Genomic DNA, 92,531 nt, shown 5'->3' with positions numbered 1-92,531 from the left:
TATTAGTAACATAAATGCTTATAAGACTAGTATTTAATAACTACAAAACTAGTTATCAGACGACAAAAAAAGACACCCTAATATTAGTAAATATCTTGTATAATAGTATTACAATAAATTTCCATCTATTAAAAGGCAAACCCATTGTGAAGTGGGGACGCAAAGTCACAGATCCAAGCTTTTGGCTAGGATGGCTGGATTACATAGATAATAATGGGGGATAGGACAATTGAATAAGATCTTAAAAGAAATTGACCTTGATTATGAGTGGATCTTGTTAATTAGGGAGGCGAAGGAGTTGGGTATGACGATAGAAGAAATTAGACTGTTTCTAAAAGAGGCAAAAAGGTTTACATAATTGTAAATATCTATGTACTTTATATAGAACTGCTCACCTGTTTTGTGATATAATTCGCTTGAAAGAGGTGAGTCGTCTTGATCGGAGAAAAAATTAAACAATTACGTAAAGATAAAAAAATGTCTATTTCGGAACTTGCTGAAAAAGCAAATGTAGCTAAATCATATTTAAGTTCAATCGAACGAAACCTCCAAACTAACCCGTCCATTCAATTTATTGAAAAAATTAGTTCTGTATTAGGCGTCTCTGTTAACGAAATAATAAATGAAGAAAACATAGAAGTAAATAGCCTAGATGCAGAGTGGCTTCAAATCGTGAGAGAAGCAATGGAATCAGGCGTATCTAAGCAAGAATTTAAAGATTTCCTTGAATTTAATCAATGGCGAAAAAATAAAGACTCTTAAACCTAAACCGTAGGATTCTACGGTTTTTTGTACGTTAAGAATTAGGGAAATTAGTAAGATTAGATTCTCTGAAACGACGATGGTGTGATTTTCTTATTACAGGAAAGAATAGAAACTATTTCTCCTCCATAAGAAAAATTAGCACATTTGTTAACATATAGATTGGACAGGTATGTAGAAATGAAAAAAATTATTATTATTGGCTATTTCCCTTCGCATGGATGAGTATCATTTTTTACGCTTCGGCACAGCCATATGAAAAACAAGATATTAAGCCTATGCTTTCCCAAACAGTTGATTTATCATTCCTAGAGCCATTTTTAGGTTGGATTGATTTTAGCTATAACCATAGTAGAGTAAGCCTAGAGGCATTAGGAACCAATGGAGTTATAGAGTTCTTCATTCGTAAAGGAGCGCACTTTGCTGCATTTTTTATCTTATTAGTACTTTTTTATCTCGCATTTCGTAAAACCGTCACTTGGGGAGCACTTAGGTTAGTTACTGTTTCGTTTTCCTTAACAATTGCATATGCTATTATGGATGAATTGCATCAGGGTTTAACTCCAAATCGCACGCCTTATATTGGTGATGTATTCATTGATGGATTTGGCGCAATAACAGCATGTATGTTTCTATTATTTCTCAAAAATAAACGGAAGTAATAGAAAGGTAAGAAGATTTTAATAATCATATTCATAGATTTATGGTATGATAGGCTGTATAAAAACCAAAACACATGATCAAGGCGGTAATTTAATGGTTGAACGTGAATTTTTTAAGAATATGATGAAAAGAATCATTGATGACACAGAAAAAAATAAAATCCGCTCTTCTGATGAGTTAATACAAACATTAATCAAAGAACTCACCAATCAAAAGACAATAACACAAAATAAGTAAATAGCTAATGAATAAGGGGAGACTGCAAACTAAAGCAGTCTCTTCTTTAGGTCTTTAGGGGATTCTCGCGAGAGCTTCATATTAGAGAATCTCATCATATTATAGAAAGATAAATTTGCCAAGAACACTATGAAGGCGCACAACATCACGTTCCCATAACCCCTCCCTTACTCTAAGAAAGGTATGAACTGGACATTCATAATGCCATGTGCTACTTTGAAATGGTAGAAATAGAAGGGTAGGGACTTACATATATGAGTGACATAGTAGAATCAGTTCTTATAAAAGATGTAACGATTTATCTTGAAAATGAAATTATATCAGATGGTAGCCTCTTATTGGAGCAAGGTATCATTAAAGGTGTCTTTCATAAAAATGAAAATCCTACTAGTTATCCTAGTAGATTTAAAATTATTGATGGACAAGGACTTTCTGCTGTACCTGGCTTCATCGATAGCCACATCCATGGTGCTAACGGTGCAGATGTTATGGATGCAACCGAAGAAGCCTTGGATAAGATTGCACAAGTTTTGCCGAAGGAAGGGACTACTAGCTTTTTAGCTACAACTATTACCCAGTCCCCAGAAAATATTGAACGGGCGCTCCAAAATGTCGCAAGCTATCAGGCAAAACCTGGTTATGCAGAGATAGTGGGTATTCATCTGGAAGGACCATTTATTGAAGAGAGCAAAAAAGGTGCACAGCCATTAGAGCATATCCATAAGCCGAATAAGGATTTATTTGATAAATGGCAAAAACTATCTAATAATAATATAAAGACCATTACGATGGCACCTGAGCATGATGAAGATGGTAGTTTTATCCGCCACCTAGCTGAAAATGGGGTAAATGTATCTGCAGGTCATACTGCGATTGATTTTGCTGGTATGAAACAGGCTGTCTCCTATGGTGTCAATCAGGTAACACACTTATGTAACGCGATGACAGGAATTCATCATCGTGATATTGGGGTCGTAGGTGCTGCTTTTCTACTGGAGGAGCTACGTGCGGAGTTAATTGCTGATGGTATACATGTTGCTCCAGAAATGCTTGAGCTTATATTCAAAAATATGGGTAGTGAAAGAATCATACTTATTACGGATGCTATGCGAGCTAAGTGTCTTCAAGCTGGTACATATGACCTTGGCGGACAAATGGTATCGGTAGATGGCGAGCGTGCAGTGCTTAGCGATGGAACATTGGCAGGAAGTATATTAAAAATGGCTGATGGTATCAAGCAAATGCTGAAAATACCTGGAGTAGATATTCAAGATATTATAACGATGGCTAGTGTTAATCCTGCAAAACAACTTGACGTATTTGATCGTAAAGGGAGTATTTCTATAGGCAAAGATGCTGATATTTTACTAATTGATCCAGATTTTACGATTAAACAAACATATTGCCGCGGAAAAATTGCTTATGAAGGGGAATAACAAAATGAACATTATTCGTGTTAAGGATTATGATGAAATGAGTCAGAAAGCTTGTGAAATGATCATTTCGGTGGTTCGTTCAACAGAAAAACCTGTACTAGGACTTGCGACTGGCTCTACACCTGAGGGACTATATAAATGCTTAATTGAGCAATATCAATCCAATAAAGTTTCCTTTGACAATGTGACAACCTTTAATTTGGATGAATATGTAGGTTTAGAAGGAAATGATCCGAATAGCTATCGTTATTTTATGGATAGCAATTTTTTTGATCATATTAATATTCAAAAAAATAACACGCATGTTCCCAATGGAATAGCGAAGGATCTAGAAGAAGAAGTTTTACAATATGAAGAACTAATTAAGGAAAATGGAGCAATAGACATGCAGGTACTTGGAATTGGTTTAAATGGCCATATTGGTTTTAATGAACCAGGGACAGCTTTTTCTAGTCGTACACATGTTGTTGAACTAGATGAATCCACACGTAATGCCAATGCTCGTTTCTTCTCCTCTATTGATGAAGTACCGACACAAGCAATTACTGCTGGAATTGAAACCATTATGGAGAGTAAAAAAATCGTTTTACTAGTTTCAGGTGAGGCGAAGGCGGAGACAGTGGCAAGATTATTAAACGGCGAAATTACAGAAAATTTTCCTGCATCCATTCTCCACAAGCATCCTGATGTAACAATTATTGCTGATGAAGCTGCATTGTCACAAATTTAATTAGAAAAACTTGGCGTTCCATATAAAACGCCAAGTTTTTCTTTTACTCTTTCGTAGACTCTACTTCGATTTCTATATATTTGTCTTCAATTGATTCAATGGTTGCTTGTCCACTCGTTAAATCAATCATCCAGTCCTGAAAAATCTGCTCCTGTCCATCTTCTACATAGACTACAAACGATACATTTTCTAAGTAGTTAATCGTCTCTAGAATGTATTCTGAATTTCTAAGTTCATTTTCAAGTTTACCAAGTAATGTGTAGTCTACCGTGACAGAGAAACCTTTCATTAACTGCCTTTTAATAATACCCACAGCCTTGAGAGCTTCAGATGTGGAGCTTCCATATGCTCTTATTAACCCACCAGCTCCAAGCTTAATCCCTCCAAAATAACGAGTGACTACTACAGCAGTATCCTTAAGGTTTTGTTTTTTGAGGACCTCAAGCATTGGTACGCCTGCGGTTCCGCTGGGCTCGCCATCATCATTTGCTTTTTGAATCTGGTCATGTTCTCCAATAATATAAGCCGAGCAATTATGTGTAGCATCATGGTATTTCTTTTTGATTTCCTGGATAAAGGATTGAGCTTCCTCCTCGGACTCCACTCGCTTAATAGTGCCAATGAACCTAGACTTTTGAATGACAATTTCATGTGAACCACCATCTTTATTTACGGTAAAATATTTAGATAACATGAGAAAAAGTCCTCCTTTTAGATTTTTTAGTATATAATAAAGAAAAAAGAAGTTTACCTATTGTATAGATTGGGTAATAGTATCTAGAGAATGAGAAAAATTAAGGTTTTATAAAAATATTTCTAGGTTAACCCTATAAAAATATTTATTTAACCCGTATAATTATACCATAGGTTGGTGAGTGCTTATGGCAGTGAAAACTAGGGAAAAAGATTTAGATTTTATACTTGATGAAATGGTCGATGTCGTCGAAAATAGTAAAGACGAGATTTTTAACATAAGTGAAGAGGCTCGTAATGAATATGAACAATTGCTTAGCGAACTAGAATATACCAAGCAAAAAGTCTTAGAATACATAGAAGATGGTGATAAGCTAGAGCAAAATGTTCGCTATTCGCGAAGACGTTTATCAGAGGTAAGTAAGTATTTTGACCGATACACAGAAGATGAGATTCGGGAAGTCTATGAATCTACACATGAGTTACAAACTAAATTAGCGATGCTTCGCCAGGAAGAAAGATCATTACGAGTAAAACGTGATGAGTTAGAAAGACGACTTCAAACTCTGGATCAAACGATTAAACGTGCTGAGAATTTAGCGAATAAAATCTCAGTCATACTCACATATCTAACAGATGATTTTAGGCAAATGAATGAAATGCTTGAAGAGGCAAAAGAAAAACAAGAATTTGGCTTAAAAATTATCGAAGCACAGGAAGAAGAACGTAAGCGTATTTCCAGAGAAATTCATGATGGTCCTGCACAAATGTTAGCTAATATTTTGCTGCGTTCGGAGTTAGTGGACCGGACCTTCCGAAAGGGTAGTCCAGAGGAAGCATTAGAAGAGATTAGGAATGTTCGTAAGATGGTTCGAACCTCGTTATATGAAGTTCGTCGCATTATTTATGACTTAAGACCAATGGCACTAGATGACCTAGGTCTGATTCCAACCATAAAAAATACATTTCAACTACTTCAGAGTATAACAATATAAAGATAGATTTCTCGTCTATTGGTGAAGTTAGACGTATTAATCAAAAATATGAGATTGCCGTATTTCGAATGGCACAGGAAGCAATTCAAAATGCAGTGAAACATTCAGAGGCAACATTAATTAGTGTCAAGATAGAAATCTGTACAAAAAACCTAAACCTGATTGTTAGCGATAATGGAAAAGGATTTGATCCGTCCATTAAACGTGATAAATCGTTTGGTTTAATGGGAATGAAGGAACGCGTAGAAATGTTTGACGGAACCTTTGAGATAAAATCAACGATAGGTTCCGGTACAAAGATAGTAATTCAGCTACCTTATGAGGGAGCTTTACTTTAATAGAGAGAGAATAGAAACTTGCTATCAATGCAAAACGTAATAGGGGCATATTACGTATGGGGAGGAAAGAGCAATGAATTTTGAAAAGAATATTAATATTGTTTTAATAGATGATCATAAGTTATTCCGAGAAGGGGTTAAAAGAATTTTAGAATTCGAACCATCATTTACGGTTGTTGCTGAAGGTGATGATGGTGCAATGGCCTCTAAACTAGTAAAAGAATACAATCCGGATGTTGTATTAATGGATATTAACATGCCGAATGTAAATGGTGTACAGGCTACTGCTGAGCTAGTACGTAATTATCCGAAATCGAGAGTAATTATCCTATCGATTCATGATGATGAGAGCTATGTAACACATGCATTAAAAACAGGTGCACAAGGATATTTACTAAAAGAAATGGATTCTAATTCACTGATAGAAGCGATTAAAGTCGTAAGTGAAGGTGGTTCATATTTACATCCGAAGGTAACACATAATCTTGTACAAGAATATCGCAGACTTGCGAAAGAATCCGTAGCGGTTGGATTAGGAAGTCGTGTCGAATACCATCGTCCATTACATTTGCTTACAAAACGTGAATGTGAGGTTTTGCAGTTACTAGCGGATGGTAAAAGTAATCGCGCTGTTGCAGAAGCATTGTATATAAGTGAAAAAACTGTAAAAAACCATGTTAGTAATATCTTGCAAAAGATGAATGTAAATGATCGTACCCAAGCAGTTGTATCTGCAATTCGCAAGGGTTGGGTAGAAGTACTATAACTTAAAAAGCCTTGATTTTTCAAGGCTTTTTTATTGCCTGTTAAATCATAAACAATTCTCGATAGATTTCTATTCTGTATAAAAAGCGAATGACATAGAGAAAGGCTGATATTTCGTTTGTTTGTCATGATAAATAATGCAATCATCTAATACGAATTCATATCATGGTGCATTTTTTATAACATTCATGTAAAATATAAAGGGCATATAGACCAAAGAAGAGAAAAATAAATAATAATTTAGGAGAGGAAGGTACGAGATGAAGGTTGCTGTAATGACAGACAGCACGGCATATATCCCAGAGGATATGCGCAAAGCATATGGAATACATATGATTCCACTTAGTGTTATTTTCGGGGATGAAATATATCAAGAAGAAATCGATATTTCTTCTGAAGAGTTCTACCAAAAGTTAAAAGAGATAAAGGATCTTCCAACAACATCTCAGCCTGCTATTGGTCTGATTACGGAGAAGCTAGAAAAGTTAAGTAAGGACTATGATGCAGTAGTTTCAGTACATTTATCCAGTGGTATTAGTGGTACCTATCAAGCTGTCGTTAGTGCTGGTGATATGGTGGAAGGTATTCAAGTATATGCATTTGACTCAGAAATTAGCTGTATGGCACAAGGTTTCTATGCTATAGAAGCTGCTGAAATGGCAAAAGAGGACAAATCGGCTGAAGAGATTATGGATCGTTTGAATGAAATGAAGAAAACCATGCATGGTTACTTTATGGTTGATGATCTTACGAATCTGCATCGTGGTGGAAGATTAAATGGTGCACAGGCGCTTGTTGGTAGTTTATTACAGGTGAAACCAGTACTAAACTTTGTTGACAAGGTTATTGTTCCATTTGAAAAAATTCGCACACGTAAAAAGGCAATCAACCGAATTATAGGAATGCTAGAAGAGCATGCAAAAGAAGGCAAGGTTGCTAAAGTCGCATTTATTCACGCAAATGATGAACAGGCTGCAACGGAATTAAGAGATGAATTTACGGAGAAATATCCGAATACTGAAGCCGTAATTGGTTATTTTGGCCCTGTTATTGGAACCCATCTTGGTGAAGGGGCAATCGGGGTATGTTGGTATTTTAAATAAGCAATCATTTATAAATTATATACACTAGACTGTCAGTGTTCTGGCAGTCTATACAATATCTGTAGAAAGTGAGTGGTGGTATGGAATATGATTCACAGTTGAGATCTCCAGATTTGCGTAAGTATATTGGTAAACTCTTGCTTCAAAAAGAAATCCCTCAAGGTGTGTTATCCTCTAATCATTTTACACAAATCCCTTCTATTAACAGAAAGACTTTTCATTATCAATGTCATCGATGTGGAAATAACAAGCGATCCTTATTCGGAAAAATTCCCTGTGGACTATGTCAAAAGGAACATTTATATTGCAGAAGTTGTATTCAGATGGGAAGAGTAATGGAATGTGAACCATTATTTTACTGGTCGGGAGAACAGCTAAGCTGGCCGAGTTATGATGCTCCATTAACCTGGGAGGGTTCCCTTACAGACGCGCAGCAGAAAGCCTCAAATAATTTGGTACAGGCTATTCAAGAAAAAGAAAGGGAACACCTGATTTGGGCAGTATGTGGAGCAGGGAAAACAGAAATGTTATTTAAAGGAATCGAATATGGTTTGAAGGTAGGCAAGCGAATCTGTATTGCCACTCCTAGGGCAGATGTCGTACGAGAACTAAAACCGAGAATACAGGATGCTTTTCAGGAGGTTCCTATTGAGGCATTATATGGTGGTAGCGATGATAGGGTTGGTGAATCACAAGTAATCCTTGCAACCACACATCAATTACTACGATTTTATCAAACGTTTGACCTCATGATTATTGATGAAGTGGATGCATTTCCATATCATCATGATCCAACTCTTCCGTTCGCTGTTAATCGTGCTAAAAAGTCAACATGCACAACGATATATCTAACCGCAACCCCTAGACAAAATTTACTCCTCAAAATGGCATTTAAACAATTGCCACACACATTTGTACCAGTGCGTTACCATGGTCATCCACTTCCAGTACCAGAACTGAAAATGAGCTATTCCCTTCATAAGGACTTAAAACAGAAGAAATTCCCAAAACATATAACGAATTGGATAACCAATAGACCGAAACCCAATCGACAATTATTACTCTTTGTACCGACTATCCTACTTGCAGAACAAGTGGTGAAGAACTTGCAGGATATAACAAACGGTAGATTGGGTGTAATTGACTCTGTACACGCTGATGATCCGGATAGAATTGAGAAGGTCGACCTATTTAGGATAAGGAAAATTCAAGTACTCGTAACGACAACCATTCTCGAAAGAGGCGTTACATTTCCATCTGTTGATGTAGTCGTTTTAGATGCAGGTCACTCTGTATTTGATGAAGCTGCCCTAGTTCAAATAGCGGGAAGAGCTGGAAGAAATAAGAAAGACCCAACAGGGGAAGTTCTTTTTATCCATGATGGAAAAACAAATGCAATGGTAAGAGCAATTCAGTCTATCAAACAAATGAATAAAAGGGGCGGATTTTCTTTATGAATTGTCTATGGTGTAATGAAGAAATTATGAATGAAATAAATTGGAGTACGCTTGTTTTTCCAACTAAGCAAAAAAACATTTGCAAACGCTGTGAAGAGAACCTCGCAATCATCACTGGAAGTCGATGTAATCACTGTAGTCGTCAGTCTGAAATCAGGATTTGTAATGACTGTCTTTGGTGGAAAAACTATAACAATGGAAAGGATACCATTGTGTTTAATTACTCCATTTATAGTTATAATAATGACATGAAAGAGATTGTTGCAAAATGGAAGTATAGAGGAGATTATGAACTAGGTTATCTATTTACACATAGTTTTGGACAACACTTCCGACAAAAATTTAAATCCAAAAAGGACGTAATTGCAGTTCCTATTCCTTTAAGTGAGGAGCGTATGCAAGAAAGAGGATTTAATCAAGCATCAATGTTAGCTTCTTTCCTTCCAATACAAACAAAAGAGCTGCTGTCACGAGTCCACAATGAAAAACAATCCAAGAAGTCCCGAAACGAAAGAATTTCTTCTCAAAACCCATTTATCTTGAAAGGGAGTATAAACAATTCCGTCATTCTTGTCGATGATATATATACAACAGGTACTACGATACGCCACGCAGCAGATGTTTTAGTAAAATCTGGTTGTCCAGAGGTTTTTACATATACTTTGATTCGTAGTTAGACGGATATGATAAAATAATAGTATTGAGGAGAAATGAAATATGGCTGAGTTAGCTAATTGCTCAAGTTGTGGAAATGTCTTCGTAAAACAACTAAAGGATATCTGTAAGGAATGCTATAAAAAAGAAGAAGCTGCTTTTCAAATTGTCTATGATTTTCTGAGACAACAAAGAAACAGAGAAGCAACTTTAACTGAAGTAGTGGAAGCTACAGGAGTAGAAGAAACATTGATTACGAAATTTATAAAAGAGAATCGACTTCGTACATCCATGTTCCCTAAACTGGGTTATCCATGTGAAAAGTGTGGAACGATGATAACTACAGGTAAACTTTGTGGTTCATGTTCTACCGAGTTGCAAAATGAGTTATCAAAGCTTGAAGCAATTGATAAAGTAGCAGAACGTAATAAGGAAACCGAAAAGGAAACTCGTATTTATTATACGCTTGATAAGAATCGCAGATAACACTACAAATATTTAATTATTTGCCGATAAAATAGATAGAAATACGTTCGACGTATGGTTGTTCGGAAATTTAATGAGGTGATACTATGAAAATAAATGGGCCGAATCAAACAAACTTCAATCCATATAAAAATCAAATTCATAAGACGATGGAAGTAAAAAAAGCTTTCAAACATGACCAACTAGAGATTTCAACAGAAGCTATGAAATTACAAGAAAATACGAAAGTCAGTGCACAGCGTGAAGCATATGTACAAGAAATTAAAAATCGCGTTGAGTCTGGTCAGTATGAAATTAATTATGAAAAAACGGCTCAAAAGTTAGCTGAATTTTGGTCTAAGCATTAAGAGGAGGACAGCCAAGTGTCCGTACAATTAATTATTGATAAATAAAAACTTAATTTTGATTCATGAACAGCTACTAGCGCTTTCTATTGAAAAAACGGCCCTTGTAAAAGAGGGTAATGTTGAAAAACTACAACCTACTTTAGTGAAAGAACGAAAGGCAGTACAACAATTAGAACAAGCAGAGGAAGAACGCCAGAAGGAAGTAGCTACATGGTTTGTGAACCATGGAGTAAAAGTAGATGAAGTAACCCTTTCGAATTTAATGAACCATATCGAAATTGAAGCCGAAAAGAAAGAATTGGAAGATGCAGCTGTTCGTCTGACTGAAGCAATTGTTAAGCTGAAACAACAGGAAGAGTTAAATATGGCATTGATTCAACAATCCATGCAATTCGTTCAGCTTTCTATTGATTTATTGAGTCCTTCTTTGAAAAATATGAATTATGGCAAGGATAAAGGACCATCAGATGTGAATCGATCCGTATTTGATTCAAAAGCCTAAGAAATAATCGGGAGAGAAGGAGAAAGTCCAATGAGTACATTCCATGGTTTGGAAATGGCGAAAAGAGCGCTATATGCACAACAATCAGCTTTATATACAACAGGTCATAATATATCGAATGCGAATACAGAAGGGTATACCAGACAACGTGTTAACTTCGAAACCCTAACAGCATATCCAAGTGGATCTCGTAACCGTCCACAAATACCTGGCCAAATTGGTCAAGGTGCCCAAGCTGGTTCAGTGGAACGTATTCGTGATAGTTTCTTAGATTTACAATTTCGTGCTGAAAACAGTAAGACAGGCTATTGGGAAACTATGTCTAGTTCACTTTATCGTATGGAAAGTCTATTAAATGAACCATCAGAGAGTGGTTTAGCGAATACAATGGATAAGTTTTGGCAATCTTTACAGGATTTATCTGTAAACCCTGAGAATTCAGGGGCTAGATCGGTAGTAACAGAACGCGGATTAGCTGTTGCTGATACATTTAATTATTTAAGACAAAATCTGCAAAAAATGCAAGATGATACTAGTAATCAAATCGATGTGACCATTAAGGATGCAAATTCATTACTAAGCCAGATTAATAGAATTAATAATCAAATAAAAGAGATTGAACCACACGGATATTTAGCGAATGATTTATATGATGAACGTGATCGTTTAATTGATGAATTATCAAGTATCGTAAATATAAAAGTACACCGTGTGGAATCTTCAGAAAGTGCGTTGGATATTGCAGGTGGATTAACGAAAATTGAACTGATTAATGACAATGGAACTTCCTATTCTCCTGAGATAACTTTATTAAGCCCAGGTGAAGAACCTAATTATTTAGAGATTGACCCTGCGACTAATACGGTTACAATCGGAGACACAACAAATGTTGTATTACCATCAGGTTCTTTAAAGGCACTAATAGATGTTCATGGTGGTACACCTCAGGAAGATATTGTTTCTTATGGATTATTGATACAAGAGCTAGATAAAATGGCAGAAACATTAACTGCTAAATTTAATGAACAACACAACAATGGTAGAGACTTGAATAATCAGGCTGGTCTTGATTTCTTCCAATATACTAATGGTGTTATGACGGTTAACAATGATATTGTAAAAGATCCAAAATTACTTGCAGCAAGTGCAGATGGTACTGCTGGTAATGGTGATAATGCGTTAAAGTTAGCGGAAGTGTTTGATACTTCCTTCAGTGATAATCCAGCTATTGGTAATGGAACTTCTGTTAAAAGCTTCTATGAAGGATTAATCGGAAGCCTAGGGGTTTCTGCACAAGAGGCTAATCGAATGGCCGACAATACAGCTGTTCTTCGTTCTCAAGTGGAAGAACAAAGAATGTCTGTGAGTTCAGTGTCTTTAGATGAAGAAATGACGAATATGATTAAATTCCAGCATGCATACAACGCAGCGGCAAGAAGTATGACTGCCATGGATGAGATATTGGACCGAATTATTAATAATATGGGTCTTGTAGGAAGGTAGGGAATATAAATGCGTGTAACACAATCAATGCTTTCAAATAATATGCTACGTAATTTATCTAATAGCTATAATGATATGGGTAAATATATGGAACAGTTAACTACTGGGAAAAAAATTAACCGACCTTCTGATGACCCAGTAGTTGCTGTAAAAGGGATGGACTATCGTAGTCAGTTATTACAAGTAGAACAATACCAACGTAATACAAATGAATTGCATAGCTGGATGGACAATTCAGATGATGCACTAGATCAAGCTACAAAGGCTTACCAACGTATGAGAGAGCTTGCAGTTCAAGCAAGTAATGGTACGTATGATGCAGCAGAAAGAAAAAACATTCAAGAAGAAGTGAAAGAGCTTCGTAAACATATTACGGAGATAGCAAATACGAATGTTAATGGTAAGTATATCTTTAATGGTACGAATACAGATATTATGCCTATTGATGAGAATGGTAATAATATTACAACTGGTGATGTGAATATTGAAGTATCCAGTGGTATTAAAATTAAAGCAAACGTAGATGCAGCAGGTATTTTTGATCAGGATGCATTAGATACAATTGACCAATTTATTACAGCTTTAGAAAATGATGACCAAGCTTCAATACAGCAAAGCATTGGGGAAATTGATGAAAATATTGATAATATCCTGAATGCCCGTGCTGAATTAGGTGCAAGAATGAACCGCTTAGATCTTATTGAGAATCGCCTTGGTTCACAAGAAATATCTGCAACCCAAATGATGTCAAACAACGAAGATATCGACTATGAAAAAGTAATTACGCAATTAATTACACAAGAAAGTATTCATCGTGCAGCATTATCTGCCGGTTCACGGATCATACAACCAACACTACTTGACTTTTTACGTTAATCAATAGCCCTGGCCCGCATAGGGTTCAGGGTTTTTTAGTAGTTAGGAAAGTATAGAAAACTTTCCGCTGCCGTAAGAGAAACTAACACATTCGCTAAAATTAAAGCGTATGCGAGTTTTTCTATTAGGATAGGGGGATTGACATGCAATTACCACAGATTCGAATGGAATCACAGCAGGCAAGAATTAGTATGACGATACAACCTGCAAGACAGGAGATACAACAGCCTAAAGCAAATCTATCAATCCAACAGCCGAGGGCTGATATTACCATGAATACAATTCCTTTTAAATTGACTATTGATCAAACACAAGCATGGGAAGATATGAATCTCAAATCTGCTAAACGTTCAATTGAAGAGTTTGCCCAAGAAGGTAAACAAGCTGCTATGGAGGGGATAGGGAGAAGAGCTTCTCAAGGAACAGAACTTATGAAAATCGAAAACAAGGGAAATCCTTTAATAAGCCAATCTTTTCAAAATGCCCATGAACCACCTCGATCTCTTGGAATTAAATTTGTTCCTTCGTTCCAGGCAGTGAAGATTAATTATCAGCCATCCGAGGTCCAAATTAATGTACAGCCGAATAAACCAATAATCGATGTTCAAGTGAATAAACCTGTAGTAAATTATATTCCTGGTTCGGTAGACATTAGTATGGCGCAATATCAGGACTTAAAAATAGATTTTGTAAATCTATTTACCGAATGATCGATAGACAACATTAAGGAAGGATGATTGTATTGAATATACAAACAAAATATCTGGGTAATGTGGAGATTGAAGAGAGTAAAATTATTCATTTCCCTTCTGGTATTCCTGGGTTTCTAGATGAACTAGATTTTGTTCTTCTTGATATTCCTGGAAATCCTATTTTTCAGTTTTTGCAGTCCGTTAAATCAGAAGAACTAGCATTCGTGGTGGTAAATCCATACCAATTTTACCAGCAATACACAATTGAGCTAGATGACACTACAATTAACACATTAGATATAAAAAGTGAAAAGGATGTACTAGTACTGACTATTGTAACGGTAAAAGAACCATTTGAGTCTAGTACAATGAATTTGAAGGCACCAATCGTGATTAACTTGGAAAAAATGCTTGGTAAGCAATACATATTGAATACAGATGATTACCAAAGCAAGGCTTCTATTAAATCTGCTACCGCTCAGAAAGGAGTGTAGTGATGCTAGTTTTAACGCGAAAACTAAACGAAGCAATTCAAATTGGTGACGATATTGAAATAAAGGTGCTTTCCATCGAGGGCGATCAAATAAAACTAGGTATCGCTGCACCAAAATCGGTGGAGATTCATCGTAAGGAAATCTATATGGATATCCAAGAACAGAATAATGAGGCGGCTAATGTCTCAGTAGATTTACTAAAATTACTAAACAAAAATGCGGAATAGATACCATAAGACTAGTTAACTTTTTTGGAATTTATCCGATATAAATAATAAATGTTTGTAAGGAGTTGCATGGGGGATGCGAATGGACTCAGTTTCCGTTGGTACAACAACATCCTTGCAACACAGTGACAACATAAGACATACAGCAGAGATACAAACTGTTATGCAAGCGAATGAGACAAATGAACAGAAACAAAAACCAACATTAAAACAAGTAGAAACAGCAGTAGACAAGCTTAACGATTTTGTTGAGCCATTACGAACTAATTTAAAATTTGAATTACATGAAGAACTGAATGAGTATTATGTAACCATTGTTAATCCAAATACGAATGAAGTAATCAAGGAGATCCCATCTAAAAAAATTTTGGATATGTATGCGGCAATGGGAGAATATATGGGATTTCTTATTGACAAAAAGATATAAAAAAGAGGTGAAACGATATGGTAATGCGTATCGGAGGTTTGGCTTCAGGAATTAACACAGATGAGATTATTCAAAAGCTAATGTCGGCAGAAAGACTGCCGTTAGATAAGATGAATCAGGACCGTACGTTACTTGAATGGCAGCGAGATGGTTACCGTGAAATCTATCAAAAGCTAGAAGAAATGGATAGATATTCTATCTATGAAATGAAAAAGCCTAGTACTTATAACTCGAAGACGGTTACGTCCTCATTAGAAAGTGCTGTAACTGCTACTGCTACTACAAGTGCTTTAGAGGGTTCATATAGTATTGAAGTGTCTAAATTAGCTTCTTCTGCTATTAAGGTAGGTACGGATAAAATTGGCATTGATCCGAATAAAGCATTAGATGAGCAGGGAGTTGCCACTGGTAAGGTTTACTTTAATACTTTTGATGTGGAAACAAATGCTATGAAACAACGTGAAGTTGAAATCGAAGCTGGAGACACGCTTAAGGATGTTCTCAAAAAGATTTCGGATGATAAGACTAACAATGTTAGAGCATTTTATGACGAACAATCACAGAAAGTAATTTTTGAAACAACTAGAACAGGGGATTATAACCAAGGTGGTGAAGAAATCACCTTTGATAGTGATTTCTTTAATAGTACATTAAAGCTTCAAGGTGCAGTTGAAGTCGGTGGAACTGATGCGGAATTTAACTATAACGGGGTTGAATTCACTTCCAAAACTAACGAATATACAATGGGTGGCGTTACATTCAAATTTAATAATGTAACTGAACCAGGTGTTAAAGTTAATTTGAATGTAGAAGCTAACGTGGATCAAGCCTTTGATCAAATTATGGATTTTGTTAACAAGTATAATGAACTTGTGGACATGATTAACAAGTCTCAGACAGAAGAAAGATACCGAGATTATAAACCGCTGACCGAAGAACAGAAGGAAGGAATGTCTGAAAAGCAAATTGAGCTTTGGGAAGAAAAAGCAAAAAGTGGTATTCTTCGTGGCGACACGATGTTAACTTCTGGTCTTTTTAACTTACGAGAAACATGGTACTCTGATGTTCAAAATGGTGGTCAGTACAATGTTCTTACACAAGTTGGTATTTCTACAGGTAAGGATTACTTAAATGGTGGAAAGATTGAAGTAGATGAAACCAAACTTAAAGAGGCGTTGAAAGAAAATCCAGATGACGTTTTCAAATTATTTGTTAACAATGAAGACGGTGATGGAAGAGGTCTCATTAATCGACTTGAAGATTCCATCGGAAATATGATGAAAGGCATTGAAGAACGTGCCGGTAAATCTACTAGTACACTTGATAATTATACTCTTGGTAGACGAATGAAGGACCTAGATACAAGAATTTCCAACTTTGAAGATAGACTTTTAAGTACTGAAAATCGCTATTGGAGACAATTCAATGCGATGGAACAAGCGATCTCTCGACTAAACAATCAGTCAGCACAATTATTATCCCAATTTGGTGGCGGAATGTAATTTAACATTTCAAAAAGGAGTTTTTACCTTATGGCTTTGAATAAATATCAAGCATATCAAAATAATGCTGTTAATACTGCCACTGGTGGCGAATTAACGCTTATGTTATATAATGGCTGTCTCAAGTTTATTAAACAGGCTATAAAAGATGTACAAGACAACAATATTGAAGCAAAAAATACGAATATCCAAAAGGCACAAAAAATTATACAAGAGTTAATGATTACGTTAGATCAAAGTGTTGAAATTTCAAAACAAATCATGCCTTTATATGACTACATGTATAATCGTTTGATGGAGGCTAATATCAAAAATGATATTAATATCTTGGAAGAAGTCCAAGGATTCGTTGTGGAATTCAGAGATACTTGGAAACAAGTAATCTTAAAGACTAGACAAAAGCAATATGCTCAAGGTGAGCATGTATAATGAACCGAGTACAACCAATCTATGATATTACTGTTCATATACAAGAATTATTAAAGGCTGAAATCACGACTCAAAATCGTCCAAAGGTAATCGAAGAAATTAATTCTTTGCTAAATCAAAGGGGCTTACAAATGGAAAACATTTCGGAGCCCTTTACGAAAGAAGAGCTGGAATTAGGAAAGAAACTCCTTCCATTAAATGAACAAATCCAGCGTTCTATGGATCAGTTATTTAACGGATTAAAGTCTGAAATGAAAGCAGTCAAGAAACAAAAAAACTCAAATAGAAAATACACGAATCCATATGAAAAGGTTCATACCGTTGATGGGATGTTTATGGATAAGCGTAAATAGATGAAAACTTCTAGAATAAGTCTAGAAGTTTTTTTCTTAGCTTTTGTTATGATGAAAATGTAAATATATTGTAAAGCCGAGAAGCTATTAGTACCGGCGTTTTTGGCTTGTTTATTCAGTTTTGTTTACAAAATGGACAAGTTTAGATAGGAATTATCCTGGGAAGTATAGTATAATATATGTAAAGATAGAAAAGGAGGACACTTTATGAAATTCAACATTCGTGGTGAAAATCTTAAGGTTACGGAATCAATTAGAGAGTACGTAGAGAAGAAGATTGGTAAGCTTGAAAAATATTTTGATAGCGTACAGACCTCAGAAGTATATGTGAATTTAAGTGTCTATAATAACAAACAGCGTATCGAGGTAACGATACCGATGACAAGTCTATTATTACGAGCTGAAGAAGAACATACAGATTTATACGCTGCTATCGATTTAGTATTAGATAAGTTAGAAAGACAGATTAGAAAATATAAAACCAAAGTTAATCGTAAGCCACGCCAAAATGGAATGCCGAAATACATTGGTGGTAATTTAGCAGAAATACCAGAAGTTTTAGATGAAGTTGAAGAAATGGAAATTGTAAAAACGAAACGGTTTGATTTAAAGCCAATGGACCCTGAAGAAGCTGTCTTACAAATGGATCTTCTAGGTCACGCATTCTATGTGTTTCAAAATGCAGTTTCCGGTGAAACAAATGTTGTTTATCGACGTAAAGATGGTAAATATGGTTTAATTGAACCGAATAATTAATATACGGACTCCAGGCGATCTCATATTAGAGATCGCCTTTCATATTCCATGGTTCAGTGTGATGTAGTTGGCATATAGAATTAAGTAATGTTATTATTTATTGTATAGATAGTTGAAATAATAGTTATTAATACTAAATTTTGATAGTGAAGCGATACATTGCCGATGGAATAATCTGGTATAATGGTAGGTGGGTAAACATACACTTCATAAACGAATAGGTCATACTATATTCGGGCAGTGGGCAATTGAAGAATATCCATTCTTATTTTCACTATAGAATTGAGGAGCGTAGCAATGGCAGGTTTTCTAAAAAAACTTTTTGATGGTAATAAAAAACAATTAGGACGATTACAAGAAATTGTTGACCAAATTGAATCATTAGAACCCGATTTTGAAAAATTATCGGATAATCAACTTAGACAAAAAACAGAGGAATTTAAATCCCGCTATTCGAATGGGGAGAGCTTAGACGACCTAATGGTTGAAGCCTATGCAGTGGTTCGTGAAGCTTCCAAACGTGTGTTAAATATGCGTCCATTCCAAGTTCAAATTATGGGAGCAATTGTACTTCATGAAGGTAATATCTCAGAGATGAAAACTGGTGAAGGTAAAACACTAGCTTCTACAATGCCTGCGTATCTGAATGCAATATCAGGTGAAGGTGTACATGTTATTACGGTAAACGATTATTTAGCAGAACGTGACTCGAAGCAGATGGGGCAATTGTTCGAATTTCTAGGGTTAAAAGTTGGTCTGAACACGAATGGTCTGTCCAAAGAAGAAAAACGAGAAGCATATCAAGCCGATATTACATATGGAACGAATAATGAATTTGGTTTTGATTACTTGCGTGATAACATGGTCTTGTATAAAGATCAAATGGTTCAGCGACCATTAAACTATGCAATTATTGATGAGGTTGACTCAATTTTAATTGATGAGGCAAGGACGCCATTAATTATTTCCGGGTCTGCTCAAAAGTCAGCATCACTTTATACACAAGCGAATTCATTTGTTACTACATTAAAACGTGATACAGATTATACGTATGATGAAAAGACAAAGGGAGTTCAGTTAACGGAAGATGGAATCAATAAGGCTGAGAGTTATTTTAACGTTGAAAACTTATTTGATCTAAATCATGTAACGTTAACTCACCATATTGGTCAAGCATTACGAGCGCACGTATCGATGCACCGAGACACAGATTATGTTGTCGAGGATGGTGAAGTTGTCATTGTCGATCAGTTCACAGGACGATTGATGAAAGGTCGACGTTACAGTGATGGTCTTCATCAAGCAATTGAAGCGAAGGAAGGTCTCAAGATTCAAAACGAAAGTATGACGCTAGCGTCTATAACTTTCCAGAACTTTTTCCGTATGTACAACAAGCTTGCAGGTATGACCGGTACAGCGAAAACGGAAGAAGAAGAATTCCGTAGCATCTACAATATGAATGTAGTTGCGATTCCAACGAATAAACCAATCTCTCGTGTCGATTATCCAGATAAGATCTACAGTACAATGAACGGTAAGTTTAAAGCAGTTGTAGAGGATATTAAGGAACGAAATAAACTTGGTCAACCTGTACTGGTAGGTACGGTGGCTGTTGAAACATCAGAGCTTATCTCCCAATATTTGAAAAAAGCTGGAGTTAAGCATGATGTTCTAAACGCGAAGAACCACTATCGAGAAGCAGAGATAATTGAACATGCTGGTCAGAAGGGTGCAGTTACTATTGCAACCAACATGGCTGGTCGTGGTACCGATATTAAACTAGGTGAGGGAGTACTAGAACTCGGAGGTTTAGCAGTAATTGGTACAGAGCGACATGAATCAAGACGTATCGATAATCAGTTACGTGGACGTTCTGGTCGTCAAGGTGACCCTGGTTTGTCTCAGTTCTATTTATCAATGGAAGATGAATTGATGCGACGATTTGGCTCTGACAATCTAAAAGCAATGATGGATAAGATGGGAATGGATGATTCTCAGCCTATCGTCAATAAATTTGTATCTCGTGCTGTTGAATCAGCACAAAAACGTGTAGAGGGTAATAACTATGATGCACGTAAAAACGTCTTAGCATATGATGATGTATTACGAGAGCAACGCGAGATTATTTATAAACAACGTTTTGAAGTAATCGATGCAGAAGGTAATGAGCTTCGTACGATCATTGAAAGCATGATTAGTTCATCACTGGAACGAGTGATTCACTCACATGCACCAGAAGATGAAGAGGAAAAATGGGATCTACAAGCTATTGTAGAGTATGTTCATGGTAACTTATTAGACCAGGATTCCCTGTCTGTAGATGAACTAAAAGGAAAAGAAACAGAAGAAATTCACGAGCTTATTATGGCTAAAGTAAGTACTCGCTACGATGAAAAGGAACAAGAACTTTCAGAAGAGCAAATACGTGAATTTGAAAAAGTTATTCTGCTTAGAACGGTTGATACGAAATGGATGGATCATATCGATCAAATGGATCAGCTTCGTCAAGGTATCCACTTACGAGCATATGGACAAAATGATCCATTACGCGAGTACCAGTTGGAAGGATTCGCAATGTTTGAAGGTATGGTAGAAGCCATTGAGGATGAAGTCGCTCGCTACATCATGAAGGCTCAAATCCGTGATAATTTACAACGTCAAGCTGTAGTGAAAAATACACAAGCTGTTTCCGGTGGTGGAGATGAGAAGAAGAAAACGCGAAAACCATTTGTGAAATCAGAAGACGTAGGTAGGAACGATCCATGCCCTTGCGGTAGTGGCAAAAAATATAAAAACTGCCATGGACAATAAATAGTTACAAGAACACTCCCAACTATTTGGGAGTGTTTTCATGAGACAAGAGATATTGGAGCGGGGATGAATTCCGCTAAAGACAAAGAGTCTGCTCGGTCTGAAGTGAAATTAACGAAGTCTCAGGAGTCACCCGAGCCGAAGTAAGATTCACGCGTTCATTTCGAAATTTGTGAGGCCCTAAGTTAATCTTACGCGACCATGGAATTTTGTCGCACGTAAATAAGTTAAACTTACGCCACTAAGGCTACCTCCCGTTACAGGCACTAACTCACGCGCGAAAAGAGTCAAACACGCGGATTCGTGTCGCGTATTTATTACCTGTTGCGTGACACCATGCAACAATTAAAATAAAATTAATTTAATTTAATTTAATTTAGGAATAACTATAGAGGTGAAAATATGGAATTTAATGAAATTAGAAGTGAATTAGATAAGATGAATACCCGCATAGCGGATTTTAGGGGGTCTCTTTGACTTAGAAGCAAAGAAGGCTCGAATTGAGGAATTAGAACATGATATGACATCTCCAGGTTTCTGGGATGATCAGAATGCTGCACAGACCGTAATTAATGAAGCGAATGGATTAAAAGGTTTTGTGAATAGCTTTGAAAGTATTATTAACCAGCATGAGGATTTAGAGGTAACATTTGAACTGGCTAAAGAAGAAAATGATGCCGAGCTATTAGAAGAACTTAAAGAATTGCTTGGATCGTTAAAGAAAGAAATTAATGATTTTGAATTACAGATGCTATTAAGTGAACCTTACGACGCGAATAATGCGATTTTAGAGTTACACCCTGGAGCAGGTGGAACCGAGTCTCAAGATTGGGCAAGTATGCTACTTCGCATGTACCAACGTTGGGCAGAACATCATAATTTTTCTGTGGAGACATTAGATTACCTACCTGGTGAAGAAGCAGGTGTGAAAAGTGTAACACTCCTTATCAAGGGGCATAATGCGTATGGCTACTTAAAGGCTGAAAAAGGTGTACATCGTTTAGTGCGTATATCTCCATTTGATTCTTCTGGACGTAGACATACTTCATTTGTTTCTTGTGATGTAACACCAGAAATGAGTGATGATGTGGATATCGAGATTCGAAATGAGGACATAAAAGTAGACACGTACCGGGCAAGCGGTGCAGGTGGGCAGCACGTAAACACCACAGATTCTGCAGTACGTATTACACACATTCCAACAAACATTGTAGTGACATGCCAAAATGAACGTTCTCAAATTAAGAACCGTGAAGCAGCCATGAAGATGTTGAAATCTAAGCTATATCAGCAAGAAATTGAAAAACAACAGCAAGAATTAGCGGCCATTCGTGGCGAGCAAAAAGAGATAGGCTGGGGTAGCCAGATCCGTTCTTACGTTTTCCATCCTTATTCAATGGTAAAGGACCACCGAACTAACGTTGAAATTGGAAATACCCAGGCAGTAATGGATGGAGAACTTGATCCATTTATCGATGCATACTTGCGTTCACAACTATAAAAAATCGAATTGCTAATTTTGTCAAAAAGTACCACAAACCTAGATGATTACAGTAAATAACCCAAATTATGGCAACTTTGTGGCTGGTATATTTTTTGCAAAAGGATATACTAAACATGAAAGTACCAAACTTAGATTGGGGGATTTCAAATGAAAAAATGGTTATTGGCAATCCTATTTGGTTCTGCGTTAGTACTTGGCGCTTGTGGCGGTGAAGATGAAGCTGATGATAATGGCGCTACAAATGATGCAGGCCAAACTGATGGTGATGAAACCGCATCTGCAGTAGAAGATGTCTATGAAGCAAACTGTGCAGCTTGTCATGGAGCAGATCTATCTGGCGGCGCAGGTCCGAACTTACAAGCAGTAGGGGCTAATTACTCTGCTGATGAAATTAAAGATATTATCTTAAACGGTAAGGGGCAAATGCCAGCACAAAATAATCGTGTTAGTGATGACGAAGCACAGCAGCTTGCGGACTGGTTAGGTGACAAGAAATAACTTATGAAAAGGGCTTAGACTGATGTATCAGTTTAAGCTTTTTTTATTTATGATTAGTTATGGAGAATAAAATCGATTAAATTTTATCTCATATCCACAATTTAGTAATGGAAGGTGTTTTAGGTAATAAGAATGAAAGGAAATCTATTGGCAAATATACCCCCTACATAAAATATAAAAGTACTTAATGAAATCCTAATAAAAATCCACTATAATTAGTTTATTAACTAGTAATAAAGTAGCAGATGTAGGCTCACCCTTGTCTTACATCAGGGAGGAATACACAAATGAAAAGTTGGCTTAGCAAGGACGATAAGAGAGTCTTTATCTTATTGGGGATTTTAATGGTACTAGAGGCATTGAATATAGGTCTTTTGTCGGATATACATTGGATATCGTCTCAATTTATAACAGTATTATTTTTAATATTAACTAGTATTCTACTAGCTATTTCCTACCAGGTTATCAAAGAAAAATATAAGTATTTTACCGAGAACCATCATTCTGGTTTAAAGGAACAGCTTGAAATCATGATGGAAACAGTAAGAAATTCTGAGCAAAATTTGTTAGCTACAACCCAGAAACAATATGAACTATTAAGTAAGGGTCTTCATACAGTAGAAGAACAATTTAGTAAACAATTACAAACACTTTCTGACAAGATTAGTGACTCAAGGGAAAGTATGCTGCAAGTGTTACAAGATAGCAAAGAAGAACTATTGAAAGACTCAAAAACTAGTTTTATAGCGTTAACAGAAAAGGTAGAAGAACACCATAAAGTATCTAGTCAGCAAATACTAAATACAAGTAAGCAACTGTCAGATAAAGTTCAAAATAACGGTGAAATAATAATAACAGCGTTAGAGCAAGAAGAAGCTAGGCTTTCGGAACAAATGAATTTAGTAGCCAAACAGCAAAAGGTAACAATAAGTGGCTATAAGAGTGAGCTAATAGAAACATTAAACCAGCAGCACGAAACAGAAACAAACTTAACTATGCAGGAAGCGGCAAGAATGTTAGAGGAAATTAACATAATAAGTGAACGACTGTTAAATACATATACAGACAAGCATGACAACCTAAACAATGAGATTAAGGAACAAACTCAACTGACAGCAACCAACATCCTCCAAGCGAAAGAACAAATATCAGCATTCTTGGAGTTAATGCAGGTAGAGAACGATAATGTACTAGAAAAAATGACTCAAGCAATAGTTGGCAATCATGAACAATTAGTACATACTCTCTACGAGCAAAAGAAGCTAACTACTGATATCATAACCAACGGAAATCGTGATGTAGTTGAAAACATTCAGTATGTAGTTGAAAATCAAACAAATGTAGTAAGTGATCAATTGAATCAAGTGAAAGATAACTTAGGCGAACGAGCTATTAAAGCTAAGGAAGAAATTTTGAATAAAATCAATGAGGATTCACTTGTAATTGTTGATAGAATGAATGAACAGTTTGATCAAGTGGCTAAGGAACAGCACCAACAAGTTGCTGATATACTCAATGGATTGGACCATGTTACTCAGGCTATTAATGAACATACGCTAGAGAGTACAAGTAAAGTTCTTGAAGAAGTTAGCAAGAACAAGCAACTAATAACAGACCAAATTCTCGAGCTAGGTGAAACCGGTACTCAAGAACGTTCTACTATTTATCAAGAAAGTCTAGAGAAATGGAATGCGATTACTCAGGATATTCGGGAAGCAACTAAGGAGCATTCTCTCATACTAGGTGAACAAGTAAGATCCTCCCAAGAGGAAATCACTGTAAGAATTACCAAAGAAGTTAATCAATCGGTTTACCTAGCTGAACAAGCATTAGAAGAAACTCGAAAAGAAGTAATAGAGAAATTTGAGGTTATAGGCCAGAAACAGAGTGACTTAATGCGAATAATCGAGGATTTAGAGCAAGAAGATATTACGCGCTATGATAGGGCAATGAATCAAGTCGATTCCTTAAAAGCTGTCATGAATGAACTGCAAGATAATGCTATGAATCGTATACAAGAGGAACTGGCGACATTGCGTTCAAACCAGCTAGAAAGATTTCTAGAAACTAGGGATCAGGTTAGTCACCAAATTACAGATTTAAACAAACATATAGAACTTGTTACAAAGGGAATCTCTTCCATAAATGAAGAGTTAAAAGAAAATAAAGCAAACCAAGAACAACATAAAATAATTGTTACGGATATTCATCACAAAGTACAATCTTCCGAGAAGCTGACGGATCAACATAATAACCTAGAAGAAAAAGTCGATGCACTAGCTAAACAATTACAACAAATACAGGCATTAGTAACGCTTTTACAAAAAAGCTCTAGAAATCAAATTGTTGTAGAAGAAACAACAAAAAGTAATACTCGGGTAGAAAAGATAACCGATGAAGACAATGGCATTGAGGTTCTCAACCACTTTAACAAGGATTTTTTAACCCACAGTGACATGTATCAGGATGGAAAAAAGGTGTATACAGCCATCTATGATAGACAAGGTGTCATGACTGCTAGCAAAAATTATGATGCCAATGAAAATGTGATTACAGAAATGACCTATTATGCCGATGGGTCTGTCAAAGAACGAATAGAACGGATCACACGAAATGGACGTTCGAAAACGTTTGTTACTAAATTTGATCAAAGCGGAAGAAAAATATAACAACTCGGAGGGATTGCAATGTTTTTAAACCTTTTAAATAAGAAAGAAAGTGAAAATTTTCTTGAGTTAGCTTATGATGCGATGGAAATCAATGGTGTAATCAAAGAAAGTGAAGAAGCTATCGTTGAAACCTATCGAAAAGAGACCGGTTTACTAGATTATCAGTTAAAGGAGAAGTCACTAGAAGAGCTTATCACGTCATTTCAGTCCAGTACTAAAAAGGTAAAACGTGCGGTGATTATTGAGCTAGCTGGTGTGTTAGATGCCGATGAGGTAGTAGATGAAGATGAAAAGAAATGGATATTCAAACTTGGTGAGGATTTAGGTTTCCGTGAGGCAGAGATCCGTAAAATGCTTCGCTGGGTACAAGATTTTAACGACTTATTACAGGAAGGCTACGAATACATCAACAAGAAGTAGGGGGAGATAGTATGGGTTTCTTTGGGGGATTAGTAAGCAAAATTGGCGGCGCAATCAAAAGTGCTGGAAATAAAGTAAAGGAAACGGGAAAAAAAGCGGCAAGCTTCGTGAAGAATAAAGTGACAAATACATGGGCGAAGTTTACTGGGAAAGATAAATTTGAAGAAGCGAACAAGCTCTATGAAAAAATTTCAAGCCGGTATAATCGACGGCGAACGGAATTTGAAAGCGATGTAGATCGGATAACGGCAATCATAGAGAAGCACATCCAAAATATTAATAGCCATAAGAAGAAAATCAAAACCGAGCTTTTCGTAGAAATGGCGACTAATCTAGAAAAAATTCAAGATATAGAATTTAGCAAGGACTTTAGCATTGAAGCTTACAAAAATGAAGTCTACAGCTTTGATTCTATAAACACGAGGAATGATTTATACTTGATTGATTTTCATAAGCACAAGTTTAAAACAACGGTACAGGCTGTCTTCACTCTAGGATTCTATACTCGTAAGAAAGCACAAGAAACATTGTACAAAGTTCAGGAAGAAGAGAAGAAGGTAGAACATGAAATTGCGAAAATGGATGCGGAGTTATCGAAATTACATGTGATTGAGGAATCCCTTGCTAATGTGGAGCATTACTTTGCTTCGCTCATTGAAATCTATAAACAGCTTCTCGTTCGTTTGGATAATAATGTACATTATTTATACTACCGGTGTTTGCGCTTTGCTCATAAGTTAGTGCGTCAAGAGATGAGTATTAAACGTCTACCGGTGATGCAACGAAAGGAATTAGAAGCGATTATTACTGCAAGCAAAATTTTAAAAACAATGACAGAAACGCAGATTATATCACTTTCTGAAAAAACAACGATGGAAGACTATGAAAATATAATGAAGAAGAGCCATGAACAAATCAACAACGTTTATGATGCTGCTTAATGTGAGGGAGAAGGGCTTACATGGAAGAAAGAGCAAAGGAATTGGAACTATTAAAAAGTGCTTCACCATTGGAAATGACCCAGAAGTTAGAGGCATTCGAGCTGCATGATCGAAAGTCATCCCAGGAAATCATCGATGAGGTCTACAAAGAATTCGAGTCTGCTGAGCACATGACAGCAAGTGTGCTCAGACCGGTGTTTACTTCGGTGGTGGATGGGTTGATGGAACTGGGCTCTTTTGGAAAAAGTATGCGCAAGAAAGGTTTAACGGCTACAAGAATCGTGAATGATTGTGAGGCATTTTCTTATGAAGGTAGCCGAGATACACATAATGATGTGGACGGTTATTCTGAGTATAAAAATGCTGATGACAATAAAACGAATTATGGCGAGGATAACCGCAAAAAGTATGATCGAGATACATATGAAGACAAAGGGAAGATGAAGGATTACAAGCTTGGAAAACTCAAAGATGGTAGTAAACTAGTTGATGATGAGTATACCGGTGAAAAGAACAAGTTATACGTCTTTCGAGATGACCCTGATAAAAGAAGAAATGATTCAAGGTACGACTATCAAGCAGAACCTGATCATATCGTTCCATTAGAAAACATTCACCGCGATTTTAAGGGGAATTACGGTCTGACAGATGAGGATATTAAACGTATCGCAAATGCGGATTATAATTTGGCAGTAACTTCGGGAAAATTAAATGGAAGTAAGCTACATGATAGTAACTCCGAGTTTATCGAAAAGCAAGAGAAGAAAGGCAAGGATGGGTATAAACTTGACGAGACAACGAAGCAGAAAATGAGAGACTTAGAGGCACAGTCTATTAAAGCGATACGGAATGAAGTGGACAAAACCGTTGGACAAAATCTAGTTGGTAAGGGCAATGTCGATGCAGAATTCAAAAAGATGTATGGAAAAAGAAAACTAACGGATGCAGATAAGAACAGTAAAGAGTATAAACAGTTACAAAGAGATAAAGCAAAAGGGATTTACAAGGATGCTGCTGGAGTTGCTGCAGAACAAGCGAAGGATTATGCAGTAGGAAATGCCATTCTTTATATTGTGAAACCTATCTACTTTGAATTGAAAGATTGCTTCAAACATGGATTAATCAAAGGCGTGCAGGCATCCTCTGCGATCGAGGCATTTAAAATTCGTTTCGGACGAGTGAAGAAGTTTGTCCTGGAAAATGTTAGTGGATTTTTGGGTGATAATGTCTGGGAATTTGTTAAGAATTTTATTTCATCCTTGATTGAAGGAATCATTAGCTTATTCGTTGGTGTATTGAGACAAGTGTTAAAGGTGCTTAAGGAAGGTATTAAAATTTTTGCCCAATCCGCAAAAGTGTTATTTGGCAGGGACTCTAAAACTATGACTCCTGCACAAAAAGGCGATGCCATTATTAAGATTCTTGGTGGTAGTGTAATTGCTATTTCTGGTGTTGGAATTGAAGCACTGCTGAATAAAGTTGGGATTGGCGAGCCATGGTCTATCGTTCTTTCCACTTTCCTATCCGGAATAGCATCGGCATTGTTCATGTATTTACTAGATAAAGCCGATATATTTAGTGTGAAGGCTGAGAAGCGGAGAGACCGGATTGTGGATATTTTTAATGAACGAATTAAGGATATAAAAGCAGCTACAGAATCTTTTAATGTCGTGGCGATTGAAGCGTTACGTAAGCAATATGTGAAATTCAATGGTATTCAGAATAAAATTCAGTCTGCACTGGATAAGGATGATATTAATTCGATTAATAATGGCCTTTATGAGATGGCTGGTTTGTTTGAGGTGGATTTGGGTTATTCGAATACGGATGAGTTTGTGAAGTATTTTGATTCGGTAGATGTGGTGAAGTTGTAGGTACGATGAGAAAGGTGAACATAACTCCAACATTATTTTTGCCCGATATATAGGCTAAAGTGTAAACGAAGCAATGCAATCTTTCGCAATATTCTACTTAACCAGTAAACAAAGCCGATTTCTCCAAACGAGAAACCGGCTTTTTCCATACTAATTATTTCCTAACTATATCAATTAATTTGTCATATCACTTGACTCGTTATAGTAGAGTGATTCATGGAAACTGATCGCCATTCAATAGTATTATCGGTATGACTATATTATATTGAACTTAAGCATAATCTTATTCCAATTATGTTTATTTAGCGCATTTTCTATTAATTAAGTAGATCAGTACTAGTAAAGGAGGAGGTATATGATGAATATTGTTCTAGCACCAGATTCTTTTAAGGGAAGCTTAACCTCCCTAGAAGGTACCAAGATTATGAAACGTGCCATACAAACTCTTGGTAAGGGTGACCATATTATCGAAAAACCAATGGCAGATGGTGGAGAAGGAACAGTTGATGCCCTAATCACGGCTTCCGGTGGACAGAAGATTACCATTAACGTCACCGGTCCGCTCGGTGAAGAAATATCTACTTATTATGCTATTATCGACCAGAACACAGCAGTTATTGAAATAGCAAACATTGCAGGGCTCCCCCAAGTTAATGAAGAAATGAGAAACCCAGATAATACCACGACGTTTGGGCTTGGAGAAGTTATAAAGGATGCCCTCAATAATGGGTGTAAGACGTTAATCATTGGTCTCGGTGGTAGTGTGACGAATGATGCAGGGCTTGGTATGCTAACTGCTCTTGGAATGAAAGCTTTTGATAAACAGGGGAAGGAAGTGGGGATATTTGGTCGGGATCTTCTCGATGTAACGCATATCAATTTGGATAATCTTGATTATAGTCTCAAAGAAACTAATATCAAAGTTGCTTGTGACGTGGAGAATCCATTAACTGGTGAAAAGGGAGCGAGTGTGGTATATGCTCCACAAAAAGGTGCATCCCCTGAACAAGTTATTGCATACAACGAAGCGATGAAGCGATTTTCCCAACTTTTTTCGAATACCGGATTGAGTAAAACTGCCGGGGCAGGGGCTGCTGGAGGACTTGGCTTTGCCTTACTTACCCTTAATGCGGAGCTCGTATCTGGTGCACAATTAGTTGGTGAAATTTCCAAATTGGAAGAGGCAATCCAACAAGCGGACCTTGTTATTACTGGAGAAGGTCAAAGCGATGAACAAACCTTATATGGAAAAGCCCCTGGTTATATTGCTAAATTAGCTAACAAACATCGTGTGCCAGTGATTCTGATTTCTGGTAGTCTGAAGGGGAATCTATCTCTACTTTTAGAAAGATTTAGCGGATGTTTCTCTATTATTAATCAGCCACTTCGTATGGATGAGTGTATGGCGCGAGCAGAAGAGTTCCTTTTCGAGCAGACGAGGCAGGTTGTAAGTTTGATTCATGGTATAAGGAGATGAGTATGGGAAGAGGATTCTCTGGCTCTATGTGAGCTTTAGAGTCCTCTCATCTTTAATCCATTCAGTGATTTAATTAAATCCTAAACTATAAAGAAAAAAGTAATGTTAGTTCCCAGTTATCTAGTAGAACTGCAATTGTCGTACTAGTTATTTTTAACTATTTACTATTAAGGATAGTTGTAATAATATTGATACCGTTATTTCTGAAAAGAGATCATACCGGAAATGATTTTTTTAATGCTTCTATATAGGTGAAAAGACCTACACGAGAATGGTGTTCATGAGCTGAATGCACGATTATTGTAGAGTTGTTAATGGACCGAAAGACTTAGGTTAAGTGCTTCTACAAAGAAAGTTTTTATTACATACCTTGGCTATTCAGTTGGTTTGAATAGCTTTTTCTGCTGTGCTTTAAAAATAATTTTAATAGATTGGAAGGAAGAAGATGGGGAAGATGAATAGGAAGTCAGTCCGATTTAAGCGAGTAAGAAGTAGTATTTCAATGAAAGTATCTTTGGTTCTATTCGTTGCTATTGTTATAGTGTTTTCTGTGCTAGGAACTACGAGCTACTTTTTTACAAAGTCAATATTAATCGAGAATGTGGAAGATAATATTACCACGAAAAGTAATGCCATTGCTGATCAAGTAAACAGTGTATTCTCTGAAAAAGGAACAATTGTAAGACAAATTGCTACTAACCAAGAGATTATCAAGTACTTGAATAGTACCAAATCAAGGAATGATGCAACAACAAACTCTTATTATGAAGGAATAGCATCATCATTAAACCAGATTGTTGAAACGGATGAATCCATTGCGATGGCTTGGGTTGCTAGTAACAAGTCTAACTTTTTAGTAGGAAGTAATGATGTTTTATCCGATTCTAGTTTTGATATTAAAAGCAGACCTTGGTATGATTCGGTTATAGCTGAAGATGATGTTTACTTTACAGAACCGTATATGGATGAAGTGTTTGGCAAGATGATATTAAGTGCTATGAAACCTATTAAGGTAGGTGGAGAAACAGTTGGCATAGTCGCGATTGATATCTTTTTAGATCAACTACCACAAATCATGCAGTCTTATAAGATGGGAGAAAATGGGTATACATTTTTACTTTCCAAGGATGGAACGATACTTTATCACCCGAACAGTGAGATAATACTGGAACAAAAACTTCAAGCTCTTTCAGGTGAGATTGGAACAATCGGTTCTAATATGGTTGCAGGTGAAACAGGTCTTGAATTAGCTAATGTAGAAGGTAATTTACAATATATTGGTTACTCCCCTGTTCCGACTACTAGTTGGTCTGTAGGGACTGCTCTACCTGAAGAGGAAGCATTAAATAGCCTTAGCAGTTTCACCAAAATAATGGTTGTCCTATTTAGTCTTTCTACGATAATCATGATTGTATTAGTTTTCTTCTTGCTAAGGTATATGTTGAAAGAAATTCCTCGTGTTACAGGTGTTATGGCTGAACTTGCACAAGGTAATTTAAGTGAAGTAAGTTTACAAACCAAATCAATCGATGAAATGGGTAAATTGTTAACCTCTACGAATCAATTGAATACGAAGTTACGAGATATTGTTAGTCAGATTAGTGAAGTTTCTGAAACAGTAAGTAGTCATAGTGAGGAACTATCCCAATCGACAAATGAAGTGAAGACTGGCTCCGAACAAGTTGCAGTAACGATGCAGGAACTATCAGCAGGAACGGAAACACAAGCACATAGTGTCAGTAATCTAGCAAATGTGATGAGTACATTTGCTACAAAGGTACAAGTAGCTAATGACCACGGAGAAACTATTCGTGATAATTCCAAAGAAGTTCAACATATGACTGATGAAGGATCGCAATTAATGGTGAAATCGACGGAACAAATGGAAAAGATAGACCAAATCGTTCAAGACGCCGTAGAAAAGATGCAAGGACTTGATAATAAGACACAACAGATTTCTAATCTCGTAACTGTTATAAAAGATGTTGCGGATCAGACCAATCTCTTAGCTTTAAACGCTGCCATAGAGGCTGCAAGAGCTGGGGAACATGGTAAAGGATTTGCTGTTGTAGCGGATGAAGTACGTAAGCTCGCAGAACAAGTTTCTAATTCCGTTTCTGGCATAACTGATATTGTCGAGACTATCCAAACAGAAACTAGTCATGTAAGTGAATCTCTTCATGTTGGCTATCAGGAAGTTCAACAAGGAACAGCACAAATTGAAGCTACAAATCAAACCTTTGGTCATATTAATGAAGCGATAGTTGATATGGTTTACAGTATTACGACTATCTCAGAGAACTTATCTGAAATAGCTGCAAATACACAAGAAATGACTGGTAGTATAGAAGAAATTGCTTCTATATCTGAAGAATCAGCTGCAGGAATTGAACAAACTGCTGCTTCCTCTCAACAGACAAGTAGTATTATGGAAGAAGTATCTGGAAGTTCTGAACAACTTGCCCTACTAGCAGAAAAGCTGAATGAATTAATTAGACAATTTAAATTGTAATAATGAGGACGGCTTAGGTGTCTTAATTAGCACCGAGCCGTCTTTTTTTATTTCACGGTTGTATCCAAATTGAAGTTCACTGCACAGCATAATGGAAAAATAGATTAGCTCTTACTGAATTTCTTCATAGGAAACAAGTATTAAGACTATGAAACTATCAACGAGATGAAATGGGGAAAGTTAGGTTCATAGTACTATTCGACAAAATCCCTGAATACACAACAAAAGTAGTGTTTTCATGCGATTTTAGACCTAATTTTCGGAAAAATAGAAATATATTCCATCGAATATTGTATACTTTTGTTGCTAATGTAAAATGGAGGGAGGAAGGGAAATGTCGAACGAGGAGTTCTTTACGAACGGTTTGGAATCAAGAGTATCACGTCATAAGAAGAATCAAAAAAAGAAACGCTATATGTTGATAATTATCTTTACCTTAATACTAGCTTTTTGTATGGCAATTATTCCAATGATAGTTAAAAATGAATCAGCTTTATCCAAGTCAGGGAAACAAATTACTATTAGTCATGTGGCAAGTCATATTAATGATAGATTCCAACTGAAAAAAGTTCTTGCACACCCTGAGGTAGAAATGAATCAATCTGCTGTGGAAAAAAAGGAGCTTCTGAAAGAATCCAACCTAGTACAGAAGGAGGTAGAAGTTAAGGAAGAAAAAGAAAAATAGAAACAACGGAAGAAGTGGTAGAAAAATCATCAACAGAGATGGATCTACAGCCAAAACAAGTAATTCAACACAAGGTTCAGCCAAATGAAACGTTGTTTGAAATAACAATGATCTATTATAGTAATGGTAATGTACAAGAAAAAGTAGCTCACTATAACGGAATTACCAATCCTGAGAAAGAGGTGCAAGCAGGAAAGGTACTTGAGATTCCAGATCCACAATATATGATTTATCATCAAGTGACGAGAGGAGATACACTACAAAAGATTAGTCAGCAGTATTATGGATCGACAGAATATATGAATGCATTAGCAAACTATAATGGAATTTCAAATGTGAACCATGTCCCTTATGGAATAAAGATACATATTCCGAATCCAAAGGTATTACAAAAGGAGCTAGCATTTTCCGGAAGGGATAAAAAAGGAGAAAGCAAAATTCAAGAAAAAGCGGAAGTCGGTGGAGTATATCGTATCGAGGTAAGTAAAAAGAAAAATGAGCTTTACGTATTTCTTGGAGATAAATTAGTAAAAACGTTTACTGTTGGTACTGGGAGAGAAGCTTCAATGACGCCAGTAGGGGAGTTTAAAATTGTAAACAAACTAGAAAAGCCTTGGTATAGTGGGAAAGGTATCCCAGGCGGTTCTCCTGAAAATCCACTTGGAAGCCACTGGCTCGGATTAAGTGTTCCCGGTACAAATGGAACAATCTATGGTCTGCATGGAACAAATAATCCATCATCAGTTGGGAAATACGTAAGTCTTGGCTGCATTCGGATGCAAAATGCAGACGTTCAGTGGTTATATGAAAAAGTTCCAGTGGGGACTGTAGTTCGTATTTATTGAGGTTTTGAGAAAACTTTTGGTAATACCATTGCCGAGACTCGTTATGAAATACCTGAATACATACACCAGGAGCAGATAGTAAAATGTACTATGTCTCAACATGGACATGGAGAAGACCTTAAGAAACTATTTCTTAATGATATTATATGGAAAACTATCTGTTAGAAAGGTGTGTATTCTAAGTTTAAATTAATAGCTTAATCGAGGCCTTTCCTCGTGTATTTTCGAAGAACAGGTCTCTTTTTTTGTCTCTACTGCATAAATCACTGGTGAATTTGGCGTGGACAGAAAGCTAGAGGGATGAAGTCAAACTCCAGTGTCCATACATAGGGGCTAAATTATATAAGAGATAGAAGTCCCAAGTGAACAATACTCTATTGAATGTAATAGAACCTCTCTTAGATTTCTTCTATACTTCATGTAATATTTCCCATCACACCTCAACGAAAGACCCCAACTAATTACCTATAAATCGACAAAATCAGTCATTTTCCAACAAGTATAACGAGGTTTTTAAAGCTTGAAATATAATTGTAATATTTTTTTGTCAAAAAAAGCTGTTGAATGATGTTATAATGTAAGAGAAACTTAAACGAAATAAGACTTTTTGACTAATTTTAAATAAAGGTGATTAAATATGATTTTAATGAAAGACGTATATAAAACTTATGATAATGGCGTTACGGCACTAAATGGTATTAATGTCGAAATTGCTCAAGGCGAATTTGTATACATCGTTGGACCTAGTGGTGCTGGTAAATCTTCATTTATTAAACTAATGTACCGTGAGATTAAACCAACTCGTGGCGCATTGTTTATTAATAATAAAGACGTTAGTGAGATAAAGGAAAAGGATGTCCCTTTACTGCGTAGAAACATTGGTGTTATTTTCCAAGATTTCCGTCTACTTCCTAAACTATCAGTCTATGAAAATGTTGCGTTTGCATTAGAGGTTATCGAAGAACATCCGCGTAATATTCGCAAGCGAGTGATGGAAGTATTAGATTTAGTGGGTTTAAAAAATAAAGCTCGTTTTTTCCCCAATGAATTATCAGGTGGTGAGCAGCAACGGGTATCTATTGCACGCGCAATTGTAAATCATCCAAAAATTGTTATTGCGGATGAACCAACAGGAAATCTAGACCCAGAAACATCATGGGAAATCATGCGTGTCTTCGAAGAGATTAATAATAGTGGGACAACAATTATTATGGCAACACATAGTAAGGAGATTGTTAACACGATTAAAAAACGTGTTATTGCTATAGAAGACGGAACAATTGTAAGAGATGAACATCGAGGTGATTACGGATATGAAAGCTAGAACAATTAAAAGACACTTTCGGGAAGGTTTAAAGAATATTTTCCGTAATGGTTGGATGACTGTTGCTTCCGTAGGTGCTGTTACGATGACGCTGCTTTTAGTAGGAGCATTTCTTGGATTGATTTTAAATCTTAATCATATGGCTGGAAAAATTGAAGATGATGTAGTAGTTAAAGTGCTTATTGATTTGACAGCAGATGATGAACAGGTGATAGCACTAGGCGAAGAAATTGAAAAAATTCCTGGTGTAGCAACTGTGCTTTTCTCTTCTAAGGATGAGGAATTAAGCAGTTTAATCGATAGTATGGGAGAGGGTGGAGATGTTTGGGAACTTTACGAACAGGAAAATCCACTGAACCATGCTTATATAATAAAGGCGGATGAACCACAAGCTACTCAGCAAATCGCTGATGAAGTAGTGAACTTTGACCATGTAGAATCTGTAACTTATGGTCAAGAGGTTGCCCAAAATCTATTTAAATTTACAAGCTTTGCTAGAACAATTGGTATTATTTTGATTGCCGGACTTGTGTTAACAGCAATCTTCCTAATCTCCAATACTATTAAATTAACGATTATGGCAAGAAGTAGAGAAATTGGCATCATGAAATTAGTAGGTGCAACAAATGGATTTATTCGTGGGCCATTTTTTGTAGAAGGAATGCTTCTAGGGGTACTTGGTTCCATTATCCCAATTGTTGGGGTGTTAGTCGGATATAAGCTTATTGAGTCTAGCATTGGTGGTATGAGTAGTATAGGATTTGTAGAAATCCTACCGTTCAACCCATTTGCATGGCAGTTAGCCCTTATAATTCTAGTTGTAGGTGCTGGAATTGGAATATGGGGAAGTTTGATGAGTGTTCGCAAGTTCTTAAAAGTATAAAAATTAAATATGCCAAACTAATACGGATTCTGCTCGGATAGAGGGTGGAGTCCGCTTGTTAGTTTACATATTAGAGATAGATTACTAGATTAGGTGAAGGGTAGGGGAATATTGCATGAAAAAAAGCTGGGGATTTGTTTATTAGTGGGCCTAGTAGCTTTTGGCTCTTTGTCAATTGATTGGAGCAAAGTTTCCGCACAATCGAAAGAACAAATTCAGCAAGAACTTAATGACCTTCAGAAGGAACAATTACAACTTCAAGAAAAAATAAAGACGTACAATCCAATAAAAATGAAACGCAAGAAAAGATAAACGAAAATCTGAACGAACAAGCTTCTGTTCAAGAACAAATCGACGCACTAGATAGTGAATTAGCGAAAACGAAAGCATTAATTAACTCGAAACAAGGTGAAATTGATGCAACGAACAAAGAAATTAAGGATTTAAATGCTAAAGTAGATGAGTTAACGAAACAAATTGAGAAGCTAAAAGCAGAAATTGAAGAATTAATGATTCGTATAGAGGACCGTGAAGCATTATTAGCGGATCGACTCCGTTCCATACAACGAAGTGGTGGTCCGATGAGATATCTAGAGGTGCTGCTAGGATCTAAGAGCTTTTCAGATTTCATTTCAAGAACAGCTGCAGTAAATATTATGATGGATTCAGATAAGACGATTATTGAGTCTCTAGCAAAAGATAAAAAAGATGTAGAGGATAAGAAAGTAGCTGTAGAGGATAACAAAAAAGAAATTGAAACAAAACGTAATGATATAGAAAAGCAGAAGATTGCATTAGAAGCGCAGAAAAAAGAGTTTGTAGCATTACAATCACAACTGGATCAACAAATGGATGATAGACAAGTATTGTTAGCTCAACTAGAGCATGAACACCATGAACTAGAACAGTATATGTTTACACTCGAAGATGAACAGGCAATGATTAGAAAACAAGAACAGGCTATTGCAAGAGCAAAAGAGCTTGCTCAAAGTAATCTTAATCAATTAAATAGTGGTGGGACAAGCAGTAGCTCGTTTATTTGGCCTGCATCAGGAAGTCGTTCGTCAAACTATGGATATCGTGTGGACCCAATCACTCATACGAAAAGTTTCCATTTAGGTGTTGATATAGCCGGACCAGTTGGAACTCCAATTTATGCTTCTACAAATGGTGTAGCAGTTAGAGGTAATCTTTCTGGAACCTATGGTAACCATATTCTAATCGTTACGAAGATCAATGGAGTAGATTATACAACCCTATATGCTCACCTAAGTGGGTTTGCTGTCGGTGATGGTGAGGTTGTAAAACAGGGACAGTTAATTGGTTATATGGGTGCTACTGGAAGAGTTACTGGATCTCATTTACACTTTGAAGTGCATAGAGGAGGTTGGAGAGGTTTTTATCCACCAAACTCTAATGTAGTAAATCCAATGGATTATCTACCATAAGCTTGATATAATGAGGCATTGCACATATCGTGTAGTGTCTTTTTTATTTTTTCAAGAAAAAAGTTTGGCGTGTATTAACTTTTTTCGTTATGATTATAGAATAAGTTATCAAGAAAGTTTTTTCTTAGAAGATAGGAAAGTATAATAAAATTTCCGTTAGCATAAGAAAAACAAAAGCATTTGCAATGTACGAGTGAATGCAATTTTTTTCTAATATTTAGGAAGACTACCGAACATATAAAATTACTGGGGTGATAAAATGAAATTAAATAAGATACATATTGTTCTCATTTTGATTGGTGCATTACTGCTTGGTTTCGCGGGTGCTTATTTAGGTGTAACCCTTGCTAAACCAGAACAAGCAGATACTAACGTAGAGGAGCAATCCAATTCGAATAAAAACCAAAATGAAGAGTCTAATGCTAAGATACCTGAGCAAATGACGAAGGTTGCCCAGGCGTATCATCTCATTAAAGAAAATTACTTAGAAGGTGCAGATGAACAGCAATTAATTGAAGGGGCAATTGAGGGAATGTTAGCTACCCTTGGTGACCCTTATAGTACTTATATGGATTTAGAAACGATGAAAAGCTTTAATGAACAAATTGAATCGTCCTTTGAGGGTATTGGTGCAGAGGTAAGTATGGTTAACGGAGTAGTCACCATTGTCGCCCCTATTAAAGATTCGCCGGCAGAAAAATCAGGACTTAGACCAAATGATCAAGTACTTGAAGTTGATGGCGAATCATTAGAAGGTTTTAACTTGAACGAAGCCGTTGCACTAATACGAGGGGAAAAAGGCTCAGAAGTAGTGTTAACAATCCTTAGACCTGGCAATACAGAAGAATTCGAGATTTCGATAACGAGAGACACGATTCCTATCGAAACGGTATACTCAGAAATACGTACTATTGACGGTAAGAAAACAGGTATATTAGAAATTACCAATTTCTCTGAAACAACATCGGATGAATTTACAACACAGCTGAAGGCATTAGAGGATGATGGAATAGAAGGATTAGTAATTGATGTGCGAGGAAACCCTGGTGGTTTATTAAATGCTGTGGAAGATATCCTGAAGGTTTTTATACCAAAAGATGTTCCATATCTTCAAATAGAGGATCAAAATGGAAATAAAGAGCCTTTATATTCTAACTTGAAAGAGAAAAAAGATTACCCTATTACTGTTGTAGTAGATGAGGGTAGTGCGTCTGCATCTGAAATTCTAGCAGTAGCGATGAAAGAAGTTGGTTATGACATCGTTGGTAAGAATACATTTGGAAAAGGTACTGTCCAACAAGCTGTGCCATTAGGAGATGGTAGTACAATAAAATTAACCTTCTTTAAATGGTTATCTCCTGAAGGTACTTGGATACATGAAACTGGAGTAGAACCAACAGTCAAGATTGAGCAACCTAAATATTTCTACACGAACCCTGTACAAATCGAAGAACCGTTAGTCTATAATCAAACTGGTTCGACTATTGAAAATGTCCAATTAATGTTAGATGGATTAGGTTATGATATCGACAGAACGGATGGATACTTCAGCAAAGCTACGGAAGATGCGGTGAAGAAATTCCAACAAGACAATGACCTAAATCCAACTGGTAAAGTGGACCAAGAGACAGCAGGTCAATTAGAAGGTAAAATTATTGAGAAGATTCGCAGTGGTGAAGACGACTTACAATTAGATAAAGCCCTTGAAGTGCTATATCAGTAACAAGAGTAGGAATCCGCGTTGTATCGTGGATTCCTATTTTTTGTTCGAAACGATATATGTAAAGTAATACCAAAGTAAAATTGTTAAAAAAGCAGGAGTTTTTTCGACAAATGGCGAATATATAAGGTTATAATGTAGAGGATTTAACTGCATGTTGGAAGGTGAACATAAATGGTACAGGACTGGTTAATCGAAATAGGAAAGGGTATTGGAAAGGTATTTCTGAATCCTCTTTTATATTGGGCAATAGCACTTATTATTTTTGTAGGAATTAGAAGAATTAAACAGGAGAGAAAATACTTTGGCACCAAAGTATTTGATGTCCTTACGGAGTGGAAAGATACGATAGGATTTTCGCTTCTGATAGGGCTTTTCTATTCTATTGTAACCATTGCAGTCGGAATGGTTTTATCGGTGGAAGCAATATTCGTATTCAGTATGGTGACTATTATTTTAAGTCTAACCTTGCGTTTTTCATTATTATCACCGAGTTATACAATTGGAATCACCGTTGTTTTACTTATGCTGTCTCCATTGTTAGATGAGTATATAACCTTTATTCCTAAAGATATCGAGGTCAATTTTTCCGTGTTAGTAATTCTATTGGCTTTATTTTTATTTGTTGAAGCCCATTTCATCAATAGAATTAGGCAAAATGAAACATATCCAGAACTAACATTAGGAAGTAGAGGGAGCTGGATTGGGAGACATCGCATTAAACGTATAGCTATTATCCCGTTTTTACATTAATTCCATCTGGATTAATTGAACCATTTGCAGCATATTGGCCATATCTGGATATTAATGGCGAGAATTTTGCCATTGTATTAGTTCCATTCGTGGTAGGATTTGAGTTTACAGTAAGAGGTAGTTTGCCACATGAGGTAGCTAATAAGCTCTCTATGAACCTCCTTGGTTTGGCTGTTTTAGTATTAGTACTGGCAACGGGTAGCATTTTCTTTTCTTGGTTAAGCATTGTTGCTGTGATATTTGCTATTTTAGGAAGAGAGTTTATCAATTACCGTTTTCGCACGAGGGACTTAACGAAAGCTTCTTACTTTAACCATACGAACTTGGGTCTACGAGTACTAGGAATCATACCTGGTTCTCCTGCGGATCGGTTGAATATCTTAATAGGGGAAACCGTTGCAAAAGTGAATGGATCCAAAATTCATAGTGTAGATGATTTATACGAAGCACTACAACAAACAGGATCATTTTTCAAGATTGAGTTGATTGATTCGAATGGAGAAATTCGCTTCGTTCAAAGTGCAATGTATGAAGGGGATCATCATGAATTAGGTTTAATCTTTGCAGGTGAACCATATCGAAAATCGAAATAAAACTAGAAAAATCCGTATCACAAAAAAATGTGGTACGGATTTTCATATTTTTAATCATTTCAAGCAAACTATAAATGCAAAATATTTACAGGAAGGATAATTACATGCATGAAAAGCTATTTATTGGGGGTTTGGAATGTTTTTGATCCGATTTACTATAGTTTAACTAGGTTAAACTATGTTTGTGATTTGGAAGCGGAGAAGACACTTTTTCGTGTCAGACTTACTCGATATAAGGGAAGGACAACGACACTAAGTGATGGGACCATTATTTATAAAAATGATTTACTCATAAAAATTCACCTGCATAATGTGAAGATAATGAATGAACTCTATTCTGTATCAAATGATACGAAAAGAGCGGTCTATATTTATCATATGGTCAAAAAATCGATGCCGATGCTGGCAGAATATGTACGAACTCATAAAAGGTTTTCAGAAATAAAGGGAATCGTTGGGATTACTAGTTTATATAAGGGGACGAAGAGGTTAGGGTTTGATAATGTTCCAATTCATAATTCTATTTATAAGGCATACAAGCGTTTAACATTCATGCCGATTAATTATTTAGCTAGCTCATCCAGACATGAGAATCCAGTATATTTATTTATGTCTAGGAATGAGCTAGTTAATAGATATCGAATGGATGATTAAATAGCGATCTCGTGTAGGGTAATCTCCGGACGACTTCCTACACGTATATTGACACCCGTTTGACCAAGGCCTTCGCTAATATAAAATGGTGAATCATTATGCTGATGCAAACCCTTTATCATATTAAGCCGTGGCAGCTTTCCCATTTTGACAAGATGGAATGCTTTGGGATATCGTATTTGCCCGCCATGAAAATGTCCTGCTAGCAAATAATCAAAAGGATACTTATCCATTTCAAGGACGATATTTGGATCGTGTGTTAACACGATGTTAATCCCAACACCCATATTTTCATAGGATTTTACGAGATCACTTCTATTGGTACTATAATCGTCTATTCCAATGATATTGATCACCTGGTTATTTACTATAATAGTGGTATTCGTGTTTTGCATCACCTGACAATCATATCGAGTTAATAGATTTTTTAGCTTTGAGAGGTTATCTTCTTTTAAAACATAATCATGATTTCCTAGAACAGCATAGATTCCATGCTGCGGCTTCATTTCCTGTAGTACCTTTAGATAAGGCTCTAATTTCGGGATGGTTCGTTTTCGGTCTAGGAAATCGCCTGTTAATGCTATCATGTCAGGTTTTGCATTACGTATTTTATCAGCTAATTCAGTCGGTGTAATCGAAATATTTTCTAGATGCATATCAGATAGGTGAAGGATGGATAAATTGGATTGTTTTGAAGGATACTTAGTAGAGATTTGTATTTTGTTGATTTGAATGTCTTTCGTGTTTTGGTTTGCCTTATATATAAAAATGCTAATACAGACTAGCAGTATTGCGAATATCATATACGTCATTTGAATTCCTCCCCAAAAAGGATTATAACATGCAAAGCATCAGACAAGCATTGGTAATTGAAGGAATTCTTATATGAGAAGCTAGATGATTGGGTGATCAAAATGGGTACTACTTCCAAGAAAGAAGCACTATTACTGCCATTTATGCAAATACCTACTGGCCATCATCATGTTGCGGATGCAATTATGGAGGAATTACAACTTGCTATCCAAACCATGAACTGTGAGAAGGTAGACATATTGTCTTATAGTTATGGAATTGTCGAGAAGCTTGTTTCAAGCGCATATATTCATTGGATTAATAAACTGCCAAGTGCTTATGATAAGGTATATAGCTATTTAGCGGTTAAAAACCAAACAAAGCGGACTCGCCAACTATTATATGAAGCGATGTTTACTTCGTTTTTTAAGAAATTGATGAACGAAAATAAACCTAGTATTTTGTTTTGTACACATTGTCTTCCTTCTAATATTGCAAGTGTTCTAAAGCAAAAAGGTAGGATTGATGCTATTACAGTTAATGTTTATACCGATTATTTTATAAATCGGGTTTGGGGAATAGATGGAATAGACTTTCATTTAGTACCATCTAAAAAAGTGAAAGATTTCTTAATGGAACTTGGGGTGGACGCGAATAAAATATTTATTACTGGTATACCAGTACACCCAATATTTAAAGAAAGAAAGTCTTCACCTAAACGGAAAAGGAATCTACATGTATTAGTCGGTGGTGGAAGTTTGGGAATAGGTTCCATTGAGAAAATCATTCCGGAACAGCCAACCATACAGTATACGGTATTATGTGGTCACAATGAAAAGTTGTATAACAAGCTCCAGCAACTAAATGAACCAAACATAACACCTGTACGATATATAAACAATAAAGTAGCTATGAATCAACTTTATAATAATGTCGATGCGGTAATTACCAAGCCGGGCGGTGTTACCATCAGTGAATGCTTAATGAAGCACATACCGATCTTTACCTGTAATGCATTGCCGGGGCAGGAAAAGGTCAATGAGCTAGAACTAGAGTCTTTAGGAGTTATCAATCGTTTAGTAAGTAACCGACAAAATGTAGAACAACAAATAATGGAATTTTTCCAATGTCAAGAACAACAAAAAGCTTACGCTAAACGTGTTAAGGAATATCATTCGTATATAGAGAAACAGTCTTTAGTGGAAATTTTAGTTGAACTATGTAGATAACAACTGCTTTTATTAGTAGTTGTTTTTTTCTTGAGGGAAGGAAGTTGGGGAAAGGGTGTATATGTTGGTTTTTTGGGATGATGTTGCCAAAGAACGGTGGAGATAAAAGCTGAGCAAGTCAAAATCTTTAGCAAGCATTTGTACAGTCCGCCTTCTATTTAAAAAATTTCGTACTAAACGCTTGAATAGAATGGAAAGAATAGGTAGTATGTAATTAGAAAAGAATCGAATGTTAGTTCGTATTTCTGTTAAAAAAATGACAGACTATGATAAACTAAAGGAAGGTTCAGGACGGAGGGAAGGCTATGGAAAATAATAAATTTCAATTAGTTTCAAAATATGAACCACGTGGGGATCAACCTAAAGCAATTGATGAATTGGTTCAAAGAGTTCTCGCAGGACAACGACACCAGACTTTGTTGGGGGCTACTGGTACTGGGAAAACATTTACTGTTTCCAATGTGGTAAAGGAGATTAATCGTCCAACACTTGTAATTGCTCATAATAAGACATTGGCCGGTCAGTTATATAGTGAATTTAAGGAGTTTTTCCCTAACAACGCGGTAGAGTATTTTGTTAGCTACTATGATTATTATCAGCCAGAAGCATATGTTCCTTCTACCGATACATTCATCGAAAAAGATGCAAGTATAAATGATGAAATTGATAAGTTACGCCACTCTGCAACATCGGCATTATTTGAACGAAATGATGTGCTCATTGTTGCCAGTGTATCGTGTATTTATGGATTAGGTAACCCAGAAGAATATCGAAATCAAGTGCTATCACTCCGTATGGGTATGGAAAAAGATCGTGACCAGCTTTTACGAAACTTAGTCGATATTCAATACGCGCGAAATGATATAGACTTCCAGCGTGGTACATTCCGTGTGCGTGGGGATTCTGTTGAGATTATCCCGGCTTCCAAAGAAGAACATTGTATCCGTGTGGAGTTTTTTGGGGATGAGATTGATCGGATACGTGAGGTTGATGCTTTGACAGGAGAAATCATCGGTGACCGTGAACATGTTGCTATTTTCCCAGCCTCTCACTTCGTAACAGGCGATGAGAAAATGAAATTAGCAATAGCTAATATTGAAAAAGAATTAGAAGAACGGTTAGAAGAGCTTCGCAGTCAAAATAAGCTTTTAGAGGCACAACGGTTGGAACAGCGGACAAATTATGACTTAGAGATGATGCGTGAGATGGGATTTTGTTCAGGAATAGAGAACTATTCCAGACATCTTACACTTAGAGAAGCGGGCGCAACGCCATATACATTGCTAGACTTCTTTCCAAAAGACTTTTTAGTTGTTGTGGATGAATCCCATGTTACACTTCCACAAGTAAGAGGAATGTATAATGGTGACCAAGCGAGAAAACAGGTTTTAGTGGATCATGGATTTCGCTTGCCTTCCGCATTAGATAACAGACCATTAAAATTTGATGAGTTTGAGAAAAAAGTGAATCAAATTATTTTTGTATCTGCTACACCAGGTCCATATGAAATGGAACATACTCCTGTTATGACAGAACAAATTATTCGTCCAACAGGTTTATTAGACCCTCTAATAGAAGTACGTCCGATTGAAGGTCAAATTGATAATCTAATCGGAGAAATAAATAAGCGTACTGAGAAAAATGAACGAGTGCTTGTCACAACTTTAACGAAGAAAATGTCGGAGGATTTAACGGACTACTTGAAAGAAATCGGCATTAAAGTTGCGTACTTACACAGTGAAATAAAGACGTTAGAACGGATAGAGGTCATCCGTGATTTACGTGTAGGAAAATATGATGTTCTAATAGGAATTAATTTACTTCGTGAAGGACTTGATATTCCAGAGGTTTCACTTGTTGCCATCTTGGATGCGGATAAAGAAGGGTTCCTTCGTTCGGAGCGTTCGTTAATCCAAACAATTGGTAGAGCTGCACGTAACGCGAATGGGCAGGTCATTATGTATGCGGATAAGATGACTGACTCCATGCAAAAAGCGATAGAGGAAACAGAACGTCGTCGTGAAAAGCAAATTGCTTACAATAAGGAGCATAACATCACCCCACAAACAATTAAAAAGGATGTACGTGATGTTATTCGAGCAACTGTAGCTGCAGAGGAACAAACAGAATATGCAGAGAAAACGAAGAGTCTTGCGAAGTTAACGAAGAAGGAACGAGAGAAAGTTATCGAAAGTATCGAGCAGGAAATGCGTGAAGCTGCTAAAGCATTAGATTTCGAAAAGGCAGCAGAGCTTCGTGATATTTTATTTGAATTAAAAGCGGAAGGATGACCAAGTCATGCAAAGCAAGATGATTAATATAAAAGGTGCGAGGGCACATAATCTAAAGAATATTGATATATCTATTCCAAAAAATAAACTAGTAGTCGTAACAGGTTTATCTGGTTCCGGTAAATCATCCTTAGCATTCGATACAATCTATGCTGAAGGACAGAGACGCTATGTGGAGTCTTTATCTGCTTATGCTAGACAGTTTTTAGGACAAATGGATAAACCGGATGTCGATACAATTGATGGTTTATCTCCAGCAATTGCAATCGATCAAAAAACAACGAGCAGAAATCCTCGCTCTACTGTTGGAACTGTTACAGAGATTTATGATTACCTGCGTTTGTTATATGCTAGAATCGGTCATCCTACTTGTCCAAAACACGGAATTGAGATTTCGTCACAGACCATTCAACAAATGGTTGATCGAATTATGGAATACCCGGAAAGAACGAAAATGCAAATTCTTGCTCCAGTTATATCAGGACGTAAGGGGGAGCATGTAAAAGTACTTGAAAAGCTGAAAAAAGAAGGTTATGTCCGGATTCGCGTTGACAAAGAAATGCGAGAGATTACGGAAGAAATTAAGCTAGACAAAAATAAAAAGCATACAATTGAGGTAGTTATTGACCGAGTAATTGTTAAGCCAGACATTGAAGCCCGTTTAAGTGATTCGATTGAAGCGGCATTAAATTTAGGAGAAGGTAAGATTATCGTCGATGTAATGGGTGAGGAAGAACTTGTTTTTAGTGAAAATCATGCATGCCCGGAATGTGGTTTTTCAATAAGTGATTTAGAACCGAGATTATTTTCTTTCAATAGTCCTTTCGGTGCGTGTCCATCCTGTGATGGATTAGGTACAAATCTGGTAGTGGATGTTGATTTGGTTATTCCAGATTGGGAAAAGACACTTAATGAGCATGCAATTGCTGCGTGGGAACCAATTAGTTCACAGTATTATCCACAACTATTAAAGAGTGTGTGTGAGCACTATGAAATAAATATGGATATCCCGGTAAAAGATATACCAAAGGAACAAATGGATAAAATCCTTTATGGTAGTGGTGATGAAAAGATTCATTTTTACTATGAAAGTGAGTTTGGTCAAACCCGTAATAATATGATTCAGTTTGAAGGAGTCCTTCATAATATAGCACGTCGTTATAAGGAATCCTCTTCTGATTTCATTCGTGAAACATTAGAGAAATATATGCGGAATAAGGAATGTCCAACTTGTAAAGGACATCGTCTTAAAGAAGAAGCACTAGCAGTACTAGTTGACGGACTTCATATTAGTAATGTTACAAACTTTTCCATTACCCAAGCAGTGAAATTCTTCCAAGAGTTAAACCTATCTAAAAAAGAAGAACAAATTGCAAAGCTATTATTAAAGGAAATCAATAATCGATTAGAATTTCTAGTTAATGTCGGTTTAGATTATTTAACCCTTTCGCGAACCGCGGGAACACTCTCCGGTGGAGAGGCTCAACGAATTCGTTTAGCAACACAAATTGGTTCAGCTTTAACTGGTGTTCTGTATGTACTGGATGAGCCTTCAATAGGTTTACATCAACGAGATAATGATAAATTAATAGGTGCCTTAAAGGGAATGCGAGACTTAGATAATACATTAATAGTCGTGGAGCATGACGAGGACACCATGCTTGCAGCTGATTGGTTAATTGATATCGGTCCTGGCGCAGGCAAACACGGTGGACAAATCATTTCTAGTGGAACACCGGAAGAAGTGATGAATGATGAAAAATCACTTACTGGAAAATATCTTTCTGGGGAGAAATTCATACCTCTACCGATTGACCGTAGAAAGCCTGACAAACGTTTCTTAGAAGTTATAGGGGCTTCAGAAAACAATTTAAAACATGTCTCAGCTAAAATTCCAATAGGACTGTTTACTGTTGTAACAGGTGTTTCTGGATCAGGTAAGAGTTCCCTAGTGAATGAAATCATCTTCAAAGCAGCTTCTAGAGAATTAAATAGGAGTAAATTAATTCCTGGAAAACATAAAAAAATCAAGGGATTAGACCATTTAGAGAAGGTCATTAATATAGACCAATCACCAATTGGCCGAACACCACGGTCCAACCCAGCCACCTATACAGGCGTTTTTGATGATATTCGAGATGTTTTTGCATCCACTAATGAGGCAAAGGTAAGAGGGTATAAAAAAGGCCGATTTAGCTTTAACGTTAAGGGTGGCCGTTGTGAAGCATGTAAAGGTGATGGAATCATCAAAATTGAAATGCACTTCTTACCGGATGTTTATGTACCTTGTGAAGTGTGTGAAGGGAAACGCTATAACCGTGAAACATTAGAGGTCAAATATAAAGGTAAGAGTATTTCTGATATTTTAGATATGACGATTGAAGAAGCCAATGAATTTTTTACGAATATCCCGAAAATAAAACGTAAAATACAAACCATTGTAGATGTAGGGTTAGGATATGTAACACTTGGACAACCGGCAACAACTTTATCTGGTGGGGAAGCACAACGCGTGAAACTTGCTAGTGAGTTACATCGCCGTTCCAATGGAAAGACACTTTATATTCTGGATGAACCGACAACAGGTTTACATGTTGATGATATAAGCCGATTATTAAAAGTACTTCAACGTCTAGTTGATAATGGCGATACCGTATTAATCATTGAACATAATTTGGATGTTATTAAAACTGCAGATTATCTCATTGATTTAGGACCAGAAGGTGGTGCTGGTGGCGGTCAAATTATTGCCACAGGTACTCCGGAAGAGATAGCAAAACAAGAAATTTCCTATACGGGACGTTACTTAAAGCCTGTATTAGAAAGAGATAAGAAAAGACAACAAGAATTATTGAAGGAAAAAGAAGAAATAAAAGTTAACTAGATGATAGACAGTAAGGGAAAATTTCCTTTGCTGTCTATCTTATTACGAGCTTAAACTTTTGACCTAGAGTTCTTGATTCTGTATTGTAAAAATAGATTGAAGGAGGAGTTCGAATGAAACCAATCGATATTACGAAGGTCCAAGAAAAGCTAGAAAGCTTTGTTGGGAAAGAGGTATATATTCACTTGGAAACAACAAATGGTGCTTACGCTAGTCATGTTAATGAGAAGGCATATAATGTAGGCGTTTATATTCGAAATGCAAAAGTTCGTTTTAATCAAGCAAAAATAGTAGGCGATGGGAAATCCTACCGTGCAGGCTTAAAAATGGAGATTGGATGGATCTATGCAGAAGGTCTAACGGATTGGGAACTCTTTGAAAATGAAAAGCTTTTAATGGCGGGCCATGATCGTGAAGGTCGTTTAATGGTTGCATTACAAATAAGTGAAACACCATTTCATTATTAATGGAATCGGAAGAAAGGTGATAAAATGGAAAAACACGTTGTTGTTATATATCCACATCCAGACGATGAATCTTTTGGTGCTGCTGGAACAATTGCGAAGTTTCGAGACCAAGGGGTACCAGTAACATATCTATGTGGCACTCTTGGAGAAATGGGAAGAAATATGGGAAACCCGACATTTGCTAATCGGGAAACCTTACCAGAGATTAGAAAACAAGAATTGATTAATGCTTGTAATGTGCTAGATATGGAATTAAGAATGTTAGGCTATCGTGATAAGACACTAGAATATGAGGACAGAAACGAAGTAGCGCAGCATATAAAAGGGATTCTGGAGGAATTAGAACCAAGTTTAGTTATAACACATTATCCAGAACATGCAGTACACCCAGATCATAATGCGTTAGGGGCAGCTGCGATTGAAGCAGTGAGATTAATAGATGAAGAAAAACGTCCTACGGTATGGGCTCAAGCGATAACAAACACGCAATTAGAAGACCTAGGTGTCCCACAAATTATAAATGATGTACGTGATAACTTTGATAAGAAAATGGAAGCTATTCTTTGTCATCAGTCCCAAGCCAATGGAGTTATCCGTAGTTGGAATCAAAGTGATGACCTTTCTAATGATTTAAAAGAAGAGGCAATGAAACGATTAAGTATTGAGTCGTTTTACATTTGGAAATTTTAAGAACCAAGCCCCGTACAATAATGTACAGGGCTTTTTGTTTACAGGGTTATAGACTTTCCTACTCATCCTTTATCTTCTCTATAAATATGAATAATAGAAAACCTCGGGAGGAATAGACAAAATCTTGGCGAATTATATTATGTACGCAGGGAGGTGAAAGAGTGTTTACTCGTTGGATACTATCACTTATTTTGAATGCTATTGCCTTATGGGTAGTAGCTCAGATATTTGAATCGTTTCATATAGGTGGATTTGGTACAGCTATACTGGCAGCTTTTATTTTATCTTTACTGAATGTTATTGTAAAACCAATACTCATCGTACTCACTTTACCCTTAACAGTATTAACTCTAGGCTTGTTCCTGTTTGTGATTAATGCGATTACATTGATGATTACCCAGGCAGTTATAGGGGAAACATTTATTATTGATGGTTTTGGAACGGCACTAATAGCAGCAATAGTCTTATCTATATTGAACATCCTACTAACTAAATTCGTAAAAGACCCACTTACATCATAGTTTCTTGTGCATAGGTTTGATGAGCCTATGCTTTTTATTTTTATACAGAAGGTTTAATTCCTTCAAGCTGCTAAAATATGCTACAATGAAAAGCAGTTAGGAAAGCTAATGGAGGAAGGTAAAATGACAACAATTGTACGGACCAAAGATCTATTAGAGAATTTCAATTTAGAATTAGTAGCTGGTGAAGAAGGTATACATAGAGAAATAACGACAAGTGATATCTCACGACCAGGGATTGAAATGACAGGATATTTTAAGTACTATCCAAAAGAAAGACTGCAATTAATAGGAAAAACAGAGATGACATATTTTCTCGATCTGAGTCTTGAGGAACAAATGGACCGGATGACTAAGATATGTACCGATATTACCCCAGGAATTGTGATTTCTAGGGGAATGGCTATACCACAAGTGATGATTGATGCTGCGAATAACTCTGGCGTACCAATTTTACATTCACCAAGAAAAACAACTAGAGTGATAAGCAGGTTAACTAATTTCTTGGAGGCAAAATTTGCCCCTTTTACCGCTATTCATGGTGTTTTGGTGGATATTTATGGTGTTGGCGTATTAATTACCGGGCAGAGTGGTGTCGGTAAGAGTGAAACTGCACTGGAATTAGTAAAACGAGGGCACCGTCTTGTAGCAGATGACAGTGTGGAGATTCGCCAAGAAGATTACGATACGTTAATTGGAAACTCTCCACCATTGATTGAGCATTTACTAGAAATTAGGGGCTTAGGAATTATTAATGTCATGACGTTATTTGGTGCGGGCGCTGTCCGTAGTCATAAGAAGATCTCCTTAATAATCGACCTGGAAATCTGGGATCCAAAAAAACAATATGATCGTTTAGGATTAGATGAAGAGAAAATGAAAATCATGGATGTAGAGCTACCGAAAGCTACTGTCCCAGTACGACCAGGACGAAACCTTGCTGTTATTATTGAGGTTGCAGCAATGAACTTCCGATTAAAACGGATGGGTGTCAATGCAGCAGAAGAATTTGCGGACAGATTAGCAAACATGATTGAACTAGAAAAAGATATGGAATAGGAGTGAGTTTATGAGCTGTACGGTACCAAACCTTGATCGAGTCTTTCTGCAAATCGGTTCCTTCTCCATTTATTGGTACGGGGTCATTATAGCATTAGGAGCTTTTCTCGGTTTATACATTGCAATGAAAGAAGCGGACCGTTTAGGACTTAAAAAAGATTTATTTGTAGATTTGGTAGTGTTTGCAATACCAATTTCAATTTTATTTGCAAGAATCTACTATGTTACATTTGAATGGGAACGTTATGCTGGTGGCCCTTGGTGGAAGATATTTGCCGTTTGGGAAGGCGGTATTGCTATTCATGGGGCATTAATTGGTGCAGTGTTAACTGCTGTTGTATTTGCCCGTGTCAAGAAAGTACCATTCTGGCAATTAGCTGATATTGCGGCACCTAGTTTAATTTTAGGACAGGCAATTGGTCGCTGGGGTAACTTCATGAACCAAGAGGCACATGGTGGGCTAATGACGAACCAGTCAGTGATTGATACCCATTATACATTACTACCCGACTTCATCATGAATCAAATGTGTATTGATGGAGCGTATTATTACCCGACATTCTTATATGAATCATTATGGAATATTTTAGTACTAATACTTTTATTATGGTTAAGACGTAAGAATCTAATTCGTGGAACTGTATTCCTTACTTATCTAGCCGCGTATTCAGTTGGACGTTTCTTCATTGAAGGAATGCGTACCGATAGTCTTTATATTGTAGGTAATCTTCGTACAGCACAATTTATCTCTATTCTATTAATTGTAGGCGCCATTATCTTGATTATATACCGATACAAAACGGTGATTGAGCGTTATGTGGATGTCGAGAAGAAAAAAACTGGTAAAAAGAAGAACACTAAAAAGAAAAAATAACACCTTTAGAGAGAGGGAAATAGTATATGTCTGGAATGTTAGGGCGAGGTTTGAAGCAAGGGCTTCAGACAACGTGGACATTAGGAAAAGTTATTTTTCCCATAACATTAATTATAACAATTTTACAATATACACCTGTACTACCGTGGATTATCGATAAGATAAGTCCATTAATGGGGCTAATCGGTCTATCTGGTGAAGCTGCTGTACCTCTTGTATTGGGAAATGTTCTGAATTTATATGCTGGCATTGGAGCAATCATTTCGTTTGATTTTACAGTCAAAGAAGTGTTCATTCTGGCAATGATGCTATCTTTCTCTCACAACTTATTTGTAGAGTCAGCAGTTGCTGCTAAGGTAGGAATTAAGTGGTGGTTAATTGTTGGAGTACGGATGGGGCTAGCCTTACTCGCTGCTGTCACCATCAACTTGATTTGGAGTGGCGGTGGAGAGTCAGCCCAGTACGGTTTTATTTCTCAAGAGTCTGTCAACTTAACTGGTTGGGGAGAAATTATTCTACATGGATTGCAATCATCCATTCTTGCCGTTATTCAATTAGCTATTATTGTCATTCCATTAATGGTAATCATGCAGATACTACGAGAAAAAGGCTGGCTTAAGAAGCTATCGAATGGCTTTGCACCCATTACAAAGCTATTAGGAATGGAAAAAACACATCGTTAACGTTGGTTGCTGGTCTGACTATTGGACTTGCTTATGGAGCGGGACTTATGATTCAAGCAGTTAAAGAAGATGGGGTATCCAAGAAAGATACGACTCTAGCATTGATTTTCTTAGTGTCCTGCCATGCTGTAGTGGAAGATACATTAATCTTTATTCCACTAGGTATTCCAGTTTGGCCATTATTAGTCATCCGATTAGTTACTGCGATTATTTTAACCATGGTTATCGCATTTATATGGAATCGGTCGGAGCAACGCAAGGGAAAGGAAGTCACGAATGAACATTCATACCATACTTTTTGATTTAGATGGAACATTGATTGATACGAATGAATTAATAAATGAGTCCTTTATCCATACGTTTAAGCATTTTGGTTTAGACTATACACCTGAAGAAATTCTGGCCTTTAATGGTCCTCCTTTAAAGGAGACTTTTGAGAATATTGATTTAGACAAAGCTGAAGCGATGATAACAACTTATCGGAAACATAATCTGGCCCATCATGACAGCTATGTAAAAGCTTTCCCTCATGTGAAAGAGACATTAGAAATGTTAAAACAGCAAGGAATTAAGATGGGCATAGTCACTACAAAGATGCGCTCCACGGCAATAAGAGGAATGAAGGTTACAGGAATTGATTCATATTTTGATACCATCATTGCATTAGACAATGTCACGCATGCGAAACCCCATCCTGAACCTGTCTTAAAGGCAATGGAGCATTTGGATGCACTACCAGAAAAGACATTAATGGTTGGCGATAACCATCATGATATAGAATCAGGACATAATGCTGGAGTTAAAACGGCAGGTGTTGCTTGGTCTCTCAAGGGTGAAGCGAAACTAATGCAATATAATCCAACCTATATGCTACATGATATGAAGGATCTACTGAAAATCATTGGGGTGTAAATGATGAGAAATACGGAACGCCATCCTGTAGATAAATCTAATTCATTATGGCAAATTTATAAGACTGTATCCTTTTGGAAGGTAGTAAAAAACTTTATCGTTATCCAAATTGCTAGATATACACCTTTTTTAGGAATGAAAAACTGGTTATATCGAATTTTTCTTCGTATGAAGGTAGGAAAGAAAACAGCTTTTGCACTCATGGTCATGCCGGATATCATGTTTCCTGAAAAGATTACAGTAGGTCATAATTCTGTTATTGGCTATAACACTACTATTCTTGCTCATGAGTACTTAATTAAGGAGTACCGTCTTGGAGAAGTAATGATTGGAGATGAAGTATTAATTGGTGCAAATAGTACTATTCTTCCAGGTGTTACGATAGGGAATGGGGCTATTGTTTCTGCTGGTACGTTGGTTCATAAAGATGTACCAGAGGGTGCGTTTGTAGGTGGAAATCCGATGAAAATAATCTATACGAAAGAAGAAATGCAAGAACGTAATAAAGCAGAACTACCAAAACCGAAATAGTAGCTATAAAAACGATCATGCAGATGGTCGTTTTTTTGATGTTGGATTAGATAGTATAGCAAATTTTACTAAGAAAATTTCTAGTATTTACGTCTATTGATATTACCACTGATTCTAGCATTCCCCGTTTAAGAAAGTATATTATTCTCTATACAAATATGGTATACTTTTTTAGATATGTGAAAAAATAGGGGGATATGCATGCAACCAGTTAACAACAAAGCGAATATAGGAAGACCTAATAATGTTATCCCTTTTATCCCTACAGGTGATTTTTATTTTGCGAAGGGTGTAGAAGCGTTTCGTAAAAGAAAATTCGATATTTCATTGAAATGGTTAACAAAGGCCGTTGAATCCTCACCGGACAATCCATTATATCAATGTCAAATGTCAATCATCTATACTGAGACAGGTGCCTTTCATAAGGCGAACCAAATTTTAACGAATGTATTGCAAGCTACAGGCGACCAATATGTTGATTGTTATTATTTACTTGCTAATAATTATGCCCATTTGGGATTATTAAACGATGCAAAGAAATTTGCTGTTTCATACCTTGATAAAGATCCAGATGGTGATTTTAGTGAGGATGCTAAATCACTGTTAGAATTAATTGAAATAGATGATGATTTAGATGATGAGGACTGGGATCTTGAAGAGGAGGATGAACTTCTTGTTTATCAGGAAACCGTCTTTTACCATTTAGAAAATAGTGAGTGGGATAGTGCGTTAGCATTATTAGAAGAGATGATTTTAATATTTCCGGAGCATAAGATTGCTCATCATGAATACACGTATGCCCTTTTCTTTTCTGGAAGACAGGAAGAGGCGATTGAAAAAGAACTTGAGTTATTAAAGGAAGATCCAAATAACTTATATAGCCATACCAACCTGGCTGTATTTTATTATGAGACTAAATCTCTGGAAGAATATGAAACCCATATAAGAGCATTACTAAATATATATCCTATTCATGAACAACAAAAACTTCGCATCGCTGTCACATTAGCAAGAACCGGATTTTTGCATGAAGCATATATGCGGTTTCGAATGCTGGATAAGGCGGTTGTTAAAAGCCATATCTCATATTACCGTTGGTATAGTATTACTACGTATCGCCTTGGAGAACCAGCAAAAGCGTTAAGTTTATGGGAGGAAGGTTGCCGTAGACATCCAAAGCTTTCCGAGGAAAATGGACCGTGGAATGATTGAGCAGATAAATAGACGGAAATTGTCAAATCCTTTACGCTATGAGTAGAGTATTTAATTGTTTGGAAAGGGGCGTTAAATATGTCCGAAGAGAGAATTTATGATGTGATTATCGCAGGTGCTGGTCCTGCTGGTATGACAGCAGCAGTATATGCTTCACGTGCTAGTCTTGATACGTTAATGATCGAACGAGGTATTCCAGGTGGACAAATGGCTAATACAGAGGATGTAGAAAACTATCCCGGCTATGACCATATACTAGGTCCAGACCTATCTAATAAAATGTTTGAGCATGCTAAGAAGTTTGGTGCTGAGTATGCATATGGTGATATTAAGAGTGTTGAGGACCATGGAGAGTATAAGCTTGTTCATGCTGGTTCAAAGGAATATAAAACAAGAACACTAATCATTGCTACAGGTGCACAGTATAAGAAATTAGGTATTCCTGGTGAAGAAGAGCTAGGTGGCCGTGGGGTATCCTATTGTGCGGTATGTGACGGTGCTTTCTTCAAACAACGTGAACTAATTGTGGTTGGTGGAGGAGACTCTGCTGTTGAAGAAGGTGTTTATCTAACTAAGTTTGCTAGTAAAGTAACAATTGTTCACCGTCGTGATGCATTAAGAGCACAAAAAATATTACAAAATCGTGCATTTGAAAATGAGAAAATCGATTTTATATGGAATACAACTGTTGAAAAAATTAACGGACCTGAAGGAAAAGTTAGTAGTGTAACATTAAAAGATGTGAATACTGGCGAGGAATATGAAAAGCCTGCTGATGGTGTATTCGTCTATATCGGTATGGTTCCATTAAGCGAACCATTTAAATCGTTGGGGATCACAAATGACGAGGGCTATGTTGTTACCAACGAAAATATGGAAACCAATATCCCAGGAATTTTTGCGGCAGGAGATATTCGTGATAAAAAACTAAGACAAATCGTTACTGCAACAGGTGACGGATCCATAGCTGCTGAAGCTGCGCAGGCTTATATTGAAGAATTAAAAGAAAAGATAAAAGCAGCTCAGCAATAAAGTAAACGCATCTTAACGTTGTTGTAACACGCACGAAATATTAATCGGGTACAATAAGATTAACTAATTGACCCCCTTTTTAATAGATAGATTAGTTTTTGGCGCAGATATTAATATCTGCGCATTTTTTTGTTCTTTTGAGCGACATGACCCAACATTATGTTATCTGATATGCTTTCGGGAAAGTTGCCTCGGTACGGTTTGGAGCGGAAATCAGAAGGAAATGCGGTTGACAGAGCTTCTCAACGACATTATGAGCGGGAATCAGAAGGAAATGCGGTTGGCAAGGCTTCTCAACGACATTATGAGCAGAAATCTGCTGAAAATCCGGTTGATAGCTTCTTTCATCATCTTTATTAGCTATTTCCCCTCCAAAAACTTGAAGACACCGTCACTCATTCATCCTACACCCTAACCAAAAAGGAAATATAATCATTTCCTTGTGGCATTATTTTAATTCCATGTATAATAGAATATAGTATTGAAAAATTTACTACCTTCTGAGAAGAAGTTCTATATATATTCTTCTATGAACGCTAAGAGGTGATAGAATTGGCAGTGGTTGAGCAAGAAACTAAAATGGTCATCATAACTGGAATGTCAGGTGCAGGTAAGACTGTCGCGATTCAAAGTTTTGAGGATTTAGGTTATTATTGTGTGGACAATTTACCTCCAGCATTACTTCCTAAATTCCTTGAACTAATGAGGGATTCTACAAATAATATTCACAAAGTTGCACTAGTGATGGATTTGCGTGGACGAGAGTTTTTTGATTCACTATTTGAGGCGTTGGATGTGCTTAGTGAAGAGGAATGGTTAGATGAACATATATTATTCCTAGATGCCAATGATGAAAAACTCGTTTCTCGTTATAAAGAAACAAGACGATCTCATCCATTAGCTATCGGTGATCTTCCTTTAAAAGGGATTAAACAAGAACGGAAGATATTAGATGAAATGCGTGGACGTGCCCATCGTGTAATTGATACGTCAAGTTTGAAACCGCGCCAATTGAGAGAAAAGATATTAAATTATTATTCCGAAGAAAAACAAGATATCTTTTCGGTAAATATGGTTTCCTTTGGTTTTAAATATGGAATACCTATCGATGCTGATCTAGTGTTCGATGTTCGTTTTCTTCCTAACCCACATTATGTAGCACATTTACAGCCTTTAACTGGATTGAATCCAGATGTCTCCTCCTATGTGTTCAAATGGTCAGAAACCCAGAAGTTTCAAGAAAAAGTGATGGACCTGCTACAGTTTATGCTTCCGCAATATAAGAAGGAAGGTAAGTCGCAACTTGTTGTTGGGATTGGTTGTACAGGTGGACAGCATCGCTCTGTGGCTTTAGCGGAGTACTTTGCGAAAAAATTATCAGGTAATTATATTACGCATGTAACACATCGAGATATTGAAAAGAGAAAGGGCCATTAAATGATGACAGAACAGAATCTACCACGTGTAGTGGTAATTGGTGGTGGAACTGGAATGCCAGTTCTTTTACGTGGTCTAAAAAATCTACCGATTAAGTTAACGGCGTTAGTAACAGTAGCAGATGACGGTGGTAGTACGGGAAGAATCCGAAATGATATGGCAATTCCTGCACCAGGAGATATTCGAAATGTAATTGCTGCTATGTCTGAAGTAGAACCAATGTTAATTCAACTTTTCCAACACCGGTTCTCCGATGGAAATGACTTATCAGGTCACTCCATGGGGAATCTTCTTTTAGCAGCGATGACTTCCATTACTGGTGATTTTTATACCGGTATTAAAGAGATATCGAGAGTCTTAAATGTAAAAGGAAAAATTTATCCGATTTCAAATGAAAATATTTCACTCTGTGCGGAAATGGTAGATGGTTCTATTGTAAAGGGTGAATCGAATATTCCGTTAGTAGGTAAACAAATTAAGCGAGTATTCTTAGATCCAGAAGATGTCCAACCATTACCAAATGCAATCAAAGCAATTGAAACGGCAGACTTAATTGTTATTTCACCAGGGAGTTTGTTTACTAGCATTATGCCGAATTTAATTATTCCACATATAGATGAAGCCCTTCAAAAAGCGAAGGCTAAAATCGTATATGTCTGTAATGTGATGACGCAACATGGTGAAACTACTGGATTTTCTGCAAGTGACCATGTCCAGGCGATTATTAATCATGTTGGTAATGATGTCATCAATGCAGTGGTTGTGAATAGTAAAGCGATTGATCCCAAGATACGCCATGTTTACGCTGGTGAGAAAGCAGAGCCAGTTGTTTACGATATCGAAAAATTACTAGATATGGGCTTAGAAATAATTGAAGGTGACATTATCGATCACTCTAAATCCATGATCAGGCATGATACGAAGAAAATTGCTAAGCTTTTATATTCATTACTTCAAAAATAATATAGTAAAGGAGGGAGAAGAATGTCCTTTGCTTCTGAGATAAAAAAGGAATTAACAACTTCTGAAATGGAAGATTGTTGTGCGTATGCTGAATTGTCAGCGTTAATTCGAATGAATGGAACAATCTCCATGTCACAATTCAACTATACATTGGATGTCCAGACGGAAAATGCAGCAATAGCTAGACGGATTTATACGTTAATTAAAGCTAGCTTTTCACCTATTCCTGTAGAACTATTAGTACGAAAGAAAATGAAACTGAAGAAAAACAACGTGTACATAGTTCGACTAAAGGAAGATGTTCATGAAATGCTTACGGAACTTGGTATTATGAAAGATTCTTACACATTCGTTGGTGAAATATCCGATCAATATTTGGAAAAAGAATGCTGTAAACGAGCTTATTTACGAGGAGCATTTCTAGCAGGGGGTTCTATCAATAATCCGGAAACATCCTCCTATCATTTAGAGATTTCTAATACACATGAGGTTCACAATGACGCTTTATGTAATCTTCTTAACTCCTTTGGATTAAGGGCAAAGGTTTTGGAACGTAAAAAAGGGTATATCGTCTATATGAAAGAGGCAGAGAAAATAACTGAATTTCTAAGTATTATCGGTGCTAATAACGCACTTTTTAAATTTGAAGATGTTCGAATTGTTCGAGACATGCGGAACTCTGTCAATCGGCTGGTAAATTGTGAAACGGCTAATCTTAATAAAACAATCGGCGCAGCATTCCGCCAAATTGAAAATATTAAGTTAATCGAGAAAACGGTAGGATTAGAGGCATTACCAGAAAAGCTTCGAGAGGTTGCTATCCTGAGGGTGCAGCATGAAGATGTCTCCCTTAAGGAATTAGGAGAATTAGTCGGAAGTGGCAAGATATCGAAGTCTGGTATCAATCACCGATTAAAGAAAATTGATGAGTTTGCCGAAAAAATAAAACAAGGCGAGATTTTATCTTAATCATAATTGTTATTTTAAATATTCATGATATAATAATGTATCATGAATATTTTTTAATATTTTAGAAATATACAGTATATTGGTACCGCTTACCTTGGGGAGGATGATGAGTAGATGGTGGAGAGAGTTGTTACAGTTGAGCTTGAGACAGGATTACAGGCTAGGCCCGCAGCGCAATTCGTACAGGAAGCTAATCGTTATGCAGCACATTTATTCTTAGAAAAATCGGGAAAACGTGTGAACGCGAAAAGTATAATGGGGCTTATGAGTTTAGCGATAACCACGGGTGAAACGATTAAATTAATAGCAGATGGTTCAGATGAAGAAGTTGCCATAAGTCATTTGGTTTCATTTGTTAGTAAAAAATAATAGTTTACTAGAATATGTGAAAAAGATAACATGAAATATGGTAACGGGTGTTTCCTTGTCAGAAGCACCCGTTCCATTGTATCTAGAAAATATAAAAACGCATTCGCACAAAATGAGCGCGAATGCGTTTGTTTTATCGTTATTAATCAGGTTTACGTTCTAATACTTTATCAATTAAACCATACTCTACTGCACCTTGAGCAGTCATAAAGTTATCACGTTCTGTATCACGATTGATCACATCAATTGGTTGACCAGTACGTTCTGAAAGAATTTGGTTTAAGTTCTCTCTCATTTGCAAAATACGTTTTGCATGAATCTCAATGTCAGTCGCTTGACCTTGTGTTCCACCAAGTGGTTGGTGAATCATTACTTCACTATTTGGAAGTGCATAACGTTTACCCTTTGCACCTGCTGCAAGTAAGAATGCACCCATTGATGCTGCCATACCAGTACAGATAGTAGAAACATCAGATTTAATATACTGCATTGTGTCATAAATAGCCATGCCAGCTGTGATAGAACCACCTGGTGAGTTAATGTATAGGGAGATATCTTTTCCAGAATCCTCTGCTTCTAAGAAAAGTAACTGTGCAACGATAGAGTTCGCAACATTATCGTCAATTGCACTTCCTAGCATAATAATTCTGTCCTTCAATAAACGAGAGTAAATATCATATGCGCGCTCACCACGGTTTGTTTGTTCAATAACTGTAGGTATTAAATTCATCGGAATTCCTCCTTAATAAAATCTTTTCATTTATGGATATCCAATCTTTGGATAATTTCATCATATAACAATGGTCAATGAAGGTCAAACAAAAACATTCGGCAAAAAGTGCAGATATTTTATGTAGGAAAAATCATACATTACATCATGCCCGTTCGGGTAAGGAATTAAACCTTTCCGGTGAAAACACTTGTTAATTCAATTCTTAACCGTTATAATATCCTATGTGTTCCATTAGTTTTTATCATGCGCCCATAGCTCAGCTGGATAGAGCACTGGTTTCCGGTACCAGGTTTGCCGGGGGTTCGAATCCCTCTGGGCGCGCTTATAAATTCAATAGTAGCAAGGGTTTGAGTGAATCTCATTCCCTTGCTATTTTCATGTATTTCTAACCAAATTCTAACCTTCGGGTTCCGAAATACTTTTTTATGTTATTTTTCGTGATAGAAATAACATTTTCGGGAATAGGTTCTTTCTTTTTATAAAGTGATGCTTGAATACTTGTTGCGGCTATTTCTTGAATTCCTGGAATAACATGTGAATAGGTATCAAGTGTTGTTTGGATTGATCTATGACCTAAACGTTCCTGAACTACTTTTGGATGGACACCAGCTCGTAATAACAAAGTAGCATGAGTGTGCCTTAATCCATGAAAACTAATCTTCTTAACACCGCTCTTCTCTATCGTAGGGTTAAACATTGTTCTTAGATATGTTGGCCTTATGGCTCCTCCAGTTGAAGTACAACAGACTAAATTATTATTCTCATAATCTGGTCCACACATCATCCTGTTCTTCTCTTGTTGCTTCTTATGTTCCCTTAGAATCAATAGTATCATCATCAATATCGATTGTTCTATAGCTAGTAGAAGTTTTAAGTTGTGGAGATAGATTCCATTTACCCGCATTATCTTTCTTAATTGTTGTTAAAAGATATCTTTTTCTTATCAAAGTCAATATGGGACCATCTAAGACCTAAGATTTCCCCTCTACGCATTCCAGTTGCTAAAGCGAGAATGATTGGTATAGAATGATTTTGCTATTTAGGTTGCTCATGGAGGCTTGTACCTCTTCTTCAGACCAATATTCAATTTCTTTTCTATCTACCTTGGGAGCTTCTATATCCTCCATAATACCTTCTTTAATCCATAACGTTTACCTCTCTTTAAAGCACTTGAAAGGATTCTGTATATGTGTCAAGTGTACGTTATTGTCTGACGTAGTAGGGTCAGCTGATGCTGAAATATATAGGTTACGCTTAGAATAGGAGGTCAAAACATGATCTATTTAGAGTATCACTTAGAATCAAAGCAAGTAGTGGCAAGTTATGATTATAGACCAGATTGCCCAGCAGGGTATGATTACTGTAAAACAGATTCGTTCAAGCCAAATGACGAGTTTGAACTGATTATTACAGTTAATCGGGTGGATGAAAATTATAATCTGCTATCATTCTCAGCAATACGTAATAATCCACAAGCGAGTAGGATTCTACAAGAAAACGAGTCTTTAAAGGTAACAGTAATCAAATTGGGTGATGAAAACAAACATTTACAAACTGACTTAGGAAATGCTCTTCTTGAGAGCGCCTCAGACAAAGCTAGAATTGCAGAATTAGAAACTACTAGCGGAGCATTATTGTTAGAAGTTGCTACTCTAAAATCAGGAGGTAATGATAATGTGGTTTGATACAATTAAACGATTCTATGACTTTCCGTCGATTTAATGTAGATGGAAAGGAGGTTTTACAGTGAAGTATTATCGCACCGAGGGGCTGATTGAAGAATATATAGTGCCACCAGTCAATGCGCCAGTTTATACTATGGTATTTATGATTGAAGGTCAATTTTCGTTAGAATTATGCATAACTGATGCAGCTATTGCGAGCGCAGATTGTGGGGTTACAAGAGAAAAAGTAAATGAGTGGTTATGGGAGACAGGAGATTACTTTTTCTTAAGTGAAGAAGTTGTTCCTAGCAAAATCACTATTACAGCTACAGATGTTAGAAGTGGACATGTAGTCACACCATTTAACAACTTAAGAAGTGAATCATTATAGCATCCTACGGGTGCTTTTTAATATGTCAAAAACAGGGGGTCGGACATGACTATAGAAGAGCTAGCAAGTTTAATGGCGGTGATTTCATTTTTAGGTGGAATTGCTATTTTTGTTATTCATCGGAATACAAAGAGGTTATATTAAGTAAGAATAAAGTAAAACTAAAATAAGAACTGAAATATCTTATTCTAGCTAGAATTTCATTAGAAAAGCCCTCCTGCGGGTAACAGGTGGGCTTTTTATTACTAGTTCATCAACTAACACACCCTTTAGTACAATGAAAAATCTATTTTAATGCCATTATCTTTGATTTTCGTAATCGTTAATGATTACTTTTATAATATTAAATTGTTCATCTGCGACTGCTTTGTTAGATTGTTCATTATAGTTGTAGGTTATTAAAGCCTTCCATAAAGCCCAACCTCTTGCTCTATTCCAAGTTTCTTCATCAAAATTCAATGTATCCTTAAATATCTTTCTGCTACTATCGTCAAAAAAAGTCCAAGCCATTGCAGCATCACAAGAAGGGTCTCCTATTCCCAATATTCCAAAATCAATAACCGCATACAATCTACCATTCTTAATTAATATATTTCCTGGCACAACGTCTCCGTGAACCCAAACTGGTTCACCATCCCATTCTGAGGTTAATGCCAATCCCCAAATTTCTTCTAATAAGTGTTTATTAAAAGTATCTGCATTATTATTGATGGCTTCTCTACACTCTTTATCGTATACAACAAGATCCCCGCCTCTATAAAAATTATGTTCCCCGGCTAAAGGACCACCAGTAGCGTCAATAGATTGTAGGTCAACTAAAAATTTTCCCAAATCATATGCAAATTGGTTTAAATCATCTATTTTATTTAAAGTTAATGTCTCTCCATCCAACCATTTGTTAATTGACCAAGGATATGGGTAATCTTTACTTGGTTCTCCTTTAAATAATGGTTCAGTTATTGGTGTGGAGAGATGCTTAGCGAGAAAAGGTAACCATTTTTGTTCTTTTTCTACCTGGGGTACACTAAGCTGTATCACTTGGTAACCTAACGCTCATCCTATTCCCTAAGTGAAAAGTTCTATTATCATTTCCACCTTTTTCAACAGGCTTGATTTCCAAATTAGACCACTCTGGAAATTGGCTATTTATTAACTTAGAAACTAAATCAATGTTTATTTTAATCATTTAATTTCTCCCTATAATTTTATTTATTCATCACCCAGAACCTAGTTACAGTCACAAATTTATTTGATAAACGCATCCTTATCAACCCCTTTAATTTCAATTAATATGCCATACCCTTACTACAAGGGCATCTTATTCCACTAAGCTCCCCCGCTAGTTTATGAACATTTTATCACAATATAATAATATAAAAAGCCCTCTCGAGGAAACGAAGGGGCTCATTTTAATACTCTAAGTTTTATTATTAATGTTGTTAGCCAGTAGGATGAAAATACAGCTTCTAGGTTTAAAAGGGACACATAAATTAAGTTCACACCTTTATTAAAATCAACTAAAGCCATTTACTTCTCAACCGATTCAAATCCAGATGAAAATATAGCAATTTAAATACAAAAGGTAAAAGATGAGCCCCAACTGAGACTAGTTGAGGGTGGAAATGTTAGGGAATATTAATTATTAAGCTTATTCACTCGAAACTGGAAAGGCATTCATTAGTATTTTTTTAACAAGTAAGCCAACTGCCATTCCAGGAAAGAAAAATAATATTGGAAGCCACACTGGCCCTAGTAAAACGCCAAGTATCGTGAGTTTCGACGAATACACTAATCCAACAGTTGCAGAAAAAGCGGATAATACAAAGGGAAGAAATGAGTATGGATACTCCCCGCCACCTGCATCTTTCATAGCATCCCACATAGCAAAAGAGTATACACAAGGGTAAAACAATAACCAGTTATAATTAGCAATGGCTATTGCATCAGCAATGTTTCCATGAAAACTTAATAGTATAGCATTATTTAAGTTCCCTAATACGTTAATTAATAGTTCAAGTGTTATTAAGATAATACCTTTAAAGTATTTTCTATTTAATAATTGTCCGAACCCCGGCAGTGCAACACTCCACATTAGCTTCTCGAGTGGATTCCTGTTCATAATCACTACCTGGCATACTACTTATCTTTTGCAATTTCTTTTCTATCTGGAGCGAGAGGAGGTTGCTCTAACCATTTATTTTTAGTCATTAAATTAAACCACTCTTTTGTAATTGTTAGATTTTTTAAGATTATTTTCTCGTATGTTGTCACTAAGTCTATACGCATCGCAGATGCGAGTCCAGCACCATGAAAGGATTGAGCGGTCTGCAATAAGAAGCCAATATGATACAGCATTAACTTATCTGAGAAAGGAGATTCTTGTGAATTTGTAACCTCTGTTTCCCAAGACATTGGAACCGGTAAATTATCTGCTTTTAGTATTTTAGAGAGAGATTGAATTTGCTGATCAGATGCATTCTGTGCGCTTTCTAAGAACTTTCTAACTTCTTTTGAATGAGTGACCTGACTGAACCCAATCGAAAGTGATTTTTCTAAAATCTTCTTTTTAACATTAAGAGATAAAGCAATTATTTCAGTTGATGCTAAAGGTCGTTTATCAAAAAAATATCCATCTATAAATTGTTGACCAGAAACAAATTCCGGCAACTGGTCTGGGAAAAAGTATGGATCGCGTTGAAAGTGTCCCTTATCCAATAATAATTCAACTGTACGATGATACATGCTCATCCCATCATTACTGCATGAATCATAGAATTGTCTCAAGTCTCTTCTTACTGAGGAACTTAGTGATGTCGAATGACCTAGTAAACCATGCAAAGTCATAATGTTAAGATAGTGCAAACAAAATATATCAGAAAACAGTCTCTTTGCATTCTTATTTAGGTCTGATTCTGTAAAACCAATTGGAACTGGAAACCCTTCTTCCTTAATGAACTGAACTATTTGGTTCTTTTGGGAACTAAATACATTTATCGCATCTTCGAACAAGTCTTTTATATCTTGATCTTCAATAATGGAAATCATATATCTATTAATGGTGTCAACGGCCGTCCCATTTACATATTCAAGCCATAAAGTTCCTATTTCAGCTGATGTAAGTTTTATGTTTTCTTTTTCCATGTAATCACCTCTTCCTAGTGTTTCCCTAAAATATGAAATTTTATTATGAATTTGATAGATGGTACAAACGCTTTGAAAGGTGTTTTATCCGTGGAAAAGAATCTATTAGATTGAGAATAGCCCATTAGTTGGACCGGCAGTAAAGCGGATAGGTGCATAAAAAAGAGCCCCGACCGAATAGTCGGGGCATTGTTATGTATCATTAACCCTGTGTTTCCCTTTTTCTATTTTCTTAATTTTCTTCTTTCAAAGTTTCTAACGAAGGTTCTATCGTGATTCGTTAAAGATCAGCATATTTGGATAATTAATTAGTTAAAAGTACTGATTTTCAAGAGTTGATACGTGTTGAAAATGGAGTGATTGGTTTCCGGTACCAGGTTTGCCGAGGGTTCGAATCCCTCTGGGCGCGCTTATAAATTCAATAGTAGCAAGGGTTTGAGTGAATCTTATTCCTTTGCTATTTTTGAGTTTAAAGAGCTACTCTGCAAACCCCTTAGAAAAAATGAATAATAATCCTTATAAATGGTCAGCTGTTAAAATTGATCGTGCAGAGAGAGACAAAAAAACAAAGTTTCCTCTCTTTAATAATGTATAGCCATTCAAATGGTAATATAAAGCTTTACGATATCAATATCATTTTAAACATTTACCGACTCTAATTAGTTTGACTACTTTTGCCGAAATACTCGAAGATCACACATTCTTCTGGTGGGAAACTGGTATATTCGTTACATATGTTATTGATGGAATATCTCCGGGTTACTCATTCCCTGTAGAAGCAATGAGATTTGCGGTAAATATAGACAGTATCATCTCTATTGATGAATACGAATATGGATTTATTGAAGATGATCAAGAAGATTAATATAGAGAATCCGCCTTAATGGCGGGGATTTGTGCATTGTATAATGCAATCCACTATGTCATTTATAATTTTAGGGACTGTGAATTGTTTCATATAAGCTTTAATATTCTATTCAACTATCAGGTTATATTTGAATCATCCCAAGTGTGGTAATTATTACGGTGATATGCTTTGTGGAAGTCCAGTTTTTTGTAGTATGTGAACGTTAGGAAATAAGGTATAAAAAATTCTCTATTCTAATTAAAAATGGCAAGGTCCTGAATGTATTTCAGTCCTTGCCATTTTTATGTATTTTCTTAACTTAATTCTAACTAACATAAAATGTAGAATATAAAGTCTATAAAAAAATGAGTAAGGTTAATGTTAAATAAATCGTTTCTTTTTTCTTATCTATTTCCTTCTATATTTATTTATCTTAAGTATTTTGTAGACTATTACGAATAATGAGGTAACCATAGTTGATAGAAGTATAGGATGATATACGTCCGGTATCGACGAAAAAATGGTAAATAGAAATGTTGTGAAGAGAAGATTCATATATAATTTTATAGATGAATACCTATTACTAAAAATATGATTAGCTATAATCCTATTAACCATTCCTTAGCCCTCCTAATCATAAAGTAGTCTATGCATGGTTCTTATATTCTAAATTTAGTTTAACGCGGCTAAGCTTTCTAAAGGATATACTTTTCAAACAATCAAAATAAGCAATAAATCTGATACCCACCAAGGAATATTTATTGTATATTGTATTGGAAGGGGGATTGTATACAAATGAAGTTCATAAAATTTTTACTAATAACCTTAATCATTTTGGCAGGTCTAGGATATGGTGTCTATTATTTCGGAACAAATATTGCTTCAGATAAGTTAATGGAAGTTTTAACAACGGAATTAGAAAACAGCGGTGAAATGGAAAATATAAAAAATGCGATAGAAAGTGATCCGCAGTTAAAAGCATTTCTAGAAGATGCTGCATCAGTTGATGAAAGTACCTTACCGGTTAAGACGAAAGAAGAAGCAACTAGAATGATTGTGAAGAAGGTAGGAGTTTCAGGAATTAAAGACATCCAATCAAAGGTTCAACAAGGAGAAATTTCCAAAGAAGAATTGATTCGCGAGATGGAAGAGAAATTAACAGAAGAGGAAATAACTGCGTTGAAAGTTATTGCTTATAAGGAGTTATATAACAAATAACAACCAATAAAAAAGACCTTACGAATTGGTATTGGTCTTTTTTTATGGTTGGGAAAGTATAATGTTCTCGCCTATACGAAAAAAGGACGAGTGCATGTATATTTTTAATATTCTTATTGCATACCTATCCTACAAATGATAAGATAGGAACAAATGTTCTATATAAGGAGGTGTGACTATGCAGAGGATATTTCAGGACTCATTAGAGAAGAAAGAAAAAATAATCATCTATTATATTGATCAACAGAATAACGTGACACAGCGCTACATTCGTGTCCTGCGAATTGATAAAGGATCTATTGTTGCTTATTGTTTTTGGCGTAAAGAGGTTAGAACATTTCGAGTTGACAACATCCTAACTGCAGGTCCACTATACCGCCGTACCGGTGCCTAACCAATATTTTGCTAACGGTTTCTTCCTCTTGTATACTATATTATGAAATAAACAAGAGATTAGAGGGTGCAGCAATGGAAAAGATAATATTATATACAAAAGAAGTTTGCTCACTATGTGAAGATGCAGAAGCATTATTGGAAATGTTTCAAAATGATTATGAGTTTGAGATAGAAAAGCGTGATATTTATACAAATGATGAATGGTTAGAAAAATACCATCTATTAATCCCAGTTGTAGAAGTGAGCGGAATCCAACTGGACTGTGAGCATGTAGACTACTTTACTATAGAAAAAACACTTGACGAAAATTTGACAAAAAGATAGTTCGTTTTATTTGTATAATTTTTTCAATATGGTAAGATAATATTGTACATAGGATTCTATGTGAATTTTTTTGGGGTATGTGGGACACTTTATGCAGGAGTGGGACATTTTTGTACCCAGTTCTAAAGGAGTAGTGTCATGAAGGCATTAATCGAAGTGCAAAAGAAACTAATACCTGACTTGTTAACTGTAATGCAGACAAGGTATTCCCTGCTACACAGTGTGAACCTTCATCAACCCATAGGAAGAAGAGGGCTTGCTGAAAGTAGTAATCTAACAGAAAGACAGGTTCGAAGTGAACTGGATTTTCTTTATGAACAAGGCTTATTAGAAATTACGTCTAAGGGAATGCTTATTACAGAGCAAGGTAAAACGGTTTTAGAACAAATGACCCAGTTTATCAGTGAAATTACAGGGTTAAGTGTTTTAGAAAACCAAATTAAGGAAACATTAAAAGTAGAAAATGTTGTTGTTGTCCCTGGAAATAGTGATGATGCAGATTGGGTTAAGCAGGAAATGGGTAAGGCTTGTGTATCGTATCTCAAAAAAATCCTGAAGCCAAATGCAACCATTGCTGTTACAGGAGGAACTACAATGGCTTCTGTTGCTAGTGTAATGACTCCAATGGAAAAAGGAGAAAGTTTTTTGTTTGTACCAGCACGTGGAGGTATTGGTGAAAAGGTAGAAAACCAAGCCAACACAATTGCAGCGCAAATGTCCCGAAAAGCACAGGGAAACTATCGATTACTGTATGTTCCTGATCCACTCAGTGAGATATCCTATCATAATTTGATCCAAGAACCTTCGATTATAGAGATCTTGCAACTGATTCGAAATGCAGATGTGGTGCTTCATGGAATAGGTGATGCCTTAACAATGGCAGAACGAAGAAAAACGCCTGATGATACCAGAATGAAACTTCAAGAAAACGAGGCGGTCAGTGAAGCGTTTGGTTATTATTTCGATCAGCAAGGGAATGTTGTGCATAAGGTTCGAACGGTTGGATTACAACTAGAGGATTTGGAATCAATAGAATTTGTAATTACCGTGGCAGGTGGGAAATCAAAGGCGAAAGCAATAAAGTCCTATTTTAAGCATGGTACTAGTAATTTGCTCATTACAGACGAAGCAGCAGCGAAACAGATTTTAAGGGATGCTTCCCTTTAAATAAATTTAATTATAGAAGTATTAGGAGGAATATAAAATGGCAGTAAAAGTTGGTATTAATGGTTTTGGACGTATTGGACGTAATGTATTCCGTCAAGCACTTAAAAGAGATGATGTAGAAATCGTAGCAGTTAACGATTTAACAGATGCGAATATGCTTGCACACCTATTAAAATATGATTCTGTACACGGTGTTCTACAGGAAGAAGTTTCTGTTAATGGTTCAAACATCGTTGTAGGTGATAAAGAAATTAAAGTACTTGCAGAGCGCGATCCTGCTAACTTACCTTGGGGTGAGCTAGGTGTTGAAGTAGTAGTTGAATCTACTGGACGTTTCGTTGACCGTGATTCTTCTCAAAAACATATTGATGCTGGTGCGAAAAAAGTAATTATCTCTGCACCTGCTAACAACGAAGATCTTACAATTGTTATGGGTGTAAACCAAAATGAGTATGACCCAAGCAAACACCATATTGTATCTAATGCATCTTGTACTACTAACTGTTTAGCACCATTTGCAAAAGTGCTTAACGATAAATTCGGAATCAAACGTGGTCTAATGACTACTGTTCATGCTTACACAAACGATCAACAAATCTTAGATTTACCACATAAAGACTATCGTCGTGCTCGTGCAGCAGCTGAGAACATTATTCCTACAACTACTGGTGCAGCTAAAGCAGTAGCATTAGTATTACCTGAATTAAAAGGTAAATTAAATGGTATGGCAGTACGTGTACCTGTTCCAGACGGATCTATGGTAGACTTAGTTGCAGAAGTAGAAAAAGACGTTACAGCTGAAGAAGTAAACCAAGCATTCAAAGAAGCAGCTGAAGGTGAATTAAAAGGTATCTTCGAATATAGTGAAGCTCCATTAGTATCTAGTGATATTGTTGGAAACACTCATTCTTCAATTCTTGATGGTCTTTCAACAATGGTAATGGAAGGTAACATGGTTAAAGTACTTTCTTGGTATGATAACGAAATGGGTTACTCCACTCGTGTTGTAGACTTAGTTGCTTTCATGGCACAAAAAGGACTATAAGAGCAGGCTTAAAAAATAAATGGGAAGGTGGAGAAGTTACATTCTCCTCCTTTTCTCATGTAAAATAACCATTTTTCTATGCGGATAGGAAGGCATCATAATCTTTCTCGCATTTTTCTAAGACTAATGGTAAAAGTACTGGGAAACCTATAAAGTAATACTTACATACGTATTGCAAGTTGCGATTTAAATAGTATACATTCGTAAAGAAGAGATGAATTTAACTTATCTAAGGAGGGAATCCCATGAACAAGAAAACTGTAAAGGATTTGGACTTAAAAGGTAAAAAGGTATTCTGTCGTGTTGATTTCAACGTACCGATGAAAGATGGAGAAGTTACCGATGACACACGTATTACTGCTGCATTGCCAACTATTCAATATCTAACAGAGCAAGGGGCTAAAGTTATCCTTGCAAGTCACCTTGGTAGACCAAAAGGGCAAGCTGTTGATGAGTTACGACTAGATCCAGTTGCTAAACGTCTAAGTGACTTAATAGGTAAACAAGTGGTTAAAACAGATACTGTTTATGGACCAGAAGTTGATGAAGCTATCTCTGGACTTAACGATGGCGATATTTTACTTCTTGAAAATGTTCGCTTCGAAGCTGGAGAAGAAAAGAACGATCCTGCATTAGCAGAAGCTTTTGCGAATATGGCTGATATTTATGTGAATGATGCTTTTGGCGCAGCACACCGTGCACATGCATCAACTGCTGGCATTGCTGAAAAGCTCCCATCTGCAGCTGGATTCTTAATGGAAAAAGAACTATCTGTACTTGGAAAAGCATTAGAAAATCCTGAACGTCCATTTACAGCTATTATCGGTGGGGCAAAAGTAAAAGATAAAATCGGTGTAATTGATCATCTTTTAGATAAAGTGGATAACCTTATCATCGGTGGTGGCTTAGGTTATACGTTTGTAAAAGCACTTGGCCATGAGATCGGGAAATCTCTTCTGGAAGAAGATAAGATTGAATTAGCGAAAGAATTTATGAAAAAAGCGGAAGAAAAAGGTGTAAACTTCGTATTACCGGAAGATGTTGTTGTAGCAGACGACTTCGGAGAGGATGCAAATACGAAAGTTGTCCCTATTTCAGAAATTCCATCTGATTGGGAAGCACTTGATATTGGTCCAAAAACTCGAGAGAAGTACGCTCAAATTGTAAAAGATTCTAAACTAGTTATTTGGAATGGACCAATGGGAGTATTTGAGTTAAACATATTCGCTAATGGTACGAAAGCAGTTGCAGAGGCATTAGCAACTACTGAAGGCTATACAATTATTGGTGGTGGTGATTCTGCTGCAGCGGCAGAGAAGTTTAACCTTGCAGAAAAAATGGATCACGTCTCAACTGGTGGAGGAGCTTCCTTAGAGTTTATGGAAGGTAAAGTTCTACCTGGTGTAGCAGCACTTAGTGATAAGTAAGGAAAATTTCAGATAGAGGTGATACCATGCGTAAAAAAATAATTGCAGGTAACTGGAAAATGAACAAGACACTTTCTGAAGCAACACAATTTGTGGATGATGTTGTAGGAAAAATTCCTGCTGATGAAAAAGTAGAGGCAATTGTTTGTGCACCATTTCCTTACCTAGCTTCTTTAGTTGAAAAAACAAAAGGAACTAACCTGAAAGTTAGTGCACAAAATATGCATTTTGAAGATAACGGTGCTTTCACTGGTGAAGTGAGTCCTGTTATGCTAACAGATATCGGTGTAACTCATGTTGTGTTAGGTCACTCAGAGCGTCGTGAATACTTTGCGGAAACAGATGAAACAGTTAACAAGAAAACACATGCTGCATTTAATCATGGTTTAACACCGATCGTTTGTGTTGGAGAAACATTAGAGCAACGTGAAGCAAACGAAACGAAGAGCTTAGTAGAAACACAAGTGAAAAAAGCAATTGAAGGATTATCTAATGAGCAAATAGCAAAAACAATTATTGCTTATGAACCAATTTGGGCTATTGGTACTGGAAAGACAGCTTCAAGTGAAGATGCGAATGAAGTATGTGCCCATATCCGTAACGTTGTAAAAGAGGTAACAGATGAAGCAACGGCACAAGCGGTAGTAATCCAATATGGTGGAAGTGTGAAACCTTCTAACGTTGATGAACTTCTAGCACAATCTGATATTGATGGTGCACTAGTTGGTGGAGCAAGTCTTGAAGCTGATTCCTTCTTACAGCTAGTGGAGGCTGGAACAAAATGAGTCAAAACAAATTAGCTGCGTTAATCATCCTAGATGGATTTGCTATACGTGATGAAGTAAAGGGAAACGCAGTAAAACAAGCAAAAAAACCTAATTTTGATCGTCTTTGGAACACATATGCTCATAATCAGTTAGAAGCAAGTGGTGAGGCAGTAGGTTTACCGGATGGACAAATGGGTAACTCAGAAGTGGGACATTTAAACATTGGTGCAGGACGCATTGTGTATCAAAGTTTAACTAGAGTAAACTTATCCATTCGTGAAGGGGACTTTTTCGAAAACAAAGCATTCCTTAAGTCGATTAATCGAGCAAAGGAAAAAGGGAAAGCATTACATATCTTTGGATTGCTTTCTGATGGTGGTGTTCATAGTCATATTGAGCATCTGTTTGCATTGCTTAAGCTTGCAGGTGATCAAGGCCTAGAAAAAGTTTATCTTCATGCCTTCTTAGATGGTCGTGATGTAGGCCCACAGACTGCTAAAGGATATATTGAACAGACCGAACAAAAGATGCAGGAACTTGGAGTAGGTAAAATTGCAACAGTTTCTGGACGTTATTACTCCATGGATCGTGATAAGCGCTGGGATCGTGTGAAGAAAGCGTATGATGCAATGGTTTACGGAGAAGGACCTAGCTACAAGAGTGCATTAGAGGTAGTAGAGGATTCCTATCAAAATGGAATCTATGATGAATTCGTGATTCCATCTGTTATTACAGATGAAAATGGAGCACCAGTTGGAAAAGTAGAGGATGAGGATTCTGTAATCTTCTATAACTTCCGTCCAGACCGTGCAATTCAAATTTCTCGTACCTTTGCGAACGAAGATTTTCGAGACTTTGATCGCGGACCAGGTGTACCGCAAAATCTAGATTTTGTGATGTTAACACAATTTAGTGAATCCATTGATGGTTTTGTTGCGTATGAACCTACTAACCTAGACAATACAATTGGTGAAGTACTTGCTCAAAACAACATGAAACAACTTCGTATTGCGGAAACAGAAAAGTATCCACATGTAACATTCTTTATGAGTGGTGGACGTGAGCAGGAATTTCCTGGTGAAAAGCGTATTCTAATTGATTCACCAAAAGTTGCAACGTACGATTTAAAACCAGAAATGAGTGCTTACGAGGTTACGGACGCCTTACTTAATGAATTAGATGCGGGAGAAGTAAACGCGGTTATCTTAAACTTTGCAAATCCGGATATGGTTGGTCACTCAGGAATGCTTGAGCCGACAATTAAAGCAATTGAAACAGTGGATGAATGTTTAGGAAAAGTAGTGGATAAAATAATCGAGTTAGGTGGTCATGCGATTATTACTGCAGACCATGGAAACTCTGATGAAGTAGTGACACTTGAAGGGCAACCAATGACAGCCCACACTACGAATCCAGTTCCAGTAATTGTAACGAAGGATAATATTGAATTACGTGATGGCGGAATTTTAGCAGACCTTGCTCCGACATTACTTGATTTACTAGATATTGAAAAACCACAAGAAATGACAGGAACAACATTAATTAAAAAGTAAAAGGAGAGAATATCATGCCATACATTACAGACGTATATGCACGCGAAGTATTAGATTCACGAGGAAATCCAACAGTTGAGGTTGAAGTTTATACAGAATCAGGAGCTTTTGGTTCTGCAATGGTTCCAAGTGGAGCATCTACTGGGGAATATGAAGCAGTAGAACTACGTGACGGTGATAAAAGCCGTTACCTAGGAAAAGGTGTAGAAAAAGCAGTTCATAACGTGAACGAAGTGATTGCACCTGAACTTATTGGTTTAGATGTTACTCGTCAAAACATCATCGATGCATTAATGATTGAGCTTGATGGAACTGAAAATAAAGGTAAATTAGGTGCTAACGCTATCCTTGGTGTATCCATGGCGGTAGCCCATGCAGCAGCTAACTTCCTAGAAGTACCTTTATACAATTACTTAGGTGGATTTAACGGAAAAACTCTTCCAACACCAATGATGAACATCGTAAATGGTGGAGAGCATGCTGATAATAACGTAGATATTCAAGAATTCATGATTATGCCTGTAGCTGCTCCTACATTCAAAGAAGCACTACGTACTGGTGCAGAAATCTTCCATTCTTTAAAGAATGTTTTAAAATCAAAAGGATACAACACTGCTGTTGGTGATGAAGGTGGATTTGCTCCTAACCTAAGTTCTAACGAAGAAGCGCTACAAACTATTGTAGAAGCTATTGAAGCAGCAGGCTATAAGCCAGGGGAAGAAGTAAAACTAGCTATGGACGTTGCCTCTTCTGAAATGTATGAAGATGGTAAATATGTTCTTAAAGGTGAAGGTGTAACTCGTACTTCTGCAGAAATGGTAGATTGGTACGAAGAAATGGTAAACAAATATCCAATCATCTCGATTGAAGATGGATTAGATGAAAATGACTGGGAAGGTCATAAGCTACTAACTGAGCGCCTTGGTAAGAAAGTACAACTAGTTGGTGACGACTTATTCGTAACGAACACGAAGAAACTTGCACAAGGAATTGAGCAAGGTGTTGGTAACTCGATTCTAATTAAAGTGAACCAAATTGGTACATTAACAGAAACTTTCGATGCAATTGAAATGGCGAAACGCGCTGGATATACAGCAGTTATCTCTCACCGTTCTGGTGAAACGGAAGATGCTACAATTGCTGATATCGCAGTCGCTACAAACGCTGGTCAAATTAAGACTGGTGCACCATCACGTACAGACCGTGTAGCGAAGTACAACCAACTTCTTCGTATCGAAGACGAACTAGCTGGTCTTGGTGAATACGCTGGATTAAACGCTTTTTATAACTTAAAAAATAAATAATAATGATAAAGGCTGTGAAATTATTCGCAGCCTTTTTTATATATAATTCAAAGGACTAATGTTTAAATGCGTAGATAAAACAATGTCACCATTACCATACTATAGTAATAGGCTATTATGATAAATCCTTTCACGAAAGGAAGTGGTCAGATGGCAAAGAAGGTCTTACTTTTTGGGGATATTGGTATAGATGATATCATTGCGATTATTTACGGATATTTAAAAGACGATATTGATATTGTTGGTATTGTAACCGAATATGGTAACATCCCTCGTGAAAATGCTCTCGCAAGTATCCAGTATCTTAAAGAGGAGATTTTGCCAACCGAGGAAGCACAACAGACGATGTTAATTGCTGGGGCTGAAAATCCAATGACAGCCGAACCGATGGAGTTCTTTCCAGAAATTCATGGAGAATATGGACTGGGACCAATCACACCTCCAGAAATTTCAGATGGAATAACATTAGAAAACTTTTTCTCCATCATAGACATTATAAATCAATATGGAGAAGATTTATATATCGTGAATATTGGAAGGCTAACGTCATTAGCTACCATGTATTTACTTTATCCAAGAACAATGGAGAAAATTAAACATTTGTATGTGATGGGCGGAGCATTTTGGGTTCCAGGCAATGTCACTGCAGTATCGGAAGCAAACTTTCACGGTGACCCGGTTGCAGCACAAATTGTATTAACCTATGCAGACCAAGTAAGCATCATCCCTTTGAATGTGACGCAAAATGCAATCGTTACTCCTGAAATGGTGGATTATATTGATCAAGTAGGCCCCATCGATATTGTCAAACCGATGATTGATTATTATTATGATTTCTATAAAAAACGAGACCCTAATGTTCAAGGTAGCCCATTACATGACGTGTTAACTTTAATGGCAGTAAATATGGAGGATATCTTTACTTTTGAAGAATACCCAGTCCATATAGTTCAAGCAACAAGCGGAACGGAGCGAGGTCAAAGCATTGCGGACATCAGACCTTTTGGGAACTTAGAAGAAGAGACAGAAAAGGAAATAAAAAGACATCGAATAGCCTTTGAATTTGATTATCGCAGATTTTTTATGGATTTTATGACTACTATGTCTGGACAGCGGTTTGATATAACCTAGGGTGCTGAATATTCAGTGCTCTATTTTTTGTTATAATGAAAGAAAAATAGGTGAGGGGAAGACTGTGTTAAACACCATTAAAGAACGTCGTAGTATTCATACCTTTCAAGAAAAACAGATCGACATAGATATATTAAAAGAAATATTTACTTATGGTTCATTTGCACCAACTCATTATATGAAGGAGCCTTGGCAGATAAAGCTATATCAAGATAAAGGGAAGCAACAACTTATTCAGGCAATAATGGATAGCTACGTCAGAATTGGCATGATTAAAAATGATGGGCAAGCAAAAACTTTGAAAATGATCGAGTCTATGAAAGCTTTTCTAGATGCTATTCCCCACCATGGATTAATTTACTTCGAATTAGAAGAAGATCCAGTGCGATATGAAGAGGAGTATGCTTCGGTATGCGCATTTATACAAAACTCTCAACTGGCTGCATGGGAATATGGAATCGGTATGCTTTGGACCATCACTCCCTATATGCATGATCCAGATTTTTATAAGGATGTAGGGTTAGACCCCAAAGTTGTGAAAATAGCTGCTGTCTTGCAAATCGGCTACCCTAAGAAAATACCCCAGGCGAAAAGAAGAACACCGATTGAAGAGAAGATGGAAATAATAGAAAAGTGAAAGAGAAAGCCTATCACGGTTGAGTAATGCAGAAAAATGGAGAAAGTCTACCGAGAGAACTCCAATGACGGTAGAGTTATGAAGAAAAAGCAAGAAAGTCTACCGAGAGAAGTTCTGTCACGGTAGAGTAATGCAGAAAAATGGAGAAAGTCTACCGAGAGAAGTCCAATCACGGTAGAGTTATGCAGAAAAGGAGAGAAAGTCTACCGAGAGAAAGCCTATCACGGTAGAGTTATGCAGAAAAATGGAGAAAGTCTACCGAGAGAAGTCCAATCACGGTAGAGTTATGCAGAAAAGTGGAGAAAGTCTACCGAGAAGTCCAATCAAGGTAGAGTAATGAAGAAAAAGCTAGAAAGCCTACCAAGAGAAAGCAATCAAGCTAGAGTGATGATAAATCGTAGCACTAAAAAAGGATGCCCCAGCCAATGCTGAGCATCCTTTCCTATATTATTCAGTTTTTTCTTTAACAAATGCAACCACTTCTTCTGCAGTTGACATGGATAATAGTTTATCCTTGTATGATGCCATATCTTTTTTAGAGATACCTTTTAATTGAGTACGTGCTGGTAAGATTGAAGTAGCACTCATACTGAACTCATCTAAGCCTAATCCAAGTAGAATAGGAATAGCGATTGGGTCTCCAGCCATCTCTCCACACATTCCAGCCCATTTGCCTTCACTGTGTGCAGCTTCTATAACGTTGTTAACTAAGTTTAAGATTGCTGGGTGGTATGGTTGATACAAATAAGATACTTCTTCATTCATACGATCAGCAGCCATTGTATATTGAATTAAGTCGTTTGTTCCAATACTAAAGAAGTCAACTTCTTTGGCGAATTGTTTTGCAATTACAGCAGTTGATGGAATTTCTACCATGATACCAACTTCAATATTATCGGAAACGCTATGCCCTTCATTTTTAAGGTTAGCTTTCTCTTCTAGCAATATTTCTTTTGCTTTACGGAATTCTTCTAGTGTAGCAATCATAGGGAACATGATTTTTAGGTTTCCGTAAACAGATGCACGAAGTAGTGCACGTAATTGCGGACGGAATACATGTTCATTTTCTAAACAGAAGCGAATTGCTCTAAAACCTAGGAATGGGTTTAATTCTTTTGGCAGATCCAAGTATGGTAGTTCTTTGTCTCCACCTACATCTAATGTACGAACGACAACAGGCTTATCTCCCATTTGTTCTAGAACAGACTTATATGCTTCATATTGCTCTTCTTCGGTAGGAAGCTCGTTTTTACCCATATATAAGAATTCTGTACGGTAAAGACCAACTCCTTCACCACCATTGTTGATTACGCCAGTTACATCATCAGGTGTACCAATGTTAGCAACTAGCTCCACTTGTTCTCCATCAGAAGTGAATGTAGGCTCGTCCTTTAATTGTGCCCAAAGAGCTTGTTGTTTCTTAAAGCTTTCACGCTTTTCCTCGTATTGTTTGATTTCTTCATCAGTTGGATTCACGATTACATTACCATCAATACCGTCAATAATAACAATGTCACCTTGAGCTACTGTCTTTGTGATATCCTTTGTACCAACAACTGCTGGAATCTCTAATGATCTTGCCATAATAGCGGAGTGAGAAGTACGGCCACCGATATCTGTAGCAAAACCTTTTACAAATTCTCTGTTTAACTGTGCTGTATCGGAAGGTGTTAAGTCAGCCGCAATAACGATTACTTCTTCGTCAATTAATGCAGGATTTGGAAAAGATACACCTAATAGATGTGCTAATACACGCTTTGTTACGTCACGAATATCGGCTGCACGCTCACGCATATATTCATTGTCCATACTTTCGAACATTTGAATAAACATATTCGCAACTTCTTCTAAAGCTGCCTCTGCCATAGCGTTTTCATTTTGGATTTTGTCTTTAATAGGATTAATTAGTTCTGGATCCCCTAATACTAACAAATGAGCAGAGAAGATTTCTGCATGTTCTTCACCAAGCTCTTTAAGTGTATGAGCTTTGATTTTTTCAAGCTCTTGCTTTGAAATTGCAAGCGCGTCTTCTAATCGTTTTACTTCATTTTCTGGATTATCGATTGTTTTGTTCGTATATGTCAAATCAGGCGTAATAAGCTGATAAGCTTTTGCAATTGCAATACCAGAAGATGCAGCAATTCCTTGGATGTTTGTCATAAAAGTACCAACCCTTCAAAAAAATTGTTAGAAAAATGATTTTCGCCCGTACTTTAACGAATGGTTCATTTTTCTCATGTCGGAGGAAAATTTATATTATTTCCTATCTACCCATATAGTTTATGGTAACCTTTCGACATCGCTGATACAAGCGTTTTGACCTTTTTCTACAAATTGTTCATATTGAAAGCGTTTAACTAGAAAAAGTTACGACAAATTTCTTGCAATCCAGCGTCTTACTACCTCATAAACTTCTATTTTATTTATTTCATTCAGGACTTCATGCCTAGCCCCATCGAATAAAGAGGTTGTAATATTTTCCATTCCTAACCTTCTATACATTGAGGCTGTCTTCCAAATACCTTTACTATAATTACCTACTGGGTCTTCAGCACCACTAATGAATAGTATTGGCAAATCTTTTCTAATTCTTGCGTTTCGTTTTGAGTTATGGATGTACTGAAGTCCTGTCATCAAATCAACAAAAAAGCGTGCCGTAGGGATATAGCCTGCATAACGATCTTGCATATACGCCGTTACAATAGAATCATCGCGAGTCAACCAATCAAACGGTGTCTTGGGTGAATCAATTTTACGATTAAACGCACCAAAAGCTAGCTTATTCATAAGTGGAGATTTTTCCCGTGGTTTTAGTACGGTAGCTAATGATTTACCAAGTGCTGTAGTATGTGCAGCGTAAAATCCTGTACCAGATAAGATAACACCTTTAAGGAGATCACTATGTTTCTGTATATAATTTCTAGCTAAAAAAGATCCCATACTATGACCAAGTAATATTATAGGTGTGTTTGGATACTCCTCCTGGATTTTTCGGGTTACGGTGTATAAATCATCTGTTGCTTTGTCAAAGCCATTTTCTTCAGAAAAATACCCCATTATACCCTGTTTTTGTCCTGTCTTCCCATGACCACGGTGATCATTTCCGTACACAAATAGATCCTGGTCTACTAAATACTGGGCAAAACCATGATAACGTTGAAAATGTTCTACCATCCCATGTGCAATTTGGACGATAGCCTTAGGCTGTTTTTCTGGATTGAACCATTTTTCCCCATAAATCTGGATCCCATCAACGGAATCTATCCAAAATGTAGTTTTCATTTTGTCACTCCCTGATTTTTTTATGATAGTTAAGATAATAATAGATTAAATTAGGCTGAAATGCTAATGTATATGAAGAAGAAGCAATTTCATGAATTAGTAAGCGTTACATAGTAAAAGGTAGTGTATGCCAAGTTTTCTAAAAAATAGCTTGATAAAGTATTCAAAATTATGCTAAAGTAGGTATAGTTAACTGTCTGTATATGTTCAGGAGGTGTCATGGTGACATGGCTAGTTTTGTAAATATTTTACTAGTGATCGATGCGGTAATTATGATAGTATTAGTTCTATTACAAAGTGGTAAAAGCGCAGGTCTATCTGGAGCAATCTCCGGCGGGGCAGAGCAATTGTTTGGTAAGCAAAAAGCTAGAGGAATTGATTTAGTTCTTCACCGAGCAACAATCGTTGCAGGAGTATTATTCTTCGTATTAGCTTTTTTAAGTGCATTTATATTACAATAGTTACTAGTCAACCCTTATCACATAGTGGTAAGGGTTTTTTACTGTTATTTTGGCGTGTCTTACTCTAGATACCTTGCGCATTTTAAGGGTGTAACATAGTATATAAAGGGTAAAATACATAGTAGAGAAGGTAAAGAAGGAGAGTACATAAATGAAAGTAATACAACCAAAACCATTTACGTTTGAAGCTGGTCCGAGAGCAGTATTGTTATTACATGGTTTTACTGGCCATACTGCAGATGTAAGGATGCTCGGCCGCTTTTTAGAAAAGAAGGGCTATACAAGCCATGCCCCAATTTATCGGGGACATGGGCAACCACCTGAGGAACTAATCAAAACTCGACCAGAAGATTGGTGGGAGGACGTTCAATATGCTTTTAATCATTTAAAAGACTTAGGGTATGAAGAAATTGCTGTAGCAGGATTATCCCTCGGTGGAGTGCTTAGCTTAAAATTAGCTTATTCAGAAAATGTTAAGGGAGTAATCCCGATGTGTGCACCGATGTTCTTTGATAATGAAAAGCAACTAACTACTGGGTTTCAACAGTTTTCTAAGGAATATAAGCAACTAGAGGGTAAAGATGAAGAAACTATTACTCAGGAAGTTACCTATCTAATGGAAAATTCAGGACCAATGTTTACGGAACTTGGAAAGCTGATTAAAGAGGTTCAATCCAACGTCGATACGATTTACACACCAACAATGGTTGTGCAAGCAAGACAAGATAAAATGATTAATACAGATAGTGCTACTTATATTTATGAAAATGTAGAAGCGGATCGTAAAGATATAAAATGGTATGAGGAATCAGGCCATGTGATTACGATTGATAAAGAAAAAGAACTGTTACATGAGGATATTTATCAGTTTTTAGAATCCTTAGATTGGGCAGAATAAGCATAAAAATAATGGAAGTGAAAGAAGGTGTTAGGATGAGTGAAATCATGATTGATAAATTAAGAGAATTTTTCAAGACATATGATTCCAAGCCACTTGCAGTGGAGGAATTAGAAGAGATTTTAGAAATAACGGATGTAGTAGATTTTAAAGAAATGGTAAAAGCGCTAAATGAGCTCGAATATAATGGAGAATTAGTTCGAACAAGAAAAAACCGTTTTGGTTTGCCAGAAAAAATGAATCTCATCCGAGGTCGTATCCAAATGCATGCGAAAGGCTTTGCGTTTTTAATCCCTGATGATGAGAACGAAACCGATGTCTATATTCATCACTCGGATTTAGCTTCTGCAATGAATAATGACCGGGTACTTGTCCGTATTGAAAAGCATGATGTATCGGGAAGTCGTCCAGAGGGAGTCGTGATTCGGATTCTCGAACGAGCGATAACAGAGGTAGTCGGTACATTTGAAGATAATAAGGCATTTGGATTTGTAATCGCTGACGATAAGCGAATTCCGAACGATATCTTCATTCCAAAAGGACAAATTAATGGGGCAGTTGACGGTCATAAAGTCATTGCTAGAATCACCAAATACCCAGAGCACCGAATGAGTGCTGAGGGGGAAATTATTCAAATCCTTGGTCATAAAAATGACCCTGGCATAGATATTATCTCCATCATCTATAAGCATGGATTGAAAATGGACTTCCCTGTAGAAGTGTTAGAACAAGCGCTTAATACGCCAGATGAGATTGATCCAGCAGAACTGGAGAATAGACGGGATCTCCGTGATGAAGTAATTGTTACCATTGATGGAGCAGATGCGAAAGACCTGGATGATGCGGTTACCGTGAAGAAGCTTGATAATGGTAATTATAAGCTTGGTGTCTATATTGCCGACGTTAGCTACTACGTACCAGAAGGGTCCCCGATTGATAAGGAAGCATTTGAACGCGGGACAAGTGTGTATTTAGTAGATCGTGTAATCCCAATGATTCCACACCGCCTATCCAATGGAATTTGTTCATTAAACCCTAAAGTGGATCGATTAACATTAGGTTGTGAAATGGAAATCGACACGACTGGAAAAGTCGTTAATCATGAAATTTTCCAAAGTGTCATCAAAACTACAGAGCGGATGACATACCGTGATGTTAATAAGATTTTAGTGGATAAAGATGACGAACTTCGTGACAAGTACAAACCACTTGTACCTATGTTTGAACAAATGGAGAAGCTAGCTTCTATCCTACGTTCGAAACGTATGGGACGAGGTGCAATTGATTTTGATTTTAAAGAGGCGCAAGTATTAGTAGATGAAAATGGAAAAGCGATGGATGTAGTTATTCGTGAACGTTCCGTGGCAGAACGTCTTATTGAAGAATTCATGTTAGCTGCCAATGAAACGATAGCAGAGCATTTCCATTGGATGGAGTTGCCATTCATTCATCGTATCCATGAGGACCCAGATCAAAGCAAATTACAGCATTTCTTTGAATTCTTAGGTGGATTGGGTTATCGGGTGAAGGGTACAGCCAATGAAATTCATCCTCAGAGCCTACAAAAGATTTTAGAAGAAGCGGAAGGCAAGCCAGAGGAAATGATTATTTCAAAAATCATGCTTCGTTCCATGAAACAGGCGAAATATGATCCACAAAGTGTTGGTCACTTTGGACTTGCAACAGAGTTTTACACGCATTTCACATCACCAATACGTCGATATCCTGACTTAATTGTTCATCGCTTAATCCGTACTTACTTAATCGAAAAAAGCCTAGATAGTAAGACAATCGGCTCTTGGAAAGAGAAACTCCCTGAGATTGCAAGACATTCATCGGAACAAGAGAGAAAATCGGTCGATGCAGAACGAGATACGGATGACTTGAAAAAAGCAGAATATATGCAGGAACGAATTGGAGAAGAATTTACAGGTGTCATTAGTTCTGTGACAAGCTTTGGGTTATTTGTTGAACTGGAAAACACGATTGAAGGCCTTGTCCATGTTAGTTATTTAACGGATGACTACTATCAATTCGATGAACGTCATTATGCAATGATCGGTGAACGGACAGGTAAGGTCTATCGAATCGGTCAAGAAGTAAAAGTTCGCGTAACCGGAGTGAATATGGATGAACATGCGATTGATTTTGAAATCGTTGGTGTAGGTAAAAAAGGGAACAAGGAACTACCAAAGGTGGAAAAGAATCGCAATGGGAACAAACGAGACAGAGGTAAACCTAATGCAAAAGGAAAAGGCTCTGTAAAATCGAAGAAGCCTCCTACAAGGAAAAGAAAATAGGGTCATATGAATTAAATGTTGCATAGACTAATTCTGTCTCTTAAAAAGCAGAATTAGTCTTTTGTTTTCATTAAATATAAATTTTAGGAATATTATTATTGCACTTTTTTAGGGCATCGAATAATATATACCTATAACTAAAATGTTTCCCTAGGGAAAAATTAATTAGGTAGTCCAACTGAGAGGGAGATACTAACGTGTCACATGATGTATTACTCGCATTTTTATTCACATTGATTGCAGGTTTAGCAACAGGTATTGGTAGTATGCTAGCATTCTTTACCAAAACAACGAATACGAAATTCTTATCCTTTGCATTAGGATTTTCAGCAGGTGTCATGATTTATGTTTCGATGGTCGATATATTTGTAAAGGCACAGGATGCTCTAGTATCTGAGTTAGGTGAAAGTGGACAATGGCTTACAGTAGGTTCATTTTTTGGTGGGATGCTATTAATTGCTTTAATTGACCGATTCGTACCGTCTGGTTCTAATCCCCATGAACTTAAAAAAGTTGAAGATATGAAAACAAACGGAGCAGTAGTTAATAACCCAGAATTATTAAAAATGGGAGTATTTACTGCTTTAGCAGTAGGGATACACAACTTTCCTGAAGGTATTGCAACATTTATCTCTGCTTTACAGGACCCTACGGTAGGATTTGCAATCGCAGTTGCTATTGCTATTCATAATATCCCTGAAGGAATTGCAGTTTCTGTACCAATCTACTACGCAACTAATGACAAGAAAAAGGCATTTAAGTTCTCATTCTTATCAGGACTTGCAGAGCCAGTAGGAGCAATTATTGCATTTCTAGTTTTAATGCCGTTTCTTTCCGATGTACTATTCGGTGTAATTTTCGCCGGAGTAGCCGGTATTATGGTCTTTATCTCCTTAGATGAGCTTTTACCGGCAGCGAAAAAGTTTGATGAAGCCCATGTATCCATTTACGGATTGATTGGTGGTATGGCAGTGATGGCATTAAGTTTATTATTACTATAACTTGAGGAAATTCATTCGGCGATGAGTGTGGAACTCTGGCTGAATGAATTTTTAGTAGATAGGAAAGTATAAAAATCTTTCTCGCCTGCATAAGTAAAACTAACGCATTCGCAAAAGACGAGCGAATGCGAGTTTTTCTAATTAATTCATTGGAATAACAGGGGATTATTTGGTAAAATTGATGTCACGGAAGTAGTAGGAGGGCTAAGTATGCCTAAAGGTGAAGGAAAAGTAATTGCACAAAATAGAAAAGCGTCTCATGACTATTTTATAGAAGACACGTATGAAGCAGGAATCGTCTTGCAAGGGACAGAAATTAAGTCGCTTCGTGCAGGTCGCGTAAACTTAAAGGATTCCCATGCTAGAATTGATAAACGTGGCGAAGTTCAACTAATTAACTTACATATTTCTGAATATGAACAAGGGAATCGTTTCAACCATGACCCCACAAGAACAAGAAAGCTATTGCTTCATCGAAAGCAAATCGATAAGTTGATTGGTCTAACGCAACAAGAAGGGTATGCACTTGTTCCTTTAAAAATCTATATTAAAAACGGGTTTGCGAAAGTCTTAATAGGCCTTGGAAAAGGTAAAAAGAAATATGATAAACGGGAAGATTTGAAGAAGAAACAAGTAAAACGAGATATCGATCGAGCGATAAAAGATTATAACAGGTAATAAGAGATCCATCAGCTAAAGTTTTTTGAGGCTGGTGGTTTTTTGTATAGAGGACAGTAGTGGTTCGAGCGGGAGGAGTGAAAAGTTGAGACAGATTAGTGGAAAGTCGCGCGAGAATCTTAATTGTCACGAGGAAATCCAAAAAAGTCACGCGGAGTTAAAATGGAGTGACGCTAGAAGAAAAGCCCCGCGCGAGTTCTAGTCAAGTCGGCGTGACAAAAGTTCTCCCCGGCGCGAGAACGGGACAGTTTGGAGTAATTTTCAGTGAACGTCGCGCGGAATTCAGGAGTGACGAGAGAGAAGTGAAAAGTCGCGCGAGAATCTCAATAGTCACGAGGAAATCCAGAAAAGTCACGCGGAGTTAAAGTGAAGTGACGCTAGAAGAAAAGCTCCGCGCGAGTTCTAGTAAAGTCGGCGTGACAAAAGTGCTCCCCGGCGCGAGAACGGGACAGTTTGGAGTAACTTTCAGTGAATGTCGCGCGGAATTCAGGGGTGACGCGAGAGTAGAGAAAGGTCGCGCGAGAGAATCCACAGCTAGGGCTAACTCTCACTGTTCCAGCGCGACATTTCAACTAAATATCAAAGCACTCAATCCAAATTTAAAGGAGAGATACCAATATGCTCAATTGCCGTAATGATGTCTTAACTATCACGAAACAGTTAGTTTCCATTCGTAGTATTGTAAACACAGAAGGGGAGAGTATTTTTGCCCATTCACTATATACCATGATAAACTCATATCCATACTTCCAAGCAAACCCAGACCATGTAGTGATTGAAAAGACTTTAAATGATGAAAAGGATCGTTATAATGTTTTGGCTTTTGTGAAGGGAACGAAGGGAAATAGTAACCGGACTGTTATCATAATGGGACATATGGATACGGTTGGTGTGGATGATTTTAACCAACAAGAAGATTATGCCTTCATGCCGGATGAGTGGATGGATTTTTTGCAAAAACAAGAAATACCTGAAGCGGCTAAGAAAAATCTAAATCCTGATGAATGGCTGTTTGGTCGTGGTGCACTTGATATGAAGAGTGGATTAGCTAGTAATTTATTCTTACTAAGCTATTTTTCGGAGCATCCCGAAGAACTAGACGGTAATATCGTGTTTATTGCAGAATGTGATGAGGAAGACGGTTCTCATGGTATTTTATCAGCTGTTACGACATTAAATAGATGGAAAGAAGAACATGGTTTTGACTATGTTTCAGCTATTAATGCCGATTTTGTATCACCATTATATGAAGGGGACCCAAATCGCTACATATACAAAGGTACAGTTGGGAAGTTATTACCGGCATTTTATATCACAGGGGCAGAAACACATGTGGGATCGGCATTTGAAGGGCTCGATCCAAATTTTATTGCAGCTGAATTGACCAGGCAAATTAGTTATAACTCCGCACTTAGTAATGTTGCTCAAGGGGAGTATACCATTCCACCTATTGCGTTAAAGCAAATGGACTTAAAGACGGAGTATACAGTACAAACGGCGTTAGGAGCATATGTATATTATAACTTCTTTATTCACTCTTGGACTCCAAAAGAAGCACTAAATATTTTAAAAGAGCAAGCTGAAATAGCTTTTCGGGGTGCACTGGATTTATATAAAAAAAGATATAAAGCATTTACGGAGTTATCTGGTGATACTTATAGTGAAGTTTCATGGAAACCTAGAGTTCTATTATTTGAAGAAATGGATGAAATGCTTATACAAACTCATGGAAAAGTTTACGTTGAATCCATGGAAGCTTATAAACAAACATTACTACATGATGATTCGTTAGATATTCGTATGTTTGCATTACGAGTAGTAGAAGAAGCTTGGAAGTGGATGGAGGATAAAAGCCCAGCAATCATCCTATTTTATTCATCCTTATATTATCCAAGAATCGAAATATCAGGAGAAACAGAGAATGAACAAGTATTAATCAAAGCACTTGATGTTGCAGTGGAAAAAATACAAGCTAATTACCAGCAACCGATTAAAGTAAAAAACTTCTTCCCGTTTATTTCCGATATGAGTTTTATGGGGTTAAGTGATGATGATGTAGCAATTCAAGCCGTAAAAGATAATAATCCAGCCTGGGGAACAAAGCATTCTGTCAATTATGAAGCCATTCGGGAATTAAATGTGCCAGTTATCAACATTGGTCCTTATGGGATGGGTGCGCATAAAAAGCTTGAACGAGTTGAAATTCAGTATTCAATGGAGATAGTTCCGAATCTAACAAAGCTAGTCATTGAGGAAGTATTAAGAAATCCGAAATAAGCAACTGGAAAACGCTTGTGGGTTTGGGAAAACATCCCACAGAAGAGCCCTTGAATTTGTTTATGGTTATGTTATAATAAAACATGTCGCTGATGAGCGATCAACAATTTAATAGTATTTGAGCTCAGGTACTATCCCCGAGCGTTTTCCTTTTATGGGGACGTTACGGATTCGACAGGGGTAGGTCGAGCTCAGGTTGCGCGTCGAGGTTACGGCTCGTAAAACGTTAAACGCCTAATAACTGGCAAAAACAACAATCTTTCTTTAGCAGCTGCGTAAGCACTAGCTAAAGGATCCTTCCTACTCTCGCCTGTGGAGTAGTACCTGAAGGGTCTCAACTTAAGCAGGCTATCCTGTCATTCGCCGTCTGAGGATGATTTGGGAATTTAATCAGACTAGCTACTTGGAAGCCTGTTGGTAGGCTGAAAAGTTAGCGAATGATAATATACCAACTACACGTGTAGAAGCCTGAGTAACGATGCTCTTGGACGTGGGTTCGATTCCCACCGTCTCCACCAATACATATGTTGGTGGTTTTTTATTTTTGTATGACAGGAACCATAAAATTTCCGTTTGGAAACTTTATGGTTCATTCTTATTGTTTTGTGTATGTAATACATTTGAATATAACATTCAAATGACACTTAAATTTCATAGAAAAACTTTATAAATAGGCATAAGAAATATTATTGGTTTCGTTTAAGCTACATAGTTAAAATCTGTCGCTTATTAAAATTAGTAAATCGGATGAATATAGAAATGTAAATTTAATATAAAATTAGTAATAGCATTACCATATTAAGTGGTAATGCTATTTTTGAATAACTATATTTGAAATGTGTATCAAAATTATTTACTATTTATTTTCGTTAAAGGATCTTTGAATTGATACGTAATTACGGCTATAAGAATGTACCACTACGCCAAGTTTTTTATCAGCGATTGCGACTAAATTTACCGCATATCGCCAATGCATTTACCATGTGTGATGTAAGGAAAGTGCAGATTTAAAACGATAAGGATTATAAAAGATAAAAAAGCCTAATCCCCCGTATTTTTTTCGATGAATTAGGCTTTTGCTCTTCCAGAAACGCGCCTGTTAGTTGAAGATATTTAAGTCAGTAAAGTATCTTCTTATTGAAGAAATAAACTTATTGTAATGGAACACTAATTATGTTCATTTACAATCTTCATAATAAAACCCTGATTATTGTCATCTTTAATAAAAAAGTTAAATCCATAATGAGAACCTATTCCCAATATCAGCGTCCATAAAAACAAACTTATGGACATTAAATATAATGTTTTTTGCTTACTACCACCAAAAACAATGGATAGTAAAGCCGATAAATGGCTTCCAACAATTATGGGTCCTAAAAATAATAAACCGGGAAGACCAAAGTTAATCCAGATTGATCTTGCTCTGCTATAACGTTTAGATTCATGATTTTTTGGGTCCCTATTCTTCAATAACCATTTCCTAAATAGATCTACGAATTTTATGAGTAACACAATTGTTAGTAAATTCCCGAAAAAGGAAAGGAACATTACTGGAATTGTAGGAAGGCCACCCACTATTGCAATTGGTATAATTGCAATAATTTCAAAAAAAGGAGTCGCAGCCAAAACAAAAATTATTATATATGTCCAGAGCAATTTACTGCCTCCCTTTAAACCCAGAATTATCTCTTTGATAGATTTCCGTAGCCTTTTTTAAAAACACTTGTTCCTTTTCTGAGAAAGGATTAGGAAATGAAAAGGAATCTGAGGATGGCAATTTTTCCGCAATTAAATCCAAATTCCCTTTCGTAGTTTCATTCATAAGATCCATCAGTGATTCGATTGTTTGTTGAGATTCTTTGGAAGATGGTATAGCTCCAGTAAACGTTAAATGTTTGATATTAGATAAAACTTTAGTCCATTTTTTATCTAAATCAATTTCCTCGGATTTATTTATACTAAACAATTGATCAGTCATATCTTTAGAGAAATGATCTTCAAACCATTTTTTTGTATCTTCTTCAAACATTAATTTTTGTAGCATCGCACAAAATATGTTAATATTGATGGTTTCTTCATCTTTTATTGTTTCAATAAGATGATCTAAATCAGATAAAATATTAATGATTTCAAGTTTTTTTGCTTCAAATATCTGTTTTTGATCGTTTAATGACTTCAATATTTCTGATCCCTTAGCAGCGTTATTTTGAAGAATGGTTTTAATATCTTTTAGAGAAAAATCGAGATACTGCAAGGATTTAATTTTTTGAAGCGTAGCTAAATCTTCTTTTGAATAAAGTCTATGTCCTCCCTCTGTATAATCACTTGGTTTTAGTAAGTCTATGCTATCATAATATCGAAGCGTTCTAATGCTGACACCAGACTTTTGCATAAATTCTCCGATAGTAAATATATCTTTATCCGACATTTTTTCATCACCTCTTGCTTTTATTTACTTATTGACCCTGCCTTTTAGGCTTTAATATAACGTATAACAGGGTAAGAAAACTTTTTTCCCTTTAGAGCATAAATTGCTGCAATTAATATCAATATTGTTTCAAGGGTAAGAAGACCATAGGTAAAAACAGGTCCCATATTCATAAAATTTAAGATCAAAAGAATAGGGAAAAAAGTAAAGTGAAGATTCATCCCCTCTTTTGCATGATCCGCTAAATATTTATTTCTTTTCTTAGTCCCTAAGTATACCAATATAGGTAATATAAAAGTAAGCAGTAACGAGAATAGGTGCATTAAGCTTGCCAATACCCTATATAACAAACTCTCTCTTTTCATAGCATCGACCTCCAATATTATAAATTATTTTCTCGTTACTTTTTTATTAGGTAACTAAATTGATTATAAAAGGTGACGCAGCTGGAGATTCAAGTACAAAATTTAATTTTATACATACAGTTATTTGATTGGATATAGCTTGA

The 92,531-nt window shown here is 36.6% G+C and carries 91 protein-coding genes, 1 tRNA gene, 1 other RNA gene, 3 pseudogenes and 1 riboswitch; of the genes and pseudogenes, 83 read left to right on the top strand and 13 right to left on the bottom strand.

Annotated features, from left to right (window positions below; translation table 11 throughout):
* The first annotated feature begins 124 nt into the window (after positions 1-124).
* Positions 125-207: riboswitch (cyclic di-GMP riboswitch) on the top strand.
* 22 nt (positions 208-229) lie between these two features.
* The 6 genes from G5W_RS23425 (at position 230) to nagB (ending at position 3,828) form a co-directional block, all read left to right on the top strand.
* Positions 230-358 (top strand): anti-repressor SinI family protein, encoded by a 129-nt coding sequence (locus G5W_RS23425; protein ID WP_010098555.1) that lies wholly within the window; start codon positions 230-232, stop codon positions 356-358.
* 77 nt (positions 359-435) lie between these two features.
* A complete protein-coding gene (locus G5W_RS0117150) occupies positions 436-762 on the top strand; it encodes a helix-turn-helix domain-containing protein (RefSeq protein ID WP_010098554.1) in 327 nt (108 codons plus the stop codon).
* A 161-nt stretch (positions 763-923) separates the two neighbouring features.
* Positions 924-1,424, top strand: a complete 501-nt coding sequence (locus tag G5W_RS0117145) for a VanZ family protein (RefSeq protein WP_029191176.1) — start codon at positions 924-926, stop codon at positions 1,422-1,424.
* A gap of 94 nt (positions 1,425-1,518) precedes the next feature.
* Positions 1,519-1,662 carry a hypothetical protein gene (locus G5W_RS23845; RefSeq protein WP_010098550.1) on the top strand — a complete coding sequence of 48 codons (144 nt, stop codon included), beginning with the start codon at positions 1,519-1,521 and terminating at the stop codon, positions 1,660-1,662.
* A 254-nt stretch (positions 1,663-1,916) separates the two neighbouring features.
* On the top strand, positions 1,917-3,098 hold the full coding sequence (nagA, locus tag G5W_RS0117135) for an N-acetylglucosamine-6-phosphate deacetylase (RefSeq protein ID WP_010098549.1): 1,182 nt from the start codon (positions 1,917-1,919) through the stop codon (positions 3,096-3,098).
* A 4-nt stretch (positions 3,099-3,102) separates the two neighbouring features.
* Positions 3,103-3,828: a glucosamine-6-phosphate deaminase gene (gene nagB, locus G5W_RS0117130; protein ID WP_010098548.1), complete on the top strand. Its 726-nt coding sequence runs from the start codon at positions 3,103-3,105 to the stop codon at positions 3,826-3,828.
* 43 nt (positions 3,829-3,871) lie between these two features.
* Here nagB and G5W_RS0117125 read toward each other — a convergent pair whose 3' ends face one another.
* Positions 3,872-4,522 (bottom strand): YigZ family protein, encoded by a 651-nt coding sequence (locus G5W_RS0117125; RefSeq protein WP_010098547.1) that lies wholly within the window; start codon positions 4,520-4,522, stop codon positions 3,872-3,874.
* Positions 4,523-4,709: 187 nt separating this feature from the next.
* Between G5W_RS0117125 and G5W_RS22490 the strand changes: the two are divergent.
* The 37 genes and pseudogenes from G5W_RS22490 (at position 4,710) to G5W_RS0116950 (ending at position 42,038) form a co-directional block, all read left to right on the top strand.
* Positions 4,710-5,854, top strand: a pseudogene (locus G5W_RS22490) (sensor histidine kinase).
* 73 nt (positions 5,855-5,927) lie between these two features.
* Positions 5,928-6,620, top strand: coding sequence for a response regulator (locus tag G5W_RS0117115; RefSeq protein WP_010098543.1), 693 nt, complete (start codon positions 5,928-5,930; stop codon positions 6,618-6,620).
* 259 nt (positions 6,621-6,879) lie between these two features.
* The gene (locus tag G5W_RS0117110; protein WP_010098541.1) at positions 6,880-7,722 is read left to right on the top strand and encodes a DegV family protein; all 843 of its coding nucleotides are present in this window, start codon (positions 6,880-6,882) and stop codon (positions 7,720-7,722) included.
* Between the two features lie 323 nt (positions 7,723-8,045).
* Positions 8,046-9,179 carry an ATP-dependent helicase ComFA gene (locus G5W_RS0117105; protein ID WP_010098540.1) on the top strand — a complete coding sequence of 378 codons (1,134 nt, stop codon included), beginning with the start codon at positions 8,046-8,048 and terminating at the stop codon, positions 9,177-9,179.
* Positions 9,176-9,856 (top strand): ComF family protein, encoded by a 681-nt coding sequence (locus G5W_RS0117100; protein ID WP_010098539.1) that lies wholly within the window; start codon positions 9,176-9,178, stop codon positions 9,854-9,856. The genes G5W_RS0117105 and G5W_RS0117100 overlap by 4 nt, the downstream gene beginning before the upstream one ends.
* 40 nt (positions 9,857-9,896) lie before the next feature.
* Entirely contained in the window at positions 9,897-10,319 is a 423-nt protein-coding gene (locus tag G5W_RS0117095; protein WP_010098538.1) for a TIGR03826 family flagellar region protein, read from the top strand.
* 86 nt (positions 10,320-10,405) lie between these two features.
* Entirely contained in the window at positions 10,406-10,666 is a 261-nt protein-coding gene (flgM, locus tag G5W_RS0117090; RefSeq protein ID WP_010098537.1) for a flagellar biosynthesis anti-sigma factor FlgM, read from the top strand.
* A 34-nt stretch (positions 10,667-10,700) separates the two neighbouring features.
* A complete protein-coding gene (locus G5W_RS0117085; protein ID WP_010098536.1) occupies positions 10,701-11,168 on the top strand; it encodes a flagellar protein FlgN in 468 nt (155 codons plus the stop codon).
* Between the two features lie 30 nt (positions 11,169-11,198).
* Positions 11,199-12,671 (top strand): flagellar hook-associated protein FlgK, encoded by a 1,473-nt coding sequence (gene flgK / locus G5W_RS0117080; RefSeq protein WP_010098535.1) that lies wholly within the window; start codon positions 11,199-11,201, stop codon positions 12,669-12,671.
* Between the two features lie 9 nt (positions 12,672-12,680).
* Positions 12,681-13,547 carry a flagellar hook-associated protein FlgL gene (flgL, locus tag G5W_RS0117075; protein WP_010098532.1) on the top strand — a complete coding sequence of 289 codons (867 nt, stop codon included), beginning with the start codon at positions 12,681-12,683 and terminating at the stop codon, positions 13,545-13,547.
* Between the two features lie 143 nt (positions 13,548-13,690).
* On the top strand, positions 13,691-14,257 hold the full coding sequence (locus G5W_RS0117070; protein ID WP_010098530.1) for a DUF6470 family protein: 567 nt from the start codon (positions 13,691-13,693) through the stop codon (positions 14,255-14,257).
* A 23-nt stretch (positions 14,258-14,280) separates the two neighbouring features.
* A complete protein-coding gene (fliW, locus tag G5W_RS0117065; RefSeq protein ID WP_010098529.1) occupies positions 14,281-14,733 on the top strand; it encodes a flagellar assembly protein FliW in 453 nt (150 codons plus the stop codon).
* A gap of 2 nt (positions 14,734-14,735) precedes the next feature.
* Positions 14,736-14,960, top strand: coding sequence for a carbon storage regulator CsrA (gene csrA / locus G5W_RS0117060; RefSeq protein WP_010098528.1), 225 nt, complete (start codon positions 14,736-14,738; stop codon positions 14,958-14,960).
* A gap of 82 nt (positions 14,961-15,042) precedes the next feature.
* Positions 15,043-15,387 carry a flagellar protein FlaG gene (gene flaG, locus G5W_RS0117055; RefSeq protein ID WP_193372412.1) on the top strand — a complete coding sequence of 115 codons (345 nt, stop codon included), beginning with the start codon at positions 15,043-15,045 and terminating at the stop codon, positions 15,385-15,387.
* A 17-nt stretch (positions 15,388-15,404) separates the two neighbouring features.
* Entirely contained in the window at positions 15,405-16,889 is a 1,485-nt protein-coding gene (locus G5W_RS0117050) for a flagellar hook-associated protein 2 (protein ID WP_010098526.1), read from the top strand.
* Positions 16,890-16,919: 30 nt separating this feature from the next.
* The gene (gene fliS, locus G5W_RS0117045; protein WP_010098525.1) at positions 16,920-17,318 is read left to right on the top strand and encodes a flagellar export chaperone FliS; all 399 of its coding nucleotides are present in this window, start codon (positions 16,920-16,922) and stop codon (positions 17,316-17,318) included.
* Positions 17,318-17,671, top strand: coding sequence for a flagellar protein FliT (gene fliT / locus G5W_RS0117040; protein ID WP_010098523.1), 354 nt, complete (start codon positions 17,318-17,320; stop codon positions 17,669-17,671). The genes fliS and fliT overlap by 1 nt, the downstream gene beginning before the upstream one ends.
* 207 nt (positions 17,672-17,878) lie before the next feature.
* On the top strand, positions 17,879-18,427 hold the full coding sequence (gene hpf / locus G5W_RS0117035; RefSeq protein WP_010098522.1) for a ribosome hibernation-promoting factor, HPF/YfiA family: 549 nt from the start codon (positions 17,879-17,881) through the stop codon (positions 18,425-18,427).
* A gap of 297 nt (positions 18,428-18,724) precedes the next feature.
* Positions 18,725-21,238, top strand: coding sequence for a preprotein translocase subunit SecA (gene secA / locus G5W_RS0117030; protein ID WP_010098521.1), 2,514 nt, complete (start codon positions 18,725-18,727; stop codon positions 21,236-21,238).
* A 402-nt stretch (positions 21,239-21,640) separates the two neighbouring features.
* Positions 21,641-22,739 (top strand): peptide chain release factor 2 gene (gene prfB / locus G5W_RS0117025; RefSeq protein WP_237706232.1). Its coding sequence is split into 2 segments (ribosomal slippage): positions 21,641-21,703 and positions 21,705-22,739, totalling 1,098 coding nucleotides; the frame shifts between segments, so codons are not numbered across the junction.
* A 150-nt stretch (positions 22,740-22,889) separates the two neighbouring features.
* Positions 22,890-23,240, top strand: coding sequence for a cytochrome c551 (gene cccB, locus G5W_RS0117020; RefSeq protein ID WP_010098519.1), 351 nt, complete (start codon positions 22,890-22,892; stop codon positions 23,238-23,240).
* Between the two features lie 287 nt (positions 23,241-23,527).
* The gene (locus tag G5W_RS0117015; protein WP_010098517.1) at positions 23,528-25,909 is read left to right on the top strand and encodes a coiled-coil domain-containing protein; all 2,382 of its coding nucleotides are present in this window, start codon (positions 23,528-23,530) and stop codon (positions 25,907-25,909) included.
* An 18-nt stretch (positions 25,910-25,927) separates the two neighbouring features.
* Positions 25,928-26,329 (top strand): hypothetical protein, encoded by a 402-nt coding sequence (locus G5W_RS0117010; RefSeq protein WP_010098516.1) that lies wholly within the window; start codon positions 25,928-25,930, stop codon positions 26,327-26,329.
* Positions 26,330-26,340: 11 nt separating this feature from the next.
* Positions 26,341-27,270, top strand: coding sequence for a DNA repair ATPase (locus tag G5W_RS0117005; protein ID WP_010098515.1), 930 nt, complete (start codon positions 26,341-26,343; stop codon positions 27,268-27,270).
* Between the two features lie 20 nt (positions 27,271-27,290).
* Positions 27,291-29,144 carry a DNA repair ATPase gene (locus G5W_RS0117000; RefSeq protein WP_010098514.1) on the top strand — a complete coding sequence of 618 codons (1,854 nt, stop codon included), beginning with the start codon at positions 27,291-27,293 and terminating at the stop codon, positions 29,142-29,144.
* Between the two features lie 358 nt (positions 29,145-29,502).
* Positions 29,503-30,621, top strand: a complete 1,119-nt coding sequence (locus tag G5W_RS0116995; RefSeq protein WP_010098513.1) for a glycerate kinase — start codon at positions 29,503-29,505, stop codon at positions 30,619-30,621.
* A gap of 445 nt (positions 30,622-31,066) precedes the next feature.
* Positions 31,067-33,133: a methyl-accepting chemotaxis protein gene (locus G5W_RS24400; protein WP_010098512.1), complete on the top strand. Its 2,067-nt coding sequence runs from the start codon at positions 31,067-31,069 to the stop codon at positions 33,131-33,133.
* A gap of 334 nt (positions 33,134-33,467) precedes the next feature.
* Positions 33,468-33,818, top strand: coding sequence for a G protein-coupled receptor family protein (locus G5W_RS0116985; protein ID WP_010098511.1), 351 nt, complete (start codon positions 33,468-33,470; stop codon positions 33,816-33,818).
* A 14-nt stretch (positions 33,819-33,832) separates the two neighbouring features.
* Complete coding sequence (locus tag G5W_RS22990; RefSeq protein ID WP_010098509.1) at positions 33,833-34,663, top strand: L,D-transpeptidase family protein; 831 nt, start codon at positions 33,833-33,835, stop codon at positions 34,661-34,663.
* Positions 34,664-35,300: 637 nt separating this feature from the next.
* On the top strand, positions 35,301-35,987 hold the full coding sequence (gene ftsE / locus G5W_RS0116975; protein WP_010098507.1) for a cell division ATP-binding protein FtsE: 687 nt from the start codon (positions 35,301-35,303) through the stop codon (positions 35,985-35,987).
* Positions 35,977-36,870, top strand: a complete 894-nt coding sequence (ftsX, locus tag G5W_RS0116970; RefSeq protein ID WP_010098505.1) for a permease-like cell division protein FtsX — start codon at positions 35,977-35,979, stop codon at positions 36,868-36,870. The genes ftsE and ftsX overlap by 11 nt, the downstream gene beginning before the upstream one ends.
* 111 nt (positions 36,871-36,981) lie before the next feature.
* Positions 36,982-37,182 carry a hypothetical protein gene (locus tag G5W_RS22985; RefSeq protein ID WP_010098503.1) on the top strand — a complete coding sequence of 67 codons (201 nt, stop codon included), beginning with the start codon at positions 36,982-36,984 and terminating at the stop codon, positions 37,180-37,182.
* A gap of 197 nt (positions 37,183-37,379) precedes the next feature.
* The gene (locus G5W_RS22485; RefSeq protein WP_010098502.1) at positions 37,380-38,318 is read left to right on the top strand and encodes a murein hydrolase activator EnvC family protein; all 939 of its coding nucleotides are present in this window, start codon (positions 37,380-37,382) and stop codon (positions 38,316-38,318) included.
* A 259-nt stretch (positions 38,319-38,577) separates the two neighbouring features.
* Positions 38,578-40,041, top strand: coding sequence for a S41 family peptidase (locus G5W_RS0116960; protein WP_010098500.1), 1,464 nt, complete (start codon positions 38,578-38,580; stop codon positions 40,039-40,041).
* Positions 40,042-40,212: 171 nt separating this feature from the next.
* Positions 40,213-40,791, top strand: a complete 579-nt coding sequence (locus tag G5W_RS22980) for a hypothetical protein (RefSeq protein ID WP_010098498.1) — start codon at positions 40,213-40,215, stop codon at positions 40,789-40,791.
* 122 nt (positions 40,792-40,913) lie between these two features.
* Positions 40,914-41,384 carry a PDZ domain-containing protein gene (locus G5W_RS22975; protein ID WP_010098496.1) on the top strand — a complete coding sequence of 157 codons (471 nt, stop codon included), beginning with the start codon at positions 40,914-40,916 and terminating at the stop codon, positions 41,382-41,384.
* Between the two features lie 108 nt (positions 41,385-41,492).
* Positions 41,493-42,038, top strand: coding sequence for a YkoP family protein (locus tag G5W_RS0116950; RefSeq protein WP_010098494.1), 546 nt, complete (start codon positions 41,493-41,495; stop codon positions 42,036-42,038).
* On the opposite strand, the gene G5W_RS0116945 is transcribed toward G5W_RS0116950, so the two are convergent.
* Positions 42,035-42,850 (bottom strand): metallophosphoesterase, encoded by an 816-nt coding sequence (locus G5W_RS0116945; protein ID WP_010098492.1) that lies wholly within the window; start codon positions 42,848-42,850, stop codon positions 42,035-42,037. The two genes, G5W_RS0116950 and G5W_RS0116945, sit on opposite strands and share 4 nt — an antisense overlap.
* A gap of 57 nt (positions 42,851-42,907) precedes the next feature.
* Here G5W_RS0116945 and G5W_RS0116940 point away from each other — a divergent pair, with 57 nt between their 5' ends.
* From G5W_RS0116940 to G5W_RS0116855, 18 genes and pseudogenes are all read left to right on the top strand, one after another.
* Positions 42,908-44,059 (top strand): MGDG synthase family glycosyltransferase, encoded by a 1,152-nt coding sequence (locus tag G5W_RS0116940; protein ID WP_138919074.1) that lies wholly within the window; start codon positions 42,908-42,910, stop codon positions 44,057-44,059.
* A gap of 305 nt (positions 44,060-44,364) precedes the next feature.
* Positions 44,365-46,350 carry an excinuclease ABC subunit UvrB gene (gene uvrB, locus G5W_RS0116930; RefSeq protein WP_010098488.1) on the top strand — a complete coding sequence of 662 codons (1,986 nt, stop codon included), beginning with the start codon at positions 44,365-44,367 and terminating at the stop codon, positions 46,348-46,350.
* A 7-nt stretch (positions 46,351-46,357) separates the two neighbouring features.
* Complete coding sequence (gene uvrA, locus G5W_RS0116925; RefSeq protein WP_010098486.1) at positions 46,358-49,234, top strand: excinuclease ABC subunit UvrA; 2,877 nt, start codon at positions 46,358-46,360, stop codon at positions 49,232-49,234.
* 113 nt (positions 49,235-49,347) lie between these two features.
* Positions 49,348-49,701 carry a YojF family protein gene (locus G5W_RS0116920; RefSeq protein WP_010098484.1) on the top strand — a complete coding sequence of 118 codons (354 nt, stop codon included), beginning with the start codon at positions 49,348-49,350 and terminating at the stop codon, positions 49,699-49,701.
* 24 nt (positions 49,702-49,725) lie between these two features.
* Positions 49,726-50,391, top strand: coding sequence for a bacillithiol biosynthesis deacetylase BshB2 (bshB2, locus tag G5W_RS0116915; RefSeq protein ID WP_010098482.1), 666 nt, complete (start codon positions 49,726-49,728; stop codon positions 50,389-50,391).
* A 161-nt stretch (positions 50,392-50,552) separates the two neighbouring features.
* Positions 50,553-50,912, top strand: coding sequence for a phage holin family protein (locus tag G5W_RS0116910; RefSeq protein WP_010098480.1), 360 nt, complete (start codon positions 50,553-50,555; stop codon positions 50,910-50,912).
* Between the two features lie 123 nt (positions 50,913-51,035).
* On the top strand, positions 51,036-51,971 hold the full coding sequence (gene hprK / locus G5W_RS0116905) for an HPr(Ser) kinase/phosphatase (RefSeq protein ID WP_010098478.1): 936 nt from the start codon (positions 51,036-51,038) through the stop codon (positions 51,969-51,971).
* 10 nt (positions 51,972-51,981) lie between these two features.
* Entirely contained in the window at positions 51,982-52,845 is an 864-nt protein-coding gene (gene lgt, locus G5W_RS0116900) for a prolipoprotein diacylglyceryl transferase (protein WP_010098476.1), read from the top strand.
* A 26-nt stretch (positions 52,846-52,871) separates the two neighbouring features.
* Positions 52,872-53,830 (top strand): annotated as a pseudogene (locus tag G5W_RS22475) (nucleoside recognition domain-containing protein).
* Positions 53,805-54,440, top strand: coding sequence for a pyrophosphatase PpaX (gene ppaX / locus G5W_RS0116890; protein WP_010098470.1), 636 nt, complete (start codon positions 53,805-53,807; stop codon positions 54,438-54,440). Before G5W_RS22475 ends, ppaX begins: the two are co-directional and overlap by 26 nt.
* Positions 54,441-54,443: 3 nt before the next feature.
* Positions 54,444-54,971: an acyltransferase gene (locus G5W_RS0116885; protein WP_010098468.1), complete on the top strand. Its 528-nt coding sequence runs from the start codon at positions 54,444-54,446 to the stop codon at positions 54,969-54,971.
* A gap of 201 nt (positions 54,972-55,172) precedes the next feature.
* Positions 55,173-56,183, top strand: coding sequence for a tetratricopeptide repeat protein (locus G5W_RS0116880; protein ID WP_010098466.1), 1,011 nt, complete (start codon positions 55,173-55,175; stop codon positions 56,181-56,183).
* A 78-nt stretch (positions 56,184-56,261) separates the two neighbouring features.
* Complete coding sequence (gene trxB, locus G5W_RS0116875; RefSeq protein ID WP_010098464.1) at positions 56,262-57,215, top strand: thioredoxin-disulfide reductase; 954 nt, start codon at positions 56,262-56,264, stop codon at positions 57,213-57,215.
* A 186-nt stretch (positions 57,216-57,401) separates the two neighbouring features.
* Positions 57,402-57,575 (top strand): hypothetical protein, encoded by a 174-nt coding sequence (locus tag G5W_RS23840; RefSeq protein WP_157998060.1) that lies wholly within the window; start codon positions 57,402-57,404, stop codon positions 57,573-57,575.
* Positions 57,576-57,794: 219 nt separating this feature from the next.
* Positions 57,795-58,652, top strand: coding sequence for an RNase adapter RapZ (rapZ, locus tag G5W_RS0116870; protein WP_033445750.1), 858 nt, complete (start codon positions 57,795-57,797; stop codon positions 58,650-58,652).
* Between the two features lie 3 nt (positions 58,653-58,655).
* Positions 58,656-59,615 (top strand): gluconeogenesis factor YvcK family protein, encoded by a 960-nt coding sequence (locus tag G5W_RS0116865; RefSeq protein WP_010098461.1) that lies wholly within the window; start codon positions 58,656-58,658, stop codon positions 59,613-59,615.
* A 21-nt stretch (positions 59,616-59,636) separates the two neighbouring features.
* Complete coding sequence (whiA, locus tag G5W_RS0116860; protein ID WP_010098460.1) at positions 59,637-60,584, top strand: DNA-binding protein WhiA; 948 nt, start codon at positions 59,637-59,639, stop codon at positions 60,582-60,584.
* Positions 60,585-60,698: 114 nt separating this feature from the next.
* A complete protein-coding gene (locus G5W_RS0116855; RefSeq protein ID WP_010098459.1) occupies positions 60,699-60,953 on the top strand; it encodes an HPr family phosphocarrier protein in 255 nt (84 codons plus the stop codon).
* Between the two features lie 142 nt (positions 60,954-61,095).
* On the opposite strand, the gene clpP is transcribed toward G5W_RS0116855, so the two are convergent.
* Positions 61,096-61,683: an ATP-dependent Clp endopeptidase proteolytic subunit ClpP gene (clpP, locus tag G5W_RS0116850; RefSeq protein WP_010098458.1), complete on the bottom strand. Its 588-nt coding sequence runs from the start codon at positions 61,681-61,683 to the stop codon at positions 61,096-61,098.
* Between the two features lie 248 nt (positions 61,684-61,931).
* Here clpP and G5W_RS0116845 point away from each other — a divergent pair.
* A tRNA-Arg gene (locus G5W_RS0116845) sits at positions 61,932-62,007 on the top strand.
* Between the two features lie 64 nt (positions 62,008-62,071).
* Here G5W_RS0116845 and G5W_RS21475 read toward each other — a convergent pair.
* Entirely contained in the window at positions 62,072-62,470 is a 399-nt protein-coding gene (locus G5W_RS21475) for a site-specific integrase (RefSeq protein ID WP_157998059.1), read from the bottom strand.
* Between the two features lie 128 nt (positions 62,471-62,598).
* Positions 62,599-62,679 (bottom strand): hypothetical protein, encoded by an 81-nt coding sequence (locus G5W_RS24945; RefSeq protein ID WP_081472490.1) that lies wholly within the window; start codon positions 62,677-62,679, stop codon positions 62,599-62,601.
* Between the two features lie 281 nt (positions 62,680-62,960).
* Here G5W_RS24945 and G5W_RS0116830 point away from each other — a divergent pair, with 281 nt between their 5' ends.
* Positions 62,961-63,371 carry a hypothetical protein gene (locus G5W_RS0116830; RefSeq protein ID WP_010098455.1) on the top strand — a complete coding sequence of 137 codons (411 nt, stop codon included), beginning with the start codon at positions 62,961-62,963 and terminating at the stop codon, positions 63,369-63,371.
* Between the two features lie 61 nt (positions 63,372-63,432).
* Complete coding sequence (locus tag G5W_RS0116825; RefSeq protein ID WP_010098454.1) at positions 63,433-63,741, top strand: hypothetical protein; 309 nt, start codon at positions 63,433-63,435, stop codon at positions 63,739-63,741.
* A gap of 300 nt (positions 63,742-64,041) precedes the next feature.
* On the opposite strand, the pseudogene G5W_RS22470 reads toward G5W_RS0116825, so the two are convergent.
* From G5W_RS22470 to G5W_RS0116805, 3 genes and pseudogenes are all read right to left on the bottom strand, one after another.
* A pseudogene (locus tag G5W_RS22470) lies at positions 64,042-64,927 on the bottom strand (aminoglycoside phosphotransferase family protein).
* A 462-nt stretch (positions 64,928-65,389) separates the two neighbouring features.
* Positions 65,390-65,860, bottom strand: a complete 471-nt coding sequence (locus G5W_RS0116810; protein ID WP_010098452.1) for a hypothetical protein — start codon at positions 65,858-65,860, stop codon at positions 65,390-65,392.
* A gap of 17 nt (positions 65,861-65,877) precedes the next feature.
* Positions 65,878-66,882 (bottom strand): DUF3231 family protein, encoded by a 1,005-nt coding sequence (locus G5W_RS0116805; protein WP_010098450.1) that lies wholly within the window; start codon positions 66,880-66,882, stop codon positions 65,878-65,880.
* A gap of 664 nt (positions 66,883-67,546) precedes the next feature.
* On the opposite strand from G5W_RS0116805, the gene G5W_RS23640 reads away from it, so the two are divergent.
* The 12 genes from G5W_RS23640 (at position 67,547) to G5W_RS0116745 (ending at position 78,698) form a co-directional block, all read left to right on the top strand.
* Complete coding sequence (locus G5W_RS23640; RefSeq protein WP_138919072.1) at positions 67,547-67,747, top strand: hypothetical protein; 201 nt, start codon at positions 67,547-67,549, stop codon at positions 67,745-67,747.
* A gap of 777 nt (positions 67,748-68,524) precedes the next feature.
* Positions 68,525-68,947: a hypothetical protein gene (locus G5W_RS0116795; RefSeq protein ID WP_010098446.1), complete on the top strand. Its 423-nt coding sequence runs from the start codon at positions 68,525-68,527 to the stop codon at positions 68,945-68,947.
* 178 nt (positions 68,948-69,125) lie between these two features.
* Positions 69,126-69,341: a WYL domain-containing protein gene (locus tag G5W_RS0116790; RefSeq protein ID WP_010098445.1), complete on the top strand. Its 216-nt coding sequence runs from the start codon at positions 69,126-69,128 to the stop codon at positions 69,339-69,341.
* Between the two features lie 74 nt (positions 69,342-69,415).
* The gene (locus G5W_RS0116785) at positions 69,416-69,667 is read left to right on the top strand and encodes a glutaredoxin family protein (RefSeq protein WP_010098444.1); all 252 of its coding nucleotides are present in this window, start codon (positions 69,416-69,418) and stop codon (positions 69,665-69,667) included.
* 138 nt (positions 69,668-69,805) lie between these two features.
* Positions 69,806-70,834 (top strand): sugar-binding transcriptional regulator, encoded by a 1,029-nt coding sequence (locus tag G5W_RS0116780; RefSeq protein WP_010098443.1) that lies wholly within the window; start codon positions 69,806-69,808, stop codon positions 70,832-70,834.
* A gap of 37 nt (positions 70,835-70,871) precedes the next feature.
* Positions 70,872-71,879 (top strand): type I glyceraldehyde-3-phosphate dehydrogenase, encoded by a 1,008-nt coding sequence (gap, locus tag G5W_RS0116775; RefSeq protein ID WP_010098442.1) that lies wholly within the window; start codon positions 70,872-70,874, stop codon positions 71,877-71,879.
* Positions 71,880-72,124: 245 nt separating this feature from the next.
* A complete protein-coding gene (locus tag G5W_RS0116770) occupies positions 72,125-73,306 on the top strand; it encodes a phosphoglycerate kinase (RefSeq protein WP_010098441.1) in 1,182 nt (393 codons plus the stop codon).
* Positions 73,307-73,332: 26 nt separating this feature from the next.
* Positions 73,333-74,091 (top strand): triose-phosphate isomerase, encoded by a 759-nt coding sequence (gene tpiA / locus G5W_RS0116765; protein WP_010098440.1) that lies wholly within the window; start codon positions 73,333-73,335, stop codon positions 74,089-74,091.
* Positions 74,088-75,626 (top strand): 2,3-bisphosphoglycerate-independent phosphoglycerate mutase, encoded by a 1,539-nt coding sequence (gene gpmI / locus G5W_RS0116760; RefSeq protein ID WP_010098439.1) that lies wholly within the window; start codon positions 74,088-74,090, stop codon positions 75,624-75,626. The genes tpiA and gpmI overlap by 4 nt, the downstream gene beginning before the upstream one ends.
* 14 nt (positions 75,627-75,640) lie before the next feature.
* Entirely contained in the window at positions 75,641-76,930 is a 1,290-nt protein-coding gene (eno, locus tag G5W_RS0116755) for a phosphopyruvate hydratase (RefSeq protein ID WP_010098438.1), read from the top strand.
* 150 nt (positions 76,931-77,080) lie between these two features.
* The gene (locus tag G5W_RS0116750) at positions 77,081-78,061 is read left to right on the top strand and encodes a nucleoside hydrolase (RefSeq protein WP_010098435.1); all 981 of its coding nucleotides are present in this window, start codon (positions 77,081-77,083) and stop codon (positions 78,059-78,061) included.
* A gap of 64 nt (positions 78,062-78,125) precedes the next feature.
* Positions 78,126-78,698, top strand: coding sequence for a nitroreductase family protein (locus tag G5W_RS0116745; protein WP_010098433.1), 573 nt, complete (start codon positions 78,126-78,128; stop codon positions 78,696-78,698).
* A gap of 447 nt (positions 78,699-79,145) precedes the next feature.
* Here G5W_RS0116745 and ptsP read toward each other — a convergent pair whose 3' ends face one another.
* Both ptsP and G5W_RS0116735 read right to left on the bottom strand, forming a co-directional pair.
* The gene (gene ptsP / locus G5W_RS0116740) at positions 79,146-80,858 is read right to left on the bottom strand and encodes a phosphoenolpyruvate--protein phosphotransferase (protein ID WP_010098431.1); all 1,713 of its coding nucleotides are present in this window, start codon (positions 80,856-80,858) and stop codon (positions 79,146-79,148) included.
* Positions 80,859-81,065: 207 nt separating this feature from the next.
* A complete protein-coding gene (locus G5W_RS0116735) occupies positions 81,066-81,980 on the bottom strand; it encodes an alpha/beta hydrolase (RefSeq protein WP_010098430.1) in 915 nt (304 codons plus the stop codon).
* Between the two features lie 227 nt (positions 81,981-82,207).
* Between G5W_RS0116735 and secG the strand changes: the two genes are divergently transcribed.
* The 7 genes from secG to ssrA all read left to right on the top strand — a co-directional run bounded on the left by secG (position 82,208) and on the right by ssrA (position 90,113).
* A complete protein-coding gene (secG, locus tag G5W_RS0116730; RefSeq protein WP_010098429.1) occupies positions 82,208-82,441 on the top strand; it encodes a preprotein translocase subunit SecG in 234 nt (77 codons plus the stop codon).
* Positions 82,442-82,592: 151 nt separating this feature from the next.
* Positions 82,593-83,339 carry an alpha/beta hydrolase gene (locus G5W_RS0116725; RefSeq protein WP_010098427.1) on the top strand — a complete coding sequence of 249 codons (747 nt, stop codon included), beginning with the start codon at positions 82,593-82,595 and terminating at the stop codon, positions 83,337-83,339.
* 35 nt (positions 83,340-83,374) lie between these two features.
* The gene (gene rnr, locus G5W_RS0116720; RefSeq protein WP_010098425.1) at positions 83,375-85,639 is read left to right on the top strand and encodes a ribonuclease R; all 2,265 of its coding nucleotides are present in this window, start codon (positions 83,375-83,377) and stop codon (positions 85,637-85,639) included.
* Between the two features lie 197 nt (positions 85,640-85,836).
* The gene (gene zupT, locus G5W_RS0116715; RefSeq protein ID WP_010098423.1) at positions 85,837-86,640 is read left to right on the top strand and encodes a zinc transporter ZupT; all 804 of its coding nucleotides are present in this window, start codon (positions 85,837-85,839) and stop codon (positions 86,638-86,640) included.
* Positions 86,641-86,850: 210 nt separating this feature from the next.
* Complete coding sequence (gene smpB, locus G5W_RS0116710) at positions 86,851-87,318, top strand: SsrA-binding protein SmpB (protein ID WP_010098421.1); 468 nt, start codon at positions 86,851-86,853, stop codon at positions 87,316-87,318.
* Between the two features lie 618 nt (positions 87,319-87,936).
* Positions 87,937-89,595, top strand: a complete 1,659-nt coding sequence (locus G5W_RS0116695) for a M20/M25/M40 family metallo-hydrolase (protein WP_010098417.1) — start codon at positions 87,937-87,939, stop codon at positions 89,593-89,595.
* A gap of 156 nt (positions 89,596-89,751) precedes the next feature.
* Positions 89,752-90,113, top strand: a transfer-messenger RNA (tmRNA) gene (gene ssrA / locus G5W_RS23415).
* Between the two features lie 649 nt (positions 90,114-90,762).
* Here ssrA and G5W_RS0116690 read toward each other — a convergent pair.
* From G5W_RS0116690 to G5W_RS0116680, 3 genes are read right to left on the bottom strand one after another with little or no spacing between them, the layout of a single operon-like run.
* The gene (locus G5W_RS0116690) at positions 90,763-91,251 is read right to left on the bottom strand and encodes a small multi-drug export protein (RefSeq protein WP_010098416.1); all 489 of its coding nucleotides are present in this window, start codon (positions 91,249-91,251) and stop codon (positions 90,763-90,765) included.
* A gap of 1 nt (position 91,252) precedes the next feature.
* A complete protein-coding gene (locus tag G5W_RS0116685) occupies positions 91,253-92,023 on the bottom strand; it encodes a MerR family transcriptional regulator (protein ID WP_010098414.1) in 771 nt (256 codons plus the stop codon).
* Positions 92,024-92,067: 44 nt separating this feature from the next.
* Positions 92,068-92,388, bottom strand: a complete 321-nt coding sequence (locus tag G5W_RS0116680) for a DUF4870 domain-containing protein (protein ID WP_010098412.1) — start codon at positions 92,386-92,388, stop codon at positions 92,068-92,070.
* Between the last annotated feature and the right edge of the window lie 143 nt (positions 92,389-92,531).

The sequence above is a fragment of the Ornithinibacillus scapharcae TW25 genome, from assembly GCF_000190475.1.
Lineage (GTDB): Bacteria > Bacillota > Bacilli > Bacillales > Amphibacillaceae > Ornithinibacillus > Ornithinibacillus scapharcae.
The sequence above is the reverse complement of the archived record's forward strand: the minus strand, read 5'-3'. Positions and strand labels throughout refer to the sequence as shown.

Coding starts and splice junctions, on each gene's coding strand:
- G5W_RS23845 (WP_010098550.1), top strand. CDS start 1,519: ATGGTTGAACGTGAATTTTTTAAGAATATGATGAAAAGAATCATTGAT.
- nagA (WP_010098549.1), top strand. CDS start 1,917: ATGAGTGACATAGTAGAATCAGTTCTTATAAAAGATGTAACGATTTAT.
- nagB (WP_010098548.1), top strand. CDS start 3,103: ATGAACATTATTCGTGTTAAGGATTATGATGAAATGAGTCAGAAAGCT.
- G5W_RS0117125 (WP_010098547.1), bottom strand. CDS start 4,522: ATGTTATCTAAATATTTTACCGTAAATAAAGATGGTGGTTCACATGAA.
- G5W_RS0117115 (WP_010098543.1), top strand. CDS start 5,928: ATGAATTTTGAAAAGAATATTAATATTGTTTTAATAGATGATCATAAG.
- G5W_RS0117110 (WP_010098541.1), top strand. CDS start 6,880: ATGAAGGTTGCTGTAATGACAGACAGCACGGCATATATCCCAGAGGAT.
- G5W_RS0117105 (WP_010098540.1), top strand. CDS start 8,046: ATGGGAAGAGTAATGGAATGTGAACCATTATTTTACTGGTCGGGAGAA.
- G5W_RS0117100 (WP_010098539.1), top strand. CDS start 9,176: ATGAATTGTCTATGGTGTAATGAAGAAATTATGAATGAAATAAATTGG.
- G5W_RS0117095 (WP_010098538.1), top strand. CDS start 9,897: ATGGCTGAGTTAGCTAATTGCTCAAGTTGTGGAAATGTCTTCGTAAAA.
- flgM (WP_010098537.1), top strand. CDS start 10,406: ATGAAAATAAATGGGCCGAATCAAACAAACTTCAATCCATATAAAAAT.
- flgK (WP_010098535.1), top strand. CDS start 11,199: ATGAGTACATTCCATGGTTTGGAAATGGCGAAAAGAGCGCTATATGCA.
- flgL (WP_010098532.1), top strand. CDS start 12,681: ATGCGTGTAACACAATCAATGCTTTCAAATAATATGCTACGTAATTTA.
- G5W_RS0117070 (WP_010098530.1), top strand. CDS start 13,691: ATGCAATTACCACAGATTCGAATGGAATCACAGCAGGCAAGAATTAGT.
- fliW (WP_010098529.1), top strand. CDS start 14,281: ATGATTGTATTGAATATACAAACAAAATATCTGGGTAATGTGGAGATT.
- csrA (WP_010098528.1), top strand. CDS start 14,736: ATGCTAGTTTTAACGCGAAAACTAAACGAAGCAATTCAAATTGGTGAC.
- flaG (WP_193372412.1), top strand. CDS start 15,043: ATGGACTCAGTTTCCGTTGGTACAACAACATCCTTGCAACACAGTGAC.
- G5W_RS0117050 (WP_010098526.1), top strand. CDS start 15,405: ATGGTAATGCGTATCGGAGGTTTGGCTTCAGGAATTAACACAGATGAG.
- fliS (WP_010098525.1), top strand. CDS start 16,920: ATGGCTTTGAATAAATATCAAGCATATCAAAATAATGCTGTTAATACT.
- fliT (WP_010098523.1), top strand. CDS start 17,318: ATGAACCGAGTACAACCAATCTATGATATTACTGTTCATATACAAGAA.
- hpf (WP_010098522.1), top strand. CDS start 17,879: ATGAAATTCAACATTCGTGGTGAAAATCTTAAGGTTACGGAATCAATT.
- secA (WP_010098521.1), top strand. CDS start 18,725: ATGGCAGGTTTTCTAAAAAAACTTTTTGATGGTAATAAAAAACAATTA.
- cccB (WP_010098519.1), top strand. CDS start 22,890: ATGAAAAAATGGTTATTGGCAATCCTATTTGGTTCTGCGTTAGTACTT.
- G5W_RS0117015 (WP_010098517.1), top strand. CDS start 23,528: ATGAAAAGTTGGCTTAGCAAGGACGATAAGAGAGTCTTTATCTTATTG.
- G5W_RS0117010 (WP_010098516.1), top strand. CDS start 25,928: ATGTTTTTAAACCTTTTAAATAAGAAAGAAAGTGAAAATTTTCTTGAG.
- G5W_RS0117005 (WP_010098515.1), top strand. CDS start 26,341: ATGGGTTTCTTTGGGGGATTAGTAAGCAAAATTGGCGGCGCAATCAAA.
- G5W_RS0117000 (WP_010098514.1), top strand. CDS start 27,291: ATGGAAGAAAGAGCAAAGGAATTGGAACTATTAAAAAGTGCTTCACCA.
- G5W_RS0116995 (WP_010098513.1), top strand. CDS start 29,503: ATGAATATTGTTCTAGCACCAGATTCTTTTAAGGGAAGCTTAACCTCC.
- G5W_RS24400 (WP_010098512.1), top strand. CDS start 31,067: ATGGGGAAGATGAATAGGAAGTCAGTCCGATTTAAGCGAGTAAGAAGT.
- G5W_RS0116985 (WP_010098511.1), top strand. CDS start 33,468: ATGTCGAACGAGGAGTTCTTTACGAACGGTTTGGAATCAAGAGTATCA.
- ftsE (WP_010098507.1), top strand. CDS start 35,301: ATGATTTTAATGAAAGACGTATATAAAACTTATGATAATGGCGTTACG.
- ftsX (WP_010098505.1), top strand. CDS start 35,977: ATGAAAGCTAGAACAATTAAAAGACACTTTCGGGAAGGTTTAAAGAAT.
- G5W_RS22485 (WP_010098502.1), top strand. CDS start 37,380: ATGATTCGTATAGAGGACCGTGAAGCATTATTAGCGGATCGACTCCGT.
- G5W_RS0116960 (WP_010098500.1), top strand. CDS start 38,578: ATGAAATTAAATAAGATACATATTGTTCTCATTTTGATTGGTGCATTA.
- G5W_RS22980 (WP_010098498.1), top strand. CDS start 40,213: ATGGTACAGGACTGGTTAATCGAAATAGGAAAGGGTATTGGAAAGGTA.
- G5W_RS0116950 (WP_010098494.1), top strand. CDS start 41,493: ATGAAAAGCTATTTATTGGGGGTTTGGAATGTTTTTGATCCGATTTAC.
- G5W_RS0116945 (WP_010098492.1), bottom strand. CDS start 42,850: ATGACGTATATGATATTCGCAATACTGCTAGTCTGTATTAGCATTTTT.
- uvrB (WP_010098488.1), top strand. CDS start 44,365: ATGGAAAATAATAAATTTCAATTAGTTTCAAAATATGAACCACGTGGG.
- uvrA (WP_010098486.1), top strand. CDS start 46,358: ATGCAAAGCAAGATGATTAATATAAAAGGTGCGAGGGCACATAATCTA.
- G5W_RS0116920 (WP_010098484.1), top strand. CDS start 49,348: ATGAAACCAATCGATATTACGAAGGTCCAAGAAAAGCTAGAAAGCTTT.
- bshB2 (WP_010098482.1), top strand. CDS start 49,726: ATGGAAAAACACGTTGTTGTTATATATCCACATCCAGACGATGAATCT.
- hprK (WP_010098478.1), top strand. CDS start 51,036: ATGACAACAATTGTACGGACCAAAGATCTATTAGAGAATTTCAATTTA.
- lgt (WP_010098476.1), top strand. CDS start 51,982: ATGAGCTGTACGGTACCAAACCTTGATCGAGTCTTTCTGCAAATCGGT.
- ppaX (WP_010098470.1), top strand. CDS start 53,805: ATGAACATTCATACCATACTTTTTGATTTAGATGGAACATTGATTGAT.
- G5W_RS0116885 (WP_010098468.1), top strand. CDS start 54,444: ATGAGAAATACGGAACGCCATCCTGTAGATAAATCTAATTCATTATGG.
- G5W_RS0116880 (WP_010098466.1), top strand. CDS start 55,173: ATGCAACCAGTTAACAACAAAGCGAATATAGGAAGACCTAATAATGTT.
- trxB (WP_010098464.1), top strand. CDS start 56,262: ATGTCCGAAGAGAGAATTTATGATGTGATTATCGCAGGTGCTGGTCCT.
- rapZ (WP_033445750.1), top strand. CDS start 57,795: ATGGTCATCATAACTGGAATGTCAGGTGCAGGTAAGACTGTCGCGATT.
- G5W_RS0116865 (WP_010098461.1), top strand. CDS start 58,656: ATGACAGAACAGAATCTACCACGTGTAGTGGTAATTGGTGGTGGAACT.
- whiA (WP_010098460.1), top strand. CDS start 59,637: ATGTCCTTTGCTTCTGAGATAAAAAAGGAATTAACAACTTCTGAAATG.
- G5W_RS0116855 (WP_010098459.1), top strand. CDS start 60,699: ATGGTGGAGAGAGTTGTTACAGTTGAGCTTGAGACAGGATTACAGGCT.
- clpP (WP_010098458.1), bottom strand. CDS start 61,683: ATGAATTTAATACCTACAGTTATTGAACAAACAAACCGTGGTGAGCGC.
- G5W_RS21475 (WP_157998059.1), bottom strand. CDS start 62,470: ATGATGTGTGGACCAGATTATGAGAATAATAATTTAGTCTGTTGTACT.
- G5W_RS24945 (WP_081472490.1), bottom strand. CDS start 62,679: ATGCGTAGAGGGGAAATCTTAGGTCTTAGATGGTCCCATATTGACTTT.
- G5W_RS0116830 (WP_010098455.1), top strand. CDS start 62,961: ATGATCTATTTAGAGTATCACTTAGAATCAAAGCAAGTAGTGGCAAGT.
- G5W_RS0116810 (WP_010098452.1), bottom strand. CDS start 65,860: ATGAACAGGAATCCACTCGAGAAGCTAATGTGGAGTGTTGCACTGCCG.
- G5W_RS0116805 (WP_010098450.1), bottom strand. CDS start 66,882: ATGGAAAAAGAAAACATAAAACTTACATCAGCTGAAATAGGAACTTTA.
- G5W_RS0116795 (WP_010098446.1), top strand. CDS start 68,525: ATGAAGTTCATAAAATTTTTACTAATAACCTTAATCATTTTGGCAGGT.
- G5W_RS0116790 (WP_010098445.1), top strand. CDS start 69,126: ATGCAGAGGATATTTCAGGACTCATTAGAGAAGAAAGAAAAAATAATC.
- G5W_RS0116785 (WP_010098444.1), top strand. CDS start 69,416: ATGGAAAAGATAATATTATATACAAAAGAAGTTTGCTCACTATGTGAA.
- G5W_RS0116780 (WP_010098443.1), top strand. CDS start 69,806: ATGAAGGCATTAATCGAAGTGCAAAAGAAACTAATACCTGACTTGTTA.
- gap (WP_010098442.1), top strand. CDS start 70,872: ATGGCAGTAAAAGTTGGTATTAATGGTTTTGGACGTATTGGACGTAAT.
- G5W_RS0116770 (WP_010098441.1), top strand. CDS start 72,125: ATGAACAAGAAAACTGTAAAGGATTTGGACTTAAAAGGTAAAAAGGTA.
- tpiA (WP_010098440.1), top strand. CDS start 73,333: ATGCGTAAAAAAATAATTGCAGGTAACTGGAAAATGAACAAGACACTT.
- gpmI (WP_010098439.1), top strand. CDS start 74,088: ATGAGTCAAAACAAATTAGCTGCGTTAATCATCCTAGATGGATTTGCT.
- eno (WP_010098438.1), top strand. CDS start 75,641: ATGCCATACATTACAGACGTATATGCACGCGAAGTATTAGATTCACGA.
- G5W_RS0116750 (WP_010098435.1), top strand. CDS start 77,081: ATGGCAAAGAAGGTCTTACTTTTTGGGGATATTGGTATAGATGATATC.
- ptsP (WP_010098431.1), bottom strand. CDS start 80,858: ATGACAAACATCCAAGGAATTGCTGCATCTTCTGGTATTGCAATTGCA.
- G5W_RS0116735 (WP_010098430.1), bottom strand. CDS start 81,980: ATGAAAACTACATTTTGGATAGATTCCGTTGATGGGATCCAGATTTAT.
- secG (WP_010098429.1), top strand. CDS start 82,208: ATGGCTAGTTTTGTAAATATTTTACTAGTGATCGATGCGGTAATTATG.
- G5W_RS0116725 (WP_010098427.1), top strand. CDS start 82,593: ATGAAAGTAATACAACCAAAACCATTTACGTTTGAAGCTGGTCCGAGA.
- rnr (WP_010098425.1), top strand. CDS start 83,375: ATGAGTGAAATCATGATTGATAAATTAAGAGAATTTTTCAAGACATAT.
- smpB (WP_010098421.1), top strand. CDS start 86,851: ATGCCTAAAGGTGAAGGAAAAGTAATTGCACAAAATAGAAAAGCGTCT.
- G5W_RS0116695 (WP_010098417.1), top strand. CDS start 87,937: ATGCTCAATTGCCGTAATGATGTCTTAACTATCACGAAACAGTTAGTT.
- G5W_RS0116685 (WP_010098414.1), bottom strand. CDS start 92,023: ATGTCGGATAAAGATATATTTACTATCGGAGAATTTATGCAAAAGTCT.
- G5W_RS0116680 (WP_010098412.1), bottom strand. CDS start 92,388: ATGAAAAGAGAGAGTTTGTTATATAGGGTATTGGCAAGCTTAATGCAC.